General features: G+C 60.9%; 93 protein-coding genes and 2 pseudogenes (2 of these 95 cut by a window edge). 38 read left to right on the top strand and 57 right to left on the bottom strand.

Annotated elements, in window-relative coordinates; all coding sequences use genetic code 11:
* Nucleotides 1-668 carry the 5' end (the start) of an ABC transporter ATP-binding protein gene (locus F3H58_RS18180; RefSeq protein ID WP_149743172.1) on the bottom strand. 1183 nt of this gene lie to the left of the window's left edge, so 668 of the gene's 1851 nt are visible here — the first part of the coding sequence; it begins with the start codon at nt 666-668; its stop codon lies beyond the left edge, outside the window.
* Between the two features lie 48 nt (nt 669-716).
* A complete protein-coding gene (locus F3H58_RS18175) occupies nt 717-1880 on the bottom strand; it encodes a M20 aminoacylase family protein (protein ID WP_149743171.1) in 1164 nt (387 codons plus the stop codon).
* Between the two features lie 305 nt (nt 1881-2185).
* On the opposite strand from F3H58_RS18175, the gene F3H58_RS18170 reads away from it, so the two are divergent.
* The 3 genes from F3H58_RS18170 (at nt 2186) to F3H58_RS18160 (ending at nt 5961) form a co-directional block, all read left to right on the top strand.
* Nucleotides 2186-3895, top strand: a complete 1710-nt coding sequence (locus F3H58_RS18170) for a peptide ABC transporter substrate-binding protein (RefSeq protein ID WP_149743170.1) — start codon at nt 2186-2188, stop codon at nt 3893-3895.
* A 142-nt stretch (nt 3896-4037) separates the two neighbouring features.
* Entirely contained in the window at nt 4038-5048 is a 1011-nt protein-coding gene (locus tag F3H58_RS18165) for an ABC transporter permease (protein WP_020813216.1), read from the top strand.
* Nucleotides 5041-5961 carry an ABC transporter permease gene (locus tag F3H58_RS18160; RefSeq protein WP_003523158.1) on the top strand — a complete coding sequence of 307 codons (921 nt, stop codon included), beginning with the start codon at nt 5041-5043 and terminating at the stop codon, nt 5959-5961. Before F3H58_RS18165 ends, F3H58_RS18160 begins: the two co-directional genes overlap by 8 nt.
* 129 nt (nt 5962-6090) lie before the next feature.
* Here the strand turns inward: F3H58_RS18160 and F3H58_RS18155 are convergent, their stop codons facing one another.
* The 14 genes from F3H58_RS18155 to F3H58_RS18090 form a co-directional block, all read right to left on the bottom strand.
* Entirely contained in the window at nt 6091-6441 is a 351-nt protein-coding gene (locus F3H58_RS18155) for a ribbon-helix-helix domain-containing protein (protein ID WP_149743169.1), read from the bottom strand.
* Nucleotides 6442-6511: 70 nt separating this feature from the next.
* The gene (locus tag F3H58_RS18150; RefSeq protein ID WP_188128979.1) at nt 6512-7078 is read right to left on the bottom strand and encodes a DJ-1/PfpI family protein; all 567 of its coding nucleotides are present in this window, start codon (nt 7076-7078) and stop codon (nt 6512-6514) included.
* Between the two features lie 97 nt (nt 7079-7175).
* A complete protein-coding gene (locus F3H58_RS18145; RefSeq protein ID WP_149743168.1) occupies nt 7176-8573 on the bottom strand; it encodes an amidase in 1398 nt (465 codons plus the stop codon).
* 52 nt (nt 8574-8625) lie between these two features.
* A complete protein-coding gene (locus F3H58_RS18140; RefSeq protein ID WP_188128978.1) occupies nt 8626-9447 on the bottom strand; it encodes an ABC transporter permease in 822 nt (273 codons plus the stop codon).
* On the bottom strand, nt 9444-10394 hold the full coding sequence (locus F3H58_RS18135) for an ABC transporter permease (protein ID WP_149743167.1): 951 nt from the start codon (nt 10392-10394) through the stop codon (nt 9444-9446). The genes F3H58_RS18140 and F3H58_RS18135 overlap by 4 nt, the downstream gene beginning before the upstream one ends.
* Nucleotides 10395-10606: 212 nt before the next feature.
* Nucleotides 10607-12142, bottom strand: coding sequence for an ABC transporter substrate-binding protein (locus F3H58_RS18130; RefSeq protein ID WP_149743166.1), 1536 nt, complete (start codon nt 12140-12142; stop codon nt 10607-10609).
* A 182-nt stretch (nt 12143-12324) separates the two neighbouring features.
* A complete protein-coding gene (locus F3H58_RS18125; RefSeq protein ID WP_149743165.1) occupies nt 12325-13227 on the bottom strand; it encodes a LysR family transcriptional regulator in 903 nt (300 codons plus the stop codon).
* 267 nt (nt 13228-13494) lie between these two features.
* Nucleotides 13495-14244: an ABC transporter ATP-binding protein gene (locus F3H58_RS18120; protein WP_149743164.1), complete on the bottom strand. Its 750-nt coding sequence runs from the start codon at nt 14242-14244 to the stop codon at nt 13495-13497.
* Nucleotides 14241-15077, bottom strand: a complete 837-nt coding sequence (locus F3H58_RS18115; protein ID WP_149743163.1) for an ABC transporter ATP-binding protein — start codon at nt 15075-15077, stop codon at nt 14241-14243. Before F3H58_RS18115 ends, F3H58_RS18120 begins: the two co-directional genes overlap by 4 nt.
* Nucleotides 15074-16006 carry an ABC transporter permease gene (locus tag F3H58_RS18110; protein ID WP_149743162.1) on the bottom strand — a complete coding sequence of 311 codons (933 nt, stop codon included), beginning with the start codon at nt 16004-16006 and terminating at the stop codon, nt 15074-15076. The genes F3H58_RS18115 and F3H58_RS18110 overlap by 4 nt, the downstream gene beginning before the upstream one ends.
* On the bottom strand, nt 16003-17070 hold the full coding sequence (locus F3H58_RS18105) for an ABC transporter permease (RefSeq protein WP_149743161.1): 1068 nt from the start codon (nt 17068-17070) through the stop codon (nt 16003-16005). Before F3H58_RS18105 ends, F3H58_RS18110 begins: the two co-directional genes overlap by 4 nt.
* An 18-nt stretch (nt 17071-17088) precedes the next feature.
* Complete coding sequence (locus F3H58_RS18100) at nt 17089-18729, bottom strand: ABC transporter substrate-binding protein (protein WP_003523144.1); 1641 nt, start codon at nt 18727-18729, stop codon at nt 17089-17091.
* 49 nt (nt 18730-18778) lie between these two features.
* Nucleotides 18779-19834, bottom strand: coding sequence for a dipeptidase (locus tag F3H58_RS18095; protein ID WP_149743160.1), 1056 nt, complete (start codon nt 19832-19834; stop codon nt 18779-18781).
* 207 nt (nt 19835-20041) lie between these two features.
* Nucleotides 20042-20749, bottom strand: coding sequence for a phosphoribosyltransferase (locus tag F3H58_RS18090; protein ID WP_149743159.1), 708 nt, complete (start codon nt 20747-20749; stop codon nt 20042-20044).
* 210 nt (nt 20750-20959) lie between these two features.
* On the opposite strand from F3H58_RS18090, the gene F3H58_RS18085 reads away from it, so the two are divergent.
* The 3 genes from F3H58_RS18085 (at nt 20960) to F3H58_RS18075 (ending at nt 24001) form a co-directional block, all read left to right on the top strand.
* Nucleotides 20960-22132, top strand: coding sequence for a M20 aminoacylase family protein (locus F3H58_RS18085; RefSeq protein ID WP_188128977.1), 1173 nt, complete (start codon nt 20960-20962; stop codon nt 22130-22132).
* A gap of 210 nt (nt 22133-22342) precedes the next feature.
* Nucleotides 22343-22801 (top strand): hypothetical protein, encoded by a 459-nt coding sequence (locus F3H58_RS18080; RefSeq protein ID WP_149743157.1) that lies wholly within the window; start codon nt 22343-22345, stop codon nt 22799-22801.
* Nucleotides 22802-22807: 6 nt separating this feature from the next.
* Nucleotides 22808-24001, top strand: a complete 1194-nt coding sequence (locus tag F3H58_RS18075; protein WP_149743156.1) for a hypothetical protein — start codon at nt 22808-22810, stop codon at nt 23999-24001.
* A gap of 63 nt (nt 24002-24064) precedes the next feature.
* Here the strand turns inward: F3H58_RS18075 and F3H58_RS18070 are convergent, their stop codons facing one another.
* From F3H58_RS18070 to F3H58_RS18035, 8 genes are all read right to left on the bottom strand, one after another.
* A complete protein-coding gene (locus F3H58_RS18070) occupies nt 24065-25858 on the bottom strand; it encodes an adenine deaminase (protein WP_149743155.1) in 1794 nt (597 codons plus the stop codon).
* Nucleotides 25855-26775 carry a nucleoside hydrolase gene (locus F3H58_RS18065; protein WP_149743154.1) on the bottom strand — a complete coding sequence of 307 codons (921 nt, stop codon included), beginning with the start codon at nt 26773-26775 and terminating at the stop codon, nt 25855-25857. The genes F3H58_RS18070 and F3H58_RS18065 overlap by 4 nt, the downstream gene beginning before the upstream one ends.
* A 2-nt stretch (nt 26776-26777) precedes the next feature.
* Nucleotides 26778-27803 carry an ABC transporter ATP-binding protein gene (locus tag F3H58_RS18060; protein ID WP_149743153.1) on the bottom strand — a complete coding sequence of 342 codons (1026 nt, stop codon included), beginning with the start codon at nt 27801-27803 and terminating at the stop codon, nt 26778-26780.
* Entirely contained in the window at nt 27796-28575 is a 780-nt protein-coding gene (locus tag F3H58_RS18055) for an ABC transporter permease (protein ID WP_149743152.1), read from the bottom strand. The genes F3H58_RS18060 and F3H58_RS18055 overlap by 8 nt, the downstream gene beginning before the upstream one ends.
* Nucleotides 28572-29399 carry an ABC transporter permease gene (locus F3H58_RS18050; RefSeq protein WP_149743151.1) on the bottom strand — a complete coding sequence of 276 codons (828 nt, stop codon included), beginning with the start codon at nt 29397-29399 and terminating at the stop codon, nt 28572-28574. Before F3H58_RS18050 ends, F3H58_RS18055 begins: the two co-directional genes overlap by 4 nt.
* Nucleotides 29400-29566: 167 nt before the next feature.
* Nucleotides 29567-30589 carry an ABC transporter substrate-binding protein gene (locus tag F3H58_RS18045; protein ID WP_149743150.1) on the bottom strand — a complete coding sequence of 341 codons (1023 nt, stop codon included), beginning with the start codon at nt 30587-30589 and terminating at the stop codon, nt 29567-29569.
* On the bottom strand, nt 30586-31647 hold the full coding sequence (locus F3H58_RS18040) for a LacI family DNA-binding transcriptional regulator (RefSeq protein ID WP_149743149.1): 1062 nt from the start codon (nt 31645-31647) through the stop codon (nt 30586-30588). The genes F3H58_RS18045 and F3H58_RS18040 overlap by 4 nt, the downstream gene beginning before the upstream one ends.
* A gap of 135 nt (nt 31648-31782) precedes the next feature.
* A complete protein-coding gene (locus F3H58_RS18035; protein ID WP_149743148.1) occupies nt 31783-32703 on the bottom strand; it encodes a LysR family transcriptional regulator in 921 nt (306 codons plus the stop codon).
* Between the two features lie 168 nt (nt 32704-32871).
* Here F3H58_RS18035 and F3H58_RS18030 point away from each other — a divergent pair, with 168 nt between their 5' ends.
* Nucleotides 32872-33987 carry an acyl-CoA dehydrogenase gene (locus F3H58_RS18030; RefSeq protein ID WP_353619445.1) on the top strand — a complete coding sequence of 372 codons (1116 nt, stop codon included), beginning with the start codon at nt 32872-32874 and terminating at the stop codon, nt 33985-33987.
* Between the two features lie 222 nt (nt 33988-34209).
* Here F3H58_RS18030 and F3H58_RS18025 read toward each other — a convergent pair whose 3' ends face one another.
* Nucleotides 34210-36276, bottom strand: a complete 2067-nt coding sequence (locus tag F3H58_RS18025) for a TonB-dependent receptor (protein ID WP_149743146.1) — start codon at nt 36274-36276, stop codon at nt 34210-34212.
* Nucleotides 36277-36573: 297 nt separating this feature from the next.
* Here F3H58_RS18025 and F3H58_RS18020 point away from each other — a divergent pair, with 297 nt between their 5' ends.
* The gene (locus tag F3H58_RS18020; RefSeq protein WP_149743145.1) at nt 36574-37350 is read left to right on the top strand and encodes an IclR family transcriptional regulator; all 777 of its coding nucleotides are present in this window, start codon (nt 36574-36576) and stop codon (nt 37348-37350) included.
* Between the two features lie 2 nt (nt 37351-37352).
* Here F3H58_RS18020 and F3H58_RS18015 read toward each other — a convergent pair whose 3' ends face one another.
* Nucleotides 37353-38654: an NtaA/DmoA family FMN-dependent monooxygenase gene (locus tag F3H58_RS18015; protein ID WP_149743144.1), complete on the bottom strand. Its 1302-nt coding sequence runs from the start codon at nt 38652-38654 to the stop codon at nt 37353-37355.
* Nucleotides 38655-38868: 214 nt separating this feature from the next.
* Between F3H58_RS18015 and F3H58_RS18010 the strand changes: the two genes are divergently transcribed.
* The 7 genes from F3H58_RS18010 to F3H58_RS17980 all read left to right on the top strand — a co-directional run bounded on the left by F3H58_RS18010 (nt 38869) and on the right by F3H58_RS17980 (nt 47014).
* On the top strand, nt 38869-39705 hold the full coding sequence (locus F3H58_RS18010) for an ABC transporter ATP-binding protein (protein ID WP_149743143.1): 837 nt from the start codon (nt 38869-38871) through the stop codon (nt 39703-39705).
* On the top strand, nt 39702-40715 hold the full coding sequence (locus F3H58_RS18005; RefSeq protein WP_149743142.1) for a FecCD family ABC transporter permease: 1014 nt from the start codon (nt 39702-39704) through the stop codon (nt 40713-40715). The genes F3H58_RS18010 and F3H58_RS18005 overlap by 4 nt, the downstream gene beginning before the upstream one ends.
* An 11-nt stretch (nt 40716-40726) precedes the next feature.
* On the top strand, nt 40727-41791 hold the full coding sequence (locus tag F3H58_RS18000) for a FecCD family ABC transporter permease (protein WP_149743141.1): 1065 nt from the start codon (nt 40727-40729) through the stop codon (nt 41789-41791).
* A gap of 23 nt (nt 41792-41814) precedes the next feature.
* Nucleotides 41815-42768: an ABC transporter substrate-binding protein gene (locus F3H58_RS17995; RefSeq protein WP_065655268.1), complete on the top strand. Its 954-nt coding sequence runs from the start codon at nt 41815-41817 to the stop codon at nt 42766-42768.
* A gap of 235 nt (nt 42769-43003) precedes the next feature.
* On the top strand, nt 43004-43843 hold the full coding sequence (locus tag F3H58_RS17990) for a siderophore-interacting protein (RefSeq protein WP_149743140.1): 840 nt from the start codon (nt 43004-43006) through the stop codon (nt 43841-43843).
* Nucleotides 43836-44114, top strand: a complete 279-nt coding sequence (locus tag F3H58_RS17985; RefSeq protein WP_149743139.1) for a phosphopantetheine-binding protein — start codon at nt 43836-43838, stop codon at nt 44112-44114. The genes F3H58_RS17990 and F3H58_RS17985 overlap by 8 nt, the downstream gene beginning before the upstream one ends.
* A 62-nt stretch (nt 44115-44176) precedes the next feature.
* Nucleotides 44177-47014, top strand: a complete 2838-nt coding sequence (locus F3H58_RS17980) for a condensation domain-containing protein (protein ID WP_149743138.1) — start codon at nt 44177-44179, stop codon at nt 47012-47014.
* A 309-nt stretch (nt 47015-47323) separates the two neighbouring features.
* Here the strand turns inward: F3H58_RS17980 and F3H58_RS17975 are convergent, their stop codons facing one another.
* Nucleotides 47324-48670, bottom strand: coding sequence for a condensation domain-containing protein (locus F3H58_RS17975; RefSeq protein WP_149743137.1), 1347 nt, complete (start codon nt 48668-48670; stop codon nt 47324-47326).
* Between the two features lie 60 nt (nt 48671-48730).
* Complete coding sequence (locus F3H58_RS17970) at nt 48731-53179, bottom strand: non-ribosomal peptide synthetase (RefSeq protein WP_149743136.1); 4449 nt, start codon at nt 53177-53179, stop codon at nt 48731-48733.
* Between the two features lie 81 nt (nt 53180-53260).
* Between F3H58_RS17970 and F3H58_RS17965 the strand changes: the two genes are divergently transcribed.
* The 6 genes from F3H58_RS17965 to F3H58_RS17940 all read left to right on the top strand — a co-directional run bounded on the left by F3H58_RS17965 (nt 53261) and on the right by F3H58_RS17940 (nt 60629).
* A complete protein-coding gene (locus tag F3H58_RS17965) occupies nt 53261-54436 on the top strand; it encodes an isochorismate synthase (protein ID WP_149743135.1) in 1176 nt (391 codons plus the stop codon).
* Between the two features lie 18 nt (nt 54437-54454).
* Entirely contained in the window at nt 54455-56080 is a 1626-nt protein-coding gene (locus F3H58_RS17960; protein WP_149743134.1) for a (2,3-dihydroxybenzoyl)adenylate synthase, read from the top strand.
* 95 nt (nt 56081-56175) lie between these two features.
* Nucleotides 56176-57045: an isochorismatase gene (locus F3H58_RS17955; protein ID WP_149743133.1), complete on the top strand. Its 870-nt coding sequence runs from the start codon at nt 56176-56178 to the stop codon at nt 57043-57045.
* A gap of 13 nt (nt 57046-57058) precedes the next feature.
* Nucleotides 57059-57814, top strand: a complete 756-nt coding sequence (gene dhbA / locus F3H58_RS17950) for a 2,3-dihydro-2,3-dihydroxybenzoate dehydrogenase (protein WP_149743132.1) — start codon at nt 57059-57061, stop codon at nt 57812-57814.
* Between the two features lie 63 nt (nt 57815-57877).
* A complete protein-coding gene (locus F3H58_RS17945) occupies nt 57878-58588 on the top strand; it encodes a 4'-phosphopantetheinyl transferase family protein (RefSeq protein ID WP_149743131.1) in 711 nt (236 codons plus the stop codon).
* Between the two features lie 127 nt (nt 58589-58715).
* Nucleotides 58716-60629 (top strand): PhoX family protein, encoded by a 1914-nt coding sequence (locus F3H58_RS17940; protein WP_149743130.1) that lies wholly within the window; start codon nt 58716-58718, stop codon nt 60627-60629.
* Nucleotides 60630-60824: 195 nt separating this feature from the next.
* Here the strand turns inward: F3H58_RS17940 and F3H58_RS17935 are convergent, their stop codons facing one another.
* The 3 genes from F3H58_RS17935 to F3H58_RS17925 form a co-directional block, all read right to left on the bottom strand.
* Nucleotides 60825-62129 carry an HlyD family type I secretion periplasmic adaptor subunit gene (locus F3H58_RS17935; RefSeq protein WP_149743178.1) on the bottom strand — a complete coding sequence of 435 codons (1305 nt, stop codon included), beginning with the start codon at nt 62127-62129 and terminating at the stop codon, nt 60825-60827.
* Nucleotides 62130-62131: 2 nt separating this feature from the next.
* On the bottom strand, nt 62132-63883 hold the full coding sequence (locus F3H58_RS17930; protein WP_149743129.1) for a type I secretion system permease/ATPase: 1752 nt from the start codon (nt 63881-63883) through the stop codon (nt 62132-62134).
* 106 nt (nt 63884-63989) lie between these two features.
* The gene (locus F3H58_RS17925; RefSeq protein ID WP_188128976.1) at nt 63990-69917 is read right to left on the bottom strand and encodes an Ig-like domain-containing protein; all 5928 of its coding nucleotides are present in this window, start codon (nt 69915-69917) and stop codon (nt 63990-63992) included.
* Nucleotides 69918-70171: 254 nt separating this feature from the next.
* Here F3H58_RS17925 and F3H58_RS17920 point away from each other — a divergent pair, with 254 nt between their 5' ends.
* Nucleotides 70172-71032: a LysR substrate-binding domain-containing protein gene (locus F3H58_RS17920; protein WP_149743128.1), complete on the top strand. Its 861-nt coding sequence runs from the start codon at nt 70172-70174 to the stop codon at nt 71030-71032.
* On the opposite strand, the gene F3H58_RS17915 is transcribed toward F3H58_RS17920, so the two are convergent.
* Both F3H58_RS17915 and F3H58_RS17910 read right to left on the bottom strand, forming a co-directional pair.
* Nucleotides 71007-71249, bottom strand: a complete 243-nt coding sequence (locus F3H58_RS17915; protein WP_149743127.1) for a hypothetical protein — start codon at nt 71247-71249, stop codon at nt 71007-71009. The genes F3H58_RS17920 and F3H58_RS17915 overlap by 26 nt on opposite strands.
* Nucleotides 71246-71915: pseudogene (locus F3H58_RS17910) on the bottom strand (molybdopterin dinucleotide binding domain-containing protein); the annotation flags it as partial. The pseudogene F3H58_RS17910 and the gene F3H58_RS17915, both read right to left, overlap by 4 nt.
* Between F3H58_RS17910 and F3H58_RS17905 the strand changes: the two are divergent.
* Nucleotides 71856-72206, top strand: a pseudogene (locus F3H58_RS17905) (Crp/Fnr family transcriptional regulator); the annotation flags it as partial. The pseudogenes F3H58_RS17910 and F3H58_RS17905 overlap by 60 nt on opposite strands.
* Before the next feature lie 58 nt (nt 72207-72264).
* Here the strand turns inward: F3H58_RS17905 and F3H58_RS17900 are convergent.
* The 11 genes from F3H58_RS17900 to F3H58_RS17850 all read right to left on the bottom strand — a co-directional run bounded on the left by F3H58_RS17900 (nt 72265) and on the right by F3H58_RS17850 (nt 83929).
* Nucleotides 72265-72660, bottom strand: coding sequence for a c-type cytochrome (locus F3H58_RS17900; RefSeq protein WP_149743126.1), 396 nt, complete (start codon nt 72658-72660; stop codon nt 72265-72267).
* Between the two features lie 69 nt (nt 72661-72729).
* Complete coding sequence (locus tag F3H58_RS17895) at nt 72730-73290, bottom strand: gluconate 2-dehydrogenase subunit 3 family protein (RefSeq protein ID WP_149743125.1); 561 nt, start codon at nt 73288-73290, stop codon at nt 72730-72732.
* Nucleotides 73290-74975, bottom strand: coding sequence for a GMC oxidoreductase (locus F3H58_RS17890; RefSeq protein ID WP_149743124.1), 1686 nt, complete (start codon nt 74973-74975; stop codon nt 73290-73292). Before F3H58_RS17890 ends, F3H58_RS17895 begins: the two co-directional genes overlap by 1 nt.
* Before the next feature lie 149 nt (nt 74976-75124).
* Nucleotides 75125-75979 carry a sugar phosphate isomerase/epimerase family protein gene (locus F3H58_RS17885; protein WP_188128975.1) on the bottom strand — a complete coding sequence of 285 codons (855 nt, stop codon included), beginning with the start codon at nt 75977-75979 and terminating at the stop codon, nt 75125-75127.
* 129 nt (nt 75980-76108) lie between these two features.
* Nucleotides 76109-77278: a Gfo/Idh/MocA family protein gene (locus tag F3H58_RS17880; protein WP_149743122.1), complete on the bottom strand. Its 1170-nt coding sequence runs from the start codon at nt 77276-77278 to the stop codon at nt 76109-76111.
* Nucleotides 77279-77289: 11 nt separating this feature from the next.
* Nucleotides 77290-78339 (bottom strand): sugar phosphate isomerase/epimerase family protein, encoded by a 1050-nt coding sequence (locus F3H58_RS17875; RefSeq protein ID WP_149743121.1) that lies wholly within the window; start codon nt 78337-78339, stop codon nt 77290-77292.
* Between the two features lie 33 nt (nt 78340-78372).
* Nucleotides 78373-79395: a LacI family DNA-binding transcriptional regulator gene (locus F3H58_RS17870; RefSeq protein WP_149743120.1), complete on the bottom strand. Its 1023-nt coding sequence runs from the start codon at nt 79393-79395 to the stop codon at nt 78373-78375.
* 3 nt (nt 79396-79398) lie between these two features.
* Nucleotides 79399-80367: an ABC transporter permease gene (locus F3H58_RS17865; protein ID WP_065117786.1), complete on the bottom strand. Its 969-nt coding sequence runs from the start codon at nt 80365-80367 to the stop codon at nt 79399-79401.
* Nucleotide 80368: 1 nt separating this feature from the next.
* Nucleotides 80369-81313: an ABC transporter permease gene (locus F3H58_RS17860; protein WP_149743119.1), complete on the bottom strand. Its 945-nt coding sequence runs from the start codon at nt 81311-81313 to the stop codon at nt 80369-80371.
* Nucleotides 81310-82803 carry a sugar ABC transporter ATP-binding protein gene (locus F3H58_RS17855; protein WP_149743118.1) on the bottom strand — a complete coding sequence of 498 codons (1494 nt, stop codon included), beginning with the start codon at nt 82801-82803 and terminating at the stop codon, nt 81310-81312. Before F3H58_RS17855 ends, F3H58_RS17860 begins: the two co-directional genes overlap by 4 nt.
* Before the next feature lie 103 nt (nt 82804-82906).
* A complete protein-coding gene (locus tag F3H58_RS17850) occupies nt 82907-83929 on the bottom strand; it encodes a substrate-binding domain-containing protein (RefSeq protein ID WP_149743117.1) in 1023 nt (340 codons plus the stop codon).
* Between the two features lie 304 nt (nt 83930-84233).
* Here F3H58_RS17850 and F3H58_RS17845 point away from each other — a divergent pair, with 304 nt between their 5' ends.
* Nucleotides 84234-84629, top strand: coding sequence for a (R)-mandelonitrile lyase (locus F3H58_RS17845; protein ID WP_078053300.1), 396 nt, complete (start codon nt 84234-84236; stop codon nt 84627-84629).
* 104 nt (nt 84630-84733) lie between these two features.
* Here F3H58_RS17845 and F3H58_RS17840 read toward each other — a convergent pair whose 3' ends face one another.
* Nucleotides 84734-85633 (bottom strand): LysR family transcriptional regulator, encoded by a 900-nt coding sequence (locus F3H58_RS17840; protein ID WP_149743116.1) that lies wholly within the window; start codon nt 85631-85633, stop codon nt 84734-84736.
* A 136-nt stretch (nt 85634-85769) separates the two neighbouring features.
* Between F3H58_RS17840 and F3H58_RS17835 the strand changes: the two genes are divergently transcribed.
* Both F3H58_RS17835 and F3H58_RS17830 read left to right on the top strand, forming a co-directional pair.
* On the top strand, nt 85770-86543 hold the full coding sequence (locus F3H58_RS17835; RefSeq protein ID WP_149743115.1) for an SDR family oxidoreductase: 774 nt from the start codon (nt 85770-85772) through the stop codon (nt 86541-86543).
* 149 nt (nt 86544-86692) lie between these two features.
* Nucleotides 86693-87571, top strand: a complete 879-nt coding sequence (locus F3H58_RS17830) for a hypothetical protein (RefSeq protein WP_149743114.1) — start codon at nt 86693-86695, stop codon at nt 87569-87571.
* A gap of 14 nt (nt 87572-87585) precedes the next feature.
* On the opposite strand, the gene F3H58_RS17825 is transcribed toward F3H58_RS17830, so the two are convergent.
* Nucleotides 87586-88614 carry a LacI family DNA-binding transcriptional regulator gene (locus tag F3H58_RS17825; RefSeq protein ID WP_080857825.1) on the bottom strand — a complete coding sequence of 343 codons (1029 nt, stop codon included), beginning with the start codon at nt 88612-88614 and terminating at the stop codon, nt 87586-87588.
* Nucleotides 88615-88754: 140 nt separating this feature from the next.
* Between F3H58_RS17825 and F3H58_RS17820 the strand changes: the two genes are divergently transcribed.
* The 8 genes from F3H58_RS17820 (at nt 88755) to F3H58_RS17785 (ending at nt 96275) form a co-directional block, all read left to right on the top strand.
* Nucleotides 88755-89789, top strand: a complete 1035-nt coding sequence (locus F3H58_RS17820; RefSeq protein WP_149743113.1) for a Gfo/Idh/MocA family protein — start codon at nt 88755-88757, stop codon at nt 89787-89789.
* Nucleotides 89790-89801: 12 nt separating this feature from the next.
* Nucleotides 89802-90704 carry a sugar phosphate isomerase/epimerase family protein gene (locus F3H58_RS17815; protein ID WP_149743112.1) on the top strand — a complete coding sequence of 301 codons (903 nt, stop codon included), beginning with the start codon at nt 89802-89804 and terminating at the stop codon, nt 90702-90704.
* A gap of 62 nt (nt 90705-90766) precedes the next feature.
* Nucleotides 90767-91999, top strand: a complete 1233-nt coding sequence (locus F3H58_RS17810) for an ABC transporter substrate-binding protein (protein WP_149743111.1) — start codon at nt 90767-90769, stop codon at nt 91997-91999.
* A gap of 111 nt (nt 92000-92110) precedes the next feature.
* Nucleotides 92111-93013, top strand: a complete 903-nt coding sequence (locus tag F3H58_RS17805) for a carbohydrate ABC transporter permease (protein WP_149743110.1) — start codon at nt 92111-92113, stop codon at nt 93011-93013.
* Nucleotides 93010-93837 (top strand): carbohydrate ABC transporter permease, encoded by an 828-nt coding sequence (locus F3H58_RS17800; RefSeq protein ID WP_065655228.1) that lies wholly within the window; start codon nt 93010-93012, stop codon nt 93835-93837. The genes F3H58_RS17805 and F3H58_RS17800 overlap by 4 nt, the downstream gene beginning before the upstream one ends.
* Nucleotides 93834-94919 (top strand): ABC transporter ATP-binding protein, encoded by a 1086-nt coding sequence (locus F3H58_RS17795; RefSeq protein ID WP_149743109.1) that lies wholly within the window; start codon nt 93834-93836, stop codon nt 94917-94919. The genes F3H58_RS17800 and F3H58_RS17795 overlap by 4 nt, the downstream gene beginning before the upstream one ends.
* Before the next feature lie 55 nt (nt 94920-94974).
* Entirely contained in the window at nt 94975-95196 is a 222-nt protein-coding gene (locus F3H58_RS17790) for a hypothetical protein (RefSeq protein WP_149743108.1), read from the top strand.
* A 92-nt stretch (nt 95197-95288) separates the two neighbouring features.
* Nucleotides 95289-96275, top strand: coding sequence for a LacI family DNA-binding transcriptional regulator (locus tag F3H58_RS17785; protein WP_149743107.1), 987 nt, complete (start codon nt 95289-95291; stop codon nt 96273-96275).
* Between the two features lie 27 nt (nt 96276-96302).
* On the opposite strand, the gene F3H58_RS17780 is transcribed toward F3H58_RS17785, so the two are convergent.
* From F3H58_RS17780 to F3H58_RS17770, 3 genes are read right to left on the bottom strand one after another with little or no spacing between them, the layout of a single operon-like run.
* Nucleotides 96303-97988, bottom strand: coding sequence for a metallophosphoesterase family protein (locus F3H58_RS17780; protein WP_149743106.1), 1686 nt, complete (start codon nt 97986-97988; stop codon nt 96303-96305).
* Nucleotides 97982-98590: a dual specificity protein phosphatase family protein gene (locus F3H58_RS17775; protein WP_003522018.1), complete on the bottom strand. Its 609-nt coding sequence runs from the start codon at nt 98588-98590 to the stop codon at nt 97982-97984. The genes F3H58_RS17780 and F3H58_RS17775 overlap by 7 nt, the downstream gene beginning before the upstream one ends.
* Nucleotides 98591-98650: 60 nt before the next feature.
* Nucleotides 98651-99490: an inositol monophosphatase family protein gene (locus F3H58_RS17770; RefSeq protein ID WP_149743176.1), complete on the bottom strand. Its 840-nt coding sequence runs from the start codon at nt 99488-99490 to the stop codon at nt 98651-98653.
* A gap of 342 nt (nt 99491-99832) precedes the next feature.
* Here F3H58_RS17770 and F3H58_RS17765 point away from each other — a divergent pair, with 342 nt between their 5' ends.
* Complete coding sequence (locus F3H58_RS17765) at nt 99833-101818, top strand: putative bifunctional diguanylate cyclase/phosphodiesterase (RefSeq protein ID WP_149743105.1); 1986 nt, start codon at nt 99833-99835, stop codon at nt 101816-101818.
* A gap of 298 nt (nt 101819-102116) precedes the next feature.
* Here F3H58_RS17765 and F3H58_RS17760 read toward each other — a convergent pair whose 3' ends face one another.
* The 8 genes from F3H58_RS17760 to tssH all read right to left on the bottom strand — a co-directional run bounded on the left by F3H58_RS17760 (nt 102117) and on the right by tssH (nt 112385).
* Nucleotides 102117-103217 carry a hypothetical protein gene (locus F3H58_RS17760; RefSeq protein WP_149743104.1) on the bottom strand — a complete coding sequence of 367 codons (1101 nt, stop codon included), beginning with the start codon at nt 103215-103217 and terminating at the stop codon, nt 102117-102119.
* Nucleotides 103214-104782, bottom strand: coding sequence for a DUF4150 domain-containing protein (locus tag F3H58_RS27270; protein WP_188128974.1), 1569 nt, complete (start codon nt 104780-104782; stop codon nt 103214-103216). Before F3H58_RS27270 ends, F3H58_RS17760 begins: the two co-directional genes overlap by 4 nt.
* Nucleotides 104779-105894, bottom strand: coding sequence for a DUF2169 family type VI secretion system accessory protein (locus F3H58_RS17750; RefSeq protein ID WP_149743103.1), 1116 nt, complete (start codon nt 105892-105894; stop codon nt 104779-104781). Before F3H58_RS17750 ends, F3H58_RS27270 begins: the two co-directional genes overlap by 4 nt.
* A 13-nt stretch (nt 105895-105907) precedes the next feature.
* Entirely contained in the window at nt 105908-108172 is a 2265-nt protein-coding gene (gene tssI, locus F3H58_RS17745) for a type VI secretion system tip protein TssI/VgrG (protein WP_149743102.1), read from the bottom strand.
* 13 nt (nt 108173-108185) lie between these two features.
* Complete coding sequence (locus tag F3H58_RS17740) at nt 108186-108686, bottom strand: type VI secretion system amidase effector protein Tae4 (protein ID WP_149743101.1); 501 nt, start codon at nt 108684-108686, stop codon at nt 108186-108188.
* 11 nt (nt 108687-108697) lie between these two features.
* The gene (locus F3H58_RS17735; RefSeq protein WP_149743100.1) at nt 108698-109087 is read right to left on the bottom strand and encodes a Rap1a/Tai family immunity protein; all 390 of its coding nucleotides are present in this window, start codon (nt 109085-109087) and stop codon (nt 108698-108700) included.
* Nucleotides 109088-109196: 109 nt separating this feature from the next.
* On the bottom strand, nt 109197-109673 hold the full coding sequence (locus F3H58_RS17730; protein WP_003504561.1) for an Hcp family type VI secretion system effector: 477 nt from the start codon (nt 109671-109673) through the stop codon (nt 109197-109199).
* 57 nt (nt 109674-109730) lie between these two features.
* Nucleotides 109731-112385: a type VI secretion system ATPase TssH gene (gene tssH / locus F3H58_RS17725; RefSeq protein WP_149743099.1), complete on the bottom strand. Its 2655-nt coding sequence runs from the start codon at nt 112383-112385 to the stop codon at nt 109731-109733.
* Nucleotides 112386-112605: 220 nt separating this feature from the next.
* Between tssH and tssA the strand changes: the two genes are divergently transcribed.
* The 3 genes from tssA to tssC all read left to right on the top strand — a co-directional run.
* Nucleotides 112606-113661: a type VI secretion system protein TssA gene (tssA, locus tag F3H58_RS17720; RefSeq protein ID WP_149743098.1), complete on the top strand. Its 1056-nt coding sequence runs from the start codon at nt 112606-112608 to the stop codon at nt 113659-113661.
* Nucleotides 113662-113727: 66 nt separating this feature from the next.
* Entirely contained in the window at nt 113728-114237 is a 510-nt protein-coding gene (gene tssB / locus F3H58_RS17715) for a type VI secretion system contractile sheath small subunit (RefSeq protein WP_035263819.1), read from the top strand.
* A gap of 99 nt (nt 114238-114336) precedes the next feature.
* Nucleotides 114337-115343: the 5' portion of a type VI secretion system contractile sheath large subunit gene (gene tssC, locus F3H58_RS17710; protein ID WP_035263814.1), read on the top strand. Its footprint extends 475 nt past the window's final position; the window shows 1007 of its 1482 coding nt (coding positions 1-1007); it begins with the start codon at nt 114337-114339; its stop codon lies off the right edge, out of view.

Raw genomic sequence — 115343 nt, 5'->3', positions numbered from 1 at the left:
AGGACCGACATGCCCTCCTCTTCCTGCAGCGTCTTGATGAGGTCGAGAATCTGGCCCTGAATGGTGACGTCGAGCGCCGTCGTCGGCTCGTCGGCAATCAGGAGCTTGGGTTTGGAGGCGAGCGCCATGGCGATCATCACGCGCTGGCGCATGCCGCCGGAAAACTGGTGCGGGTAGTCATCGAAACGGCTCTTCGCATTGGGAATACGGACTTTCTCAAGCAGGCGAATGACCTCGGCGCGCGCGGCAGAGGAGGAAATATCCTGATGCACGGTCAGCGCTTCGGCGATCTGCTTGCCGATCGGGAAGATCGGGTTGAGGCTAGTCATCGGCTCCTGGAAGATCATCGAAATGTCCTTGCCGCGAACCTTGCGCATCTCTTCTTCCGGCAGCGCCAGCAGATCGCGCCCGCCGAGCATGACCTTGCCTTCGATGCGGCTCGTCTTTTTATCGAGGAGCCGCATGATGGAGAGCGAGGTGACGCTTTTGCCGGAGCCGCTTTCACCGACGATCGCCACCGTCTCACGCGGCGCGATCTCGAAACTCATATTGCGGACCACGGATTTCCAGCCGCCATCGACGCGGAAGGATGTGGTGAGATTTTGAACCGATAAAACCGGGCTTACCGAACCGCCGGTCTGTTCCATGGACGTTGCCGCCAAAAGCATGCCGATCTCCTGAAAAGCAAAAGGCGGCCATGAAGGCCGCCGGATGTCTTACGCAGCAAGTGCGGTTTCGGCCATCGAAACCCAGTAGCTGATGCCGTAAGGCAGCGCATCGTCGTTGAAATCATAGGCCGCATTGTGCAGCCCGGCGGTATCGCCATTGCCGATGAAGATGAAGGCGCCGGGGCGCGCTTCCAGCATGTAGGAGAAATCTTCCGCCCCCATATGCGGGTTCGGATTGGTGTTGACGGCATTCGCACCGGCCACGCCCATCGCCACGCCGGTCGCGAATTCGGTCTCATCACTATGGTTGAAGGTGACGGGATAACCGCGATGATATTTCACCTCCACGGTGGCGCCATGCGCCATGGCGGTGGCGGTCGCCACTTCCTTCAGGCGCTTTTCGGCGAAATCGCGGGTTTCAGGCAGCAGCGTGCGCACCGTTCCCGTCAGCGTCACCGCACCGGGAATGACATTGACGGCCGTGCCGCCATGGGTGGTGGCGACAGTGACGACCAGCGATTTCAGCGGATCCGTCTCCCGCGAGACGATGGATTGCAGGGCGATGATGACATGCGCCGAGGTCAGCACCGGATCGATGGAAAGATGCGGGGCGGCCGCATGGCTGCCCTTGCCGGTGATGACGATTTCGAAACTATCCGCCGCCGCCATGGTCGACCCCTTGCGGATGGCGAAATTGCCGACTGGAATGCCCGGCTCGTTATGCATGCCAAAGACCTGCGAAATGCCGAATTTCTCCATCATGCCATCGTTCAGCATGGCGAGCGCGCCAGCGCCGCCCTCTTCCGCCGGCTGGAAGATCACCGCCACGGAGCCCTTGAAATTGCGGGTCTCGGCCAGATATTGCGCCGCACCCAAAAGCATGGCGGTGTGCCCGTCATGACCGCAGGAATGGGCCTTACCCGGCGTCTTCGAAGCCCAGGGCTTGCCGCTCGTCTCGAGGATCGGCAGCGCGTCCATGTCGGAACGGAAACCGATGGTCGGGCCATCCCCGTGCCGGCCCTTGATGATGCCGACTACGCCGGTCTTGCCGATGCCGGTCTCGACGACGTCGCAGCCGAAGGATTTGAGTTTTTCGGCCACGAATTTCGATGTTTCGAAGACATCGTAGAGCAGTTCCGGGTGTTCATGCAGATGGCGCCTCCAGCCGGCAACTTCTTCCTGCATTTCAGCCACACGGTTCAATATCGGCATTCTCTTTTTCCCTTTTTTTGTTCCCCGCCGGGTTGTCGGACGCCATATTGCGTTTGGAATTTCTCGTTTTGCAAGCATGAAATTTGCTGCATGAGCGAAAAATAGGCCCAAAACTGAATGGCTCAATTTTTGTTCATCAAAGGAACATTGGGACTTGCTTTTCAAAAAAACTGACAATAGCATCATCGGGAATGGAGGAATATTCCTTAGCAAAGTCAAATACTTAGAATAACAGACCTTGCACATGACGACGGGAAAAGCGTCAAACATTCAAATAGATAAAATCCAAAAAGGGGAAAACTACAATGAAGAAGCGCAGCGTTCTCTTTGCCAGCACGGTGGCGGCCATGGCCCTGGCAGGCTCTGCCGCCCATGCCGAGCGCGGCAGTGACGGCGAACTGAAAATCCTGTTCTGGCAAGCAGTATCGACACTCAATCCTTATCTTTCCGGTGGCACGAAGGAAGTCTACAGCTCGTCCATGGTGATTGAGCCGCTGGCGCGCTACGACGAAAAGGGCGAGCTGGTGCCGATGCTGGTCACCGAAATTCCGACGATCGACAATGGCGGCGTCGCGAAGGATTTGCTCAGCATGACCTGGAAGCTGAAAAGCGACGTGAAGTGGTCGGATGGCACGCCGTTCACCGCCGAGGACGTTATTTTCACCTGGAAATATTGCACCGCACCGGATGGCGGCTGCGCACAGGCGGCGCAATATGAGGGCGTGAAGGATGTCGAGGCCGTCGACGCCCACACCGTCAAGGTCAGCTTCACCGAACCGAAACCTTACCCCTATTCCGCATTCGTCGGCGCACAGTCGCCGGTTATCCAGAAGAAGCAGTTTGAAAAATGCGTCGGCGCTGCCGCACCCGGCTGCACATCCGCCAATTTCGGTCCCATCGGCACCGGCCCCTTCGTGGTCAAGGATTTCAAGCCGAATGACGTGATCAGCTTCGTCGCCAACACCAATTACCGCGACCCCGCCAAGCCCGCCTTCGCAACCGCGACCCTGAAGGGCGGCGGTGATGCCGCTTCCGCCGCACGCGCCGTGCTTGAAACCGGCGAATTCGACTATGCCTGGAACATGCAGGTGGAGCCGGAAATCCTCGCCACCATGGTGGCCGCAGGTAAAGGCAAGCTGGAAACCGCCTTCGGCACACAGGTCGAGCGTATCAATCTCAACTGGTACAATGCCGATCCTTCGCTGGGCGACAAGCGCTCCACCAAGCAGGCCGGCCCGCACCCAGCCCTTTCCGACCCCGCCGTGCGCCGTGCATTGTCGCTCGCCATCGACCGCGATGTCATCGACGAAGCGGGTTATGGCGAAGCGGGCAAGCCGACCTGCAACATCGTGCCGGCTCCGGAAGCCGTCGCTTCCACCAAGAATGACAGCTGGTGCCTGAAGCAGGATGTGGAAGGCGCAAACAAGCTGCTGGACGATGCCGGCTGGGTGAAGGGCGCCGATGGCATTCGCGCCAAGAATGGCGTGAAGCTCTCCTTCCTCTACCAGACCTCCACCAACTCGGTTCGCCAGGCCACGCAGGAACTGGTGAAGGACATGTGGTCGCAGATTGGCGTTGCCTCCGAACTGCGCAATGTCAGCGCCTCGGTCTTCTTCGGCGGCGACCCGGCAAGCCCGGATACCTTCCAGAAATTTTATGCCGACGTCGAAATGTACACCAACAATTTCGACGGCACGGACCCGGAAAAATATCTGGCGGAATGGCTGTGCGACAAGATCCCGGCCCCGGAAAACGGCTGGCAGGGCCAGAATATTCCGCGTTATTGCAACCCGGAATTCGACAAGCTGGTGGGTGAACTCTCCAAGACCGCCGAGCTTGCCAAGCGCGCGGAAATTTCCAAGCAGCTGAACGACATGCTGACGGAGGAAGGCGCGCATATTCCGCTCATCCACCGCGGCAGCGTTTCCTCGCATTCGCTGACGCTGGAAGGCGTTCGCATGAATGCCTGGGATTCGGAACTCTGGAACGTCGCGGACTGGTCCCGCAAGAAGTAACACGCGGATGCGCCGGCTTCTCCCCCGGAGAGGCCGGCCTTCTGCATGCCCCTGGACCATGATCTGAAGACACATTTGCCGCGTTAAGGCGAAAACGCTCCCAATTTTCGTCCTGTCGCGCTCTGGGTCTGGAGAGTTTCAGATGTTTACCTTTACGCTCCGGCGGCTTGCCTTTGCCGTACCGACGCTGCTCGTCATCAGCTTCGTCATCTTCGCGCTGCTCGATCTTGCGCCGAACGACCCGACCGGCGACCTGCCGCTCACCATCCCGCCGGAAGTGCGTGAGCAAATCCGCGCCTCGCTTGGCCTCGACCAGCCCTTCTTCATCCGTTACCTGATGTGGCTGCAGCAATTCTTCATCAACGAACCGCTGAACCTCATTGAAAGGCTGACCGGCTGGCAGATCGGCGATGGCAGCCGCATGCGAGTGCTCTCCTGGGCGACACGCAGCCCGGTGGTCGATCTCGTCATTCAGCGCATGCCGCAGACGTTGTGGGTGGTGGGCCTCGCCTATCTCTTCGGCGCGCTGCTGGCGATCCCGATCGGCGTCATCTCCGCCTATAAGCAATATTCGATCTTCGACCAGATTGGCACCTTCGTTTCTATGGTGGGTTATTCGGTGCCGACCTTCTTTACTGGTGTGCTGCTGGTCGTCATCTTCAGCTCCTACCTGCAATGGTTCCCTTCCGTTTACGACACCAACCTTCAGGTGACCGACTGGGGAAGTTTCGTGGCGCAGGTGAAGCAGATGTTCCTGCCCGTGCTGGTGCTGACGCTCTACAATGTCTCGCAGATCAGCCGCTTCGTGCGCGCCTCCATGCTCGACAATCTGCATCAGGATTATGTGCGCACCGCGCGCGCCAAGGGCGTGAAGGAAAAATCCGTGCTGCTCATCCACGTTCTGCGCAACAGCCTGATCCCGGTGGTGACCGTGATTGCGCTCGGCGTGCCGACGATCTTTTCCGGCGCCATCATCACCGAGCAAATCTTCCGCGTGAACGGGCTTGGCCAATTGCTGATCACCGCCGTTCAGGGCGCGGATATTCCGCTGGTGCAGACGCTCACCTTCATTTTCGCGGTGCTGATCGTGCTCTTCAACCTGATTGCCGACGTGCTGTACGGCATTCTCGACCCGAGGATCCGCTATGACTGACGCCACCATCGCAGCGCCGACGGTTGCGGCCACCCCCACGCAATCCGCCCTTGCCGATATCTGGAAACAGTTCCGCGTTCACAAGGGCGGCGTGGCGGGCCTCTTCGTCTTCGTTTTCATCCTGCTGGCGGTCTACGTCGGCCCCTATATCCACACCGTTGCGCCCAACGCCATCAATGTGAAGGCGCGCAACCAGTGGCCGTCGCTCGCGCATCCTTTCGGCACCGATAATCTGGGCAAGGACATGCTGGCGCAGGTTCTGGCCGGCGGGCGCATCTCGCTTGCCGTCGGCATCACCGCCATGTTGCTGGCGCTGTTCCTGGGCACGCTGGTGGGCGTGCTGTCTGGCTATTTCCGCAGGCTGGACGGGCCGCTGATGCGGCTGACCGACCTGTTCCTGGCGCTGCCGCTTTTGCCGCTGCTGCTCGTCATCCTGATGCTGTTTCGCGATACGCTGCGCGCCGCCTTCGGGCCGGAAACCGGTATCTTCATCCTCATCGTCTTCGTGATCGGGATAACCAGCTGGATGCATACGGCCCGTATCGTGCGCGGCGATGTGCTGACGATAAAAAGCCAGGAATTCATCATGGCGGCGAAATCGAGCGGCATGCGCGAATACCGCATCATCCTCAGGCATATATTGCCGAATGTGCTGAGTTCGATCATGGTCTCGGCCACGCTCGGCATCGCCGCCGCCATCATCACGGAATCCGCGCTGTCCTTCCTCGGCCTCGGCTTCCCCTCCGATTTCCCGACCTGGGGACGGCTCCTGTTCGATGGCGCCAACTTCCTGCAACTGACGCCCTCGCGCGTGCTGTGGCCCGGGCTGGCGATTTCGCTGACGGTTCTGAGTGTGAATTACATTGGCGATGCCGTGCGTGACGCGCTCGACCCGAGGGCGTTGAAGAGCTGAGGGGAATCGTCTAACCATTCCCACGTCATCCTCGGGCTTGTCCCGAGGATCTAATCACGTCGAAAAAAACGATACGTCGGCAGATCCTCGGGACAAGCCCGAGGATGACGTCGAGTGTACTGTGACCGCCTAGTGGTAATTCACCTTTTCCGCATCGAGAATGCTGTCCGCATCCAGCGCCGCAATCGGAATATCGCTGCGCGCCGGAATGTCGCCGGAAAGCTGAAGTGCCAGATAACGCCCGCAGCAGACCCGCAGGAACGAGGTGAAATTGCCCAGATCGTGCCCGGCATCGATCGATTCATTATAAAGCTTGGCGATAAGCTGCACGCTGTTCATGCCGTCACGCCGCGCGATCTCGTCCAGCGTCGACCAGAAGAAGTTTTCAAGCCGCACGCTCGTGACCATGCCATCGATCCTGAGCGACCGCGTATGGCTCTCCCAAAGCGTCGGGTCTGCGTTGATGAAAAGCTTGCACATGGTTTCCTCCCTCACCACGCCTGAAAGATAGGCGGAAAACGGGGCCGGAAAAAGCCCCGTTTCGCCGGTCTCATTTGCCGAGCACGGCCATGAATTGCGAAAGCCAAGCCGGATGCGCCGGCCATGCGGGCGCTGTTACCAGCTTGCCGTCGGTAACGGCCGCATCGATGGCGATATCGGCATAGGTGCCGCCCGCCAGTTCCACTTCGGGGCGGCAGGCGGGATAGGCCGAGCAGGAGCGGCCCTTGAGCACGCCCGCGGCCGCCAGCAATTGCGCGCCATGGCAGACCGCCGCCACCGGCTTGTCAGCCTCGAAGAAATGTTTCACGGCAGCGAGCACATCCGCATTGAGCCGCAGATATTCCGGCGCACGGCCGCCCGGAATGACCAGCGCATCGTAATCCGCAACCTTGATATCGGCGAAGGTGGCGTTGAGCGCGAAATTATGGCCGCGCTTTTCCGAATAGGTCTGGTCACCCTCGAAATCATGGATCGCCGTGGCAATCGTCTGGCCCGCTTTCTTGCCAGGGCAGACGGCATGGACCGTATGGCCGACCGCAAGCAGGGTCTGGAACGGCACCATGGTCTCATAATCCTCGGCGAAATCGCCGGCGATCATCAAAATCTTCTTTGGCATGTCTGCTCCTCCCGTTTTCGAATGCCTTTCGGCACCCTAACAGGCGGGATCGAGATGCGGGTATTATGGCAATACTACAGGGTCGATAAAGCTGGGATCAGCGGGCCTGCGGCGGCTGCGGCCAGCGTCTTACACCACCGCCCCAACTCTCAAAGGCCTTTGAAAGTTTGAGCACGAACAAATCCTCGTAACGCGGCCCGACGATCTGCAAGCCGATGGGCATTCCCGATCTGGAGAAGCCACAATTGATCGAGGAGGCCGGCTGTTCCGACATGTTCCACGGCACCGTGAAGGCTATATGTTCGAAGGGAAGTTCGGGATCATTGGTGGGCGAGGCCCAGTCGGCCGGATAGGACACGATGGGATTGACGGGTGAAATCACCGCATCAACGGACTGCATCAACCGCCCGCAAGCCTTACGCATTTCCATGGTCTGGTTGAAACCGAAAACGGCGCGCGAACCGGAAATATCCGCCCCCTTTTGGGCCCATTCATGAATATAGGGAAGGATCGCGGCGCGACGGTCCGCGCTCAGCGCCGCCATGTCGCCCCAGAACTTCGCCCGCCAGAAATCGTCCAGCCCGTCCAGCATCTCGCGTGTCAGCACCGGCTCGACCGGGATGACGATGGCGCCCGCAGCCTCGAACAGTTTCGCGGCGGAGAGCACGGCGTCGCGCACCTCCTCGTCCAGCGGCAGGCCGCAGCCGGCATCCAGCATCAGGCCGATTTTCAGGCCCTTTACATTCATATCGAGGTCCATCCAGTCGATATCGTTGGGCGGCAGCGCCGTGCCGTCGCGCCAGTCGGGGCGGGAAAGCGTCGCCATGGCATAGGCGGCGTCGGCAACGGTGCGGGTCATCGGTCCGGCGCAGCGGCCGGTATAATAGGGATCGACCGGGATGCGGCCCTGGCTCGGCTTGAAACCGAACAGGCCGGTCCAGCCCGCCGGCAGCCGCACCGAGCCGCCAATATCCGTGCCGATATGCAGCGTGCCGTAACCCGCAGCGCCGGCCGAGGCCGCACCGGCGCTGGAGCCGCCGGGGTTCTGGCTCGGGTCCCAGGGGTTGCGGCTAAGCTTATGGAAGCTGGAAAGGCCCGAGGAGAGCATGCCGTAATCCGGGCAGGTCGTCTTGGCATAGAGGATCGCACCGTCTTCCCGGCAGCGGGCAGCAACCGGTGCGTCCTCCAGCGCCGGCACAAGCTCCACCGCCTTTGTGCCGAGAGGCACCGGGTGGCCTTTCGTGGCGATGAGTTCCTTCAGCGACACCGGTAGCCCATCGAGCGGGCCGAGCGTTTCGCCGGCGTGCCAGCGCTGCGTCGAGGCTGCTGCCTGCCTGCGGGCATCTTCCGGGTCATAGGCATAAAGGGCGTTCACGACGGGCTCGAAAGCCTCGATGCGCGCTTCAACCGCCTGCCAGTACTCCGAAGGCGAGAGCTTCCTTTCCCGGTAAAGCCCCAGGATTTCGAGCGTGTTGAGGTCTATGAGATCGGTCATGGCATCGTCTCGTCATAAAACAGGAAATAGCGGCGGTATCGGCTTGAAACGGTCAGCTGGTATCGCGCGGGTCCAGCAGGTCGCGCAGGCCATCGCCGAGAAGATTGAGGCCGAAGACGGCGAGCGCAATCGCAAGGCCGGGCATGATGGCGAGCCAGGGTGCTGTGCCGAGATAGGTCTGGGCATCGGCCAGCATCCGCCCCCAGGTGGCGGCGGGCGGCGGCATGCCGAGACCGAGGAAAGAAAGGCCTGCTTCCGTCAATATCGCAAGACCGAGCTGGATCGTCACCTGCACGATGATCTGGTTGGAAATATTCGGCACGATGTGGAAAAGCGTGATCTTGGCGCGGTTCTGGCCGATGCTGGTGGCCGCGGTGACATATTCCCGCGACCATATCTGCAACGCCGCGCCTAGCGTCAGCCGGGCAAAGACCGGCACCATGAAGGTGGCGATGGCGATGATGGCGGTAAAACGGCCCGTGCCGATGAAAGCGCCGAGCATCATGGCCGACAGGATGGGCGGCACGGCGAAAATGATGTCGCAGATGCGCATGACCACGGTTTCGGTGAAACCGCGCAGCGCCGCAACCGCCACGCCGATGGTCGTGCCGATAAATGCGCCGATGGCGACGGCGGCGATGGAGGTGGACAGCGAGTTCCACGCACCGGCCATCAGCATCGACAGCACGTCGCGGCCGAAATGATCCGTGCCGAGGCCGCCATAAACGAAGGGCGATTTCAGCTTCTGGACGATCTGCATCTTGGTGGGGGACACCGGCGTCCAGACCAGAGACAGCAGGGCGACTGCGACCAGAAAGGCCGTGACGGCGATGCCGACGGCAAAGGCGGGGCGGCGGCGGATCAATCGCATCATCGCGCACCTGCCCACAGTCTCGGATCGATGAAGAGATAGGCGATATCGACCACGAAATTCATGACGATCACCAGCGCCGAGAAAAACAGCACGACGGATTGCATGACGACGATATCGCGCTGGGTCAGCGCCTGATAGGCAAGCCGCCCGAGACCCGGCAGGTTGAAGACATTTTCCACCAGCACCGCGCCGGCAATGAGGAAGGTGAATTGCAGGCCGATCATGGTGACGACAGGGATCATCGCGTTCGGCACCGCATGCCGCCACAGCGCCACCCGCTCGCTCAGGCCCTTGGCGCGCGCGGTGCGCACGAAATCCTCATTCATCACTTCAAGCACGGCGGAGCGGCAGACGCGGGTGAGAACGCCGGCCTGCGACAGCGCAAGGGCTACAGCCGGAAGGATGAGCGCCGTAAGACCCGCTGAAAAGCTCGGCGTCCAGCCGGGAAAACCGCCGGCCGGCATCCAGCCGAGCGTGGTGGAAAAGACGATGATGAGCAGCAGCCCGACCCAGAAACCGGGCACGGCAATGCCCACATGCGAAAACAGCCCGGCCGCAAAATCCAGCGCCCCGTTGCGGCTCCTCGCCGCCGCCACGCCGAGCGGAATGGCGATGGCCACCGAAAGGCAGACGGCCAGCAGCGCAAGCGGCAAGGTAACGGCCAGCCGCTCCAGGATCAGCCCCGCCACCGGCACGCCATAGGTGTAGGATTGCCCGAGATCGCCATGAAACACACCGGCCAGCCAGTGGAGATAACGCAGCGGCAGTGGCTGATCGAGGCCCATCTGCTTCTGCAGCGCCGCGAGCGTATCGGGGCTCGCCGAGGTTCCGAGCATGATGGCGGCAGGATCGCCCGGCAGCAGGCCCATGACGACATAGATGATGAGGGAAACGGCAAACAGGGTGATGACGAGGCTTAAAAGACGCCGGATGAGGACGGCTAACATCTGGCATCTTCTCCTTGCTTTGTTTCGCCTGCGGTCGAAGGTCCAGTTATCTCTCTCCCGTCATTCCGGCCCTGAGCCGGAATCCAGCCGACGCGCGTCTGCGCGGCGGAGAGAGCCCTTTCAGCCCAAGGACTTGGGCTGGCTGGATGCTGGATCATCCTCGGGCTCGACCCGGGGACCGGCATGACGGAAGAAACGGCTATCGACAAACGTCACTCTTCCCAATGCACATCCGTCAGCACATTCGAGGGAATGGGCTCGTTTTCCCAAAGCCCCTTCACCTTCCTGTCCCAGACGCCGAGTTTCGGCATGACGAAAAGATAAAGGGCGGGTACATCTTCCGCGAGGATTTTCTGGGCTTCGCCATAGAGCTTTTCCTGCTCGCCGGCATCCGCCGTCTTTTCCACATTCGCCACGACCTCGTTGAAAGTCGGGTTCTTGTAATTGAAATAATAGGGGTCGCGCGCATAGATATCGATATCCATCGGCTCGGCATGGGCAACGATGGTCATGTCGTAATCCGCGCCTTTAAGAACATCCGCCACCCATTTGGCCGGAAACTCGGTGGTCTCGATGGTCATGGTCACGCCGATTTCGGCAAACATCGCCTGCAGGATCTGCGAGGTGCGCTGGGCATAGGCCATTTGCGGGGCCTTGATGGTGAAGCTGAAACCATCCGGATAACCGGCTTCGGCAAGCAGCGCCTTGGCCTTGTCGATATCGTAAGGATGTACCCCGGTCGTATCGATATAGCCGCGGTCATTCGGGGTGTAATGGCTGCCGATGGCCGTGCCGAAGCCGGACCAGGCGCCTTCAATGACAGTACCGCGATCCACCGCCATCATCAGCGCCTGACGCACGCGCTTGTCATCGAAGGGCTTGCGGGCATTGTTCATGCCGGCCACGACCTTCAACTCCGTATTGCCGACGAAGGTGCCGAGGCGCGCGTCGCCATCGAAGGAGGTCATCAGTTCCGGCGCGCCGAATTCCGGGAAGGCATCGATATCGCCGGATTTCAGTGCGGCGGCCTGCGCCTGCGGATCGGAGACGAAACGGAAGGTCGCCTTGTCGAGCTTCACCGCCACGGCCTTGTCCCAATAGGCGTCGTTCTTCTGCAGCTCGACCTTGTCGCCCTTGGCCCAGGCCACGAATTTGAACGGGCCGGTGCCGATTGGCGTGGTGCGGTTATTCTCCGCGCTTTTCGGCGCCACCATCACGGAGGCCGGCCAGCCGAGCCAGTAGAGAAGGCTGCCGGCCGGCTGCTTCAGCTTCAGCACCAGCGTTGCGGCATCCGGCGTCTCGACACTGTCGATGGCGGCGAAGAAGCGTTTCTGCGGATTGACCGAGCTTTCACCGCGCGCCCGATCCAGCGAAAATTTGGCGACAGAGGAATCGAAAGCCTCGCCATCATGGAAGCTCACGCCCTTGCGCAGCTTGAACGTATAGGACTTGCCATCAGGGGAAATTTCCCAGCTTTCGGCAAGCTGCGGCTTTACCTTGCCCTCGCGGTCGACCTTCACCAGACCTTCGAAGACATTCTGCCAGGTGACTTGGCCGATGGCGACGGGGGCGGCGATGGTGGGATCGAGACCGGCCGGCTCCACCGCCATGCCAAGCGTCAGCGCGGTTTTCGGCGCGGCTTCGGCAACCGTTGCCGAAAGCGGCAGCCAGAGCGCCGTGCCCAATGCAAGGGTCAGCGCGGTACGGCGCGAAAGCGTTGCCGCCTGCGAAAGATAAGTGCGTGGCATCATTGTCCCCTGTCTGGCGGCCGGGGCATTTTTGCCCTCGGAAGACCGCCCGTTGCAAAAAGAGTGTCATGTTGCAGGCGCACACACAATCTCGATTTTTGTGTGCTCCGTGTAGCTGAAATGGCTACACGGAAATGCGGATGGAAATCAACCTTTCGGGCGGAAAGACCAAACCGTTCCGCTTATCCCGCCGTCGCCTCGCGCATGAAGCGCTCGATGAAATCGGCGAGCTTGGAGGCGGCGAAGGACAATTGCCGGTCGGGCGCAACGCAGAGATCGATCTGGGTGTGGATGCCCTTCTTGCCGGAGAACGGAACGGCGACCATCTGGCCGCTGCGGATTTCCCGCGCCACCGAAAGCGCCGGCAAAAGCGTGGCGGCGGCATGGCCCAACACCAGTTCCTTCAGCATTTCCAAAGAGCTGGTGATGAAGACGGGATCAAGCTCGATGCCCGCATCGGCAAACAGCGTGTCGAAGGCCTGACGCGCCGCAAAACTCTTGTCCGGCAGGGCGAGCGGCAGCCCGGCCAGCTCTTTGAGCGAGACTTCCGTCTGCCCGGCAAGCGCATGACCGGCGGGGAAGATGGCGTCGTAGCTGATGCGGGTGCGAGAGCGCACTTTCACGCCGGAAAGCTTTGGGGCAAACAGGCTGACGACCAGATCCGCTTCCGCAGCACCCAGCGCCTCCATTGCTTGGCGGGCGCTGGTAATATGCACCTCGAAGCGCAGTTTTGGATATTTCAGGCTGAACTGCGCCAGCACCGGCGCCAGAAGGTTCGCCACCGTCGCACCATTGGCATAGACCGTGACCCGGCCGCGCTGTAGGCCCTTCAGATCGTCGATCAGCTGATGCACATGGTCGAGTTCCCGCAGCGTCTTGCCGGCGCGGGCGGCGAGCAGCTCGCCTGCCGCCGTCAGCTTCACGCCGCGGCTGGAACGCTCCACCAGCGGCGAGCCGAAATAATATTCGAGGTTCTCGATCTGCCGGCTCACCGCTGTCGGCGCCACATTCAGGTTTTCCGCCGCAGCGCGCATGGAATTGGTGCGGACCAGTTCGTCAAAATACATCAGGGCGCGCAGTTGCATGGGGTGGGTACCTTTTTCGGGTGGGTCGGAGCTGGCGGCCAGCATACCACCGCGGCGGGGAGAGAGAATACATCGGCCGGGACGTTGACGGCGCATAAGAAGCGAGAGGTTGCAGGTCGTTTCTTCTCCCCGCCGGGGAGAAGGTGGCGCGTAGCGCCGGATGAGGGGGCGACGGCAGAGAGATGCGGAGAGCTGGCCCCCTCATCTGCCCCTTCGGGGCATCTTCTCCCCGGGCGGGGAGAAGAAAGGGAGGCAACGCCTCGCCAATTAAGCGCGCTTGAAGCCCTCGCTCGCCACCAGCAGCTGCCTTGTATAATCCGCACTGAATTCCCGGCTTTCCAGCGCCTCGGCCTCCAGCATTTCCACCACCTTGCCGCTTTTCATCACCGCGAGGCGATCGCACATGTGGCTGATAACGCCGAGATCGTGGCTGACCATGACGAAGGTGAGATTGCGGTCCTTGCGGGCCTGCTCCAGAAGGTTGAGGATTTCCGCCTGAATGGAGGCGTCGAGCGCCGAGGTCGGCTCATCGAGAAGCAGGATTTTCGGCTCGACGATCAGCGCACGCGCAATGGCGATACGCTGGCGCTGGCCGCCGGACAGCTGGTGTGAATAACGGAAACGGAAACCGGAACCGAGGCCCACCTCGTCCAATGCCCGGGCAATGCGCTGCTCGCGATTATCGAGACCGTGGATGACCAGCGGTTCGAGCAGCAGCGCATCCACCGTCTGGCGCGGATGCAGCGAGCCATAGGGGTCCTGAAACACCATCTGCACATCGCTATAAAAGCTCTTGTCGCGGTGCTTGCCGGCATAGGAGCGCCCGGCCACCATCAGGGAGCCTTCATCGAAATGATTAAGGCCGGCAATGGCGCGCAGCAGCGTCGATTTGCCGGAGCCGGACTCGCCGACGATGCCGAAAGATTCACCCTCTGCCACATCGATGCTGACGCGGTCGAGCGCGATATAACCGTCGAAATCGACCACCATGTCGCGAACGGAAAGAACTGAACTCATGCGCGCCACTCCGGCTTGCGTTCCAGAACCGGCAGCGGATGCCGGTGGCCGCCGATTTCCGGCAGGCAGTTCAGCAGGCCCTGCGTATAGGGATGTTTCGCTTCTTTCAGATTGGCCGAGGACAGTTCCTCCACCACCTTGCCGGCATACATGACCAGAACGCGGTCGCAGAAAGACGATACCAGCCTGAGATCGTGGCTGACGAAGATCAGCCCCATGCCGCGGTCGCGCACCAGCTTGTCGAGAATGTCGAGCACTTCGAGCTGCACCGTCACGTCGAGCGCCGATGTCGGTTCGTCGGCGATCAGCAGTTCCGGGCCGCAGACCAGCATCATGGCGATCATGACACGCTGCCCCATGCCGCCGGAAACCTCATGCGGGTAAAGATCGAAGACGCGTGCCGGGTCGCGTATCTGCACCGCTTCGAGCATGGCGAGCGTGCGCTGGCGCGCCTCGCTGCCGCCGATCTTTTCATGGGTGCGCAGGGTTTCCATGATCTGGCGGCCGATGGTCATGACCGGGTTCAGCGAATATTTCGGGTCCTGCAGGATCATGGCCATGCGCTTGCCGCGCATGATCCGCCACTCTTTTGCAGACGCCTTGAGCAGATCGATATCGCCGAAGCGCAGCGCATCGGCCTCGATGCGCGCATTTTTGGGCGTCAGCCCCATGATGGCGCGGCCGGTCTGCGATTTGCCGGAACCGGATTCGCCGACGATGCCGAGACGCTCGCGCCCGAGCGTGAAGGACACGCCGCGCACCGCCTCCACCAGCCCGGTGCGGGTGGGAAAGGACACGCGGAGATTCTGAACGGTCAGAAGCGGCGCACTCATTGGCCCGCCTCCTTGGGGTCGAGCGCATCGCGCAGGCCGTCGCCCAGGAGATTGAAACCGAGGCTGACGATGAGGATCGCCACGCCGGGCATGGCCGCGACCCACCATTGATCGAGAATGAAGCGGCGGCCGGAAGCGATCATCGCGCCCCATTCCGGCAGCGGCGGCTGTGCGCCGAGACCGAGGAAGCCGAGACCGGCGGCAGTGAGGATGATGCCGGCCATATCCAGCGTCACGCGCACGATGAGCGACGACAGGCAGAGCGGCATGACGTGCTTCAGCACGATACGGAAGGGCGACGCGCCCATGAGCTTGACTGCGGCGATGAAATCGGAATTGCGGAAGGTCATGGTCTCGGCGCGCGCGATGCGCGCATAGGGTGGCCATGAGGTAAGCGCGATGGCGAGCACCGCGTTTTCGATGCCCGGCCCAAGCGCCGCGACCAGCGCCAGCGCCAGAACGAGCTTCGGAAAGGCAAGGAAAATATCGGTGATGCGCATCAAAACCCCATCCACCCAGCCGCCGGCATAACCGGAAACCGTGCCGACGATGAGGCCGACGGGGGCTGCGATGATGGCGACCAGAAGCACGACGAAAAGCGTCAGCCGCGAACCGTGAATGAGGCGCGAGAGAATATCGCGGCCCTGATCGTCGGTGCCAAGCAGATAACCTTCCGTGCCGGGCGGCAACAGCCGGGCATTGCGCAGATCGCCCTGCACCGGGTTATGCGGGGCCAGAACATCGGCAAACAGCGCCACGAACAGCAGCGCGATGATGATGGCCAGCCCAAGCAGCGCCAGACGGTTTTCCGAAAAGCGCCGCCAGATGACATAGGCACGGCCAAGCCGCGCCTGCCTGCGCGAGGCCGGCCGGTCGGAGAGCAGCCATTCTCGGCTATAGGGTTTGATCGTATCGGTCGAAAGGGTCATCGGCTGCGCGTCCTTGGATCGAGCGTCCGGTAAAGCAGATCGGAGAAGAGATTGATGCCAACGAAGATGGCGCCGATCACGATCGTGCCGCCAAGAACGGCATTCATATCCGCATTCTGCAGGGAATTGGTGATGTAGAGGCCAAGCCCCGGCCAGGCGAAGATGGTTTCGGTCAGCACCGAACCTTCGAGCAGACCGGCATAGGAGAGTGCAATCACGGTCACCAGCGGCACGGCGGCGTTGCGCAGCGCGTGGAACCAGATGATGCGTGTTTCCGAAAGCCCCTTGGCGCGGGCCGCGACGATATATTCCTGGCTTAGCTCGTTCAGCATGAAGGAGCGCGTCATGCGGCTGATATAGGCCAGCGAAAAATAACCGAGCAGACAGGCGGGCAGGATGATGTGGCGGAAGAGATCCCACAACACGTCCCATTGCCGCTGCCAGATCGCGTCGATCAGGAAGAAGCCCGTGACCGGTGTGAAGGTGAATTCATAAACGATATCCATGCGGCCGGGATAAGCCACCCATTGCAGCCGGGCGTAAAACACCAGCAGCGCCAGAAGGCCGAGCCAGAAGATCGGCACGGAATAACCGATGAGGCCGATGACGCGCACCACCTGGTCGGCAAAGCTGCCGCGCTTGACGGCGGCAAGCACGCCAAGCGGAATGCCGAAGACGGCGCCGATGATGGTGCCGAGCGTGGCAAGCTCGATGGTGGCCGGAAACACCCGCTTGATATCCTCCATCACCGGATTGGTGGTGAGGACGGAGGTGCCGAAATCGCCCGATAGCGCCTGTTTCAGATAAAGGAAGAACTGCTGCCAGAGCGGCAGGTTGAGGCCGAGCTGCTCTCGCACCCGCTCGACCACATGCGCAGGCGCACGGTCGCCGACGATCGCCAGTGCGGGATCGATCGGCACGACGCGGCCAATGAAGAATGTGACCGCCATCAGCCCCAGAAAGGTGGTGATGACGGTGACGGCGAAGCCGAGAACGGCTTTCACGCGGGCATTGACACGGCGTTTGCCGTGCCTCGCCCTGCTGTTGGTTTCAACCATGCTCAAGAGACCGATCCTTCCGGATCATTCCTTGGAAATGGTGTAGACGAAGTTGGTGTCGAAGCTCGGTCCGAGCTTCAGGCCCTTCAGCTTGGCGGAATATCCCGCCACTTCCGTCTGCTGGAAGATGATGACGAAGGGACCCTTCGCCAGAACTTCCTTCTGCAGGTTTTCATAGATGGCGGCGCGCTTGGCGCTGTCCTTCTCAAGAAGCGCCGACTGGGTTTCCTTGGTCAGATCAGGAACGTCCCAGGCATTGCGCCAGGCGAGCGTCTTGTTCTTGCCCTCGTCGGAATTGTCGTAGTTGATGGTGAAGGTTTCCGCATTCGAGTTCGGGTCGAAATAGTCCGAACCCCACTGGCCAATGTAGATATCATGGGTGCGGGCGCGATATTTGGTCAGCGTCTGCTTGCCGTCGCCGGGAATGATTTCCAGCTTGATGCCGGCCTGCGCCAGCGTCTGCTGCACGCTTTCGGCAATGCCGGTTACCGGCTGGGTGTTGCGCACATCCATGGACACGGTGAAGCCGTCCTTCAGGCCGGCCTTGGCGAGAAGCTCCTTCGCCTTGGCGACGTCGAGCTTGTAGGGGTTTTCGTCAAGTGCGCCGAGCTGGCCCTTCGGCAGGAAGGTCTGGTGAACTTCGCCGATGCCCTTGATGATCGTCGCACCGATGGCATCGTAGTCGACCAGATATTTGAAGGCTTCGATGACTTCGGGCTTCTTCAGGTTCTCGTTCTTCTGGTTGAGGCTGAAATAATAGACGGTGCCCTTCGGCGCGGAGGTGACGGCAAGGCCTTCCTTCTTGGAAACCGCTTCCATGTCGCCCGGCTCAAGGTTGCGGGCCACATCGATATCGCCGTTTTCAAGCGCCAGGCGCTGGCCGGAGCTTTCCTTCATGTGGCGATAGACCACACGCTTCAGCTTCGGCTTCTCGCCGTAATAATTGGGGTTGGCTTCCAGAATAACGGCTTCGTTGGCCTTCCAGCCGAGGATCTTGTAGGGGCCGGAACCGGCATAACCGGTCTTCAGGAACTCGTTGCCGAAATCGGTATCGTATTTGTAATCGGCGCTCGGCGTGACCGACTTGGCCTTTTCCGTCACGAATTTCTTGTCGACCACCGAAGCGACGGTTGCAGTCAGCACGTTCAGCACGAAGCTCGGCGCATAGGGCTTGTCGACCGTCAGAACGAAGGTGTTCGCATCCGCAGCCTTCGCCTTTTCGGTGACGTTGTCACCGCTGAGGCCGAACTGCGTCAGCAGGAATGCCGGCGACTTGTCGAGCTTCACGGCGCGTTCGAAGGAGAAGGCCACATCATCGGCCGTGACCGGATTGCCCGACGCGAATTTCAGGCCGGATTTCAGCTTGAACGTATAGGTGAGGCCATCCTCGGAGGTCGTCCAGCTTTCGGCCAGATCGCCGATAACCTTGGACGTGTCGTTAAGATCGATGGAAACCAGCTTGCTGTAGGTGTTGCCGGTGACTTCGGCGGCAGACAGTTCGAAAGCCTCGCCCGGATCGAGCGTGATGATGTCGTCGATGGCGAAACCTTCGACCAGCGTATCGGCCGGCGTTGCGGCAAAAGCATGGGGCGCGGCCAGCATCATCAGCGACAAAGCGGCGCTGGTGCTCAGAATACGCATGGATTTGTTGAGCGATTTGATCATAGGATCTCCCCTTTTGTTATAAGCTTGATTTGGTTCGCTTCAGCTCTTCTCAGGCCGCCTCGTGCCAGGCCTGAGACAAAACACGCAGCCAGTTTTCCCGGCATATTTTAGCAAGTTCTCCATCACCGTAGCCCGCCGATTTCAGCGCCGCAACCAGATTGTGATTGCCGCTCGCATCGGCAACGCCGACGGGTATCGTCGCGCCGTCGAAGTCCGATCCCAGCGCCACGCAATCGATGCCCATCCGCTCCACCATGTAATCGATATGGCGCACCATGTCGGAAAGCGGCGTATCGGCAATGTCCCGCGCATCCGCGCGCAGCATGGTCACGGCATAATTAAGCCCCACCAGCCCGCCGCTTTCCCTGATGGCATCCATCTGCCTGTCGGTGAGATTGCGGGCCACGGGGGTAAGCGCATGTGCGTTTGAATGGCTGGCGATCAGCGGCTGATTGGTGGTCTTCGCCACATCCCAGAAGCCTTTTTCGGTGATGTGCGCGAGATCGATGAGAATGCCGAGCCTGTTGCATTCCTTCACCAGCGCAAAACCGGCGTCGGTGAGGCCGGGCGCCGTATCGGGAGACATGGGATAAGAGAAAGGAACCCCATGGCCGAAGATATTGTGCCGGCTCCAGACCGGGCCGAGCGAGCGCAGGCCGGCGGCGTAAAACACCTCCAGCGCATCGAGATCGGCGTCGATCGCCTCGCAGCCTTCCATATGCAGCACGGCGGCGAAGATATCCTCGGCAAAGGCCTTGCGGATATCGGCCGTAGAGCGGCAAAGCCGCCACGCGCCGGCGCGGTCGAGCCTCAGCGCAATCGCCGCCTTTTCCATGGCGATATCGAGCGAAGGCTGGCGCTCCAGTGGGGAGGCGAGCGGCGTGTTGTAATGGCCGCTTTCATCCGGTTCCTGCAGGATAAGATCGCCGGAGGGAATATAGATCGCGCAGATGCCGCCGCCGAGACCGCCTGCCCTCGCACGCGGGCCGTCTATATGGCCTTCGCGCGTGCCATTCCTGAATTCGGCCACCGGATCGGCACCGGCCTTGCTGTTGCGCCACAACCGAAGCAGCACATCATTATGACCGTCGAACACTGCGTGCATGGGAAGAAATTCCAGTCATCGGAAAGAACAAAACGGGGGCGGGCAGACGCCGGGATGACACCGCGCGAAAGCAAACCGGCGCATTGTTCGCCGACCGCTATTGTCTGTCGGAGGCGATCTTAGGACGATCTCTTCGAGCTTCGCAAGACACAAATTAGGCAGCGGTGAAATTATCACCAGTTGGCTTTTGCCGGAATTTGCGCTTCGTCAGGCGCGCCAGCCGCCTTCCGCTTTGGTGAGTAGCGGCGTTGAAAAAACACCCCTCACCCGCTCCGGCCATTCCGGCCCGAAAGCGGCGATTTTTTCCCGCCAGCGATCCGATTGCAGCATGGCCGCGCCGATGACGGCGGGCCGAATGCCCGAGGCGGCGAGAAGCGAAAGACCCGCTATGATGGAGCTGCCGCTGGAGATGACATCATCCACCAGCGCCACCCGCCGGTTCTCGATGAGCGGCAGCATGCGCGGATCGATATAAAGCCGTTTTTCCTGCCTTGTGGTGATGGAGGACATCGGCACCGACAGTTCCTCCAGATACCAGAATTTGCGCGAGGTGCCGAGCGGCACGTAACGGGAATGGTCGAGATGCCGGGCGACGGCGGCGGCGAGCGTCAGCCCCAGCGTCGGCAGGCCGATGACGACATCGGGCTTGAAGGGAAGAAGCTGTGCGGCAAGGTCAGCCGCCAGCGCCTCGAGCACCTCGAAAGAGGCCTGATTGACGATAAGCGAGGCGAGCGCATGTTCGCCATCCGCCAGCGGCCTTATCGGCAGGCAGATCTGCCGGCCGTCATCCAGCTCCGCCGGAAAGAAGGTGGAATGCGGACCGGCCGTATGGAAGGTGGCGGGCGGAAGTATATTCTGCCAGAACTCATGAGGCGCGGCGGGGGATGGGACGACGGGCGATGCGGATGACGGCATCGTTCTTTTCCTTTCAGGAGCGGGGCGGCGAAAGGCGCTCACATTTTTCAGCCACGCCAACCCGGTTCTTCACATCAGGCATTTTAACAACCGCAACATGCTGCGGGTTCATTTCATTGGCTTTTTCAGCTAGAAGGAAACAAAGCAACAGGCATTCGGACGAACCCACCTATGACGCGGGTTTTTCCCATATTCAAGGACAAGCTGCCCATGAGACTGCTGGACCGCATCGGCGAGGACCTGCCATTCCTGACGGAGCTTCGCCACGACCTGCACGCGCATCCCGAACTGGGCTTCGAAGAGGAAAGAACCAGCGCCATCGTCGCCGATCTTCTTGAGCGTGCCGGGCTGAAGGTGCATCGCGGTCTCGGCGGCACCGGCGTGGTCGCCACGCTGCAGGTGGGCAACGGCACCCGCAGCATCGGCCTGCGTGCCGACATGGATGCGCTTGCCATGCCGGAAGTGCCCGACCGGCCCTATAAATCGAAATTTCCGGGCAAGATGCATGCCTGCGGCCATGACGGCCACACCGCCATGCTGCTGGGTGCGGCGCGTTACCTCGCAAAGACCCGCGATTTTTCCGGCACCGTGCATTTCATTTTCCAGCCGGCGGAAGAAGGCCGTGGCGGCGCGAAAAAAATGGTGGAGGACGGGCTTTTCACCCTGTTTCCCTGCGATGCGGTCTATGGCCTGCATAATATGCCTGGGCTCGGCATCGACGAAATGGCAGTGGTGGAAGGCGCGCAGCTCGCCTCTTCCGACAGCTGGCGCGTCACGTTCAAAGGCATCGGCACCCACGGCGCCAAGCCGCATCTCGGCCGCGATCCGGTGACGGCGGCGGGCACCTTCCTCGCCTCGCTGCAAACCATCGTCGGCCGCGTCGTCGATCCGCTGCAGCCGGCCGTGGTCAGCGCCTGTTCGGTGCAGGCGGGCGACCCGAAGGCGCTCAACGTCATTCCCGATCTCGTCGAAATCGGCGGCACGGCGCGTGCTTATGCGGCTGACGTGCGCGACCAGCTGGAGGCGGAAATCGGCCGGCTGGCGAAGGGCACGGCGGCGATGTTCGGCATCGAGGCGCGTTATGAATTCATCCGCCGCATTCCGCCCGTCATCAACGACGCGGATGCAACGAAACGGGCGCTACGGGCGGCAAAAACCGTCTTCGGCAACAAAACCCGCACCGCTTTTCCACCATCGACCGCCGGCGACGACTTCGCCTTCTTAGCCGGCGAAGCGCCCGGCTGCTACGTTTGGCTCGGCAACGGCCCGGCGGTGGATGGCGCGCTGCACCACAACACCTCCTACGACTTCAACGATGCGGCCATCGTGCCGGGCGTGGCGTTCTGGGCCACACTGGTGGAGCAGGAACTGGCGGCGGAGTGAAATTGGCCGTTCCGGCGCAGCTTTCAGATGTGAAGCGTCCGATCAATAATCGCCCCGCGGCATCGGGGCGAAACAATACTGCTTACGCGCAATAATTCTACCCCATATACATCGACATCCAATAGACTCAACCGTTTATTTAGTATACATACACGGTATAGTCGCATTTGTTATTTATTTCCGGTCTAATTTTTCAAACGGGCAAACATCATGACGAGACTTGTTGTGCCAAAAAGTGCGATCAACGGGCGTCTGGCCTCCAAGTCGCTAAAAAACCTGCCGCCTGACGATTATCGCGACCGTCTTATCAAATATATTCCGGCAGAGTCCGTGGCCCTATATGTTGCAGTCGATAAAATGGTCAATTCCCATTACGGGTTGAGCCTGCTCACGGCGGATAGCGTCGTCTCCACGCAGGCCGTGATCGTCAGCTGGGCAATTCTCGCCCTCGGCATCATCGGTACTCCGATCTATCTCTACCGTCGTAAACTCTCGGGCCAGCCATGGCTCTTGAATGCCATCATCTCCACCATCGCCTTCGTGCTCTGGGCCTATACGCTGAGCGGCTCCGTCTTTCTCGTCCACCAGTGGTACAGCGTTTTCGCGGCCGGCCTGCTCGCGCCGATCTTCACCTTTGTGGCCGGGTTTTTCGAACCCAAACCGGAGTAAGCGGCCATGCCGACCTATGAGGACCTGCGCGCCTATTTCGACTCTTCCGAAGCCATGACGCAATTGGCGCGGGCGGCCTCGGAAATCCCCATCGTGCATGGCTTCACCCTCGACGTGGATCCGTTATGGATGCTGCTTTACGATATAGAAGATGGCGTCTTGCCGGAAAGCGAACGCTACCGGTATGAGTATCTTCTTGACGGTCGCCCTTTTCGCGACTGGTGGAGATTGCCCCTCGCTTTTCCGGAATGGACGTTCCAGACGCCTTATCAAGGATATAGGCGCCGCGACCTCAAGCGCAACGTTTCGCTGTGGGACGCGATCCCGCGCCCAACGAGAAGCGGTCCTGTCGTGATGACCATCGTTTACGGTCCACTCAAGACCCCGGCAAAAGCTGCACCCGAGACTCTGGAGGACGGTAGCGACATTGCGGCGCTTCGCCAATTAACCGCTCTCATTAATGGGAGTGTCGCTTCCGCCCGGATAGAGGAACGTCCAAGGGCAAGGCTTGCCTTTGCGGCCGGCGATGAAATCACCACCAGCGCCGGCGAAACCGGCACCTATGGCGGGACGCTGACCAACGAGCGCAAAAAACAATACGGCATGACCTGCGCCCATGTCGCCAACACCGGCGAAGATATTTTAGACGTATCGGGAAAACGGATCGGCGCGGTGATACATCATACCAAGCTCCATCCCTTGCCGGCGCAGACGGTCTGCGATCCTGTGGTACTGCCGATACCCAATCCCTATCCCGGCAATGATCCGCCTGTGAATATGTTCGACTTCTCGCTGATCGAGCTGACCAAAGCACCGGCAGCATCTTCATTGGGTGGGGTGGCCGCCAGCCTGACGCCGGGGCAAAACGTGACCCTCAGGGGCAAAAGCGGCACCTATAAATGCAAGCTCGGTTCGCTGGCGATCAGCTACGCCTTCACTGAAGGCACGTCGACCTATTGTTTTCGCGACCAGATCGAACTCAAGCCGCAGCCCGTCATTCCGATTGGCGGCGCGCTCGGGCATCTCGTCACGCCCATGCCGACGCAGGGCGATTCCGGCGGCTGGGTTCTGACGGACGATGCGACACCGCTCTGGGCCGGCGTGTTTTTCGGCGAGGATGGCAGCCGGGGTTATTGCTCGCGCGCCAGCTGGGCGCATGACTGGGCCGAAAAGCAGGTGGGCGGCCCCCTCTCCGTTTAATCTCCGCGTTTATGCCTGCGCCGATTCACCGGAATGGGAAGAGAGCACCAGAATGCCCGGCGCTCACCCCACAACCGAAATCACCGGGCTTTCCGTCACCTTGCCCGTCAACACATCGGCAATGCCGATATCCGTCTGGTGCGGGCCGATATTGCAGGCGAGCGTGGCGCCGAAGCAGGCCTTGAAAACCAGATAGGGCGGCTGCCATTCCACAACCCTGCCGACGGCTTCGCGCAGGTCCTCAAAAGCCCGCGCAACCTCTTCGAGCGGCGCATTCGAAACGAGGCCGGAGAGCGGCAGTGGCAGCAGCGCGGTGACCTTGCCCTCAGAGGCAATGGCCATGCCGCCGCCGGTCTCGATCACCGCATTGGCGGCAAGCGCCATGTCCTCGGCATTGCCGCCGAAAACGGTGAGGTTGTGGCTGTCATGCGAGACGGTGGTGGCGAAGGCGCCGTTCCAGTTTCCCCAGCCGGTGAGAAAGCCGGTTCTGGTGATCGGCTCGGCCATGCCGTGGCGATGGGTGACGGAAATCATCGTCGCGCCTTCGGGCGGAACGACGAAACCGTCCTTCACCTCGGCTTCCGCCTCGCCCCATTGCGTGAAGCGCGGGCGGTCGATGGTGGCGAGGCGCACCTTCGCGCCCTCGGAGGCAACCCGAAAATCATCGGCAACGCGTAGCGGCAGCTTCATCGAGCCTTCGAGCGCTGTCGCATCGCAGGCCGGAACATCGACGAGCATATGCCCGCCTTCCGCAACCGCCCTACCCGAGGCCAGAACGTGGCGGGCGGCAAAACCGCTCAAATCCTCGAAGACGACGATATCGGCACGACGGCCGGCGGCGATGAGGCCGAGATCGGCACGGCCGAGCCTTTGGGCGGCATTGAGCGTTGCGGCGCGCAGCGCCCATTCGGGCTTTAGGCCATAACGGACAAGACGGCGCACCACATCGTCAAGCCCACCGCCCTGCAACAGGTCATCCGGGAACACGTCGTCGGTGCAGAGCGTCACCGTCTGCGGCAGATGGCCGAGCGTATTCAGCGCTTCCACGAATTCCGGCAGCAGGTGATCGTGCGAGCCGCGCAACTCAATGGTCATTCCTGCCCGCAGTTTCGCCATCAGGTCTTCGCCCGAGACCAGCTCGTGATCGGAAGAAACGCCCGCCGCCATGAAAGCGTTGAGATCGGCGCCCTTCAGGCCGCGTGCATGGCCGCAGACCAGCTTTTGCGAGGCAAGCCCGGCCTGCACGATGCCGCTCATGCGCGGATCGCGCTCGATGACGCCGCGCATATTCATGATTTCCGCGACACCGCCGACCTGCGGCCATGACAGGATATCGGCGAGAACGGCGGCGTCGAAATCCGCCCCGCCGCGCTCCAGCCCCGGTGCGGAAGGCACGCAGGAGGGCGCGAGCAGAATGGCGCGCAGGGGCAGGTTCTGGATGGATTTCGCCGCCCAGCGCACCCCTTCCACACCGTGCACATTGCCGAATTCATGCGGGTCCCAGACGATGGTGGTGACGCCACGGGCAACCACGGCCGCCGCATAGGCGGCCGGTGTGACCATCGAGCTTTCGATATGCATATGTGTGTCGATGAGGCCGGGCGAGACATAGGCGCCTGCCGCATCGATGATCCGTGCGGCGTCGCTGCGGCTTGCCCGCTCGTGCACGCTGGCGATTAGAGCGCCGACGATGCCGATATCGGCGGCGCGAAGCTCTCCCGTCACCACATCCACCAATGTTCCGCCGCTGACGAGAACATCGAAAGGTGCATCGCCGCGTGCGGCGGCGACCGCGCGGCTGCGCAGCGCATCATCGGTGAGATCGGCAGGCTCGCGTGTCGGAAAGTTCGCGCTCATCGGGCGGCCTCCCGGCGCAACGCCTCGAGAATCGCCGTCTTCGCATCTTCGGCATCCACCGTTTCGGCGAAATGCGCGTTGAAGGCGTGAGCTTTCTCAGCGCGGGTCTCGACCACGGTTCGCCCGCGCGTTAGCGTCGCCTGAAGCTCGACATCGATCCGCGCATGACGCCAGCCGATGAGACCGGAGGTAAAGGCGACTGCGGCAACGGGATCATAAAGCGCCATGGCGTCTCTGCCACGGCTGGTGGCGATGCCGATGAAACCTTCCAGCAGATCGGCAATCAGCCCGGCATTCTTGCCGCCGGCATTGCGGATCGGCAGCACATCGGCCGGCGAGGCGGTGACTTTGCGGCAGGCGTCCAGATCGACCATGCGCAACGGCAGGCCGTGGGAGAGCACGATGGCGAGCGCTTCCGGATCGGCAAAGGCGTTGAATTCGGCCGAGGCCGTGTGGTTGCCGCTGGTCACGCCGCCACCCATCCAGGTGAGATCGGAAATTCTGACGGCAAGATCAGGCCGGGCAAGGCAAAGCGCGGCGATATTGGTGAGTGGGCCGAGCGCCAGAATGCGCTTCTCACCATCACCCTCGAGCCAGTTGCACAGGGCGGCAAAGGCATCGCTTTTCGGCAAGACCGGCGCATCCGGCAAGTTTTGGCCGACGGTCGGAATGCCGTTATCGCCCAGAATGCATTGTGCGGTTTCGAGTGCACCCAGCACCGGCATGGCGCGGCCCTGATGGATCGGCATCGACCAGCCGAAGGCTGAGACGGCGCCAGCGGCATTGCGGCAGATGGCCTGAAGTGTCGCATTGCCGAAGACGAGCGAAATGCCGTCGATGGCAAGGCCCGACGATTGCACCACCATGATGGCGGCGATATCGTCAAAGCCCATATCGGTATCGATCCATACACCCATGGTCAGTTGAACACCTTGAGGCTTGCCGCCTTTTCGACCGGCAGATCAAAGGCGAGCGTATCGCCGATTGCGTGGGAGGTCAGGGCGGCGTCCGTTTCCGCCTTGATGGGGCCGAGCGGCGTATCGAGCAGATATTCGCGGCTGTTGCCGGCAAAGGAGGTGCCGCGCACGGTTCCCTGGAAAGGACCTGAACCGAGGGTGACCATGCGCGGCCGCCAGGCCAGTCCGGATGCTGAAAGGACTGGTCCGGGAAGCGGTGTTGTGCGGTTTGCGGTTTTGAGCGCGCCGCCTTCCAGCGCGAAGATGTTTTCGAAGCCGACGAAATCCGCCACAAAGGATGAAACTGGCGCGTTGTAGATTTCTTCCGGTGTACCGATCTGCTCAATCTTGCCGCCCTTCATGACGACAATGCGGTCGGCCAGCGCCAAAGCCTCGATCTGGTCATGGGTGACGAAGATCATCGTCACGCCGGTCTCCTTCTGTACGCGCTGCAATTCGGTGCGCATTTCAAGGCGCAGGCGGGCATCGAGGTTGGAGAGCGGCTCATCGAGCAGCAGCACCTTCGGCTCCATGACCATGGAGCGCGCCAGCGCCACGCGCTGCTGCTGGCCGCCGGAAAGCTCCGCCGGCTTTCGCGAGGCGAAGCTGGACAAGCCCACCGATTTCAGGCCGGAGGCGACCTTGTCTTCCAGCGCCTTGCCGTTCATGCCCTGGAGCTTCAGGCCGAAGGCGACGTTTTCATAGACCGTCAGATGCGGAAAGAGCGCATAGGACTGGAACACCAGACCCACGGCACGCTTGTTGGCGGCAACGCGGGTAATGTCTGCCCCATCGAGATCAATGCGGCCGCCGGCCACCGGCATCAGCCCGGCAATGGCGCGCATCGTCGTGGTCTTGCCGCAGCCGGAAGGCCCGAGAAGCGCGAGCAGCTCGCCCTTGCGGATATCGAGATCGAGGTCCTTGACGGCGACATTGCCGCCATAGGCGAGCGAGACTTTTTTGAGCGAAAGGTAATTTGCGTCAGACATAACGGGAGAACCCCAGAAAACGTTCGGCCAGGAAGACGATGCCGATGGAAAGGAAGGCGAGCAGCGAGGAGAGTGCAGCCACGGAAGGATCGAAGACGATTTCCATGTAACCCAGCATATCAATGGGCAGCGTGCGAACGCCGGGGCCTGACAGGAACAGCGACACCGGCACCTGGTTGAAGCTCGTTACGAAACCGAGAATGAAGGCTGAGAGAATGCCGCCGCGAATATTCGGCAACACGACGCGGAAAAACGCCCCGACCCGCGACGAGCCGAGCAGCACCGCCGCCTCCTCGATATCGGAACGCAGATTGTTGAGGCTGGCCGACACCACCCGCACCGCATAGGGCAGGATGAGTGCCGTGTGGGCGAGGAACAAAGCAAGCGTGATGCCGATGCCGAAAGGCACGACGAAATAGCGCAGCAGCGCTAAGCCGACAATGATGCCGGGCACGATGATCGGCGCGGAAACGATGGTGCGCACCGTCTCGGCAAAAGGCAGCTTATAGCGCGACATGGCGTAGGAGGCCGGAATGCCGAGGATGAGCGCCGCAAACGTGCCGCCGATGGCGAGGAACATCGACATGGCAAAGCTTTCGCGAAAACTTTCCACCGTGAAGACCTTGGCGATCCATTTCAGCGAAAAGCCCTGCGGCGGAAAGGCGAGCGTATCGCCGGCCGAAAACGAGGCCGCGACGATGATGAGGAACGGCCCGATCAGGAAACCGACGACAAGCAGAAGCGTGAGCGGAATGAAGAGCTGCCGGGTCATTTCTTGTTCCTTGCGGTGGCGATGCGCTTCAGCAGGATATTGGCGGCAAAGCTCATGACGATCAGGATGAAGGCGATGACGCTGGCAGAGACGAAATTGTTGGAAACCGTCACCTGCTGGTAAAGCAGGGTTTCCAGCATCAACACCTTCGAGCCGCCGAGAATGGCGGGCGTGATATAGGCGGTGAGCGAACCGGTGAAGACCAGCGTGCCGCCGACGACCAGTCCTTCCTTGGTGAGCGGCAGGATGACCTTCCAGAACACCTGAAACCAGTTCGCGCCGAGAACGCGGGCAGCGGCAATCGTATCCTTCGGCATATTCTCAAGCGCACTGATGAGCGAGATGATCATCAGCGGCAGAAACAATTGCAGAAGACCGATAAAGACGGCTGTTTCGGAAAACAGGATACGGATCGGCCCGTCGCTGAGGCCGACGGCCTGCAGCGCCTGATTGACGATGCCGGTTCGACCCAGAATGACGATCCAGGCATAGGTGCGAGCGACGGGCGAAATCATCAGCGGCAGCACAACCAGATTGACGACGTGCCCCTTCGCGCCCTGCGACAGGTTGACGATGGCGAAGGCCGCCGCATAACCCACCACCGCCGAGACGATGGTGACAAGCGCACCGAGCTTCAGGGTGCGCAGGAAAACCGTCTGGTTCAGCGGATCGGTGAAGAAATCGGCATAAGCCGACAACGTCCAGCCATCGGCGGTGCGGAAGCCCTCCGACAGCAGGATGAAGACCGGCACAAGAAAGACCGCCGCCGCGAAAATTGCGGCAGGCAAGGCAAGCGCCAGCGCTTCGGCCCGGTTCTGAAACATGGGTTTATTCCCTGAACGGCCTGAGGGCCGGTTGTTACGGCAGCCGGACGCGCCGGCCTACGATCAAAAAGGGTGGAAAAGCGGTCAGGGGACGACCGAACCGCTTTTCCGGGAATGGAGCCGTCCTTGCGGACGTTTAAATGCCCCATTCCAAACGGTGAATGGGCTTACTGGCCCACCTTCACGTTCCACTCCGACAGCCACTTGTCGCGGTTATCCAGCGTCACGTCGGACGGAATGAGCTGGAGGCTTTTTGCGGTTTCGTCGCCATAGGTAATGTTATTCGCCACCTCATCGGAAACCTTGACTTCCCTGTTGGTCGGGCTGTCCACCAGCCTTTCGGCCAGCGCCTTCTGAACGTCGGTCGAGAGCCAGAAATCCATGAACTGCAACGCCAGATCCTCGTTCTTCGTACCCTTCGGCACCACGAGCACGTTCATGCCGCCGGTCTGGCCTTCCTTGGGCGTCGCCCAGGCAAGCGGCAGGTCGAGCTTGGTGAAGGGCGCCCAGGAGAAGCGGCCAATCGGCGCTGCCCAGATTTCTTCCTGCTGCATCAACTGCACCAGCTGCGAGGATTTGACGTAGAAGGTGACGATCTCGTCCTTCTTTTCGCCCACGGCCTCGATGGCGCCGGCAAGATCAGGCGTATCCTTGCCGATGGCCTTGCCGAGCATATAAAGCGCCGGCGGGCCCTGATTGGTGGTGACATTCGGGAAAGCGACGTGATCGACAATACCGTCCTTCAAAAGATCGGCCCAGCTGTCAATCTTCATCTTGTCGGTGCGGTAGACGATGGAGGTGGCGTAAAAATTGACGCCGACGCTCATGCCGTCGCCATTCGGATCCTTGGCGATGTCATAGAGCTTTTCGATATTCGGAACCTTGGACGCGTCGATCTTCTGGATCAGGTCCTTGCGGGTGGCGGAAAGCGCATCGGCCATGGAAACGATGGCCAGATCAACCACCGGATTGGCCTTGTTGGCTTCCATCTTGGCAAGACGCTCAACACTGTTGCCCGTCTCGACCACCAGCTTGCATCCGCATTTGGCTTCAAACGGCGTATAGACCAGTTCCTTGAATTCATCCTGCGCAAAGGCGTAGACGGAAATCGTCAGCGTCTTGTCCTCAGCCTGCGCCGCTCCCATCGTCAGCATCAGGGCGGCGCCCGATGCAAGAATGATCTTTTTCATGGTGTGAGTTCTCCTGCTGTGGTTTTTTTGGCTTCAATCGCGTCATGCTTTGCCTTGCCGGTGGAACCGCGCATGATCAGCGCCATCGGTACTTTCGAGATGTCTGCGGTCACTTCGCCCGCGATGCCATTTTCAGTGGCCCCCTCTATCGCACGCAGCAGGGCAGCCACGGCGAGATCAGCTATGCGACCCATATCCATACGCATCGTCGTCAATGGCGGCGTCACCACGCCAGAAAAGATGAGATCGTCGAAACCGGTGACGCTTGCCTTCTCTGGCACCTCGATGCCCTCGCGCTGCAATTCGGTCAGCGCTCGCAACGCATGCAGGTCGGAAATAGCGGCAAAGGCGGTGAAACCTTCCGCCACCAGATCGGCAAGTCCGAGCCGGCAGCCGGCACCATCAGCCTCCTCGAGGCTGTCGATCCAGAGCGTCCGGGTCACGCAGGCCTTGCCGAGACCATCACGAATGCCGCCGAGACGGTCGTTCTGCACATTGGAGTCGCGGTTTTTGCCCACCAGCACCACCTTGCGATGGCCAAGTCCTGCCAGATAGTCACCCACCTGCCGTCCGCCATCCCAATGGTCCGCGGCGACAGTATTGCCTGGCGTCGAAGGGCTATCGATGACGGCAACGGGGCAATCGACATCGGAGATGCGCGTGCCGCGGCGCGGGACGATAACCATGCCGTCCACACCGCGCTCGATCAACCGGTTGATCGCATCCGTCTGCATGGCGATATCGCCGCGGGAGTCGGCGATCAGCACGCCGTAACCGGCAGTAACGGCTGCCTTTTCAATGGCCTGAGCAATCTGGGGGAAGAGAGGGTTGGCGATATCGGGCAGTACCAGCCCCAAAACGCCCGATCTGCCGGTGCGCAGCGCCCTGCCCGCCGAACTCGGCACATAACCCAGTTCGCTTGCCGTCTTGCGGATACGCTCCACCAGATCGGGTGAAACGCGGCCCTTGCCGGATAGTGCATTGGACACCGTTGCCACCGACACGCCAAGTGCCGCTGCTATCGCGCTCAGATTGGTGGCAGGCCGTGACGACGCCATGAATGATCCGGGAATGGCTGATTAAACGTTTAATCAGGATAAGCGAGGCTCGGGCTGCTGTCGAGTCCTGCGCCGGCGAAATACGGCGAAAAGCTGGGCACAAAGGTTAAATGCCCGAAAAGAGAGCGATTATTTTTACAGGGCCTGAGTGCTGGCGGCGCGATAAGCCTCTACCTGGCGCACCAGCCAGTCCCGAAACAGGACGACCGGGACATGATTGGCGCGCGAAAGCGGCGCCACCGCATAATAGGAACTGGGGCTTTTCGCCTGATGGTCGAAGGCTTTGACCAGCTGCTTGGATTTCAGCTCGTTGTCGATCAGGAACAGGGGCATCAGCGCAACGCCAAGCCCGGCGATACAGGCCTGCGCCACGCTGGAGAACTGCTCGAAGCGCATGCCCTGCGGCAAGGCGAGCGACAGTCCCAGGCTTTCGAACCAGTGACCCCATGCGCCCGGCCGCGAGGCCATGTGCAGCAACGGCAGGGCGGCGATGTCTTCCCCCTTTTCCACGGGATGGGCGTTGAGAAATTGCGGGCTGCACACCGGCGCGACCATTTCATGCATGAGAAAGGTGCTCTCCGCCCCCGGCCAATCGGCCTGGCCGATATGGATCGCCATATCGAGCTGCTCGCGCTCAAAATCGAACTGGCCGATGCGGGTGGCGAAATTGATGGTGATTTCGGGGTGGTTCGCCACGAAATCCGGGATACGCGGCAAAAGCCAGCGGGTGCCGAAGGTGGGCAGCATGGCGAGGTTCAAGGTATTGCCATGCGTTTTGGTCATGATCTGCAGGGAGGCGGAGCGTATCTCGCCAAGGGCGGACGCGATGGATTTTGCATAGGCACGGCCTTCCGCCGTCAGCGCCACGCCGCGTGCGCCGCGCTCGAAAAGCCGAACGCCAAGCTGTTCTTCCAGTGACATAACCTGCCGGCTGATTGCCCCCTGCGTCAGGGCAAGCTCATCGGCGGCGGCGGAAAAGCTGCCGAGCCGGGCCACGGAATCGAAGGCGGCGAGCGCACTGGTGGAGGGCAGGAGTTTGCGGCTGAGAGACGTCATGAGCCATTACTATATGTAATGCAAAAATGAGTAAACATGGCTTGTGCCGACTGGCTCGAATACCAATAATCCGGCCAGCAAATCCGGAGGCATCACGTGAGCGAACACGCAGCATTCAATTGGCAGGACCCTTTTCTGCTCGAAGACCAACTGAACGACGACGAGCGGATGATCCGCGACGCCGCCGCCGCCTTCGGCAAATCCGAACTCTTGCCGCGTGTCTCCGAAGCCTATCTTTCCGAGAACACCGAACCGGAACTGTTCCGCCTGATGGGCCGCACCGGCCTTCTCGGCGTCACCCTGCCGGAAGAATATGGCGCGGCCAATGCCAGCTATGTGGCTTACGGCCTCGTCGCCCGCGAGGTGGAGCGGATCGACAGCGGTTACCGCTCGATGATGAGCGTGCAGTCCTCGCTCGTCATCCATCCGATCTTCGCCTATGGCTCTGACGAGCAGAAGAAGAAATACCTGCCCGGCCTCGTTTCCGGCGAGCTGATCGGCTGTTTTGGCCTCACCGAGCCGGATGCCGGTTCCGACCCCGGCGGCATGAAGACCCGCGCCGAAAAGATCGAGGGCGGTTATCGCCTGCGCGGTTCGAAAATGTGGATTTCCAATGCGCCAATCGCCGATGTCTTCGTCGTCTGGGCGAAATCGGAAGCCCATGACAACCAGATCAGGGGCTTCGTGCTGGAAAAGGGCATGAAGGGTCTTTCCGCGCCCAAGATCGGTGGCAAGCTTTCGCTGCGCGCCTCCATTACAGGCGAAATCGTCATGGATGGCGTGGAAGTGGGCGAAGACGCGCTGCTGCCCAATGTTTCCGGCCTGAAAGGCCCGTTCGGCTGCCTCAACCGCGCCCGTTACGGCATTTCCTGGGGTGTCATGGGGGCTGCGGAAGATTGCTGGTTCCGCGCTCGGCAATATGGTCTCGACCGCAAGCAGTTCGGCAAGCCGCTGGCCGGCATGCAGCTTTACCAGAAAAAGCTTGCCGACATGCAGACCGAAATCGCGCTCGGCCTTCAGGCATCGCTCCGCGTCGGCCAACTGATGGACGAGCATAAGATGGCGCCGGAAATGATCTCCATCATCAAGCGCAACAATTGCGGCAAGGCGCTGGATATCGCCCGCCAGGCCCGCGACATGCATGGCGGCAACGGCATCCAGATCGAATATCACGTCATGCGCCACGCCCAGAACCTTGAGACGGTCAACACCTATGAGGGCACGCACGACGTCCATGCGCTGATCCTCGGCCGGGCGCAGACGGGCATTCAGGCGTTTTTCTGAGGCTTTATCCACGTCGAGGATCTCGGCTTTAAAGAGGCCCAAAGCCTCTCCTTCGTCATGCTCGGGCCTGTCCCGAGCATCTGCAACCGATTGTTCTTACGAGACGTGGTTGGATCCTCGGGACAAGCCCGAGGATGACGGCGAGTGCGAGTGAGGGTCAACAGTTCGAGACCTCCGAAAATCATTTCGGAGGTCTCTTCGCTTTTCAACTCAGATGACAGCTCAGAACGTGCCGCGAATACCGACGCCAAACATGCGCGGTTCGGTCATGCTGGCCTCGATGCCGCCGATGCCGCGGTTTTCCTTCATCAGCGTCGGTGCGCGCTCATCGAAGACGTTCTTGACGTAGGCGTAGAATTCAAGCTCCTCCTGGAACTTGTAGCTCGCCCGCACATCTGCAATCGTATAGGGATCGATGGCATAAACGGCCTTGTTATCCGTGTCGGAATAATAGCCGTCGAGATGGCGCACCTGCCCCGAAACGGTGAATTTATCCGTCACGTCCCAGCTTGCTCCGACGGTGAAGCTGTAACCCGGCGACTTGGCGAATTCCTTGCCGACATAGGCGGCATTGCTGGAAATCTCGTCGATTTTCGTCTTCAGCAGACCGGCGCTGGCCTTCAGTGTCAGATTGTCGAGGACCTGATAATCCACGCCGATTTCCAGACCGTAAGCATGAGCTTCTTCGGCATTGACGGTGTAGGACTCGCTGATGCCCGTGGAGACAACGACCGGCACGTTAAACTGGGCGTCCTTCATGTCCATGTAGAACAGGTTACCGTTCACTGTCAGCGTATCGTCCAGCAGGCTGGCGCGGGTGAACAGCTCGTAGTTCCAGATGGTTTCCTTGTCGAAGGTGCGCCATTTGCTGGTCGTCAGATCGAATGCGACGCCGCCGGGATTGTAACCGCGGCTGATCAGGCCGCCCACCGTCCAGTCGTCATTGATGGCATAGGCCAGCGACGCCTTGGGCAGGATTTCCGAGAAGGTTTCGTCATAATTGACCGAGCTTCTGCTGGTGGCGGAGAGCGTCCGGTAGCCGGCGCGCTGAATCTGGTCCTGCTGGTAGCGCAGGCCGCCGGTCAGGGTCCATTGATCGGTCAGGCGATAGCTCAACTCGCTGAAGAGGCCGAGATTATCCTTGGTATCGTTGAAGCGCGAGGTTCCGCGCAGATAAAGCACCTCGTCGGCTTTCGTATGCGCGTAATAAATACCCGCGACACCGCTCAGCACGTCTTCCTGATCACCGAAGGTCACGCGTGTTTCGTGAGACGTGTTCTTCAGGTCGATATCGGCATCACCCGTATTCGCAATACCGACCCGGCGCTTGGCGATGGACGAGGAGAACTGCGTCTGGTTGAACAGTTTCACGCCGTTTTCGAAATCGTAGTTGATGTCGAGAATGCCGGTATTGGTGTACTGGCTGAAATTCGGCATCGTCGTGGTGACGTGGTTGAGATCCTCGAAGGGGCGCGACGCCGCTTCCTGGCTCGGCCGGTTAGAGGCGTTGTAGGAATAGGTGAGCTTGGTCGAGAGGCCGGGAATTTCCGACGGTTCCCACAGAAGCTTGAAGCGACCGTTGAATTCCTTGAAGTTCTGGTCCGTTCCCTCATGGGCGAAGGCGGAATTGATGTAGTCGATGAAGGTATCGCGGCCGGAATAATCGATCGCCATGCGTGCCGCCAGCTCATCCTCGATCAGCGGACCAGAAAAGGCGAAGGAACCGCGCTTCTGGTGATAATTGCCGATTTCCGCCTGATAGCTGGCTTCGGGCGTAAAGGTCGGGTCCTTGGTGTTGACGAGGATCGCGCCGGCAATGGCGTTGGCGCCCTGCGAGGTGGTCTGCGGGCCGCGGAACACCTCGATGCTTTCGACATCCCAGATGGAGCTCGCGCCATAGATGAACTCGTTATAACCGAGATAATGGCCGTCGACATTGATCGTTGCGCGCGGCACCGTGCCGGTGAAGAAGGCGATGGAGCCGGTGTTTGGTCCCTGCGTATCCTGTCCGCGAATGATCGGGGCGCTGACATTGTCGGTGTAAACGACGTTCGGAATATCCTTGATCGCTTCCGATACGGTCGGGTCGCCGGTCTTTTCCTTCTTGATTTTATCCCCGGATATAACCGAAACGGACGACGCCGTGTTCTTCATGTCGCGCGCCACTTTTTCACCGGTCACGACGATCGGCTTCAGGACGGTGGTGCCCGCCGTCGCCGCCTGCTGATCCTGACCGAGAACCGGCGTCACAAACATTGTCGCCAGCGTCAGAGCGCTGACCCCGCTCATCAAACGACCGTTAGAGCTAAACCCCATCACACACCCCTAATAAACATGAGTATTAAAGTCATATTCAAGTAACGGAAGCGTTATCCGTTTCGCAATAGAGAATGCGTTCTGTATTGCGGACAAAAAGGCTTCCGTAACGGGATGTGCCATATTTACAACAAAGTTTACCGACCGCCGCTTCCGCACCCCCAGCGTTTCGAAAGGGAACAGCATAGTTCCGTCCGCAGAAAACCATTCCGATTTCAGGCGCGATGCGTTAGGCATGCTCAACAAACGGGGGGAACGCGCTTGAACGCCATGGATGACGATTCGGACAATCTGCCGGAAAACGTGGGCGAAAAGCGCTCGGCCCTCATTCAATCGGTATCGATCGCGGCACGTTTCCTCAATCTTCTCGCCAGATCGGACAGGGCGCTGGCACTTGGCGAACTGGCCAAACGCGCCGGCACCGGCCGCTCCACGGCGCATCGCTACATGCAAAGCCTCGTGCGGGAGGGGCTGGTGATACAGGACCCCGCAAGCGGCAGTTATGATCTCGGACCCGCAGCGCTCGGAATAGGCATCAGCGCGCTCAGGCGAATCAATCCGGTCGAAACCGCGGGCCGCCAGATGAATGCGCTTGCCTCTGAGATCGGCGCCAGCTGCGGCGTGGCGATCTGGACCGAACGCGGCCCGACCGTGGTGCGGTGGGCGAGAAGCGCCAGCTTTTCCATCAGCACCGTGGCGCTCGGCGATGTTCTGCCGCTGGACAACAGCGCTTGCGGGCTGGTTTTTCAGGCCTACCTGCCGCCGGACAGGATCGCCGCCGTGCGCAGGCTGCAACCGGCCGCCTTTCGTGGCTCCCGTCCCGATGCCGGCATTCTGGAAACCATCCGCGAAGCGGGTGGCGCGGAACTCAATGAACATCTGTTCTCCGCCCTGACGGGCAAGGCCGCACCGGTTTTCGACGCCCAGGGCGAACTCTGTTGTGTCGTCACCACCGTATCCTTCGTGGCCACCGCCGAGACCGAACAGCATTTTTCCCGGCTGATCGAAGCCGCCAGACAGGCGACGGCCGAATCAGGCGGCGCATAAGCCTATTCGGCCAGATGCTCCGCAAAGGTGCGGCCGGAATAAGCAGTGCGGAAAAGCCCGGCATCGGCGAGCTTCGGCAACAGCCGCTCCAGCACCAGCCGCATGGACGCCACCGAACCGCCGGGCACCGCGACGAAACCGTCGATCGCACCGGCAGCCGCCCATTCACGGATGGCCTCAAGGGCATCTTCAACAGTACCTATGATCTGCCAATGGCCCGACCCCATCACTTCCGGACGCCGCAATAATTCCGCAACACTCAGCGTCTCCCGCTCGATCAGCCGGCGCAGCAGGCCGGCATGGGTACGGCTTCTCGGTGTCTCCGGCGGCGGCGGCAGGTCGGAGGCGGTAACGATCCGCGTGAGCGGCCAGTCCGTGAGATCAAGACCCGTCATATCGCGGATGGAGGCAAAAGCGCGGGCGCGGTTGGCGCGGGCATGGGTCTCCGCGAAGAGTTCCAGCGCTTCCCTGCCGGTCTCCGCGAGATAGAGGCTGAGGCCCGGCATCAGCTTCACGCCGTCGGGGTTGCGGCCGTGGCCCTCGGCACGCCGCCGCAAATCCGCCCTGAGTTCGATGGCCGCCTGTATGTCCGGCGTCGAGGCAAAGACAGCGTCGGCCACTGACGAAGCGAAATCGCGCCCCTCGGGAGAAGCGCCCGCCTGCACCAGCGGAATGCGGCTGGCATGGGACGGCAGGTTGAGCGGGCCTTTGACGCTGAAGTGTCTGCCCTCATGCGCCACCGGCCGCACCAGCGAGGAATCGGCGAACCGCCCGCTTTCCCGGTCGAGTTTGAGAGCTTCGTTCGGAAAACTCGCCCATAGCGCTTTCACCACCTGCGTGAATTCGGCGGCGCGCTCGTAACGCTCCTGCGGCGAAGGCATCTCTGTCAGGCCGAAATTTTCGTGCCCCTCAAGCGCAGTGACAACATTCCACCCCGCCCTGCCATTACTCAGCCAGTTCAGCGACTGGATCTGGCGGGCCACCACATAGGGCGGCAGAAATGTGGTCGAAACGGTGGATAACAGCCCGACATGGCTGGTTTCCCGCGCAATGGCCGCAAGAAGCATGGTCGGGTCCATGCTGGCAAATCCGCCGCCGGTCTCAAGTCCTTCGGTGCGCAGAAAAAGCGTATCCGGCCGAAACACGAAATCCACATGCGCGGCTTCCGCACGCCGCGCCAGATCGACGAAATAATCGCTGGAAAACACCCCGTTTATATCGCTGTCCGCGCGCCGCCATGCCTCGCCGCTGAGCCAGGTTGGGGCCAGCGACATGCCGACATGAAGCTTGGCTGCGACTGACATGATGCACCTCGACTGAAATAACCGGCAAGAAATCCGCACGTTGAATCGGCAAATTTCGATTTGTGGAGAGTTTTACTATAGTTTAGTGTCGCTTCAAGACCACACCGTCGCGCCCGCCGGAAAGAAATGCTTTTTCCACGGGTTCGATATTTAAATTCAAATACTTATAACGCCTGTGCGGCGTCTCGACGCATGGGCGCATGAATAACAGGAGTTGTATCCGGTGCTCGACGCCACGGACCTTCACGCCAGCTATGGACATGTTCCCGTCCTGCGGGGGCTTTCCGCCCGTTTCAGATCAGGCCGCGTCACCGCGCTGGTCGGCCCCAATGGCTGCGGCAAGTCGACGCTGTTGAAGACCATCATGGGTTTCGTGCCTCTGTCATCGGGGGCAATAAGGCTTGGCGAGCGTTCGATCGGCGAGATCGGACGCCGCGAACTGGCGCGGCGCATCGCCTATCTGCCGCAGGAGTGCCATTGCCCTGACTATATGACGCTCGGTGAGCTGATCGAGCTTGCCGGTTACGCCCGTTACGGCCTTGCCGGCGGCCCAACCGAACGCGACCGCGCGCTTTTTGCCGAGGCGCTACAGACCGTCGGGCTGGAAGACAAGGCGAAAGCGCAGGTCAACACGCTTTCCGGCGGCCAGCGCCAGCGCGCCTTCATCGCCATGGTGCTGGCGCAGGATACGGATGTCATCCTGATGGACGAGCCGGTCAACCATCTCGATATGAAATATCAATATGCCGTTCTCGGCCTCGTGCGCGAACTGACGGACAGGCATGGCAAGACGGTCATCGTCGTATTGCACGATCTCAACCTCGCCTCCACTTTCGCCGATGATGTCATCATGCTGAAAGCCGGGCGGGTTCTGGCGTCCGGGCCGGTGGAAAAAACGGTCACGCCCGAAAATGTCGCCGAGGTCTTCGATCTCGAAGCCGATATCTTCTCCCGGCAGGGGCGGCTCATCTGCGTGCCCCGGCTGGAGCGGCAGGGGCGGCTCATCTGCGTGCCCCGGCTGGAGCGGCAGGAACAGGCCATCCCGGCATGACCCCGAAAATAACGCTGATTTTCGCCGCCGCGCTGCTGCTGGCTGCCATCCTCGCCATCAATCTGCTGGTCATGTCTGGCGACATGCCGCCGGCCGAAATCATCGCGACGCTCTGGCGCGGCGAGGCCGACAGCTATGAGCAGTCCGTGCTTCTCTATCAGCAAATCCCACGCTCGCTGATTGCCATCTATGTGGGGGCGACGACGGCCGTCAGCGGTTGTGTGCTGCAGGGGCTTGTCCGCAATCCCCTCGCCTCGCCCTCCACGCTTGGGCTGAATGCCGGCGCGACGCTTTTTGTGATCGTCGGCGCGCTGGTGTTCGATTTCTCTCCGGAAATACAGGGCCTTGCCGCGCTCGCGGGCGCCGGCTTCGGTTTTGCCGCCTGCTTCGTCGTCGCGCGTCTCGCCGGGCGGCCAAACGATCCACGCGGCCTGTCGCTCATCCTTTCCGGCGCACTTGTTTCCATGCTGCTGATCGGCGTGACCAACGCCCTGCTTCTCTCCAACCCCACACGCCGCGCCGAATTCCTCAGCTGGGTGGGCGGCAATATCAACCACGTCTATGCCGAGCGCCTCACCGATTTCTGGTGGATCGGCGCAATTGCGCTCGTCATATTGTGGGCGGTCGCCCGGCCGCTGACGCTGGTTCTGCTGGGCGCGGAAAAGGCCGCCTCCGCCGGTGTGAATGTCACGCGTATTTCCCGGATCGCGCTCTTCGCCACCATGCTGGCCTCGGGTTCGGCGGTGGCGATCTGCGGCCCCATCGGTTTTGTCGGCCTCATCGTGCCGCATATGATCCGGCCGCTGGTCGGCGTGAATTTCACGCTCGCCCTGCCGGCTTCCGCGCTTGTCGGCGCAGGCCTCTGCGTGCTGGCGGATCTTGGCGCGCAAACCCTGTTTGCGCCCTATGTGGTCAATACCGGGCTGTTCATGGATCTCCTCGGCGGCCTCGTCTTCATCGTCATCGTCAAGCGCTTCTATCTGTCGCCTTCGGCAAGGGGGCTGTCATGAAGGGGGCTTTCATGAAACGGCATTTCGCTACCGACGGCAAAGCCGTCCTCCGGCTGCCGACCGGCCTGCAGATCGGCATCGGCAATCTGAAGGCCGGCCTTGCGCTGCTTGTGCTGGCGCTAGCGCTCGCCGCCCTGTCCGTCAGCCTCGGCAATACCGAAACGGGCCTCACCGATCTCCTGCGCGGCTTGGTGGGCGGGCATCTCGGCGACGATCAGGCCTATGCGCTGTGGACGGTGCGGCTGCCGCGCATCCTCATCGGTTTCATGGCCGGCTGGAGCGTCGCGCTGGCAGGCGCGATGCTGCAATCCGTTGCCCGCAATCCGCTCGCCGATCCCGGCCTGTTCGGTCTGAGCCAGGGGTCGATGACCACCATCATGCTGCTTCTGGTGCTGGTGCCGACGGCCCCCAAGACGCTGGTGGCGCTTGCGGCCGTCGGCGGTGGTCTGGCCGTCGCCTTTCTTCTCATCGCCCTCGTCGGGCGGGAACGCTCGAGCGGTCTTGCCATATTGCTGATGGGCATCGCAATTGAATCGGCGCTTTCCTCCGTCTCCTCCGTGCTTCTGCTCTACACGCCGGCCGAAACCTCGCTGTCGCTGGCTGACTGGATGGCGGGTTCGCTGTTTCAGGCAAGCTGGTCCACCATCCTCGTTTTCGCCCCCCTCTTCGCCGCAAGCCTCGTGGGCATTTTTCTCATCGGCCGGGCGCTCGCGGTCTTCGATCTCGGCAATGAAATGGCCATGGCGCTCGGCGAAACCGTCAGGCATTCGCGCCCGCTCGTCATTGTTTTTGCGGTCATCCTCAGCGCCTCCTCGGTTACCGCCGTCGGCCCACTGACCTTTCTCGGCGTTATCGCCCCGCATCTCGCCACCTTCGTTTCGCCCGCCGTCGGCCGCGCCAGGCTTTTCCTGTCGGGGCTTACCGGCGGCATTCTGGTCGTCACGGCCGATACGCTGTCGCGCGGGCTGGTGGCCGATACGCCGATGCCGATTGGCCTTGCGCTGACGCTGATCGGCGTGCCGCTTTTCATCCTCACGCTGCGCCTTCAGGCGCTGCGTAGAACCAATAGCCACTGAAGACATCGAATAAAGGGAATGCCATGCGAATTGCCATGCTCATCGCCGCACTTCTGGCCGCCGGAACCAGCCTCGCCGCCGAGCGCAGCGTGACCGATGCCGCCGGCCGCAGCGTCTCCGTTCCTGAAAAGCCGCAGCGCATCGTCGTCATGCACGAGCCGCTGCTCGGCGTGCCGCTGATGGATCTCGACGCCAATGTGGTCGGCGCCTATGGCCGCAACAGCGACGGCAAATTCGCCACCGCTGTCGACTTCGTCGACACCGTGCTCGGTGAAGGCCGCACGAAACCGAAGGGTTTCGGCGCGGTCGGCCAGATCGACCTCGAAAAACTGCGGGCGCTGCAACCGGACCTCATCGTCGCGACGGAAATGGATGGCGGCAAGGCCGAACAGCTCTCCACTGTCGCCCCCGTCTATCTGCAAAAGGTCAGCACCGGCCATGCCTATGGTTTCAGCGTCGAAGAAAACCTTGCCGCCCTGGTCGGGCGAAGCGATGTCTTTGCCGAACGCCGGAAGACCTATGACACGAAGCTCGCCGCCGTCAAAAAGACGCTGGGCGACGATATCAAGGGCAAGACCTATCTCGCGATCCTGCTGACCGACCAGATCAATGCGGTGGGCGACATGTCCGGCGCGGTGCAGGCATTGGAGGATCTGGGTTATACCCGCCTGAAGATCGACAACGCCGCCTCTTCGGGCGGCATGGGCTCGACCCTGATGATGCCGCTGAGCGCCGATGCCTTCGGCAAGCTCAATCCCGATCTGCTGGTGGTGATGAACAGCTATACCAGCCCCGCCCGCGGCGAGGCCGGAACGCGCGCCGCCCTTGAAAAGATCATTCCCGGCTGGGAGCGTTTCGTAAAACCGGCGCGCGAGAAAAGGATCGTTTTCCTCGATTCCACCAGGGTCACGACGCCTTCAATCCCGAGCGCCCTGCACACACTGGATGAGGTGGAAAGCTGGGCAGGCCGCCGTTGAACGGCGTTATCCAAAGCCAATCCCGGCACGATTTATGTGCCGGGTATAAACTTGAGTTTTTGGAGAAAGTTATATTGCCGGGGCCGAAACCGCCTGTTATGGTTCGCGCATCTTGACGCAACGACGCCGGAATATCGCGCCGGACGAGACTCCCCAATGCGCGATCGTCCGGCACGCCGACCCGGGACAGCGAAACCGCCGAACCCATCGGCGATATCCCAGGAAAGACAACAGCATGAGCATGCCAGAAACCATGGATTCCCCCATTCCGGACCGCACTCCCAAACGCCATCGCCACCCCGTCGCGCTGCGCGCGCTCAATGTCGCGCGTGTCGAAAAGCTCAGCCGGTCCATGGTCCGCATCGTCCTGACCGGGCCAGAACTGGAGGGCTTTGCGAGCCTCGGTTTCGACGACCACGTCAAGATGTTCTTTGCCCAGCCCGGCGAAACCGAGCCGAGCCTGCCGGTGATCGGTCCGAACGGCATTGAATTCCCGGAAGGTGCGCGGCGCCCGCTGGCGCGCGACTACACACCGCGCAGCTTCGACGCCGAAAAGGGCGAACTCGCCATCGATTTCGCCACCCATCACGACGGCCCCGCCAGCAACTGGGCGAAAGCCGCCAAAGCGGGTGACAAAGCGTGGATCGCCGGTCCGCGCGGCTCTTTCACCGTTCCCTTCACCTACGACTGGCATCTGCTGATTGCCGACGATACCGGCCTTCCCGCGCTGGCGCGGCGGCTGGAGGAAATGCCTGAGGGCACCCGCGTCGTGGCGCTGATCGAGGTCGAGACGGATGCCGACCGGCTGGAGCTCACGACGAAGGCGGATGCGTCTATCGTCTGGGTGACGCAGAAAACGGAGAACGGAACCGACCACGACGCGCTGGTGGGCGCCCTGCGCAAGCTCGACCTGCCGAAGGGCGATTTCTTCAGCTGGGTCGCCTGCGAATCGAAGGCTGCAAAGGAGGTTCGCGCCCTTCTGGTCGAAGAATTCGGCGCCAACCCCAAATGGACTCGCGCTTCCGGTTACTGGCGGCGCGGCGCCAGCGGCGTTCACGATCATTTCGATGAATGAACCGGCAATCGCGGCGGACACCATGCCGGAGGCGGAAACGATGATGACGGAACTCAAGGCCCTTATCGCCGGGGTTCTCGACGATGAAGTGCGCGACATCGAACCGGGGGACAACCTGTTCGGTCGCGGGCTTCATTCGCTTGCCCTCATGCGGCTGATGCCACCGCTTTCCCAGCTTGCCGGGACGCGGCTTGATTATGAGGATCTGGCCCGTCAGCCCACGCTTGCCACCTGGCAGGCGCTCATCGAACGGTCGCGCGCGGGACATTGATCCCGCGACGCAGCACTTTTCGCGCCGGAGCGCGATTCCCGAATATTTTCAAGGAGAGGACCATGGCAGCAGACAATACGCGTATGCTCGCACGTCGCATCGAAGAAACTTTCGACAGGGGGGATGCAGCCCCGCCGAGCCAATACGAAGAACGGGTCTGGTTCGAGCAGTTTCAGGATCCCGATCAGGTCTTCCGCGCCCTTCTCGCCTATCGCATCGGTGAAGAGTGCGATCTGCTGCGTCTGACTTCGGCGCTGAAGACGCTTTGCGAGGTCTGGCCCGAACTTCGTGCACGCTTTGCCTTTGGCGAGGACGGCACGCTTGCCAAGAGCATCGAGGCCCCGTCCGCATCCATCGTGCAATTGCTGCATGTTCCATCGGCGGGCGAGGCCCTGACCTTGCTGCACGACCTGCAGGCAAGGCCCTTCGATGCCGAGACCGACCCGCCGTTTCAGGCCGTCGTGCTTTTGAGCGAAGGAGAAATCCTGCTGGCATTTCTGGTCCACGGCCTGCTCGGCGAAGTCCTCTCGCCGCAAATCCTGCTGGAAGGCATTACGGCGGCCTATGCCGGTGAGACCCCGAAACCGCTTTCGCCGCGCGCGGTCGAAACTAACAGTGTCGACCCGCTTCCGCTCGGCTGGCTGCAACGTCCGGCCTCCGGCTCGACCGTCGTGGCGCTGCGGCAAAACGGGATCGACAGGCCGGCGAGCCACAGCCACGGCGTCGATCTTCCCGCCACCCTGCTCGGCCTCAACAGCTCCACGGCGACGAATGCGCTTCTGGCCCGCGCCGGATCGCGTTTTGCCCTTTTCCTGGCGAAAAACGGCGGTCCCGAGACCGTAACCCTGCGCTTGGAGCCCGGCGTCAGCGCTTCGATGCCGATGTCAGCCGAGGCTGCGGCACGGGTAGCGATCTCCCGCGATCAAACGCACGAACAGGCTGAAAAAGCCGTGCTGTCCGGTCTGGAGCGGCGAAACGACAATGAAGGCGGAACCGCCACCTTCACGCTGCAGGCGCTTGCGACACCCGTTCAGGCCATATCGGAGCATGGGCTCCAGTTTGAGCACCTGCACCTGCCCTCCCTGCAATCCGGTCTCGGCCTGACGCTTGCCGTCGGTCCGACAGCCGCCGGCGATATCCGCCTCGAACTGACGGGCGGCAGGGAGACATCGCCGCATGCGACGGCCTTCCTGCTGGAGCGCTTCGTCAGCCATATCGAAGGTGGGGCGGATTTTTCCGGCATCGTCCCTCAAAACACCGTGGCGACACCGCAGCAGGCAGCCCTTTCGCCCGCTGCTTCCGGTGAGAGCGACGACGACACCGTCGCAACGATCCTTGCGGAATTCCGTGAAGCGCTCGTTTCGCCCGAGATGGGGCCGGATGACGATTTCTTCGATTTCGGCGGCCATTCGCTGATCGCGACGCGCATCATCGGACGTCTTCTCAGTAATCACGGCATCGAGCTGCGCTTCAACGACCTGTTCAGCTACCCGACCGCCGCCTCGCTCGCAAAACAGGCGACCCGGCTCGAAACCGCAGCACCCGCGCAGGCCGAAGCGACGGCGAGCGGCTCGCTCACCGCACCGCTTTCGCTGGCGCAGATGTCGCTCTGGAAGGCCTATGCCGCCTTCGGTTTCGGCGAAATCTTCAACATTCCCTTCGCGCTCGATTTCCTTGATCCCGTGGATGAGAATGCCTTCGAATGCGCCTTCCTCGATATCATCGAGCGCCATCCCGGCCTGCGGACCCATTTCTACGTCGAAGACGATACGGTTCTGCAGAAGATCGTGCCGATGCACGACCTGCCCGGTTACAAATGGTTCTGGACCAGCGAAGAAAGCGAAGGTGTGGACCGGCACGCGGAGGCCGGCTGGCGGTTCGATCTTGCGCATGAACTGCCGATGCGGCTGCGCTTCCTTAAGGATGCGCAGACCGGCCGTCAGGTGCTTTCCTTCCTCTTCCATCACATCGTGCTCGACGAATGGTCGGTGAACCTGATGATGGACGAGCTGACCGAGGCCTACCGGGCAAGGGCGGCGGGCAAGGCCCCGGTCTTTGCCACCAAGCCAGCGCCCTTCCATGAATTTGCGAGAAAACAGGTCGCGTCAGGCGTCAATGCCGGCCACCTTGCCTACTGGACCGATATGCTGCGGGATGCGCCGAAAGGCCTTACCCTCAACGGACAGGACGGCACGCCGCACGCGGCATCGCAGGACGAAGCACCGGCAGGCGGCTGGATCGAGTTCAAGCTGGAAAAACATGTCAGCGACGGGCTTTACGCCATTGCCAAGCAGAACAGCGCCTCGCTGTTCAACGTGGTCTATGCCGCCATTGCCGCATCGCTGCGCCTTCTCGGCGGCCTGAGCGATCTCGTGGTCGGCACCTCGGCTTCGGGCCGCACCGATAGCGGTTATTTCGATACGATCGGCTATTTCACCACGGTCGTCGCCCATCGCGTGCGTTTCGGCGAGACAATGACCGTCGGCGACCTGATTTCTACGGTGAAGAACACCATCAACGGCTCGCTGGAACATAGCGAAATCCCGATCGATCTCGTCGAGGAAGCGCTGGGCATGACACCCGGCCGCGACCATCTGTTCGAGGTCTTCATCCAGATCCACGCCAAGAACAAGCTGAACGGCACCCTTGCCGGGCCGGACGGCAAGCCGGTGGAGTTCCGCCAGATCGACCCCGACAAGCATGAATCCATGCTGGGGCTGCAATTCGAGGTGATGGAAGAGACGATCGGCGGCGAGCGCTCCATTCGCGTGCTGATGAGCTACCGTTCGGACCGTTACGGCCCGCAGGACGTCGAGCGGCTGCGCAACACCACCAGCGGCGTCTTCAGCCGCTTCGCCGAAGCCGGCGCTTCGAGCCGCGTGCTGACGACACTCGCCTGAGCTGGACTTGGGCAAGGAAAACCCGGCTTCGCCTTAGCGGAGCCGGGTTATTTTTGCCTGTGAACGCTGATGAGAGTGTATTGGCGCGGCCGCTGCATCCGCACGCCGTCACCCCGGGCTTGGTCCGGGGTCCAGTGCGATCAAGTCCTTGATCGCGAGAGAGTCCGTTCACGGCGCAGACGCGCCGTGGCTGGATGCCGGATCTAGTCCGGCATGACGGAAAAGGGATTGTCCGTCTTTATCGGCAACGTATGCCCACAGCCTCGCACTCTGAAGCCGGCCAGGCATTCGCCCACTGTCGTCACCCCCTCAAACCGCCAGACGGAATGCCGTGGACGCCTCCGCCGCCGCAAGCGTCAGCGCCTCCTCGCGCAGCATGGCATCGAGGAACAATGGCAACTCCTCGCGGTAACGGGCGAAATCCTCCGCTTGCGTCAGTGCTGAATCCGCATCGATATGCAGGTTCAGCTCGCTGCCGTCATCTTCGCCACGGAAGGTCAGGTTGAACCCGTCGCCGGGACCATTGGCAAGGATGTGCCTGACAACGGTAAGCCCGGCAAAGACCGGCGCGCTGAAGGGCAGGACATTGATGAGCGGCGAGAAGAAGAAGCGCCGGCCCATCGGGATTTCCCGGTCGGCGGCGATCTGCTCGATGCGGTAGCGGCCATGCAGGCGCTGCTTTCGCAGATTGGCGGCGTTGCGCGTCAGAAATGCGCCGAGGCTCTCTCCCGGCTCGATGGTGAGATGGAAGGGCAAAATATTGACGAGCATGGCCGGCATATGCGCGCCGACGCTGCCCCAGCGGCTCATGAAGGGCAGCCACAAGGTCAGCACGTCGCGATCCGGCCGCCGCAGGACACGGTGAAGATAAAGGCCGGATAGCAGCACCAGAAGGTCCGGCCAGCCTATCTCCATTGCGCCCGCCACCTGCTGCAACCGCGTGCTGAAACCCTGCGGCAAGGCCGCGTCCGTATGCAGGCCGCCGCCGCCATAGTCCTCGCAATCCTTGTCCAGCACCGGCAGATCGGCGGGCGCGGCAAGATAGGCCGCCCAGAAATCGCGGTCCTTTTCAAAACGCCGGCTTTGCTTGTAGGCATCCTCTTCGGCAAGGAAATCGCCGAATGGGTGGAAATCCGGACCCGCTTCGCCCTTGCCGCAATAGTGCCCGTAAAGCTGGCCGCAGCGCTGCTCAACCAACGTCAGGCCATAACCATCCACGACGATATGATGGGCGCGGATGTACCAAAGGTAACGATCGTCGGCGATACGGTAGAGCAGTTGCGCCGAAAGCCTGTCGGTTCTGAGATCGAGCCTTGCTTCCACATCCGCGTTCATGCGCCGCAGCGCCTCTTCCAGAGGAGCGGGACGGGTGCGCAGATCGACAAGCTCCACAACCGGGGCATGGCTTGGATCGCAGCGTTGCTGCGGCGTCTCGCCATCGTCGCCGATGCGGAAACGGATCGACAGGACTTCGGATTCGCGCACGGTGCGTTTGATCGCCTCGATGAGCGCGCTTTCATTCACCGCACCGGAAAGATCGATGTAATGGGCGACGGTGGAAACCGGCTCGTCGGGATGGAAGGAAAACTCCTCCCAGAAATCGAGTTGCGGCTGCGTCAGTGGAAGCCAGCCGCCGGCAGGATCGATATGCGCCATCTGTTTTTCCTTGCACAATTTCCGTTATCGGACGCGACGTGCCGCCCGAAATGATTGGGTTCACGCCGCCCGGGCTGCCAGGAGCGAAGTCACCTGTCTGGCGTTGCGGCACCGCAAAAGCTGCTGCGGTGTGAGCTCCACGCCGAAGGCAGTGCGGATTTCAGCCGAGACGGTTTTCAGATGCGAAGGCAGAAGACCGAGCGCCAGCAGGTCGCTGTTCGCATCCACATTCGCCGTTTTTTTACCCAGCACGCCGAGATAGATATCCAGCACCCGGCGGTCGCCCTGATCGACGGCGGGAGCCGCAGGGGCGGAGATTTTTGCCGGTTCCGCAGCACCGGTCAGCAATTCGCGGGCACGACGGCGATCCGGCTTGCCATTGGCCGAGAGCGGCAGATCATCGACCTTGAGCAACCGGCCGGGCACATGCGATTCCGGCAGATGCTGGCGGGCAAAATTGCGCAGATCGGCGGTGGGGAGTTCAAGGCCCGGTGCAACGACGTAAAGCACACCGATGGCCGCCTCGCCCTTTTGTTCGACGCCGTAATCCACCACCAGAACGCGCTGGATGGAAGGATGGCGGATAAGCTCGTTTTCCACATCCGGCAGCGAAATGCGCACGCCGCGCACCTTGACGTAACCATTGACGCGGCTGGCAAACATGATCTTGCCATCCGGCCGGTAACGGCCCCGGTCTCCGGTGCGGAAGGCGCGCACGGGGTTTCCTTCCGGATCGGCAACCGTCACGAAATCCGTCTGGGTAATCGCGCCATCTTCGAGATAGCCGATGGCCACATTCACGCCGGCCGTATGGATGCGGCCGACGACACCGGCCGGGCAATGGCCGCCCTGATCGTTGAGGACGAAATATCGATTGGCGGGCAGCGGGTGGCCATAGGGCACGGCCGCCACATCTTCCGAAACGATCTCGTGCCAGATGCTCCAGATCGTCGTTTCCGTCGGTCCACCGAGCGATATCAGCCGCAGGCCGGGCTTCAATCTGCGAAGCTCTTCGATGATCATCGGCTTGATGTAATCGCCGCCCTGCGCCACGAGCCGCAGCGAAGCAAGCTGGTCGCCACGGCGGCAGGAGAGAAGCATTTCGAGAATGGCCGGCACCGAGCACCAGAGCGTGACGCCATGCTCGGCCACCAGCTCATTCCAGCGCACCGCATCCTTTTCCTCCCCCGGTTCCGGCAGCACCAGGGTTGCGCCGGCTACGAGCGCGCCGAAAACATCGAAGACGGACATGTCGTGATGCAACGGCGTGACGGAGATGAACACATCGCCATCCGTCACCGCCCATTCCGCAAGCGTGCTGCCGATGACATTGGCCGTGGCGCGGTTGGAAAGCACGACGCATTTCGGTTTGCCCGTCGTGCCGGAGGTATAGAGATAGTAGGCAGGCTCTTCACTTTGGGAAAGCGCCGCCACCTCCGTCATGGTAACGGGTGCGCCAGCCGGTGCGGGTGCTGACAGAAGCGCCGCCGGATCGACAGCGTCGAAACCCTGCGGAACGCTGCGGGCGACGATGATCGCCGGGCGGCAATTGGTCAGCAGATAGCGCAGGCGATCTTCCGGCGAGCCGGCATCGACCGGCACCCAGACCGCACCCATCAGCGCTGCGGCGAGCGTGATGGCCGTATGTTCCGGGCTGCGTTGCAGGCACACGGCCACGACATCGCCCCGGCCGACGCCGCGCGCCCTGAGGCCCGCCATCGCCCCTGCCACCATCTGACCGAGTTCGCCATAAGCGATACGCCGCTTGCCGCTGACGAGCGCCGTGCGCGACGGGTCGCCCTCGAAAAGATGGCCGGCGATCCGTTCCAGAAATGGCGGGCAGACGAAGTTTCCTTCGTCGCCGTTCAGCCGGTAGTGGGACAGATCGACAATATCGCGGGCGTTGAAGGAGAAAGTACCGCTATTGGCGATCCCGGCAATCGCACGCTCGATGGCGGCGAGAATATCCGCCACCATGGCCGCATCGATAGCCTGCTCGGCATAATCGATATCGAGAACGAGATCGCCCTGCGGGTTCTGCGAAAAGCGGAAATCCAGCGCCACCTGCGGCGTCTGGGTCAGTCCGCCGGTCCATTGCATCGCCGATTTGGATGAAAGCGTCGGCCAGGTCAAACCGTTGGTGATCACCACCGGCAAGGCGAGCCCGCCCGGATTGGCATTGAGAAGCACACGATTGAGATCGATACCCGAAAAGGCGAGATGGTTCAGCCCTTCCAGCACATCCGTCTGGAGACCTGCCGCCCGCTCCGCAAAGCTATTCTTGGCCGCATCCCATTGGATAGCGATGAAGCTGGAGCGGTTGGCGAAGGCGCCTTCCACCTGCGGCGCGACGGGAATGCCGACGACGAGCGCGCCTTCGTTGAGCCAGAGCGAGAGCACATCGAGAATAACGGCCGTCAGCGCCGAATTCTTGAACAGCCGCTCTTTCGCACCGATGCGTGAAAAGGCGGTGAAACGCTGTTTTTCGACAGTCAGGCCCCGGCGGCTGTAACGCGAGGTTGGAATGGTTTCGAGCGGTGCTTTCCACGGCAGTTGCGAGGGCACCTCGGCATCTTTCAACTTTTCAGCCCAATAGGCGGCATCCCCGGCACGGGCCGCTGAGATATCCTCCTTCGGCGTTTCGACCGTTGCGGCGGCTTCCGGCGGCACGACACCATCGAAGAGTTCCGCCGCGAGGCTGGCAATGGCCCGCCCATCAAGAATAAGCGCGTCGAAACGCAGGAAGACCACGATCTTATGCCCCGTCGGCCCTGCATCCGGCATAAGAAACACCGTGACCTGCCATGGCGAGGCTGCGAGATCGAAATGTGCATGGGAAAAATCCCGCCGCACCGTGTCGATCCTTGCCTCGGCTTGCGGAAGAGACAGGGCCGAAAGATCGACGAGATCGAGATTGATCTTCGGCTCATCGGCAACCATCTGCACCAGCCGTCGCTCGTCGATGCGGGTGCGCAGGCTTTCATGTCTCGCTACCATCGCGGCAAGCCGCGACCGCAGCAGTTCCGGGGCGATATCGCCGCGATATTCGCGGAACTCCTGCATGGCCACGCCGCTCAGCGGCAGATGGGTGCCGCGCCCGAGCAGATAGGCCTGTTGCAGGGGTGAGAGGGGACGTTCCATGAGTTTTCCTTTTGCCTCGGTTGCCGTTTCCGACCGCTGCGCGACCAATCGCTCCACGCTTTCGCAAACAAGATCGGGGCTTTCCGCGATCCGGCGGAGAAGAGCGACGTAGGTTTCGAACAGGGCGCGCAGCCAGCGTTCCGGCAGCGCATCGAGCCGCACATCCCAGTTGATCAGCAGACCGCCATCCAGCGCCGCCACCTGCGCATCCAGCGCCACCCCCGGCCCCTGCGAGACGGTGTGGACCATCGGACCGAACACCCGCCCGACCCGTTCCGAAAACAGCTCCCCACCCGGAAGATCGACGCCTGCGGTGAAAACCACCGGCGAGGTCTGCAAACCACCGCGCTGGCGGGAGAGATCGCGCATGACGCTGACGCCCGGATAGGACTGGTGTGCGAGAAGCGCGTTCATCTCATCGAACAGCCGACCAAGCAGCGCCTCGAGCGTTTCTTCAGGCCTGATATCGACGCCGAGCACGAGCACGTTGGAAAACTCGCCGACGATCTCATCGACCCCTTGCACAAGCGGCGCGCGCCAGAAACCCGGCACGGAAAGCCGGAATTTTTCCGCCCCCGCCGCCTGAGACAGCGCCAGTGCGAAAACACCGAGCAGAAGGGTCGATGTCGTCACGGAAAAACGCCGCGCTGTCCGCTCCAGGCTGCTGCGTTCCGCCGCTGAAAGCAGCGTGGCGAGCCGGTCCGTGTGAACGGCGCGCAAGGGGTCATCGGACAGAAACGGCAGCGGCGGAGCGTCCGGAACATCGGCAAGCCGTTGCCGCCACCACAGGCGGTCCCTTTCGCGCAGGCCCCGCAAGTCCGGATCGGACATGAGACGTTCCGCCCAGCCGAAAAACGACGGGGTCACTGCTTCGAAAGTCCGGGCTTCGTCTGCGCCTGACGCCGTCTCGTAAAAGCGGGCAAGGTCTTCCATCACGATCCGCACGCTGGCCGGATCGACGGCCAGCATGTCTGTGTCCACATGCAGACGGCAACGCCCGTCCGGCAACAGGCTGAGCGAGATCGCCGCCGGTGCGGCAACGCGAAGATCGGCCCGGCGATGGCTCCAGTCCTCGCGCTTCGCCTCAAGACGGCGTGCAAGCGCCTCCGAATCGAGCGCGGCCATGTCCTCCACATCGAGACGGAGCGGCCGGGCGGCAGGATCGACGAACTGATGGCCTTCAGCATCGATCCTGAGGCTCAGCATGGGGTGACGCCGGCAGAGCCTTTCCACGGCAACGGCCAGTTTTTCCGCATCCACGGCCTGCCCGTCGAATTCGAGGTAGAGATGCGGCGTAACTTTTCCGAGTATTTCATCCGCCTCGCGGCCGACCCAATAGGCCACCTGCATGGGGGTTAAATTTAGCATGTGAATTTGAACCGGTTGACAAAACATGATTAGCATACTCAAGTATAAGCCATCGTCAACCACTCGCACAGGAGGCATCCCATGAAAACGGGAGCACTCAGGACGAATGACGTCGAATCCGACGAAATTACTGAATTTAATAGAGAATTTCTGTTTACTTCCGGCAGCGGGCAATTGCGCGCCAAGGGCATTCGCGAAAAGATAGCGATTCCCGCCCGCGGCGGCGAAGACATTGCCAGCCCGCTGCAGCAGGCACTGGCCGGCGCGTTCGAGCGTGCGCAGCGGGAGGGCGAGCAGAACCCCATCGCCATCGGCGCGATCCCCTTCGATGTCAGCGAACCATCATGCCTGTATATTCCATACAACTATGAATGGAATTCCAAGGATGCGGAGCCGATCGTCGCCGATTCGGCCATGCCCGCCCTGGTCGGCCAGAACAGCCTGCCGGACGAGAGCGGTTTCAAGCATGCCGTCGAACACGCCATCGTCAATTTCCGCCATTCCGAAGTCCGCAAGGCGGTGCTTTCCGTCATGCGTGAACTGACTTTCGCCTCCGAGGTCAATGTCGAAAGATTGCTGGCGAGTCTGGCCAAACAGAACCGCGAAGGTTACCAGTTCCGCATTCCGCTGCCCGATGGCGGCGACCTGATCGGCGTCAGCCCGGAACTGCTGATTCGGAAGCAGGGCGAGAAAATCACCTCGAACCCGCTGGCGGGATCGGCAAAACGCATGGTCGATCCCGCGGCGGACAAGGCCAATGCGGATCGGCTCTCGGCTTCGGAAAAGGACCATTACGAGCATAGCCTCGTCATCGAGGATATCCGCTCGCTGCTTTCGCCGGTCTGCGCGGAACTCGATGTTCCCGAAAAACCCTCCCTCATCAACACGGCGGCACTCTGGCATCTTTCGACCCGCATCGAAGGCCGCCTCGCCGATCCGGAAACCAATGCGCTGCAGCTTGCCTGCCTGCTGCACCCGACGCCAGCCGTCTGCGGCTTCCCAACCGAGCGCGCCCATCGCCTCATCCGCTTCGTCGAGCCTTTCGAGCGCGGCCTCTTCACCGGCATGGTCGGCTGGACGGATTCGCAAGGGAATGGCGAATGGGTGGTGACGATCCGTTGCGGCACCGTGCAGCGGGAAACCGTGCGGCTCTTCGCCGGCGCGGGCATCGTGGAGGCCTCGGAGCCCGAATCCGAATGGGCCGAGGTGCAGACAAAGCTCAAGACCATGCTGAACGCCTGCGGTCTTGCGGCCTAATTTTTCCAGGGACAAACCATGACAATCGAATTCCAACGCTGGCCCGAGGATTTCGTTCGCCGATACCGCGAACGCGGCTACTGGATCGACCGGCCGCTGAGCGGCATTCTCGCCGAACAGGTGGAGCGCCGGCCGGACGCTACGGCACTGATCTGCGGCGACCGTCGTTTCAGCTATGCCGATCTCGACCGGCAATCCTCCAATCTGGCCGGACATCTCTCCGCCGCAGGCATCGGCAGGGGTGATGCGGCGCTGGTTCAGTTGCCGAACATAGCCGAGTTCTATCTCGTCTTTTTCGCGCTCATCAAAATCGGCGCTGCCCCCGTCAATGCGCTTTTCAGCCATCGCCGGCTGGAAATGACCGCCTATGCGGAGCAGATCGCGCCGAAGCTGGTGATTGCCTCGCGCAGCCACGAGCTTTTCGCCGATGACACATTTGTGGAGGCGCTGAAGGCGGTCTCTCCAAAGCTTGCCTTAACCCTGCTGCTCGGCGAAACCGATCCGCAGCGAAGCCTGGAGCAGAAGCTGGCCGCGCCGGCCGAAAATCCACCGGCTTACGCCCCTTCGGCGGCCGATGAGGTGGCGCTGTTCCAGCTTTCCGGCGGCAGCACCGGAACGCCGAAACTGATCCCCCGGACGCATAACGACTACGACTACAGCGCCCGGGCCAGCGCCGAGATCTGCGAACTTTCGCCGCAGACCCGTTTCCTCTGCGCCATTCCGGTGGCGCATAACTACCCGATGAGCTCGCCCGGCGCGCTCGGTGTGTTCCACGCCGGCGGTGCCGTGGTCATGGCCGCCAATCCGGAGCCGCTTACCTGCTTCGATCTGATCGAAAAACACGGCGTCGATATCGTGCCGCTGGTGCCGCCGGCGGTGGCGCTGTGGCTGCAGGCGGCCCCTGCCCATCGCGAACGGCTGAAGTCGCTCAAGCTCCTGCAGGTCGGCGGCGCAAGCTTCGCCGAAGCGCTCGCCCGCCAGGTGCCGGAGGTGCTGGGCTGCGATCTGCAGCAGGTGTTCGGCATGGCGGAAGGTCTGGTGAACTACACCCGCTTCGGTGACCCCGACCATATCGTTTTCACCACGCAAGGCCGGCCGATCAGCCCGGACGACGAAATCCGCATCGTCGACGAGGATGGCAACGACGTGCCCGAGGGCGAAGCCGGCATGCTGGCGACCCGTGGTCCCTACACGTTCCGGGGCTATTACCGCGCCCCCGAACACAGCGCCCGGGTCTTCGACAAGGATGGCTTCTATTATTCCGGCGACGTCGTGCAGCGCACGCCCGAAGGTTATCTGCGGGTCGTTGGCCGGGTGAAGGACCAGATCAATCGCGGCGGCGAAAAGGTCGCTTCGGAAGAGGTGGAAAACCTGATCCTGCGGCATCCGGATGTGACGCACGCGGCGCTGGTGGCGATGCAGGACGAACTTCTCGGCGAAAAAAGCTGCGTCTTCGTCGTATCCCGCAATCCCGCGCTCAAGGCGCCGGCCATCCGCCAGCATCTCGCCGGTCTCGGCGTCGCGGATTACAAGCTGCCGGACCGCGTCCGCTTCATCGAGGCCATGCCGCTCACCGCCGTCGGCAAGATCGACAAGAAGCGCCTGCGCGACCTGCTGACGGCCCCCGTCGCCATCAGCGCCTGACGCGCAACGCCAACCGAAAGGGACGCTCAAAAGGGCGTCCCCAATTCCAAAGATTACGCGCCGCCCGAGCCGGCGCAGAAAAAACCGAGGTCATCATGACGATCCCCACAATTTCCGACTATCCGATGCCGGTCGCCGCGAGCTTTCCGGCCAACAAGACAAAATGGCAGCCCGATGCGAAACGCGCCGTACTGCTCATTCACGACATGCAGCGTTATTTCCTGCGGTTCTACGAGGCGGACGGCAAGTTGATGACCGCCCTCATCGACAATCTCGCCAAGGTGAAGGCATGGGCCGTAGAGAACGGCGTGCCGGTCATCTATACCGCCCAGCCGCATAACCAGCCGCCCGGCGACCGCGCGCTGCTGAACGACATGTGGGGACCGGGTCTCACCGTCGTCGATCCCGAATTGCAGAAGGTGGTGGACAAGCTCGCGCCGACGCCCGACGACGTGGTGCTGACCAAATGGCGCTACAGCGCCTTCCAGCGTTCCGACCTTGCCGAGCGCATGAAAGGCTGGGGCCGCGATCAGATCATCGTCGGTGGCGTTTACGCCCATATCGGCTGCATGATGACGGCGGTGGAAGCCTTCATGAAGGACATCCAGCCTTTCATGATCGGTGACGGTGTCGCCGATTTTTCCGAGGCCGAACACCGCATGGCGCTGCAATATGTGGCGACGCGCTGCGGCGTGGTGATCGACACCGCAAGCCTTGTCGGTGCAGGCGAGGCCACCGGCACCCGCGAATGGCTGAAAGCCCGTGTCCTGCAAATGGTAGAGGATGAAAGCGACATCGACCCCAATGAAAACCTGATCTTCTACGGGCTGGATTCGCTGCAGGTGATGAAGCTTGCCGGCGAATTGAAGGAGCGCGGCGTCACCGTCGGCTTCGATGAGCTTGCCCGTGTGCCGACACTTTCGGCCTGGTGGGCGCTGATCGAAGAAAAGCGGCTCGCAGCCTGAGCGGACGGACAAGATGACGCAACAGAGATTTACCGGGCGGCGCGTGCTGGTGACGGGCACGGCCCAGGGCATCGGCCGCCGCATCGCCGAACGTTTCATCGAGGAAGGGGCCGAGGTCATCGGCCTCGACCTTCTGGCCGACACAGTGGGGGCTCCCTTCCGCCAGATCGCACTCGACATCACCAACGCAGCGGCGGTGGAGACGGCCTGCAAGGCGATCGAGAGCGAATGGGGCGGGCTCGATATTCTGGTCAATGCCGCCGGCATATTGCGGCTGGGCGACAGCGAGAGCCTGACGCCGGCGGACTGGAAAGCCTGCATGGATGTCAACGCCGCCGGGCCGTTCTATATGCTGCGGCAATGGAGCGGCACCTTCAAACGGCAGCGGCGCGGCGCCATCGTCAATGTCGGCTCCAATGCCGCCGTCGTGCCGCGCATCGGCATGATGGCCTATTGCGCTTCCAAGGCGGCGCTGGTCAGCCTCAGCCATTGCGCCGCCCTGGAGCTTGCGCCCTATGGCGTGCGCTGCAATGTCGTTTCACCCGGCTCCACCGATACGCCGATGCTTGCCGGCATGTTGAGCGATCCTTCCGGCAAGGAACGGCTGGTAGCCGGCCTGCCCGAACAGTTCAAGCTCGGCATCCCGCTCGGCAAGATCGCGAGGCCGGACGATATCGCCGATACGGTGCTGTTCCTTGCCTCCGATCAGGCAGGCCACGTGACGATGCAGCAGATCGTCGTCGATGGCGGCGCAACGCTTGCGGCCTGAACGGGAGCGGGAGGGCGAAAAGCGTGAGCGCATGATCTAGGCCGCTGAATGAGGGTGACGGACATGGCCGTTGCAACGGCGTTTCATCGCGAAGTCGTCTCCGGCGATCCACCGGAGGCCATCTGGCCTTGGCCGGACGACAGCTGCGATTGCCATTGCCTCACCCTTCGTTACAGCGCCGATGAAGGCGGCGGCGGCGAGGTCCCTCCCTTGCCGCCGCAGCTTTTACGCGCGGTGCCAAAACGCAAGGCGGAGTTCATCGCCGGGCGAAGATGCGCGGCGGAAGCCATCCGCCGCCTCACCGGCCGCACCACCTTTCCCGGCATGGGTGAGGACCGCGCGCCCCTCTGGCCCGAAGGCGTGATCGGCGCGATTTCCCACAGCCATGAGCGGGCGATTGCCCTTGCCGGCTCTTCGGGGCGGTTCCGCGGTATCGGTATCGATATTGAAAGGCTCCTGACTGAAGAGGAAGCCTGCGATATCGCCACGCAGGCCCTGACGGCGCATGAACGCCACAACCTCGGCAACGCCATCGACCCCTTCATGACCGGCCTGATTTTTTCGGCCAAGGAAAGCCTGTTCAAGGCGCTTTATCCGACAGTGAAACGGTTTTTCTTTTTCGAGGCGGCGGAATTATCCGGCTTCGACGATAACGGCTCGGCCTTGCTGCGGCTGACCGCCGACATAGGCGAATGGCGCAGGGGAACGGAGATTCCCTTCCGCTTCTGCCGCTTCGACGGCTTTCTTGTCACCCGCATCCTGATCGGGCGCTGACGAAAAACGCCGCCCCGCGGCAGGGAAAATGACCGCCGCTACTGCCGTTTCCGTCATCCGCATGAAATATTGGGACGGTAGGCACCTTGCTGGAATGATTCCAAACAAGCAACGGTGGAGACAGACTATGACCGACATCGATACGAGCAAATTGTCCTGGGACGAGTGGGACGAACTGCAGAACCCGCCGCCGGCCGAAACCGATTTCGACCGCGTTGTCGAAACCGCGATTTCCCGCCGCGGCTTTCTCGGCGGCGTGCTTGCCTTCGGTTCGGCCGCGGCCGCCATGGGTACGCTCGGCAACCTGATGAGCAGCACCTCGGCCGAAGCGCAGGAAGCCGCCGTTGGCCGTTTTCCCTTCAAGCCGGTTGCCGCCGCCACCGACAACACCATCCATGTCCCGGAAGGTTATAACTGGAAGCCGCTGGCGAAATGGGGCCAGCCGCTGTTCTCCAACGTTCCCGATCTCGACCCCGCCAAGGGCGTCAGCGTTGAAAACTCCGACAAGGTCTTCGGCGAAAACACCGACGGCATGGAACTCTTCGTGGTCGGCAGCCACCAGCTGATCGCCGTCAACCATGAATATGTGAACCCCGAAATCAACCTTCCGCACGCTGAGAAAGGCAACCCGAAGACGGCCGATGATGTGAAGATCCTGCAGAACATGCAGGGCGTCACCGTCATGGAAGTCGCGGAAGACAAGGATGGCTGGAAGATCGTTCTCGACAGCCCCTTCAACCGCCGTATCCACCACAATACGCCGATGAAGCTTTCCGGCCCAGCCGCAGGCTCCGATCTCGTCAAGACCGCCGCCGACCCTGATGGTGTCGACTGTCTCGGGACCTTCAACAATTGCGGCGCCGGCCGCACGCCCTGGGGCACCTACCTCACCTGCGAAGAAAACTTCAACGGCTATTTCGGCACCACCGATGCCGCCTTCAAGCTGCCTGACGATTACAAGCGTTACGGCATCGTCGCCGAGACGCGCTACGCCTATGAGAAATTCGACGAGCGTTTCGACGTCGCCAAGAACCCCAACGAACCGCGCCGCGCCGGTTACGTGGTCGAGATCGATCCTTCGGACGCCTCCTCCACCCCGATCAAGCGCACCGCGCTTGGCCGCATCAAGCACGAAAACGCCGCCGTGGTCATCGCCCGCGATGGCCGTGTCGTCGTTTATATGGGTGACGACGAGCGTGGCGAGTTCCTCTATAAATTCGTTTCCAACGGCATCTACGTGCCGGGCGGCGACACCTCGAAGCTGCTCGACGAAGGTACGCTTTACGTCGCGAAATTCTCCGATGACGGCGCCGGCGAATGGCTCGCCCTGACGCCTGAAACCACCGGCATGAAGATCGACGAAATCTGCGTCTTCACCCGTCAGGCCGCTTCCAAGGTGGGCGCAACGACCATGGACCGCCCGGAATGGGTCGCCATCAACCCGGTCGCCATTGAAGCCTATTGCGCGCTGACCAACAACAGCCGCCGTGGTGAAATGAAGGACGGCAAGCTGCGTGCCAATGCCGGCGGTGACGCCATGGCGATCAATGCCGCCAACCCGCGCGAAAAGAACGAATACGGCCAGATCGTCCGCTGGTATCCGGAAAATGACGACCATGCGGACGGCAAGTTCAAGTGGGACCTGTTCTGCATGGCCGGCAACCCTTCCGTTCACAAGGACGCCTATGCGGGTTCTTCGAATATCAACGAAGGCAACATGTTCAATTCGCCTGACGGCATGATGTTCGATAGCACCGGCCTGCTCTGGATTCAGACCGATGGCGAGGACACCAATGAAGGCAACTTCGCCGGCCAGGGCAACAACCAGATGCTGGCGGGTGACCCGGCCACCGGCCGTATCGAGCGCTTCCTGACAGCGCCGAAGGGTTCCGAAGTCACCGGCCAGACATGGTCCGGCGACAAGCGCACCCACTTCGTCGGCATCCAGCACCCCGACGCTCCCTTCCCGGATGGCGAAGGCAAGCTGCCGCGCTCGACCGTCATCGCCATCAAGCGCGATGACAATGTGAAGATCGGCTGATCTCTCGCAAAAGCTCCCGGGCCGCGGAAAATCGCGGTCCGGTTCGATAAAAGAAAACGCCGTGCGTTAGGATGCTCGGCGTTTTCTTTTGCTTCAATCGGAATGCCGCTTCGAAGGCCGTGCCGGCCGGCCGCAAAACCCCTTTCGGCCCGCCCTGTAACACAGGGCGGGCCTTGGCAACCGCAAGCCGGAAGCTCAAACCTCGCGGAAGGAGCGGCTGGCCTGATCCAGCAGCGGTTTGAGGAAATAGGAAAGCACGCTTCTTTCCCCTGTCGTGATGAAGGCCTCCACCGGCATGCCGGGCATCAAACTGAATTCGCCCAGCCGCTTTATCTGCTCCGGCGAGGTGGCGACACGCACGACGTAATAGCTGGCGCCTGTTTTTTGATCCACCGTCACGTCAGCCGAAATGCGCTCCACCGTTCCGGTGATCTCCGGCGTCGTTTTCTGATTGAAGGCGGAAAAGCGCAGGTTTGTCGCCTGGCCGTAATAGATCTGGTCAATATCCTGCGGCGCGACCTTGGCTTCCACCACCAGCTTGTCCACCTCCGGCACGATCATCATGATCTGTTCGCCCGGTGCTATGACGCCGCCGACGGTGTGCACGGCCAGCTGATGCACCACACCATCCTGCGGTGCGAGAATATCGACACGTTTCAACTGGTCTTCGGCCGCCACCCGTCGTTCGACATATTCGCCGATGCGGGCGTCCATCTCACGCAGATCGGAACCGACCTCCTCCGACCATTGCTCGTCGATCTGAAGGATTTGCAGCGCGGTTTCGCTGATCTTCGCCTCGACGCCGGCAATGCCCGCCATCAGCCGACCGATATCGCCGTCAATATCCGTGGCCTGACGCTCCAGCGTGCTGAGGCGGCTTTTTTCCATCAGGCCTCTTTCATGGAGGGAGCGAAAGCGGATCAACTCCTCGTCGACCATGCCCTGTTCGCGAAAATTCGCCGCGCGTTCGGCGTCCATGCCGGCGATCTCATCGCGAAGCTGCTGCACGCGCTGTTCGAGCTGACGCTTTTTGCTTTCGCGAACAGCACTGCGGGTTTCGAAAAGACGCTGTTCTGCGTCCAGCATCGCGACGATCTCGCCATCGCCGCTCCGGTCGAGCAAGGCCTGCGGGAACACCACCTTGCCGGCCCGGTCGCGCTCGCTCTCCAGCCGCGCCTTGCGGGCGGTGAATTGATCGAGGCTTTTGACGATGATGGCCAGATTGGCCCGCGTCATCGTCGCATCGATGCGCATGACGACATCCCCGGCCTTCACCCGGTCGCCATCGCGCACCATCAATTCGCTGACGACGCCGCCGACCGGATGCTGGACCTTTTTCAGGCTGGTTTCCACCACCAGCGAACCCTGCGCGATGACCGCGCCGACGATCTCGGTGCCCACCGCCCAGCCGCCAAGCAGGCCCGTCAGCGTGAGAAAGCCGAGCCCGCCAACGAGAAGGTGGCTACGGATCGAGCGTTTGAGTGTCTGCCATTCGTCCATCTTCATGCCTTTCCTGTTTCCACGGCCTGCACGACCTTGAGGGCGCCTGCCGCGCCGCCGACCGGCCGCAGCACCTTGGCGAGAACCTCCTCCTTCGGACCGAAAGCCTGCTGGCGGCCATCGGCCAGCATCAACACCTTGTCCACGGCCAGAAGCGCGCTCGGGCGGTGGGCGATGATGACCGCCACGCCGCCGCGCTCGCGAATGCCGAGGATCGCCGCCGCCAGCGCATCCTCACCTTCGGAATCCAGGTTCGAATTCGGCTCGTCGAGCACGACGAGGAATGGGTCGCCATAAAGCGCCCGCGCAAGGGCGATCCTCTGCTTTTGCCCCGCCGATAATTGCCGCCCCGTCTCGCCCACTTCGGTGGAATAACCATCCGGCAGGCTGACGACGAGATCGTGAATGCGCGCCGCGCGCGCCGCCGCGATGATCTTGTCCGAACTCGCCTGCCGGTCGAAGGAAGCGATGTTTTCGGCAATGGTGCCGTCCAGCAATTCGATCGACTGCGGCATATAACCGATGTGGCGCGCCAGCGCCTCGGCAGACCATTGCTCCAGCGTCGCGCCGTCCAGCCGGATGGAGCCTTTGAGCGGCCGCCACAGGCCGACAAGCAGGCGCGCCAGCGAACTCTTGCCGGAACCGCTCGCCCCGATAACGCCAAGGCCGCTGCCGGCCGAAAGCGTGAAGGCGATATCCTGCAGAACTGGCTCCGCCGTCTCCGGCGGAATGGCGCTGACGCGCTCGACCGACAGCAGCGCCTGCGGCGCGGGCAGGTCCATGCGCATCGCGGTCTCCGGCAGCAGCGCCAAAGTTTTTTCAAGCCGGCGGCGGCTTTGCCGGGCGGCGATAAAACCTTTCCAGTTGGCGATGGCGAGATCGACCGGCGCAAGCGCCCGCGCCGACAGGATGGAGCCGGCGATGATGATGCCGGGCGTCGCCTGCTCGTTGATGACCAGCCAGGCTCCGACGGCCAGAATGCCGGATTGCAGAACCATGCGCAGCACCTTGCTCGCCACGCCGAAGCCGGAAGCGATATCGCTTGCGGAGCGCTGCTCGCGCACATAAGCGCGATTATCCGTCTGCCAGCGGTCCCGCAGCGGCGCGCCCATGCCCATGACGGCGATGATATCGGCGTTGCGGCGGGTGGCTTCGATCAGCCTGTTCCGCCGGGAAGCATGTTGAGCGGCCTCTTCCACGGGACGTTTGGAGACCAGCTCGGTCATCAGCGTGAACACGGTGAGGACGGCGGCCCCGGCAAGCGCCGTGACGCCGAGCCAGAAATGGAATGCGAAGCAGATGGCGATGTAAAAAGGCAGCCAGGGCAGATCGAACAGTGCCGTCGGTCCGCTTCCCGACAGGAAGGAGCGGATCGTGTCGAGATCGCGAAGCGGCTGCGCCTGACGGCCGCTGACCGGCAGGCGCAGTTGCAGGCCGATCACCGCATCGTAAACCCGGGAGGATAAAAGCTGATCGAGCCGATCGGAGATGCGCACCAGCAAACGCCCGCGCACCGCATCGAACAGACCCTGAAACGCGTAAAGCACCACGACGATGCCGAACAGGGCCACCAGCGTCGGCAGGCTGCGGCTCGGCAGCACGCGGTCATAGACCTCCATCATGAACAGCGAGCCCGTGAGATAAAGAATATTGACCAGAGCGCTCATCAGGCCGATGCCGATGAAGGCGCTGGCGCAGCCGGCGAAGACGCCCTTGATCTGGCGGAGATTGTTGTTGGCGGAGTTATAACGCATTTTACTGTCCGTTGAGGTCGTGGCGGCGGCAACCGGCGATCACACGCCGTTGACAACCACCCGCGAACGAAAAAAAGGCGCATCCCGGAGGATGCGCCTTCATGGTTCAGGCGAAGCGGAAATCGTCGATGACGAACTGCTCGGTCTTCACGCCGTCGAAGGTGACGGTCGAGCCGTCCTTGAAGGCGATCTGTGCGCCGTTTTCACCGTCGGTGAAGGCGCCGGAAGCGATCAATGTCTGGTAATCGGCGAAGACATCCTTCGAGAGCTGGACGACATCCTTGCCGTCAGCGCCGGCCTGGAAGTCCGTCACCACATCCCGGCCGGCGCCGGTCGCGAAGACGAAGGTATCCGCGCCGCTGCCGCCGGTCAGCACGTCATTGCCCGAGCCGCCGGCCAGCACGTCGTCGCCGGATCCGCCGCTCAGCTCGTCATTGCCCGCGCCGCCGTAAAGCAGGTCATTGCCAGCACCGCCCATCAGCACGTCGTTGCCGGACCCGCCGTCAACATCGTCATTGCCTTCCCCGGCAATAACCCGGTCATTGCCGGCGCCGGCATCCACCATGTCGTTGCCGCCGCCGGCCGACAGCCGGTCATCGCCATCGCCGCCGTCGATCATATCCTTGCGGCCGGTGGCGATCAGCACGTCGTCGCCATCGCCGCCTTCGACAATGTTATATTCGGTGTAGCCATCCACCGTGACGGTGGCGGCGCCGGTCGATTCGCCGCCATTGGCGTCGCGCACCGTATAGGTGAGCGTGACCGTTGCCTGCTGGTCGTCTTCCAGCTTTGCAAAGGCGGAAGAAGGATCGACCACGAGCTTTCCGTCCACCACCGAGAACGCGGCAGCCGCCTGCTCTGTCGTCAGGGCGAGACCGGTCACGGCCGTCACCGCAAAGCCGACCAGCGACAGACGATCACCCTCGATATCGGTGTCATTGGCCACGAGATCGAAGACGCCGCGATCCTTTTCTCCCACGCGAACCGCATCGGCGACCGTGACCGGCGCGTCGTTGACCGGCTTGATGGTAACGGTGACGATGCTCTCCGTCACACCGCCCTTGCCGTCGGAAACGACGACGGTGAAGCTGCCTGTTCCGTTGACATTCTCATTGGGCGTATAGGTCCATGCGCCGGTTTCCGCATCGATCCGGGCGGCGCCGTTGACGGCATCGCCCTTTAGGGCGAAGGCGAGCTTGTCACCGTCTATATCGGTGGCGACGAGCTTGCCGCTGACGGCCTTGTCCTCATCCGTGACGACAGCGACCGACGCAACCACGGGCGCATCATTGACCGGCTTGACCATGAAGGCGGCCGTCGCTTCGCTGGAGCCGCCGCGGCCATCGGCGATGCTGTAGCGAAAACCCGCCTCGCCGTTAAAATCGGCCGCAAGCGTGAAGCGGATGCCGGTTTCCTCGAGCACCGCCGTACCGCCGACCGGCGCCGAGACGCCGGTGACCGTCAGGCCGTCGAGATCGGCGTCGCGGTCGTTGCCGAGCAGGGTGGCAAAGGAGATGACGAAGGACGGCGCGTCCTCGTTCACCGCCACAAGCCCGTCATCCGCCGCAACCGGGCCGCGATTGACGAGACCCTTGACGATATCGCCCCGGTTCAGGACCACACCATCGGCAAAGGACAGCCTCTCGATGCCGCCATCGGCAAGCTGGTTGCTCAGCGTCAGCGTCTTGCCATCGGCCAGTTCGATGACGACGGACTGGCCATATTTGCGCAGAACCGCTTCATTGCGATCGACGTCATAGAGCGAGAGCCGGTCAACCGCACCGGAGGCCGACGCCGTCTCCACGATGACGTCGGACCCGTCGCCGCGTCCATAACGGTAGCGGTCCGATCCATCGCCGCCGATCAGCAGGTCATCGCCACGACCACCTTCAATGAAATCGTCGCCGCGACCACCAGCAATAATGTCGTCGCCGTCATCGCCCCACAACTCGTCATTGCCGGCGCCGCCGGAAAGGGCGTCATTGCCCGCACCGCCCGCCAGCGCATCATCGCCCGCGCCGCCGTCCAGCCGGTCATCGCCGCCAAAACCCTGCAGCTCGTCATCGCCGTCAAGGCCAAGAATGGTCTCTCCAGCATCTCCGCCAGCAAGCAGGTCGTGGCCGCTGGTGCCGATGATCCGGTTTGTATCAAGACCGGATTTGAGGTCGACAACCGTGAGATTGTCGAAGGTCAGACCCGCATTGCCCCAGGAATAGAGGCCGAACGTGCCGGCGTCGAGTTCCCGGTCGGCGATCGGATAGGCAAACAGCGCGTCGTCGTTGAGGAAGGCCGTGATCTTGTCGGCAACGACCTCGACGCGGAGCTTCATCGCCTGACCCGGCTCATATTTGCCCGGAACCTGCGCGAGAATTTCCTCGACGCCGTTCTTCATGCGCACGAGGTTGAAGATGCTGCCGGCGCCGTTGCTGGGGGTACGATCGAGAGTGCCGTCGGCGTCAAGTTCAAGCTTGTAGTAGTTTTTGCTGTCCTTGTAGCGGAACAGGAAGCCGAGGCCGTCCTTGTCAGGCGTCTGGAAGGTCGTCTCGATGGCATAATCCGTCCATGCCAGCGAGGCCGGGTCCTTGAACAGGGCATAGGTACCGAGACGCAGCACGTTGACGCCGTCGCCCATCGGGCTCCATCCGCGCTTGTAATAATCGGAGTTGGTTGCACCGCTCCACGTCAGCTCACGGCTCATAAGCCCCGTCGTCTGGAGGAGTTTGCCGTCGGAAATCAGCCATTCCGAGGACTTGCCGTCCGCTCCGATACCGCCGAATTCGCCTTCGTCAACGATCTTGAACCGCGCCATCGCCTCGGCGGAGGAGAAATCCTCGGCAACGAGAATTTTCGTCTTGTCCACGACCGCGATGTCGATGCGATCAGTCGAAACGGAACCGTTGGCAGCCGTAACCTTGAGAAGCAGCTTGTTGATCCCCGCGTTGAGATCGACATCGACCTTCTTGCCGGTGGCGACGATATTGCCGTCAAGGTCTGTCCAGACGAAACCGGTCAGTTGCTCTGCCCCGAACGAACCAGATGCATCAAGCGTGACGGACGCCTTGCCGTCGCCGTCGATGTCGTAGACCCGCTGATCGATGCCTGCCTTGGCAGTCGTGCCGACCCTGGTAACGACGATATCATCGAAGACCGATGCGCGCTGGCCGCTGGAATAAACACCGACAGTGCCGCCGGAAAGCGGAGACGTCGCATCCACCACAGGGCCACCGAAGACGTTCCTGTCACCCATGAAGACATTGATGGTGCCGCCGACGACAGCGACGGTCAGCGGAATTTCCATGTTGTAGGGCGTGCCTTCGTTGACGGAGGCAAGCAGGGTCATGTTGCCATTTTCAACCTTTACCAGCTGACGCCGGTTCGTTTCTCCATCCAGGGTAAAGCGGTAGTAGTTATTCGCATCCTTGTAATAGAATAAGACGCCAATCGCATCGTTATCCAGCTGGGTCAGCGACGCCTCGAAGACGTAGTCGCTCCAGCCGGCCGATTGCGCGCCGATGTAAACGAGCTTGTTGCCCGTCGCATCGCTCTGGTCGAAAAGTGCCGCCTCCGGTGCATCAAGGCCGTCGTTTGTGGCCGAGCGCGAAAACACCGTGCCCTTGAGCAGGAAACGCCCGGTATAACCGTCTGTGCCGCCAAAATCGGTGGCCCAGCCATCGGCTTTGCCGTCGTTGAAGTTTTCAACGAGAAGCGTGCGGTCGCCGCGCACCAGGACATCGACCGTATCGCGGGTCTCAGCACCATTCACATCCGTCGCCGTCAGCGTCAGCTTGTGCTTGCCGAGAGCGAGATCGGCCGTGGCTTCCTTGCCCTTGGCAACGACATCGCCGTTCTTGTCCGTCCAGACGAAGCTCTGGACGTCACCCGGCCGCAGCGACTTTGCCGCGGAAAGCTGGACACTTGCGCTCGATGCGCCGGTTGCAGCGTTGGCGACGATGTCGTCACCGGCATCGGCCATGGCGCGCGCCTGGCCCGAACCGACATAGACGTTCTCGAACACTTCCTGATGGCCGCGATAGTAACCGGTCAGGCCATCGCGATCGAGTTCCGGCTTGGTGCGGTAACCATCGAGGTAGTCGTCAAATGCGGTGAAGTAGGTTTCCGTTGTGATGCGGTTGTTGTCCGGGTCGATGGTGATCAGGCGTATTGCGCCGTTGCCGCCATTGCTACCGCGCGATTCAACACCATTGCCGGTGATTTCGCGCGATACGCCGTTCTGGTAATTGACCAAAAACTGGAAGACCGGTTCGCCATACTGGTTGTAGGTAATATCGGTTTCAGCGCCGTCACCGAAGATGTGGCCGGAGAAGGTCATGACGATGTTCGGATAACGCGACAGCAAGGCGCGGGCGACATATTCGCCGTCGTTTGCGCCGCGCTGGTCCGTGCGCATGCCGTAGTCGTAACCAGCGCCTTCGTCATAGAGCGGCAGGGCCAGATTGTCTTGGCGCGTCGCATAGCTGGTCAGCGAATGGGTCGCGAGCATGACGCGGTGGTCGGGGAACTTCTCGATTACGTCGCCCGCCCAGCGGATCACGTCGTCGCGCGGGCCGAATTCCAGCGAGATGGACAACCATTTGGTGCCGTCCGGCGCGGTGAAGGTGCTGTAGGTGTTGCGCGCAGCGGCCTGCTCCTGATCGTAAGCGCCACCGAAGACGCCGGCATTGGTGATGGCCTGCTTGGCAGCCGAGAAACGGCTATCCAACTCGTTGGAGGAATGGTCGGAGGCCGAACCGCCACTCGACTGATCATGATTGCCCGGAAGCAGCCCATAGGGGATCTTGCCGTCAAGCTTGCGCAACGCCGCTTCGGCAATGTCCCATTCGTAGCTCTGATTGTTCTGGGTGATGTCGCCGACATGGCTCATGAAGATGATATTGTGGCTCTGGCGGTTATCCACCAGCCATTGCGTCATGTCGCCGAACAGGTGCTTGATACCGTCATTGGAGGTATAGTCCTGCGTGTCGGGGAAGACGGCGATGGTGTAGGCGTTCGGACCGGCCACGCGCACGCGGAAATCGTCGGTCATGCTCTTGCCGGCGCTGTCGGTCGCTGTCACGCGGATATCGGAATGGCCGAGCGCGGCAAAATCGAGCGTCAGCTTGCTGTCTTCCGCCAGAACTGCCGTAACGACGCCGGTCTCGCTATTTTGCACCGTGTAGGTCAGATTTTGGCCGGAAAAATGCTGCGAAAGATCGATCGTCACATTCGCAGCATCGGGCGTGACCATCATATCCTTGATCAGCGCCGTTTTGGTGACGGCCGATTGATCGACGGGGGCCGTTTCGCCGATACCGAGGATCCCGGCCTTGGCGGGCGTCGTAAATTCCAACGCCTTACCCTTTTCACTGATCGTGCCGGTGCCCACCGCCGGTGCGGCCGAACCTTCGGAGAAGCGGGCTTCGAGGGCGCCGATCTGTTCGGCCGCCTGTTTCATCTGATCGGGAAGGATACCAGAAGCCTTCGGGCCTCCGAGATAGGCCATTTCGTCATTGGTCAGCGTTTTCTGAATGAACAAAAAATTACTGAGGTAACCGGGAGACGTCTCGCCGTTCTCATCCGAAAAGATTAGAAAGCCCTTGGACAGATCGATTGCGAAACGGCCTGCATTGGAAGAGGCTATCTGCTGGGTTCCGGCCAGTTCGCCATTGACGTATTTCTTCATCGAAACCGTGCCGTCCGTATTTTTATCGATCGTGAGACCGATACGGTTCCAGGCATCCAGTTTCGCCGCGCCGCGATAGTTGCTGCTGATGCCCAGGCCATAGCTGCTGCCGCTCGCCTTGCCGAAAATATCACCGTCACTGCTGTTGGTGACATCCGTCTGAAGGAAGGGCATCCAGCCGGTGGAGCCGCTCGCCGGAAAATAGACGTCATAAACGAGGCTGTAGGACGTCGCCATGCCGCTGCCGTTTGGCGAAACGAGAATGCCCTGCTGTTGCGACAGGCGCGGAATGGTCAGCAGCCAGTCGGAAGAGGTTTCTATGGGATTGGCGATGGAGTTTTGAGAAGTCGTCATCTCTTGGGCCTTTTTTACGTGAAACCGGGTGGCCCTGAGGCCATGGGGCACGATTAGAGACGCGGACTAACGCGCGGATGACGATTTCTTAACAAACTGTAAATCCGCCATAGCGTTTTCCCATGCCCGCCATCGGTTTCCGCCGTTAAGATTAATGGAGGCCTGTCGCGGGCGTCATGCCTTTGTCAGCGTTATGACGGATGATCATGGCGCACCGGCAAGTGTTGTGTCGGCCGGCCGCAGAACAGGAACCCATGTCGATCACCCAACTGAAGGCCTTCCACATCGTGGCGCAATCGGGCGGTTTTTCGCAGGCCGCACGGGACATGGCGATCAGCCAGTCCACATTGTCGGCCCATGTGAGGGAGCTGGAAGCCATCAGCGGCGTCAACCTTCTGGAACGAAAACCGCGCGGGGTGAGCCTCAGCCCGCAGGGCGAGCGCCTGTTCGAAATTACTGCGCGCCTGTTTCAGGCGGAGAACGAGGCCAAGGCCTTCCTGCGCGGCGATACGGGTTTTGCCGGCGGACATTTGCGGGTCGCCGCGGACGGTCCCGTCCTGCCGCTACCGATTCTTTCGCGACTGAAGGCCGAGCGGCCGCAGCTCACCTTCTCCCTTTCGGTCGATAATTCAGCGCGGGTGGTGGAGCAGATCATCGACTACCGCGCCGACGTCGCCATCACCGCCCGCGCACCGGACGATCCGCGTCTTTATGGCGTCAAATTTCTTAGCATGCGGCTTGGCCTGTGCGTGCCCACCACCCACCCGCTAGCGGAACGTGAGGGTGTCTTCATGGCCGAACTGGAAGGCTTATCCTTCGTCATGCGTGAGCGGGGATCCCGCACCCGCGAAATCTTCGAAAAGAACCTTGCCGGTCACGGCATTTCCATCCAGCCGGTAATCGAGATTTCCTCCCGCGAGGGTGTGCGCGAGGCCATCGCCAACGGGGTCGGATGCGGCGTGGTGGCCGATCTGGAATTCGGCCATGATGCGCGCCTTTCCTTCGTGTCGCTGCACGACGCCAGTGAACTTATCGACGAATATGCGATCTGCCGTGCCGAAAGGCGGCATTTGCCGCTGGTGCGCCGGTTCATAGAAGAAGCCGGCCGGGCCTGATTACGGCCCGACAAAGCCCCCCTGGCGGCGGCTGCTCCGGATAGGCGCGCATGCGCCTGAAATCGTCGATCACCCATTTCGGCAGGGGTTTGGCAGGTTCGGTCTGCATGGCATCGCCGCGCGGACCGGACAATTCCGGCACCATCTGCGCAACGGCCCCCGTCGCCAGCGCCACGACCAGAAGCGTGGCGGCGATCCATCCGTGTTTCCTGATCATGCAACCGGCTCTATCTTGACTGCGCATTTCTTGAAATCCCTCTGCTTGGAGATGGGATCGGTTGCGTCGAGCGTCACCTTGTTGATGAGCTGGCTGGCATCGAACCATGGAACGAAGATGACGCCGGGCGGCATGCGGTTGCGGCCGCGCGTTTCCACGCGGGAGCGTATTTCGCCACGGCGCGAAACGATGCGGATTTCCACGCGCTGGTTGAGCCCGCGCTTGCGCGCATCGTCGGTTCTTGGTGTTGGGACCGGCTTGGACGTTATTATTGACCTGCACCCAGTAGAAATTCAGCTTGCCGTCATGCAGCATGCGGTCCTGCTGCACGGCGTGGTAACCCGGCTTTTCCGGGATGATGCCGTGCGGGATGCGCCAGATTTCCTCGGCATGTTTACGGTGTTCCGGGTTGGTCACCGTCATGTCGGCCGGCAGGCGATGGGCGAAGGTGCCCACCTCGCGCGCCGTGCCGCAGGCCGAGGGCTGGCCGGTGAGCGAGAACGGGCTGTTGCCCGGCTCGGAAATCTTACCCGTCAGCAGATGGATGTTGTAGACCATCTGGTTGGCCCAGACGCCGCGCACATGCTGGTTGAACCCCATGGTCCACAGCGACATGACCTTGCGGTTCGGGTCGGCATAAAGCTCGGCCAGCGTCTGGAGGAAGCCCATACACGTATCCGCGAAATGTCGACGCAGGAAGTGGAGCGCCGGGTGGACCACACCGTGCTGCGCCTCTCTCAACAGGCGGGGCGCAAGGAGCTGGACGGTATCCGCATCGACTTTCCAATCTCGCGACAGGATATAGCCGAAATGACCGGCACGACACTGCACACCGTTTCCCGCATCCTCAGCAGTTGGGAGAGCAAGGGGCTGGTGAAGGGCGGGCGGCAGAAGCTTCTGGTCTGCAATCTGCCGGGCCTCGCCCAGCTGGCGGAGGGTGAAGCGAGCCAGGTCTAGCGCGCAGGCGCCTGACCTTCGCCAGGAGTTTTACTTCCACCGGGCAGCCGTGCTGCTCTCACTCAGCCGGCTTCGAAGCGGCGCTTTCGATATAGGCGATGAGATTGTCCAGATCTTCCGGCTTGCTGATGCCGGCCAGCGCCATCTTGTTGCTGGGTATTTTCTTTTTCGGCGCGCTCAGGAAATCCCGCAATTCTTCCGGTGTCCAGACAAGGCCGTCCTCGCCCGCTTTTTTCATCGCTGCCGAATAAGTATAGTCAGGCACGCCGCCTGCCACACGGCCGATGATGCCGTTAAGCTGCGGGCCGACCCTGTTTTTCGCGCCCTCGCCTATGGCGTGGCAGGCGGAACAGCGCTTGAAGACCGCCTCCCCCTTGGCAACATCGCCCTCCGAAAGAGCGGGAACGGTGCTTGCGGTCAGCATAGCCGCCGCGATGATTACTGTCTTGCGCATCGTGTCATCCTTGTCTTGCCGCTTGAGTGTGGCCCGTCTGCAAATGCGGACGGGCCAACAGTTCTCTCTTCAGGTCGTGCCCCAGGCGGGCGTGCCCTTCTTGTAGGGAACGCGGTCTTCGAAACCGCCGGGAATTTCGTCGTAGACGAGAACTTCCGTCGCCCCGATCTTCGAGGTGAAGAAGCCGAGCAGCGTCAGTTGCTTGACGAGCGTGAAGGCGTGCGGCTTTGCCGGCGTCTGTTCCGCCTTGGCCTGCTTGTCCAGGGCGGCAAGCAGCACCTGCCGCTGTTCTGCCGTCAGCTCCAGAAAGCCCTTCTTGTGTTCGGACTGACTGCGTTTCTCGATGTCGGAAATCGCCGAAAGGAAAAGTGTCCGCTGTTCGTCGGTATAACAATCGGCCGCATAGATGGCCATGAATGCTCCCACTTCAGCATCCTTTGCGCCCGGCGTGGAGGTGCGGGGAATGATGGTTTCCGCCACCTCGTCCAGAAAGCGGATTTCCTCCGGGGTGAAGACGTGGGTAGCGCCGGCGGGCTTGGCGGCGTTTTCGGCAGCCGTGAGGACATCCGCGCCGATCAGCGGAAGGCCGGTGGCAATGGCTATCAGTTTCAGCAGTTCGCGTCTGTTCATCACAGGTTCCCCTTCTTGCGTTCGGAAACGGCAAAATCGGCCGCACGCGCCGTCAGCGCCATGTAGGTGAGCGATGGGTTAACGCAGGAGGCCGAGGTCATGCAGGCGCCGTCCGTCACGAAGACGTTCTGTGCATCCCAGACCTGGTTGTTGCCGTTGAGGACGGAGGTTTTCGGGTCGCGGCCCATGCGGGCCGTTCCCATTTCGTGAATGCCCATGCCGGGGGCGTAACTGCCCCGCGAGGGCTTGACGTTCTTGATGCCGACCGCCTCGAACATCTCGACGGCGTCATTGACCATGTCTTCGCGCATGTCGAGTTCGTTCTGCTTCATCTCGACATTCATGGAGAGGACCGGAAGGCCCCATTTGTCCTTCTTGTCATGATCGAGCTTCACGCGGTTGTCGTGATAGGGAAGCATTTCACCGAAGGCGGTCATGCCGATGGTCCAGCCGCCCGGATCGGTCAGGGCTTCCTTGTAATCGGCGCCGATATTGAGTTCAGCGATCTCCCGCTCCCAGCGCGAACGGCTGGCAGAACCCTGATACCCGAAACCGCGCAGATATTTACGCTTGTCGTCACCGGTATTGCGGAAACGCGGAATGTAGAAGCCCGCCGGGCGGCGGCCCTTGAAATAGAAGTCTTCGAAGCCTTCCACCTGGCCTGTCGCGCCCATGCGGAAATGGTGATCCATCACGTTGTGGCCGAGCTCGCCGGAGCTGCTGCCGAGACCGCCTTCCCAGATATCGGTGGCGGAGTTCATCAGCACCCAGGTCGAGTTCAGCGTCGAGGCGTTCAGGAAGATGATGTCGGCGGTGTATTCGTAGGTCAGGTTGGTTTCGGCATCGATGATCTCGACGCCACGCGCCTTTTTCTTGTCCTTGTCGTAGAGGATTTCCTTGACGATGGACAAAGGCCTGAGCGTCAGATTGCCGGTGGCGACCGCCGCAGGCAGGGTCGAGGCCTGCGTGCTGAAATAGCCGCCGAAGGGACAGCCCAGCCGACACTTGTTGCGGAACTGACAGCGCGTGCGCTCCTGATCAGGAAGTTCCTGGGTAATGTTGGCGCAGCGTGAATTGATGAGGTGGCGCGTGCCCTTGAACGCCTTCTTCAGCCGGCTGGCCACATCCTGCTCGACGAAATTGAGCGGAATGGGCGGCAGGAATTCGCCATCGGGGAGAATATCCAGCCCCTCGCGGCTGCCGGAAATGCCGGCAAAACGTTCGACATAGTCATACCAGGGAGAGACGTCTTCATAGCGGATCGGCCAATCAACGGCGATGCCTTCTTTCGCATTGGCCTCGAAATCGGTCTGCGACCAGCGATAGGTCTGGCGTCCCCAGAGCAACGAGCGGCCGCCGACATGGTAACCACGGAACCAGTCGAAGCGCTTTTCTTCGACATAGGGCGTTTCCTGCTCATCGGCCCACATGCCGAGCGTCGCCTCTTCCAGCAGGTAATCGCGGCTGAGAACGGGGTATTTCGCCTTCATCTCCTGCGTGGCGCGGTTGCGATGGGGGTAATCCCAGGCTTCCTTGTCGGCATTCTGATAGTCGGTTATGTGCTCGATATTGCGGCCGCGCTCCAGCATCAGGACCTTCAGGCCCTTTTGCGTGAGTTCCTTTGCGGCCCAGCCTCCACTGATGCCCGAGCCGACAACAATCGCATCATAATGATTGTTTGCCATGATAACTCCTCCGATGTGAGCTTGGAAAAAACGACAGGACAAAGCGCTTCCCGTCGCGGCGCGGCGGAAAATGGTCAAGCGTCTGTCGAACCTCATGCTCCCCGCCGAAACCGGCCGCCGGGGAGCGGTTCTGGTTTTACTGGCAGTGTTTACTGAATGGTCGGAAGGCGTTCATTGAGGAACGCGTTGCCCTTGGTCACGACGGCTTCGGCATCGAGCGGAAGATCGTGCTCAAGGATGAACCATTTTGCGCCGGCATGTTTGGCCGCCGGCAGGATCGTTTTCCAGTCGAGAACGCCGGTGCCGAGTGTGGCGAAGCCGCGCTCGTTTTCCGCCGTGCCGGCCGGTGCATTGTCCTTGGCGTGGATGGCGAAAACCTTGCCCTTCAAGGTGCCGAGGAATTCGGCCGGATCATTGCCGCTGCGCGCCACCCAGGCGACATCGACTTCGGCCTGCAGTTTCGGGCCTGCCGCGTCGAGCAGCAGTTCGAGCGCCGTCTTGCCGTCGAATTTGACCATCTCGAAGTCGTGGTTGTGATAGGCCATGGAGAGGCCTGCTGCGGAAAGCTTGTCCGCGTAACCGCCAAGCTCCTTGCCGAAGGCGGTCCAGCCGGCGGCGTCCTTCGGGCGGTCTTCCGGCTTCAGGAACGGCACGGTAACGACCGCGTTGCCGACAGCCTTCTGCTCGGTGATGACCGCATCGAGATTGCCGCGCAGCTTGTCGATCGGCACATGCGAGGAAATGACCTTGATCTTGTGCTTTTCCAGCAATGTGTTCAGTTCGGCGGCGCTGACCTTCTGCATGTCCACCGTTTCAACGGCGGAAACGCCAGCGCGGTTGAGAATGGCAAGCTGCTCCTCCAGCGTTCCGGAATTGCGCAGCGTGTACATCTGCGCGGCAATCGGCAGCACCTTGCTGTCATCGGCAAAAACCGGATTTGCGAAACCGGTCGCCAGTCCAACCACGAATGCCATGCCAGCGAATTTTGACTTGAACGTTTTCAAACGCGTAACTCCCTTTCCGTTTGATCAATGTGACGACACGCGTGCCCTCGCCTTTCCCGACCGTCTGGCCGGGTCATGCCGGGCACCGCCTCCTGTGCCCTGCGTCGTCCGTCCCCGATATTGGGTGAACTAGATGTCGATCCCGACCCAGGACGAGGTCCGACTGGACCGGACGGCCGCATCGATGAATGCGAGACCCGCAAGGCCGTCCTCTATGCCGGGATAAATCACATCCCCGGCGGCCGTTTTTCCCTCCCTCTTTGCGATGATTGCATCTGCGGCTTCGCGGTAGATCGTCGCAAAACCCTCGAGATATCCTTCCGGATGCCCTGACGGCACACGGCTGACACGGTTGGCGGCATCGCCTGCACCCGCGCCATTGCGGGTGATCAGACGCTTCGGCTCGCCATAAGGTGTGAACCACAGCTCATCCGGCACGCGGTGGTGCCATTCCAGCCCGCCCTTGTCGCCATAGACCCGGAGCGACAGCGCGTTTTCGTTGCCAACCGCGATCTGGCTCGCCCAGAGCATGCCTTTTGCGCCGCTTGCATAACGAAGCAGAATATTGGCGCTGTCATCCAGCTGCCGGCCCGGAACGAACGACGTCAGATCGGCATAAAGGCTTGTTGGGATTTCACCCGTCACAAAGGCAGCAGCGTTGAAGGCATGGGTGCCGATGTCGCCGATTGCGCCACCAGCGCCGGAACGGCTGGGGTCGGTGCGCCATTCCGCTCCCTTTGCGCCTGTCTTTTCAACGGCTTCGGTCAGCCAGTCCTGCGCATATTCGGCCTGAACGTGGCGCAGCTTGCCGATGTCGCCACTCGCCACCATTTCCCGCATCTGCCGCAGCATCGCGTAGCCGGTGTAATTATGCGTCAGGATGAACAGGCTATCGGATGCCCTGACGATCCCGGCAAGCTCCTTCGCCTCTTCCAGCGTCGCGGTGACCGGCTTGTCGCAGATGACGTGGATACCGGCGTCGAGAAATGCCTTGGACGGAGCAAAATGCAGATGGTTCGGCGTGACAATGGCGACCGCCTCGATACCGTCCTCGCGTCCAGCCTCGGCCGCCGCCATGTCCTCGAACGAGGCATAGGAACGCTCCGGCGCAATGCCGAGCAGGGTTGCCGAAGCGGCAGCACGCGCAGCATCGGAAGAAAGCGCGCCGGCCACCAGCTCATAACGGTCATCCAGCCGGGCTGCGATGCGGTGCACCGCCCCGATGAAAGCGCCCTGACCACCACCGACCATTCCGAGACGGATACGGCGGCTATCGAATTTCTTTGTAGCGGAGGACATGGCTATCCCTTTCAAAGTCCAAGAAGGCGACGATTGGCGGCATCATCGATGCCGCTTTTGGCGAAATCGTCGAAGGCCCGCTCGGTCACGCGGATGATGTGGTTTTCAATGAAGCGTGCACCTTCGCGCGCTCCATCTTCCGGATGCTTCAGCGCACATTCCCACTCCAGCACCGCCCAGCCATCGAAGTCATATTGGGTGAGCTTGGAAAACACCGCGCCGAAATCGACATGCCCGTCGCCGAGCGAGCGGAAACGTCCCGGCCGGTCGACCCAGCCTTGATAACCGCCATAAACGCCGGAACGGCCGGTCGGATTGAACTCGGCATCCTTAACGTGGAAGGCGCGGATACGCTCGTGGTAGATGTCGATGAAATCGAGATAATCCATCGCCTGAAGGACGAAGTGGGAGGGATCGTAGAGGATGTTGGCGCGCGGGTGACTGCCGGTAGCCTCGAGGAAACGCTCGAAGGTGACGCCGTCATGCAGATCTTCGCCCGGATGCAGCTCGTAGCAGAGATCGACGCCGCTCTCTTCGAAGGCATCGAGAATGGGGGTCCAGCGCTTGCCCAGCTCCGCAAAGGCCAGTTCAACGAGGCCCGCCGGGCGCTGCGGCCATGGGTAAACGAAGGGCCAGGCGAGTGCGCCGGAGAAGGTGGCGTGGCTTTTGAGGCCGAGATGCCGCGAGGCTTTCGCCGCGCACTTCAGCTGATTGACGGCCCATTCCTGCCGCGCCTGCGGTTTGCCGCGCAGTTCAGCGGGCGCAAAACCGTCGAACATTTCGTCATAGGCCGGGTGAACGGCGACGAGCTGGCCCTGAATATGGGTCGAAAGCTCGGTGATCTCGATACCCATCTCGGCAAGCCGGCCCTTGATATCGTCGCAATAGGTCTTGGAGGCGGCGGCCTTTTCTAGATCGAAGAGTTTGGGATCGGTCGGCACCTGAATGCCCTTGTAACCGAGGGAAGCCGCCCATTGGCCGAGATTGTCGAGCGTGTCGAAAGGGGCCTCGTCTCCGGCAAATTGCGCGAGGAAAATCGCCGGGCCTTTGATCGTCTTCATGTCCTTACACTCCTTGCATTCACAGTCTGGCCGCTACCGATGCGGCGGGCGGCAGGGCGCGACCGAGCCGCGCACCACCAGTTCCGTATCCAGCACGATGGTCTCGGCCGTGCGTTTGCCGTTCAGGCGATCCACCATCAGCGCCATGGCCCTGCGGCCCATTTCCTGCCGGGGCTGGCGCACCGTCGTCAGCGGCGGCTCGAAGGCGTTGGCGAAAATGATGTCGTCGAAGCCGATGACGGAGACATCGGCCGGAACCGAAACGCCACGCGCACGCAATTCGCTGATCGCACCAATCGCCATCTGGTCGCTCGAGGCGAAGATCGCGGTGAAGGCAACGTCATTTTCAAGAAGAGACGCAATCGCCTGACGGCCCGCCTCGATGCTGTAGTCGCCCGTCACGACAAGTTCGTCGGCATAAGCGATATCGGCCTCGGCAAGTGCATCGCGGTAACCGTCGAAACGCTCCTGCGCCAGACTTTCCGGCACGGGACCGGCCAGATGCACGATCCTTTTGTGTCCGGCTTCAATGAGGTGGCGCATGGCGTTGATGGAGGCGGCGCGGTTATCGACCTTGACGGTCGGCAGCGCGAGGCCCGGCACCGTTTCCGACGCGATGACAATCGGCGGCAACGCATCGCCCTGATCGAGAAACTCGGCGGGAAACTGGCCGGTCATCAGGATCAGGCCGTCGGCATGTTTCTGGCGCACCATGTCGATATGGGTCGCCACGCGGTTCTCGTCGTTGCGGGCATCGCCCATCAGCACCTTGAAGCCCGCTTCGCCCGCCGCTTCCTCAACGCCCTTGTAGATTTCGAGATAAAACGGGTTGCCGATATCGCGAACGAGAAGGATGACGGTGTTGTTGGATTGGCGGCGGAAGCTCGCCGCCTGCGCATTGGGAACGAAGTTCGCCTGTCGGACGGCGTCGAAAACCTTCTTGCGGGTTTCCGGGCGAACCTTGTCGGGTTGCTGCAGCGCCCGCGATACGGTCGCGATGGAAACGCCCGCGAGAGCTGCCACTTCCCTGATATTAGAACCTTGGTCTTTGCTCATCTGTCACACACGCAACTGCTTTTGGCGGCCATAAAGCAGCATCAGCGCTAGCAACGTGACACCGAATATGATCTGCCGTGCCCATACATCGAGGTTGAGCGTTATCAGTACGCTTTGCAGAATGGTGAGCGCAACAGCCCCGGCCATGGTTCCGACATATCCGCCCGCACCGCCGGCAAGCGAGGTGCCACCGATGACGACCGCGATGATCGACGGAAGCACATATTGGTCACCGACGGAGATGAAGGACGTGCCGGTGTAACCGATGACGCACACCCCGGTCAGCCCGGCAAACAGGCCGGAAAGGCCATAAAGCAGCGTGCGGATCAAAGAGACGGGCAATCCGGTGAGCGTCGCCGCCCGCTCGTTCGAGCCGATGGCATAAATGGCGAAACCGAAGGCCGTGCGGCGCAGGACGAACAGCATGATCGCGGCGATGCCCAGCCAGACGAAAAGCACGCCGGGAATGCCGAAGATGAGCGGCCGGTTGATGAAGCCCGCCAGCAGGGGTGCAGCCGCACCTGATGGAACGCCCTGCGAATAAACGACCAGCCCGCCCTGAATGACCGCCGTCATGCCAAGCGTCATGACCAGTGGCGGGATGCGCACGAAGGTGATGCCGAGGCCGTTGATGAGGCCGATCAGGAAGGGGATGCCGCCTGCAACGAGAATGGCAAGCGGAATGCCCGCATTCTGGCCGTTCATCATATTGCCGGCAAGGACGGCGCCGAGCGAGATCATCGCGCCGACGGAAAGGTCGATGCCTTCACGGCCGCCGAGGATGACGAGATTCTGGCCCGCCGCGACGATGCCGAGAATGGCGGCAATCGTCAGCAGTCGTACGATCTGCGAGCCCTGTGCGAAGCCGGGCGACAACAATTCGCCGACCAGCAGCAGGAAGACCGATGCGCCAATGGCGATGGTCAAGGGATCTGTGAGGAGGGTTTTGATTTGCAAGCCGGGATTGGTCATATCAACGCCTCGTCACCAGAACACCGCCGGCCAGCGCCGTCAGCACGATCAAACCCTGCACCAGTGTCTGGTACTCGAAGGGCAGGCCCGCAAAGAAAATCACATTACCGATCATGCCGAGCACCAGCGCGCCGGCAATCGACCCTGTCGAGCTGCCGAAACCGCCCGAAAGTGCGGTGCCGCCCAGAACCACGGCCGAGATGGAAGACAACGCCAGACTTGCGCCGAGCAAAGGGTCGCCCGAGGCCGTCTCCCCTGTTAGGCAAAGCGCTGCCAGCGCCGAGAACAGGCCGGAGATCATGTATGCGCCGATGCGGATACCCGAAAGGCGCAGACCCGTCTGGAAGGCACCGGTGCGATTGCCGCCGACGGCCAACAGGTGCGTATGAAACGGAATACGAGTCACGATGAGGGTGAAGGCAATGCCCCCAATCAGCACCCACAGCACGAAGGGCAGGCCGATGAAGCTGCCGGAATAGGTCTGCCAATAGGCTTCCGGCACCGGAAGGCCCGCCTGCGGCAGCACCCAGATCGCCAGCCCGGCAAAGATGATACCGGTTGCGAAGGTGGTGACGATGGGCTGGAAGCGCAGGCCGGATATGAAGAGGCCATTGACCAGTCCGCAGAGCAGCCCGACAGCCACACCCGCCGCCATGCCGGCGAAGACAGCGCCTGTCGTGCCGCCCAGTGCGGCGATGACGCTGACGGTGACGACATTGGCAAGCGCCACGATGCTGCCAACCGACAGATCGATATCGCCCGCCAGAATGACATAGGTCTGGCCAATGGCGACCAGGATCAGCGGCAGGAACGTCGTCAGGTTCGATTGCAGCACGGAGGGCTGAACGAAGGAGGGTTGCAGAAACGTGTTCACGGCGATGAGAAGCGCCAATACGACGAGGGTGATGACCCATGGCTGCCTGCGCAGAAAACCGGAGGCGCTCATGCGGCATCTCCATAAGCGGCGCGGGTCATGTTTACGGATGTCATGTCGGCTCCGGTCAGTTCCGCAGAAATGCGTCCACCGTTGAACACAAGAATGCGGTCGGCATATTCGAGGATTTCCGCATCCTCCGAGGAATAAAGAAGGATGGTCGCGCCGGCATCGGCCTGTTGCCGCATCAGGGCAAAGAGATCGGCCTTCGCGCCAAGATCGATGCCCTTGGTCGGATCGTCGAGCAAAAGCAGTTTCGGCGCGGTGGCGAGCCAGCGGGAGATAAAGATTTTCTGCTGGTTGCCGCCCGAAAGCGTGCCTATCGGCATATCCAGGCCGGCAAACTTCGTTTTCATGTCATCCGCGACCTTCTGCACGCGCGGTTTCAGCGTCGCAGGACGGACCAGCCGCATCTTTTCGCGCACCATCAGCGCCGCGACGAGATTTTCGAAGATCGACCGGCCCTGGAGGGAAGCGTCACGGCCACGGTCGCCAGAGACATAAGCAAAGCCGCTATGAACCGCCTGCGAAGGCTTGCCGATGGTGATTTCACGACCCTCAAACCGGATTTGGCCTGAGGCAAATGGGTTGGCACCGAAAAGACCCTTCAGCAAGGCCGACTGGCCCTGACCCTGCAGGCCGGCCAGACCAACGATTTCGCCCGGATAGGCTTCGAGAGAGACACCGCGAACGCCCTCACCGGCAACATCCGTCAGCTTCAGGCTCGGCGAAGCAGCCGAACGCCCGTTCTGACGGGCAGGAGCAGCCCGAACATCGCCGACCATGTCGTGGACGATGGCTTCACGGGTGGTTGCCGCCGTATCGAGTTCGGAAATCGTCGCGCCGTTGCGCATGACGGTGATACGGTCGCAGACGGCGAAAACCTCGTCGAGACGGTGGGAAATCATGATGGTGGAGACACCGTCCGCCTTCTTGGCCCGGAGTATCTCGAAAAAGCGCTGCGACTGGCGGCCATCGAGCGCCGCCGTCGCCTCGTCCATGATCATCAGGCTGGCATTCTGGGCGAAGACCTTGAGGATTTCGACGAGCTGGCGCTGATCGGGCGGCAGATTGCCGACGATTGCATCCGGCTCCAGCCCTTCGCCAGCCACGCCGTCAAACAGCGCGATCAGCCTCGCCGCTTCGGCCTTCAGCGCCTTGCCGTCAACAAAGATGCCGCGTTTCGGCTCACGGCCGAGGAAAATATTGTCGGCGACCGAAAGCTGCGGAACGAGGCTGAGTTCCTGATAAAACAGCGCAATACCGGCATTTTCGGCGTCCCTCGGGCTTTTAAAGCGCACGTCTTCGCCATTGAACCTGATCGCGCCGCTGGTCGGCGCGACCGCGCCCGCAACGATCTTGCAGAGCGTGCTCTTGCCGCAGCCATTGGCGCCCAGAAGCGCGTGAATTTCACCGCGGCCAACCGTCAGCCTGCCGTCGGAAAGCGCGCGTACCGCGCCAAAATTCTTCGTTATGCCGGCCGCTTCCAAAGCGTTCGCCATCGCATGTCCCCGAATAATGCTTGTCACGGGCGGATGGCCAAGGCCCGGTCCGCACTCGAAATTGTGGTTCGGGCCGGCGTTCGCCGCCGACCCGAAACGGCTCTTACTTGAAGAACTCGCCAGCCTGCTCCGGCGTCACGGTCGCCGTGACGGACCAGTAGCCCGGCTTGCCATCGGCAGCCTTGATGTTGTCGGCAAGGTTGTCGTTGCTGACGAAGGGGATCGGAATATAGATGGCGTTACCATAGGCGCCGCCGAAAATACCGTCCTTGAATTCCTTGCCCTGCAGCTTCAGCACCGCAACATTAAGCGCGCTGGCCATGACGCCGGGAGGATTGACCGAAGCGCCGGAATTGAACTTTTCCTTTTCCCAGCGGGTCATGAAGTCCTTGCGGATTTCACCTGTCGCGGCAATGTCCTTGGTCTTGCCTGCGGCTTCGATGGCGCGCCATGCGCCGTCCGCCATGCCGTCCTGCACCCAGACGCCGCTGATATCGGGATAGGTGGCAAGCAGGTTCTGCATGGCCTGCTGGCCCTGCGCCTGATCCCAGCTCGCATTGGCTTCGTTCAGCACCTTGATGTCAGGATATTTCTTGAACACTTCACGGTAACCGGCGACGCGGGCTTCGTTTGCCGGGTTGCCGGCGATGCCATTGATGGCGACCACGCTTCCTTTGCCCTTCAGCGAATCCGCAAGCCACTGTGCGGATTGCGCCGCCCATGCCTTCTGGTCGATACCGACATAGATCGCATCCTTCGAGGACACTTCGGCGTCGGTGGCGATAACGAGAATATTGCGCGCCTTGGCCTGCGCGAAGATCGGATCGAAGGCCGTCGGGCTGCCGGGATTGATGAGGATCGCATCGACGCCCTGGTTCATGAAGTTGCGGATATGGCCGATTTGCCCCTGCACATCAACATTGCCGCTCTGAACGACAACCTCAACCTTGACGCCCTTTTCGCCCCAGGCTTTGGCGGCAGCCTGAGCCTCTTCGATCATCTGCGTGCGCCATTCGCTGCCGACGAAAGAATTGGAAAGACCGATCTTGAAGCTCTGCTCCTGGGCATGCGCCGACGTGCCCGCCGCCAGCACCATCGCGGCAGCAGCCATCAAATGTCTAAACATGAAATTTGCTCCTCCAAGCACGGTTTTTAACTAATGAAACCGTTTACATCGGTAAATGTAACCGTTTTCATAAATGAGTCAATCCCGAGAATGATTTTTATCCAAGGGCGCGGAACGGCGGCGGATGAACAGTTCCGACCGGCGGAAAAGGCTTGAAAAATTGAGACATGCGGCGAGCCCGGCGCAGCACGAAGCTTCGGAAAATGTCCTTGCCCGGCAGATCATGCCGGTTTTCATTTCACTGTAGACAATGGGAGGATTCCCGCTTCAAATCGCCTCGAGTCAGCCATTAGGAGAACGACCAATGGAAATATTGCGCGCAGGAACACGGGCATCGGCGAAAGGCCCGGAGGCATGGTTCACGGGTCAGGTCCGCATCGATCCCCTCTTCAACCCCTTTGATGCCGAGCGGGTTCAGGGCGCTCAGGTCACCTTCGAACCCGGCGCCCGCACCGCCTGGCACACCCATCCCCTCGGCCAGACCCTGATTGTTGTCTCCGGCCTCGGACGGGCGCAGCGCGAAGGCGGCCCGGTGGAGGAAATCCGTCCCGGCGATACCGTCTGGTTCGCACCGGGAGAAAGGCACTGGCACGGGGCAGCACCCGATGTCGCCATGACCCATATTGCACTCCAGGAGGTCAAGGATGGCAAGGTGGTGGACTGGATGGAACAGGTGACAGATGACCAATATGGCGGCTGACGCGGATGTGCCGGCGTGGCGGATGAATAGCCCGTAGCAGTGCGGCAGCGTCGACCGGCGACGAAACATCCGCAACCAATGGCGGAGGCCTGCAAACCGCGACGCTACAGAAGCCGTCGTCGCAGCAGAGCCTCCAGCCACTCCGCAAAGACCTGCAGCCGCCGCGACAGATGCTGTCGATGGGAATAAAGCAACGTCATCGGCATCGACTCAGCCCGATGGGCCGGCATGACCTCGATGAGTTCGCCGCTTTCCAGATGCGGCCTGACGTCGTAAGCCGGTATCTGGATCAAGCCGAGACCGGCGAGACAGCAGGCGATATAGGCCTCGGCATTGTTGACGGTGACGCGACCGCGCATGGAAAGCGAATGCAGCGTCTCACCTTCGACCCATTCCCAGTTTTCCACCCGCCCACTGGAGGGCGACGCGTAATTGACCGCCCAATGGCGGGAAAGATCGTGGGGCGTTTTCGGCGTTCCATGATGCGCGAGATAGGAGGGGCTTGCGACATTGATCAACGGCAACTTGCCGATCGGGCGGGCGATCAGGCCGGAATCGCTAAGCGGCCCGACGCGCAGCACGCAATCGATATTGTCTTCCACCAGATCGACGGCGCGGTCGGTAACGCCGAGACCTATGTCGATCTGCGGATAAAGGTCGAGAAATTCCGGCAGCGCCGGTGCGATGACCAGCCGCCCGATCCGGCCCGGCACGTCGATCCGCAACCGGCCCGAAGGCTGCGCCGCCGTCTGCCGGAAGAGATTTTCCGCGTCTTCGACATCGGCGATCAGCCGCTGGCAGCGCTCGTAAAAGGCCGAACCATCCTCGGTTGGCGAGACCTTGCGCGTTGTGCGGTTCAGCAGCCGCGCACCGACACGCCCTTCCAGTTCCTGCACCGCCGCCGAAACCGAAGAACGCGGTATGCCGAGAGTATCAGAGGCCCGCGTGAAACTCGCGCAGTCAACGACGCGTGTGAAGATACGGAACAGGTCGATACGGTCCAACCGAAACACCCTATTGTGCGGCTTTTCTGACAAGTCATGTCAGAATAAGCGCCTTTATCGCGCAAAGCTAGACGATATCCTTCTGCAACGAAAGCGGCCACCAGCGTGGCCGAGCACGGCAAAAGGAGGCCGACCCATGACAGACCATTCCCTCAAGGGCAAAACCGTCATAATCGCCGGCGGCGCGAAAAATCTCGGTGGATTGATTGCCCGCGATTTTGCCGGTCAGGGCGCCGGCGCCATCGCCATCCATTACAACAGCGCCGCAACCAGGGCCGACGCCGAGGCAACGGTGGCAGCCGTGAAGGCGGCCGGCGCTGAGGCTGTCGCCCTTCAGGCCGATCTCACCACGGCAGGTGCGGTCGAAAAGCTGTTTGCCAATACCGTCGCCGCCATCGGCCGCCCGGATATTGCCATCAATACCGTCGGCAAGGTTCTGAAAAAGCCGATCCTCGACACGTCAGAAGCCGAATATGACGAAATGACTGCCGTCAACGCCAAGTCGGCCTTCTTTTTCCTCCAGCAGGCCGGTCGCCACGTCAGCGATAACGGCAAGATTTGCACCCTCGTGACATCGCTCCTTGGCGCCTTCACGCCGTTTTACGCCAGCTATGCCGGCACCAAGGCCCCGGTGGAACACTTCACCCGTGCAGCCGCCAAGGAATTTGGCGAACGCGGTATATCCGTGACGGCAATCGGTCCCGGACCGATGGACACGCCATTCTTCTACGGTCAGGAAACGCCGGAGGCGCAGGCCTATCACAAGAGCGCCGCCGCTCTTTCCGGCTTCTCCAAAACCGGCCTCACCGATATCGAGGACATCGTTCCCTATATCCGCTTCCTCGTCACGGATGGCTGGTGGATGACCGGCCAGACCATTCTGGTCAATGGCGGTTACACCACGAAATAGTCGCTGCCGGATGGCACCCGGCTCAGGCCAGCGGCTCATTTCAGGTAGCAGAACCGCGATGCAAAAAAGTATCGAACGCCATATGGCCTGAATTATATATGCCGGTGTAAAACCCCTCATCCTGTTGATGGAAACCTTGGGGGTATCGGATGAATTCCGGGCGTCGTGGCGTTCTCGCATTTCTGGGCGGCCTTGTACTGGCAAGGCCGTCTCTCGGCGCAGCATCGGGCAAGCCTGCGGCCTTTGCCGAATCCCGTTCCGAATACAAACCTCGGCATATCCTCTGTTTTCTTGGTGCGGAAAATGGGCTGGCGGCGCTGCAGAAGAGCGCCCGAGCCGCCATCGATGATTTTGCGCCCGATTTCAGTCTCGACGAGGATTATTCCCAGGATGAGGCGGACGACCGAATGGAACGTTCGTTCAATGTCTGCTGGGATCGCGTCGACCCCGATGCCTACCAGCCGGAGGATGAGGCAGCCGTCGCCACGCACGGCTCGGTTCTTTATGTGCTCAGCCCATCCATGGATGCCGAAATAGCCGTGAAGACATCCGCAAACGCCCTCAGATTCGTACAGCACATGCTCGATCACGGCGCTGTCGCCGTGAAGGGTGAAAGTGCGGGCGTCGCCCATGGCGCGAGGCGCTGGAAGCAGCTTTACGAGCAGTCGCGTGGCGAGGCGGCGGCCGGTGACGGGATGGCGCTTGCCGGAACCTGCCGTCTGGCTTTCGCACGCCGCCCCATAGGAGACGATGCCGAAGGCATGACGAGCGTCGGGTTTCACCTGATCGGCTTGCCCGATGTGCAGGTGCGCTTCACCAAAAAAGACGGGGATCAACCGTCCACCAACGCCGAACAGATGAAGATAGCCGCGTTGATAGACAATATCGCCGAGCAAATGGCGCGTGAAGGCGTTGAAGCCACTCTGAAGGGCCGTGGCGCCTCCCTCTCAGACGACACACGCTATGAGGAAGACGAATATAAATTCAATCCTTTCGGCGTCGTGAGCGTTGACGGCCTCAAGCTTTAACGCCCCCTGCTGCCTTATGGGGCGGGGTCGCTCTCGCCGGCCACCAGAAGCATGGGCCACACGCAATGGCGGGCCTGATTGGGGTAAAAGGGCGCGTAGGCCGGCATGGTCGATAACAACGTCTGGGCCACCGTCACGCCGAGATCATGCAGGGACATGCGGAAACTGGTCAGCCGCGGTTCCAGAAACTGGCCGCGCGGGCCATCGCGGAAGCCGATGACGGCGAGATCGCGCCCCGGTTTCAGCCCCACTTCCGCAAGCCGGCGATAAAGACCGACGGCCATCAATTCGTAGATCAGCACGATCGCCGTTGGCCGGGGCCGCATCTGCAGCCACTCGCTGGCGGCATGATAACCGCCCTGCTCGCTCGATTTCGCGCGGATGACCAGCGAGGAATCGTAAGCGATGCCATTGTCTTCCAGCGCGCGCCTGTATCCTTCGAGAAAAACATAACCGAGATTGATATCGCTGTCTGGCACCGCCACCGCAATCGAACGATGACCGGCAGCGGCAAGGCGGTCGACCGCATTTTTCGCGACGCCCTCGAAATCGAGGTCGATCCAAGCGTGAGTGTCGCTGGAAGCCGTGCGTCCGAGCGCTACGAAAGGCAGCCGGGTCTGCTTCAGGAAATCAACACGTTTGTCTATCCGCCGCGTCGCGGAAATGATCATCGCATCCACCATGCGGCGCGCCACCATGCGCTTCAGATATTCATCCGGATCCTCTTCCCCCGGACAGGGCAGAACGATGAGATCGAGATTATGTCCGGAAAACACGCTTTGCAGACCGTCCGTCACACCGAGGAAAAAGTTGTCGGAGTTCTCCACGGTCTGCGCGTCGCTGCCGGTCATCAGGCCGATGACATTGGTGGTTCCCTGCCTGAGGCTACGGCCGGACTGGTTGGCGACATAACCCAGCTTTTCCGCCGCTTCCAGAACACGCCGCCGCGTTTCTTCGTTCACATCCGGCTTGCCGTTCAGGGCACGGGAAACAGTGCCTATCGATATCTCCAGATAATCGGCAAGCTGACGAATTCCTTTCATGCACTCCCCTCCCAGGCCCGGCGCGCAATCGACGCGCCCCTTAACGGTCTTGACATATCTAACATCATCAGCATAGTCTCGTAAACGTTTACGATACTCTGCGCAAAAGAGGAGTTTGCGAAAGAGTCCGGGGAGATGAGATGACATTCAATGCCGTTTTATGCGGGTGCGGAGCCATGGCCAAAGGCTGGTTGCGCGCCATTCAATCCACGCCGGAAATCGCCGGTGCGATCAGGATCGCCGGTCTGGTCGACCTGAACGAGAACACGGCCCGCGCGCTTGCCGAAGAATTCGCCCTCACCGATGCGGTCATCGGCACGGATCTGCGCGAGGTTCTCGCTAAAACGAAAGCCGACATCCTTTTTGATATCGTCATCCCACAGGCACGCTTCGCCGTGGTTGAGGCCGGTCTTGAGGCCGGGTGCCATGTGCTCAGCGAAAAGCCGCTTGCCGCCTCCATGGAGGAAGCTGCCACGCTGGTCGAACTGGCGGAAAAAGCCGGCAAAATTCATGCCGTGGTACAAAACCGGCGGTTTGTGGCGGGTATCCGGCGGCTGCGCCGTGCGCTGGAAGATGGCGTTATCGGCGATTTGACGGCCATCCATTGCGATTTCTTCCTTGGGCCGCATTTCGGTGGCTTCCGCGAGGAGATGAAAAACGTCCTGCTTCTCGACATGGCGATCCACACCTTCGACGCGGCCCGTTTTGTCGCCAATGAAAAACCCCTCTCCGTCTTCTGCGTGGAGAAGAACCCGGCCGGCTCATGGTATGCCCATGGCGCAAGCGCCAACGCCATTTTCGAGTTCTCGAATGATGTCGTCTTCACCTATCGCGGCTCCTGGTGCGCCGAAGGCGAGCGGACCAGCTGGGAAGCGCGCTGGCGACTGATCGGCTCCAAGGGCATGATCCTCTGGGACGGGGAAGACAATTTCTCCGCCTCCGTGGCCGGCGACGAACAGGGGCTTCTGCGTGGCTCTAGGACCGTAAACGTTTCCGAAGCCATTTCCGAGAAGGACACGCGTGGTCATGCCAGCGTCATTCTCTCGTTCCTTCAATCCATCCGCACGGGTGAGATGCCGGAAACGGCCTCCTTCGACAACATCAACAGCCTTGCCATGGTGATCGGCGCGATTGAAAGCGCCCGCCTCGGCCAGCGTGTTTCCATTGCAGCATAAGGACTGAAAGACGTGAGCAATCCGGCAACATCCATCCGCATCGGCACCATGGTCAGCGCCACCAAGGGACAGGGGGCCGAACGCATCGGCCAGATCGCCGATCTCGGCTTTGAAAGCTTCGAGCCGTTCTTCTGGCAGACGACCAACGGTCAGGACCTTGCCGAACTCGGCAAGCGCTGCCGCGAGGCGATCGGCGAGCGCGACATCACCATCAGCACGCTCGGCATGTTCGGCAATCCGCTGGAGGAGACCGACATCGACCTTGAGACATTGCAGGGCTGGAAAGACTGCATCGACAATGCCCACCATTTCGGCGCGACCTGCGTTGCGGGGTTTACCGGCCGATTGCGCGGCAGGCCGCTGCCGGAAAGCCTTCCCCGATACAGGCAAATCTGGAGCGAGCTTGCAAAACGCGCCGCCGATAAGGGCGTGAAGATCGCCTTTGAAAACTGCGCCATGGACGGCAACTGGCAGACTGGCGACTGGAACATCGCGCATAATCCCGACGCCTGGGAGCTGATCTTCAACGAAACGCCGGACGAGCATATCGGCATCGAATGGGAACCCTGCCATCAGATGGTCTATCTGATCGACCCGCTGCCGCAGATCCGCAAATGGGCGGACAAGATTTTCCACGTGCACGGCAAGGACGCGACCATCCGCTGGGATGTCATTCGCGAGCACGGCATTTTCGGCAAGGAAAAATTCGTCTTCATGCGCACGCCGGGCTTCGGCGACAGCAACTGGACGGACATTATTTCCGAACTGCGCCTCGCCGGCTGGTCCGGCTCCATCGATATCGAGGGCTGGCATGACCCCGTCTATCGCGATGCGCTGGAAATGACGGGCCAGGTGCATGGCCTGAACTATCTGAAAAAATGCCGCGGCGGCGATTTCGTCGTCGACCCGACATAACGAAAGCCTTTTGGGAGAAGGTTTTCAAAAATTGCAGAGACGATAACCAAGAGGAGGAGATTATGGGTATCGCGAAATGCATGATGGCCGGCGCGTTTATGCTGGCGGGCGTATCCGCCGGCGCTATTGCGGCGCAGGCGGAAGATGTGACGTTGACCCTCTGGTCGCTGGATCGCGATATCCAGCCGGCGCCGAACCTCATCAAGGAGTTCAACGCGCTCAATAACGGCATCAAGATCGAATACCGGCAATTGCAGTTCGATGATGTGGTGAGCGAATCCATGCGCGCCTATTCCACTGGCAATGCGCCGGACATCATCGCCATCGACAACCCCAACCATGCCATGTTCGCCGCACGCGGGGCCTTTCTCGATGTGACCGACATGATCGCCAAGTCGGACGTCATCAAGACGGAGAATTATTTTCCGGGACCGCTGAAATCGGTGATGTGGGACGGCAAATATTTCGGCGTGCCGAAGGCGACGAACACGATTGCGCTTTATTACAACAAGGACCTGTTCAAGGCAGCAGGCCTCGATGCAGCAAAACCGCCGCAGACCTGGGACGAGCTGGTGGAAGCGGCCCGTAAGCTGACCGACCCCTCGAAGAATATTTACGGCATCAGCTTCAGCGCCAAGGCAAATGAAGAAGGCACCTTCCAGTTCCTGCCCTGGGCGCAAATGGCGGGCGCGACCTACAAGAACATCAATACCGAGGGTGCGGTCAAAGCGCTCGAGACGTGGAAGCTGATGCTGGATGAAAAGCTGGCATCGCCGGATACGCTGACGCGCAGCCAATGGGACTCCACCGCCACCTTCAATGCCGGCAACGCCGCCATGGTCATTTCCGGCCCATGGGAAATCGACCGTATGCTGAAGGACGCCAAGTTTGACTGGGGTGTCGCTTTGCTGCCGGTGCCCACGCCGGACGCCCCCCGGTCTTCGGCCATGGGCGACTATAACTGGGCGATCTTCTCCAAGACGAAACATCCGGAAGAAGCCTTCAAGGCAATCGAGTTCTTCGCCTCAAAGGACAAGGACATGTTCAAGAACTTCGGCCAGTTGCCGGCGCGCTCGGATATTCCCGTTCCGCCGACCGGCAATGCGCTGAAGGATGAGGCGCTGAAGACCTTCGTGGAACAGCTGAAATATGCGCAGCCGCGCGGCCCCTCGCCCGAATGGCCGAAGATTTCCAAGGCGATTCAGGATGCCATTCAGGGTGCGCTTTCGGGTCAGATGACGCCGAAAGCCGCGCTCGACCAGGCCGCTGAAAAGATAAAGCTGGTCGAAGGCTGATCCGGGCGGGCGGCCGGGTTTCTCCGGCCTCCACCCAAGGGGTTCCTCCCGGTGGGGCTGCCTGTCGCGACAAGCGGCGGCGGCCCCGACTGGAGCTTGCGAGGATGTTTCATGAAAAAACTGTTTTCCAGCCTCAGTGACGGTCGCGGTTTCGATATCGTCCTTGTCGCCTTTCCTTTGGGCTTCCTGTTCTTCATGGCGGGGCTGCCGCTCATCTACAACATCGTCATGAGCTTTCAGGAAGTCGACATGTTCAGCCTGGGCACCTTCGTGCGCCCCTTCGTCGGCTTCAAGAATTACATCGACCTGTTCCGGCAGCCGGAAACATTGCCGATCCTTTTCAACACCGTCACCTTTGTCGTGGCCTCGATTGCCGGGCAATTCGCCATCGGCTTCGGCCTGGCGCTGTTCTTCTGGGTCAATTTTCCCGGCGCCACCTGGCTGCGCGGCCTTTTTCTCGTCTCATGGGTCATGCCCGGCCTCGTGGTGGGCGCGATTTGGAACTGGATCCTGTCCGGCGATTTCGGCGTGTTGAATTTCTTCCTACGGGAAAGCGGCCTGATATCGGGCAATATCTTCTGGCGGTCGGATGCGAATTTTTCGCTCTGGGCGGTCGTCATCGCCAATATCTGGCTCGGCACCTCCTTCAACATGATCCTGCTTTCCGTCGGCCTCGCCTCCATTCCCGGCGACCTCTACGAGGCCGCGGAACTGGACGGGGCGAACGCCTGGCAGCGCTTCTACACCATCACCCTGCCGATGATGCGCTCCACCATCGGCGCGATCGTTTCGCTCGGGCTGATCTTCACGCTGCAGCAATTCGATCTTTTCGCCGCCATTACCGATGGCGGACCGAACAACAGCTCCAACGTGGCGCAATATTGGGCCTGGGATCTGTCCTTCCGGCAATATGATTTCGGCAAGGGCGCCACGATCTCCGTCATCATGATCGTTTTCGTCATGCTGGCCTCCATCGTTTATGTGCGCTCCACACGGCATGAGGTGCGCGGATGAGCATCACGACCCGCAACCGCCTGATGCTGGCCATCGCCATCGTGCTCGCCATCATCTACCTCTTCCCGCTTTACTGGATGTATCTGACCTCGCTCAAAAGCGGCTCGGAAATGTTCGCCAATCCGCCCGCCTTCTGGCCCACGGACCCGCAATGGCAGACCTATGCCTATGTCTGGAACAGCCGCAACATGGGCCGATACCTGTGGAACTCGGTGCTGATCGCCTCCAGCGCGGTGCTGCTGATCACCATTCTCGGCGTCGGCTGTGCCTATGTGCTGGCGCGCTATCGCAATGTCTGGGTGGATATCGGCCTGTTCCTCATCCTCATGCTGCAGGTTCTCCCGGCATCGCTGATGATCACGCCGATCTTCGTCGGTTTCTCGCAATTCGGGCTTCTGGATTATCCGCGCCTGTCGGTCATCCTCGCCATTGCGGCGAAAAGCATGCCCTTCTTCGTGGTGCTTGTGCGCGCCACTTTCATGGCCGTGCCGCAGGAGCTGGAAGAGGCGGCGCTGGTGGATGGCAATTCTCGGGTCGGCGCTTTCTTCAACATCGTGCTGCCGCTTGCCAGAAACGGCATTCTCGTCAGCGCCATCCTCATCTTCATGCAGGCCTTCGGCGAGTTCGTCTATTCGAAATCAATGATCCAGGCGGCCGAATTGCAGCCGGCGAGCGTCGGCCTCAATTCCTTCATGGGCCCCAATACCAGCGAATGGAACAACATCATGGCCTATGCGACCATGTATGTGACGCCCATTCTCGCCCTCTTCATTCTCTTGCAGCGCCGCATCGTTTCCGGCCTGACCTCAGGAGCGCTCAAATGACCCTTCAGATCGAACTTTCCGGCGTCAACAAATATTACGGCGCCTTTCATGCGCTGAAGAACATCAACCTTTCCATCAAGAAGGGCACTTTCGTCGCACTTGTCGGCCCGTCGGGCTGCGGCAAATCCACACTTCTGCGCTCGCTCGCCGGGCTGGAAACCATATCGGCCGGCGACATGCGCATTGCCGGCACCCTCATGAACGGCGTGCCGCCGCGCAAGCGCGATGTGGCGATGGTGTTCCAGTCCTATGCGCTCTACCCGCATATGACCGTGGAGGAAAATCTCACCTATTCGCTGCGTATGCGCGGCGTCGCCAAGGCCGAGGCCCGCAAGGCGGCGGAAGAAGTCGCCGCCACAACAGGTCTTTCAAAGCTGATGAAGCGTTATCCCCGTGAACTCTCCGGCGGCCAGCGCCAGCGCGTGGCCATGAGCCGGGCGATTATCCGCAATCCGCAGGCCTTCCTGTTCGATGAGCCGCTTTCCAATCTCGATGCGGCGCTACGCGTCCACATGCGCAAGGAAATCCGCGCACTGCACGATCGCCTGCATGCCACGTCGGTCTATGTCACCCATGACCAGATCGAAGCGATGACCATGGCCGATCATGTCGTCGTCATGCGCGATGGCGTGATCGAGCAGCAGGGCACACCGCTGGAACTATACGACCGCCCGGTCAATCGTTTCGTTGCGGGCTTCATCGGCTCGCCGGCCATGAATTTCATTCCGGCGACCGTCAGCCCGGATGGCGCGGCGCTTCAGCTCAGGTTCGGCGAAGGCGAGCCGCAGCAATCGATCGGGAATCCGGCCTCCCTACCGCCCGGCAAGGATGTGATCGTCGGCATCAGGCCGGAACATATCCGGCCGGCCGCAGCAGCCGGGGTGGCATTGACGCTGCCGGTTTCCGCGGTGGAGACGACCGGCTCGGCCACTTTCCTCACCACGGGAACCTCCACCGAACTGGTCATCGCGGTGCAGGGACGCAGCGCGGTCAAAGCCGGTGAAACGATCGGCCTCGACATCGACCCGTCCGATATGCATTTGTTCGATGCGGAAACAGGCATCGGCTTCCTGACCCGCTGAGCGGCGGTTTTTGCCGGCTGTGTCCTCCGCCGGCAAACACGAAGCGTGGAGTCGAATGACCATAAACGGGAAAACAGCATTCCTTATCGGCGCAGCCATCCTCGCCGGTCTTGTCATCGTCCAGCTCAAGGATGTCCACATCGCCATCGGGGAACGCGCCATGGGAGGTTATGACGGTTCGAGCAACCCGGAAGCAGCCTCCCGCGCCGAGCGGGAGGCAAAGGAGGCCGCCGCGCGTGCCGAGGCCGCGGCAAGCGCGCTGGAACCGCAAAACTGACCGCGACCACAGCACCCGAAATATTTCGATTGGAATAGTCGCTGCAATCTGACCTGTGCTATCAGACAGGTGGATTCGCAACGGGGGATTGAATGGCGAAAGGGTTCGTAACGGCCGAAGAAGTAGCAAAAAAGGCGGGTGTCTCACGCTCCGCCGTTTCCCGCACCTTCACTCCCGGCGGCAGCGTATCCAAGGCCGTCCGACGCAGGGTGTTGAAAGCTGCGCAGGAACTTGGCTATCGCGTCAACCGTCTGGCGCAGGGCCTCAATAACGACCGCTCCAACCTCATTGGTGTTGTCGGAGCAAATCTCAGTTCTCCCTTCATTTCGAAACAGCTCGATTTCCTCAGCATCGGTCTCTTGCGCCGTGGCCTGCAATGCCTGCTGCTGAATGCGGCAGATGCGCGCAAGGACATCGCACCGCTCATCGAGCGTCTCTTCGAATTCCGCGCGCAGGCCATCATCGTTCTTTCCGGTGAACCTCCGGCCTCTATTATCGACGAATGCATCGCCAACGGCGTGCGTCTCATCCTCATCAACCAGCATCTCGACCGCACCGATACGAATATGGTGCTGAGCGACGATTCTTACGGCGCCAACCTGGCCGCCATGCGGCTTCTGGCTGCCAGGTGCGGAAAGGTTGCGGTTGTCTCCAGCGGCAGCCAGACGCCCGCGCAGTTGCGCCGCGTCAACGCTTTCACCGAGCGCATGACCATGGAGGGTATCCAGGTAATTCCATGGTGCGGCGGCCCCACCAGCTATGACAGTGGCTATCAGGCCGGGCGAGAATTGCTCGCGGACAGGAGCATCGACGGCGCCTTCTGTGTGACCGATCTGCTGGCACTTGGTTTCATGGACGCCGCCCGGCTGGAAATGGGCCGCCGGGTGCCGGAAGATATCTCGATTGTCGGTTTCGACGATATTCCGCAGGCCGGCTGGAAAAGCTACCAGCTGACGACCGTTGCCCAGTCTTTCGACGCGCTGACCGAAAAGGTTTTGACCGCGCTCGATAGCGATGAGCCGGAAACCCGGCTTCAGGTCGTGCCCGTTTCCATGGTCGAGCGCATCACCGCGCGCTAGATGTCCTTCCGGGCAAAAATCTTCAGTTCAAACCGCAACCCGTTCATGCTGCGGTGAGAGCCCAAGCTCCAGATCGCGCGGACTGCCTTCGGCACGCTCGAGAAACAGGCCGAGGGCTCCGAAGAAGATTTCGAGAAAGCTTTCGACCGAACCATCGTGACGATCCCGCTCGCGGCCGAAGCGCTCCGCCAGCGTTCGATAAAGTGAAAGCCGCTGCGGCGAGATATGCGGCAGCGCCAGACCTACACCCTGGCGCAGGCAATACCAGTCGGCAATCAGTTCGAACATCGGCAGGTCCAAGGACAGGATAGCAGCGTCAGACAAGGAAAGGCCTTCCTCTCCCAGCAGGTCGAGAACCTCCCGAACGCTTTTATCGGCGATTGCCGTGACGACCGCGGCCGGCCATTCCCTGGGGAAATAACGATGCCTGATCAGCGCCCGCTTGTGGCCCAGCAGAAATTCACCGTAATTGCCGGCAGCAAAAGCCCGGTCGTTCGCCTCGCCCGCCAATGCTGCCTCCTGTGCATAGCCATCGCAAATGCGGCCATTGACCGGCAGCGCGGCCATCTCCACCGTCTCGACAAGGATTGCCTGCCGCGACGGGTGGACGACCTTGAAGGCGGGCGGAAAGGCGACGAGCGACGGTACGGCGATATTGGTGAGCGAATTTTCGCCCTCCCCGCGCCGGGTCACGCCTTCCACGTGCAGGTGCCCGCTGAAATGAACGGCAAGCCCGGCCTGTAACAGCGCATGCTCCACCGCCTTGCGTGGCGTACGGCGCACGACATTGGTTTCACCGAACAGGGCGCCCTCCGCACCACTTGCGCCATCGAAAGGATCGAGCGCAGGATAGTGGGAAAAGCCGAGCAATGTCTTGCCGTGCAGTTCCGCCCTGCGGCGCACATCAGCTATCCAGTCGATGAGGAAGGGCTTGCAGCGCAAAAGCGCATTCCAGCCACCGGAGGTGCTGTCGATGAAAGCCGCCTCCTCGCCCGCTTCGAACTCGCCATCGAGCGGCTCGAAAATATTGGCGTCGATCATCAGCAGCCACAGGCCCGGCTCCGGCTCGACCAGATAGGAGGCATCCATCAGGCGGTAGACATTGCGCCCATCGGGTGAGCGCACCACGTACAGCCGGTCCTCCGGCGCATCGGAAACACCGAAAGGGGTTTCCCAATGCAGATAATCCGGCTGGCGGAAATAACCGAAAGCCGCCATCGGGCCAAGGCCCGCAGGATAACCTTCGCAATACATCCCGTCGCTCACGACAACGCGCTCACCGGCCCGCCGGGCATCGCTTGAAACGGAAAGGCATTTGCCGTTCTCCGTCAGAAACTCCTTGGTATGGTGCCGGCCGCATGGGCCGAAAATATCGTGGTTTCCGGGCAATGCGTAGAAGGCCGTGCCGTGGGCGTCGCTGTGGCGTTGCAGAATGTTCTTCAGCGTTTCAGTCGTCACCCGCTGGCCATCATCGGTATAGTCGCCAAGCAGAACCACATGGCGAATGCCGCGCTGCCGCACTTCTTCCAGCGCCGCATGCAATGCATCGGCGCTTTCATTGAAAACCCGGGTGGATTCACGCGTATCCGACCAGCTGCGCATGGTGATGCGCTGGCCATCGATTTCGATGCCGGGAAATCCGAAATCGGCTGCCGTGTCATGGAAATGCGCGTCTGCGATGACGGCAACGGAGGGAAGCGTGCGTGTCAGCATGGTTGAGCGGTCTTTCTGCCCTCGACCATGTCGATCCAGTCGGAAGCACGGCGAGCGGCGGCGTAAAGCATCGGTTTCGGCGTCTCGAACCATTCGTCTGGCCGCAATTCCCGCTTCGTGCGGATCACGGCCAGCGCATCGTCGAGGGTCGGATAGAGATCCGGCTGCTGCTTGTGCAGGAAAAGTGCCACCAGTGAGACGGAACGGCTGCGGCCGCTGCGGCAATTGACGAGCACATTGCCGCCATCGGCAAAGGGATAGGTTTCCCGCTTCGGCATGGTCTGTCGAAGCGCGCCGTCGAGAATGTAATAGGCGCCCAGCATCATGGTGTCGGGGCTGCCCTCGCCATCGATAAGGCCGAGCTTGTAATAACGGATGTCGCCATAACCCACGGCGCGCCTGTCGCCCTCTTCCGCCACCGCCTGCACGAGATTGATATCCAGATTGACGGCGCAATTGACGACAGTGGTGATGCCATGCCGGCGCAGGAGCCCGAGATCGCTCGCACCATCGCTGCCGCCAATGTAAAGCGCGGCATTGTGCGGGCCGAGCCCTTCCGCAATCAGGCTGATTGCAGGCCGGGCATAAACGGGTCCATCCATTTCATTCCTCCACATGCATGAAGCACGAGGCCCCCTCTGCAAAAGGGCCTCCGCCAGGAATCACGCCGATGCCGCCCGCGGACGATCCGACAGCTGCCGCGCGGCCAGCGCTATATTCGATGCCTGGCTGACGCCTTTGGCAACACCGGCGGCTGCGGCCAGCACGGGCCCGCCCTCCCTGAGACTGCCGATCTCCAGAAAAGGGCACACATCGCCGCCAGCTTCGCTGACGAGTAGCAGCCCTGCAAGACAATCCCATGAATTCATATGCAATTCGAGATAGCCATCGGAACGGCCATCAGCCACATAGGCAAGCGCCAGCGCGCCGGAGCCGGCGCGGCGGACATTGGCGCCCATGTCGAGCAGGTTCCTGACGACATCGAGATAGGTCGCATTCGCGATACGGGTGGACCACCCCATCTCGATCGAAGCGGCATCGAAGCGCTCCGTTTCCGCAGTCCTGATCGGTTGCCCGTTGCGCGTCGCTCCCTCGCCGCGGCGGGCGAAATAAAGCTCGCCAAGGGCGGGATTATAGATCGCCCCGATTTCGGTCTGGCCGTTTTCGACATAGGCGATGGAGATGCAGAAATGCGGAATGCCACGGGCAAAATTGGCGGTGCCATCGATTGGATCCACGACCCAGACGCGCTCACCGATCTCGCCGCCGCCCTCTTCCCCGAAAAAACTGTCTTCCGGGAAAGCGGCCGTGATCGCGCCGCGAATATGCGCTTCCGAGGCAGCATCCGTCACCGTTAGAAAATCCTGCGGCCCCTTCATCGAAAAGCTGCGCGTCGCCTCGCCCTGAAAACCTTTCAGCACCAGTTCGCCGGCGGAAAGAATAACGCTGCGGCACAATTCGGCACGCGCCGCCAATGTATCGGGATAGTGGATCGAATCCATGCGCAAGAACCATTTCTCAAAGTTTGAACACGCGTTCACATTGCACGCGCGTTCAAAATTTTCAAGGGGCGTTGAAAGGGAGCTGACGGACATTGGAAGCGGGCGGGCCGATCATGCCAATTCGATGGAGTTGCCGCAACTCATGGCATGAAGCAAAGGGCTTCCTCCCCCATCAGGAATATCCCCGCAGGGAACATTTAATACTGAAAACATTGGAATGTTGCGAAACACAGCGCCTGCATCTTGTGGTTGATGTAGTTGTCTGTCGGTTAACCCTGTGTATTTCCGATGATGTAACGGGAATTATGTTACGAATGCCGCTCTGTATTTGAAGAGCCATGAATGAAAATACTGACCGCCACACAAAAACTGCAGGACTTCATGTCCGTCCGGTCCGACAATCCTGATCTGCTGAAAGCACAGTACCGCGCTTTCACCCGACAGATGCCGATGATGTATTTCATCCTGCTTTCAAGCACATGGGCGCTTGCCGTGACACATATGCAATTGGCGCCGCCTTGGCTCACCGTTGGAGTTCCCGCCCTCTTCACACTCGGCTGCACGCTCAGGGTCGCCTTCTGGTGGAGGACGCGCGGCATGGATCCCGAACCGCGGGTGGCGCATGCAGCCCTTCGGCGCACAAATCGCCTCGCTGCCGGCATCGCCATGGCATTCACCCTCTGGTCTTTCCTGCTGGTGCCGTATGGGGATGCCTATATGCAATCCCACGTCGCCTTCTATATGGCGATTACCGTCATTTCCTGCATTTTCTGTCTGATGTATGTGCGCTCGGCCGCCTTCACTGTGACGCTCATCGTCAATGGCGCCTTCATCGCCTTCTTTCTGGCGTCGCAGCAACCGACCTTTGTTGCCATCGCCATCAACGTTTTGCTGGTCTGCACCGGCATGATGTCCATTCTGCTGACCAACTACCGCAATTTCGAGCGCATGGTCATTTCACAACAGCGCACGGAAGCGCTCAGCAACGAAAACCTGCTGCTTGCCAATATCGACAGCCTGACGGAACTGCCCAATCGCCGCGCCTTTTTCGCTCACCTTGAGGCCGAGCTCGAAAAAGCCAGGGCCAACGGAACCCGGCTGGCGCTGGGTGTGATCGATCTGGACGGGTTCAAGCCTGTCAACGATCTTTACGGACACTCCGTGGGAGACAGGCTGCTGGTCAATGTCAGCAAACGCCTCACCGACAATCTGAAAGCCAGCAGGGCCTTTCGGCTGGGCGGTGACGAATTCGCCATCGTCGCCCCGATCATACCGGATGACGCACAACTCGTCGCAAATGCCAATGCGATCTCCGAGCAGTTGAGGGCGCCTTACCATATGCCGGAAGGAACCGTGCATGTTTCCGCTTCCATGGGAATTGCCGTGTTTCCAAACCTCGCCTCAACGCTCGAACAGCTTTTCGACAGGGCGGATTATGCCCTCTATCACGCCAAGAAAACCCGGCGTGGCGATGCCGTTCTGTTCGATGCGGAGCACGAAAAGCAGATCAATATAGAAGCCCGCGTCGAGCACCTGCTCAAACAGCGGGATATGGAAAACGAGCTTTCGGTCGTGTTCCAGCCGATCGTCGATATACGCGACGGAAGGACGGCAGGGTTTGAAGCGCTGGCGCGCTGGCACAGCCCGGTTCTCGGACATGTGCCGCCTTGCCAGTTCTTCCCCATCGCGGAACGGGCCGGCATCGTCGGTTCGCTGACGCGGCCGCTTCTCAAGATGGCGCTCGCCTCCGCCGCCAAGTGGGAACCCTCCCTGCGCCTGTCGTTCAACCTTTCGGCCCAGGACCTCAATTCCCACGAGGGCGTGCTTTCCCTGCTCGGCATCATCGAAAACAGCAGCTTCGATGCACGACGGCTGGACCTTGAAATTACCGAGACGGCTTTTGCCCATGATTTCGAACAGGTGAGGCAATCGGTCGAAATGCTGCGCCGCCTCGGCTGCGGCATATCGCTGGACGATTTCGGCACCGGCTATTCCAGCCTGACGCGACTGCATGCATTGCCGCTGACCAAGATCAAGATCGACCGCAGCTTCGTCACGGATCTGCACGAAAAACCGGCCAGCTACAAAATCGTGAAATCCCTCCTCACCCTCAGCCGCGACATGGAACTGGAATGCGTGGTGGAAGGGGTGGAAACACCAGCCGAGCTAACCGCACTCGAAGGCCTCGGCGCCACGCTGGTGCAGGGCTACATCTATGCACCGCCGCTTCGGGAAGAGGATGTCGGTGCGTTTCTTTCGGGACAGGCGAGTCCCAAACATCGCACCAAATCCATAGCTCTCAAAAATCCAAACAAGGCTTGGTGGTAAGCTCCGATGCGCTCCCAAGTAAAACTTCCCCAGCACCGGAATAGACATCACCGATGAGCCAACCTGGGTCGGGGATACATCAAGCGCCAAAGAGATGATACGTGCCTCATCAAGGACATGCAGCCATATTGCAGCGTCCCGGTGGCGGCCCATGTGTCTCGGCATTGTGGTTCGCCGCTGTAGTTGTCGGGGGGAGGCTCATGCCATTTCCCTCCCGGTCCACGTTGCTGCGATTTTAGAAGGCCTCAGGCAGACCCCGCCGCATCAATAACATTCGAAGCCTTCGAAAGCTCGCAACTCAGAGATCTGGGTGTTCTATCCGTTCCCAAGCCGCACCATCGAAGCGGAAAACATCTTTCGATGCGACGACCCAAAGCACGTTTTCGATCACTTGCGCAAAAAACGGACCATTGTCGATAGATTCGTTATCATCACGATTGCTCAAGCGCGGAAGAGGAGGATCAAATCTGCCAAAACGTCCTGTCTTGGGATCATACTCATAAAGACCGCCGGGACGAACGCTCGCCGCCATGACAAGTTTTTCCCGATACGGAGTGATCATGTGAAAGAGATTATGCTGCTGCCGTAATGCGACAGGCGAAAATCCCCGTGTGTGACTTCCGTGTATGAGAACACCTTCTCTCCCACATATCCAGACACTGTCAGGATTCTCGATGTAAATTCCGGTCAAAGCGGCTACCGGAATTGGAATTTTCAGTTCGTGCAACTCATGACCATCCCAGAAACAAAGGACCGGTTTGGTACCGGGCCCCTCCTCCCCGCAAAGATAGATGGCTTCTTCCGACAACCCGTTTATGTCAAAGAACAGTATATCGCGGGAGGCTGGATTGAGGGCCGACCGAGTGACCCATTCCTGCCATTCCGGAGAAAGAAATTCCGGCTCTTTTTCAGGCTTTGCTTCCTCCTGCGCATTTGGGTTCAGCAACAATTTATCGGTCAGGAGACGCCAATCATTGTTCCCCTTGCGAACATAGATTTGCCCCCCCTCTCCGCAGGCATATAGGTGTTGCCCGATCTCGCGGATGCGAGTGAGACGCCCGTAGCCTTTCGAATCGTCACTCCAACTACCGGCTCCGTGAATTTTCTCTTGAAAATTCTCCTTCCAGTAGGTGTGATAAACGTCACCCTCCGACGACAGCAAAACGAAATAACCATCTGGCGTAGCGTGCTCAGCGCTATGATACACAGTCATGCTTTGAATATGGAAACCGAAGTCGGAATACGTCCAGTCCTGCGGCGGCACGTCGTCACGATCATACCGATAAAATCGGCCATCAGGATCGAAAGGTTCAGCATTGTCTCTCGTTGCGACAACGGCGAGCGTTTTGCCCGACCTCGCATATGCTCTCGTGAAATCGATAGGCAGCTTGGTTTTCATGGTTTTCTGGTCGCTCCTTCAACAGCTCCAGACTTCAAAGCCGATATGGTTTCTTCAGGAAGGGGAGGATATTGTTTAGCTCGTAAAAGCTGGAACGGATTTTTTCCAGCATATTGGGTCGTCAGGGCTGCCATAATCTCTTTTGCACAATCGGGCCTCACGCTTATCATAGCCTGGGCCGACGCCTGAACTACTTTATGTAAGGGTGCCGTAAAAGGTGGCGTTGAATTTCTACCGGCATTTTCGATCGCCTTGTCCGCCAGATGACCACCCCAGTGCTCGGTTTGCTCTACCCGGGCATTGCCAATAACACATATAGCCATACCATCATTAAGGCTGGGCATATTCGGAATGCGCTTATCGGCCTCCTCTCTCGCGCCATAACGAAGCGTCCAGTCCGGAACTATATGGTGAGCCTGCATGCCGTACTGACCGCAGACGCTCTTCATCTTGCCGTAACGGTCGACCTGACACTTCTTGCGGTATTCGTCCCGATCGGAGACACGTACGGTTTCGCTTTGGGGTAATGCCTGTGGCCGACTTTCTGGTTCCTCACGCACTCGCTGCCGATGTCGACGGAGCTCCTCCATCGCCCAATCCCGCATCTCCCAGCTGTCATGTCCGGCGTCGACACCCTCGTCGAACATTTCTTTGATCCGCCGCTCCTGATCGTCCCGTGGGACGACGTCAGACAGATTTGCACCATTATCGGGGATAAGGACGCTTGATAATATCCCGATGACATTTAGGCGGCGGGCCCAAATGCCCACCCTCGCGAGACGGCCAACTTTTGCAAGATCGCTCACAACCCTGTGAGGCGGGGTACGATACCACTGAGGCGCTCGGGCGGGTCCCGGGGTTATCACCCTTCCCGGACCACGAGGAACAGTCTGGGGGACAGTCGGCCTTGTCGCCGGCATTCCTCCGCGAAGTGCTTGCGCAGAGTTTTGAGCTGCCCCAGTCGTCGCTGCGGCAGCCGATCCCGCATAAGCGTATTTCTCGCCCTCTTTAAACGGCTCGGGCGACGCATCGCTCATAACCCGGCCTTCGTCCGACCCGTCCTGCCATCTAAGCGATCCCCGCACCGGATCATCGTCCTTGGGAGGATCATAGGTCTGCGTGCTGCGGACGAAGATCGCCTCACCCTGGGTATTCCTGCTGTTCATATAAAAACGATCGAGGTGGCGAATGACATGCGAGCCTTCGGCACGCACCTGATCAGCGTGCCCGATGGGTTCGCAGATGCTTTCCACCGTGCCGGATTTTACCCCCTTACGGTTACCGGGCGCGTCGCCGTGCACATGTGTCGTACACGAACGCATCACCATTGCCTTTTTGCCGGTGAACCGAACAGACGGCGTGTAGTTTTTATCATGGCCGCAAAAATCCACGACCGGATAGGGAATAGGCACCACCGACGAGCCAACCGGTGTCAGGCATACATCAGGCGCCAAAGAGACGATACGCGCCTCATCGATGTCACGCAGTCCCTCACGCGGTGTCGCCGTGGTCCATGTGCCGGGATATTGGGGCTCTCCGATATAATTGTCGCTGGGGATACTCATGCTGTCTCCCTCTCGGTTAAAGCCGCTTCGGTTTCGGGCGACTTCAGACGAACGCGCGTCAGGGTGAGTTTTGTTTCACCGGCATCGGGAAGAGGAAACCTGATGCGCCAGGTCAGAAGCACCCGTCCGTCATTGCGCCAGTCGAATTGCACGCCATCGAGCTTCAGCACATGCCATTCATCGCGATCTTCGCGAGAGCAATGGACACCGAGGGTAAGGCCAGGCAACGAGCCTTTCGCGACCGGATGCTTAGAACTCAGATTAACGAGCTCGTAGTTCTCGTCACCCTTGAGGTGAGGCGTCGCGATGAGATCAGGATGGGCCGCCTGCCAGAAGCGTGGATCAAAATCACGCGGCAAGAGGGGGTGCCTCTCCTCCCGCCAACCGTCGTCATAAGTTCCGGAATATTGCTGACGGAACTGCCACCAAGGCGAAACGAGCCCAAATCCCTGCGGTTCCGGCGTGCTCCGCCAATCGGAATGCTCACCAACGGCAGCGATCTGCGGAGCTGGAACAGGCCCGGCGTCGGCAGGCGTCTCAAGATTGACGATGCCGCACCCAAGCGGGTTTCGGCGCTCCACGTCAATCGGTGTTTCCGTCTCCGCGTCACCTGTGCCAGGGATCGCGCCGCCATAAGCGTTGCGCCAGCATATGGCCACGCTTCTAGCCGGTTCAGGATCGCTCAGTTTCCAATCCGCTACCACACGTTTGGCTTCCCTGGCAGCAAAACCTGCCCATTTCTCCTTAACGACAGGTTGCCAGAAGCGTCTGCCGAAAACCTCGATTTCCTTGGAAACATCACCAACGCGGATGGAGGCACGCCAGGATTTTTCCGGCTCGCCACTCGCAGACCACGCATTGCCGAGAAAGGTTATATCCGTGCCGGGCTTGTCCGGGGTAAGGTCGCTTTGGCGCAGGAGGACGGTCTGGTGCGGATCGCCCTCATAGGCATCCTCCCACTGGAAACTTTCCTGCTCGGCTGCGACATCCAGCGAACCGCCCTGAGCATGCGTGAATGTTGCACGCACGGAGACGATACAATCGAGCCCTCCTTCGGCATCGAACTGACGGAAAGCCATGGCGGGAAACGGCAGGCGGTTCTGAAGTTCCAAGACCCGGCCTCCGTCAGTTCAGATCGATCGGCTTGCCGCGAAGCTGAAAATGATCCGTCGCCACGAAGTTGAAGGTCTTGCCAAGAATGATGACCTCGCCATTCGCCTTCATGATGAATTTGGAATCGCCGCATTCGATGACGAACTCTTCACCGACTGCAATCTTCTTGAACTTTCCGACGCTCTCCAGCGACGTCTGGCCTACATTCGTAACCTTGCTGACCCCGATCTGTTCAGCCCGCGCCACACCGACGCTATCGGATTTGAACGTGCTGACGATCGTGTTCATGATGCCCGGCAGCGGAAACAATTCCGAAGCATCGGAACCGACGCCCGAGCCGGAGCCGGCTAGCGCCGTACCCGCATCCGCGCGCGGGCTCGGGCCGGAAACGACCCCCTCACGCGATGAAAGACCGCTGGCACCGAGGAAGCCGAGTGCGGACGAGGCAAGCGTGGTGGCGAAGGCCGCGACACCGGGGCCACCGCCGCCGGCGATCTGGGCGGCCTGCGAAAGCAGCCCCGCCGTCTGCCCGGAGAGCGCCTGCACGCCCGCCATGGCCATCATCGCCATCGGCCCCGTACCGCCGACGACGGTGTTTACCGAGCCGCCGATCTCGTGTTTCTGGTTGCCGGAAACTTCCACCGCCCGGTTGCCACCAACCGAGGCGACCTCGTGCCGGTCGATGCGCTTGGTCCGGTCATTCAATACCCGCGTCGTCTGGTCCTTCTGGGCGTGGAAGAACTGGTTCTCCTTGCCGGCCTCATCCTCGAAGGTGATTTCGTTGAAACCGTCGCCCTTGTGGCTGTTGGAGCGCAGCACCATACGTGTCTTGTTGGCGGGCAGGTCGTAAGGCACGGAATTGGCCGGATTGTTGACCACGCCGATGACCAGCGGCTTATCCGGGTCGCCATCGACAAAGGCGACCATGACTTCCATGCCGATGCGTGGAATGACCTGCGCACCCCATGTGCCGCCGCCCCATGCCTGGCTGACCCGCACCCAGCACGTATCCGTGCCATCCTTCTTCGCCTTGCGGTCCCACGGGAACCACAGCTTGATGCGGCCATATTGGTCAGGATGGATTTCCTCGCCTTCAGGTCCGGCGACAATCGCCACCTGCGTGCCTTCGATGCGCGGACGCTTCGTCGTCCGGTGCGGCGTCAGCGGCACGCGGGCCGGGATCGCCTCGAAGTGATTGCGATATTCCGGCTCGTTGCTGTTTGTCTCATAGGAGAGGTCGACGATGCTGTGGCTTGCCCTGATGATCACATGTTCTTCGTAAGCATGCTCTGGATGGGCAACCTCATAAGGCGTGAAGCGGCGGCCGGCCTCCAGAACGCGCGAGGTCGATGAACCGAACACCCGGTCATGATCGGCCTCGATCGCCTGGGTGCGCAGTTTTTGCGCGCGCTCGGCCTCTTCCACCGTCCTGATGCGGGCCGGATATTCGTAAAGCTCGCGCTTCGTCGCATCCGGCATCTGCACCAGAGACGGCGTCATCGTGCCCGGCACCATGCCCGGCGTCTCGAAATTCCAGTCCGCACCCGCCCGCTGGCCGGAGACATAGGAAAAACGCCGCGCCCAGTCGTTGATGTGGTTGCGGTCCGATGACCCCTGCGCCAGACGCACCGTCCCCTCCCCCTGGGCGGCCGGCGACGGCCCAAGCCAGCCGCTGGCGCTATCGGCCACATGCAGCTTGTGGGAACCATCCTCATGGCTGAACCAGTAGAACAGGCCGTCCTCTTCGAAACGGCGGGTGAGATAATCGAGATCGGTCTCGTTCCATTGAACGCTGTAATGCTGTGCAGGCGGCGGAGAAATGATGCCCGATGTATCGGGGGCGGGAATACCGTGTTCCGAAAACAGCGTCTCGACGATCTCCACCGCCGTCTTGTCCATCCAGATACGGCAATCCGACCGGCGCGACAGAAGCCACATTTGCGGGCGGATGGTCAGCGCATAAGAGCGCATGCCGCGTGTGATCGGCGGGCCCTCATGCAGCTCCGTCACCAGGCCGTTGAAGGGGCGGCGAACACCGCCGCCCTCGCCCTCGCCCTGGCTGATTTCGATGGAGATATCGACCAGCCGTCCGATCAGCTCTTCGGGCTTGACCGCTTCCTTCTTGGCACGCACCGTCAGACGAATGTCGAAGAGCTGCGATACGCCCTCCTCGACGGACAGGCGCTCTGGCAGAAGCTGGTCTTCGCCGAGTGGCGAAGACACCTTCAGAACGCGGCTCGCCTGAACGAAATCAGAAAAAGACGGCTGGTCGTTCATGGGATACTCCTAATCAGGACCCGCGGCTGGACTGCAGGGGCCAGAACCAGATCGTTTCCGAATTGTAGTAGCAGGCCGAAGCGCATTGGGTGGCTTCGGAGCCGCCCCGCACAAGATCGATATGACCGCCGCCGGTGTAGCCGGGGATATTGTTGAACGCCACGACACCGTTGCGCGCGCCGATGCCGTTGCGCGCCGTCGCGGGGGTGAAAGGCTCGGGTTCGCCAAGATAGCTCGTCCGCTTCATCAGGTTGGCAAGGCGGCGCATGTTCACCTCTATGCCCTTTCCGGCATAGGGGCCCTTCTGGATGCGGTGCGAGGCGGGCACGATGTTGATGCCCGACTTCACGAAAGCGATGCTGACGCGAATGGCGCAGGTATTGTGATAGTTCGGATTGCCGATGAAATCGTCCCAGCCAATTTCCGTGAACAGATCACGTTGGCTGAGATAGTTCGGATGCGACGGGTCGCTGCTCGGATAATTCTTATAGAGAGTGTCAAAGTTAACACGCATGGTTCGTCCCACTAGTTACTTTTCTGCTCACAGGGAAAGGAGACCTTGAGCGCCTCCCGCACGAGAGTGGCTGCCTGTTCATCCAGTTTTTCCGCAGGAAGATCGCCGAGATAGGTGTAGATCCGGTCGGTGAGTTCATGGGGCGCCACGGCACCCGCACCGCACCAGTCCGATCCGCTTGTCAGATCGGCCACACCGGCGATGTAGGCGCTCGATTTTGCGACGGAAACCAGCCGCCGCATTTCCGGATCAGACACTTCCGGGGCAAGTTTGCCCTCGATGGCCTGCTTGAGTTCAGCACCGGAGAATATCCAAGTCCGTTCCTCGGCAGCCGCCTGCGAAAGACCGGACAGAGCCAGAACAACCGGCACGGAAACAAAAAACGCATATAGGGAGCGCATTAAAAACCCGCCTCGTCCAACGTGGATGAGAAACATCACGACGTGAGCTGCAAAACTGCAATGAAAACGTTCCGGTGCCGGCAAATACCGGCACCGGGTCGCGTCGCTATCAAGCGGCCTTCGTCGTCGCCAGATCGTAAGAGGCGATCATCGGAGACTGCGGCGAGTTGTTGTCGTCGAACGGCGTGTACTTCACTTCCATCTTGGTGAAGTTGAGCTTGATGGTTTCCACCGGACGGTCACCGCTGGAATCCACCGAGTAGCTGGCGATGAGCGTGTTCGTCAGCAGGTACTCGATATAGGTGTTGCCCGGATTACCCGTGGTCACCAGATGGATGGTTGCGAGCTTGCCAGTGCGGCCAGCGCAGGCTTCCTGGAAAAGCTTGGTGGAAGAAGAATCGCTAACCTTGGTCAGAATGACTTCCGAAATGGTCGGTTCGGATGCTTCGCGGTTTGCAGCAGAACCGGCAGAAGTGTTCATGTTGCGCGCTACGTTCCAGTGAATGGCTTCGATGTCCATCCACTTGCGGTGTTCCTCATGCGTGGCGTCGCCCTGGATACCGTCAATCTGCAGATAAATTGGCATGCTGTAAGCTCCTGTAGCTGAAATGACCTCTTGCTTCGAGGCCGCGTTACCCTTCGTTTAATGCCGCATGCGTCGGGTAGCCCCTTCCGACGCGGCAACTTCATCCACCCCACCCTCTTCGGGCGCGGCGAATTCATCTGTTTCCCCAGCCGCTTCGGCACGAATGCCGAACCTGTTTTCACCAAAATCGACAACGATCTTGCCCACGCGTTCTCCCGCGATGACTTTTTCGAGGAAAAAGCTGGAAAGAGGCGGCAGGAGATCCTTGCCGATCATGATTTCGATGGCGCGTGCGCCAATTTCACTTGCACCGGCGCGCGCCACCAGCGCGTCGCGCGCGGCATCGGAAAGGGTCAGGTCGGCGCCGTATGTTGCGAGAACGCGTTCCCTGATCTTGCCGATCTGCATATCCACGATCCTTGCAAGTTCTTCCGCACCGAGCGGCATGAAGGGCAGGATGATCGTGCGCCCGAGGAATGCGGGCTTGAACTGTCTGGTCAGCTCCGGCATCAGCAGCGCTTCCAGCGCCTCGCCTTCCGGCATCGTATCCGGATCGGCGGAAAGCGCGGCCAGCAGTTCCGAACCGGTATTGGCCGTCATGAAGATCGTGGTGTTCTTGAAATCGACATCGCGGCCTTCGCCATCGCGAAGCACGCCCTTGTCGAACACCTGATAGAAAATATCCTGGACGCCGGGATGGGCCTTGTCGATCTCATCGAGAAGGAGAACGCCGAACGGCCGGCGGCGCACCGCTTCCGTCAGCACGCCGCCTTCGCCGAAACCGACATAACCGGGCGGCGAACCGAGAAGCAGCGAAACCTTGTGCTCCTCCTTGAACTCCGACATGTTGATCGTCGTCAGATGGCTGTTGCCGCCATAGAGCAGATCGGCCAGCGACAGCGCCGTTTCGGTTTTGCCCGTTCCGGACATGCCGACAAGGAAAAACACCGCCGGCGGGCGGCGCGGATCGGACAATCCGGCACGGGCGGTGCGCATGGCATCGGCAATCCGGGTAATTGCGGCATCCTGCCCCACCACCCGCTGCCGCATGCGTGCATCCAGCGTGCGGGCACTTTCGATCTGGTCCGCCAGAAGCTTCCCGAGCGGAATTCCGGTCCAGCGCGATACGACGGATGCAATCGCTTCACGGTCGACCACCGTCGGCACAAGTCTTTCGACGTTTGCCGGCTTGGTCTCAGCCGCAGGCCGCAAGCGCGACACATTCGATGCGCCGGTTTCAACGGGCTGCTCTTCGCTGAGTTCAGCCATTTCCGCATCGTAACGGCCGCGCAGATCGTCGATCCCGCTCTCCAGCTTCTCGACTTCGTCGCGTATCGACTGGATACGGCCCTGCATCTCGTCATCCTGCGGTTCACGCAGAAGCCAGTTCAACTCATCGGTCAGAAGACGCCGCTCGCTTTCCATGGCACGCAGCCGTTCCGGCAGGGTCTGCCGCGCCAGCGAAACGGCGGCCGCTGCCGTATCGAGAAGGCTGACGGCCTTGTCCGGCAATTGCCGCGCCGGCATGTAACGTGCGGATAATTGCACCGCCGCCACAATCGCCTCGTCACGAACCACAACGTTATGATGGCTGACGAAGCTATCGGCGACACCACGCAACATGCGGATCGCGGTCGTCTCATCCGGCTCGCGCACATGCACGGGCTGGAAACGACGCGTCAGCGCCGCATCCTTTTCGAAATATTTCTTGTATTCGCTCCAGGTCGTGGCCGCGACGGTGCGCACTTCTCCCCGCGCGAGAGCGGGCTTGAGAATATTGGCCGCATCGCCCTGTCCGGCTGCACCGCCGGCGCCGACAAGCCCATGCGCCTCGTCGATGAACAGGATGACCGGCTCGGCCGAGCGTTTTACCGCATCGATCACGCCATGAAGACGGCGCTCGAACTCACCCTTCACGCCGGCACCGGCCTGCAGCAGCGAAATATCGAGGTTCAGAAGGCGGACGTTGCGCAATTTTTCCGGCACATTTCCGGAAGCGATTTCCAGCGCCAGCGCTTCGGCGACCGCCGTTTTGCCAACCCCGGCCTCACCCACCAGAATGGGATTGTTCTGACGACGGCGCGTAAGAATATCAACGAGTTGGCGCAATTCGTCATCGCGCCCGATCACCGGATCGACCTTGCCGTTCCGGGCGTCGGCTGTCATGTCCTGGGTGTAAAGGCGCAGAAAATCGTTCTGGCCGGCGGCCGGCGCGGCACCCGCCGCCGCGGCAGGAACCTCTCTTCCGCTGCTGTCTTCAACCGAACTGCGAAGGCGTTCGAGAGCCGCGCGATCCATCGCCTTCAGCGACGGAAATGCCGAGCGGACGAAAGAGCGAAGCGAGGTTTCCTCGTCCATCGCCAGAAGCAGATCGCAAAGCGTCACGCGGTCGCGCCCGGCCTCCAGCGACGCGAGAACCCATGCCTCACGGCCCGCCGTCAGAATGTTCTGTGAGAGCGACAAAGCCTCGCCATCACCGATAACGGCCTCTTCCAGGCTGCGGCCGATTTCCGCCTGCAATACCGGAAGTGGAATTTTTAATTCCTCGAATGTTTTCGCATAGATACCGGCATCTACAACCGCCAGCAGCCAATGCGGGATATCCACGTACCTGTGCCCCATACGCACCGCAACGGAAGCCGCTGCTTCAAGCGTGACGCGCAGGTCAGGCTCAAGCGCTTCAACGAGGCGATTGAGATCGATATGCGACATGCAATGAGCCTCCTGCCCGGGTTCATTCCACAACGTGACGTGGAATAACTATGATGATGAAACCGGGTTGTCCACCCCGAAGTTTATTTTTTATCGGGTTAGATTAGGCAGTAGACGCCACAATTTAGACACATTTTGAATAAGTCTGTCTGAGGAATAGCCTTACGTAAGGGAAGTAACTACAAAAAATCCATTACTATTTTCTGGGGATAGACTGCTCTTGAACGCGCCGCATGTTAAAAGAGATATAGAGTTTTTCGGAGATTGCGGAGAAAACATCCGCATCGATTCAAGAACGCGTGAAATATACTACAGAATTAAGGATGAAAGAAACCAGGCACGCACAGAAGAGCGCGCCGCGTCCCCACAGGATAACTTAAAGATCTCCAGTAGCTGGGACAGTGTCAGCAATCTTGGATTGCAGATTATATATTCCGAAAGCAAGGACGTAGAAATATTGGCGTGGCTTGCCGAAGCAAGCCTGCGGCTGCGCGGCTTTCCTGGACTGCGAGAAATCTATGAGCTTTGTGGCGATCTTTTTTACAACCACTGGGACTCATTGCACTCCATCAGCGATGATAATGATGAGGAAAAATTTGCACCTTTTGCGGGATTGAACGGCATCGGCACCGAAGGAACGCTTGTGCAGCCGCTCCGGCTTGCGCCGCTGATCCCCGGAGGAAAATTTGGAGAGCACAGCCTCTGGGATTTCCAGCTGGCGCAGCGGCCAAACGAGAGCAAACGGCGCGAAGAACTGTATCGGCTGGCATCCGAAGCAGGCGTTGCCGCCATGTCTTCCCATCTGGCCGAGGTAAACGCCTGTCTCTCCAGCTTCGACGCCATCATGGCGGTTCTTACCGAACGCTGCGGCCAGTCTGCGCCACCCAGCTCCAATATCCGCAACACGCTCATCGAAGCTGCTGCGGCCATCCGCACGCTGGGCGGGCGCGAGCAGGAGCCGGCGCCGGTCGAGCAGGCGGCAGCCGCGGTTCCCGAAACCAACGACAACGGACAACCGGCGGCACGAACAGCCGCGACGTCACCGGAAGGCATATCCTCACGCGATGAAGCATTTGAAACTCTTCTTTCGGTTGCGCGTTACTTTCGCCGAACCGAACCGCATTCGCCGATCTCGCTATCCATCGAAACGCTGGTTCGCAGGGGACGCATGGATTTTTCCGAACTGCTGGCGGAGCTTCTGCCCGAAGCGCAGGCCCGCAATGCAGTTCTGACGGCCGCCGGGATCAAGCCCGGTGGAGACAACAACGGAAAATAACGAGCAAGGGACGGAGACACCGTCCCGTAACAGTCAGCCATGCCAAGGGGCATCAAGGAGGTTGAAATGGCAAGTGTACACGAAAAGCTGGAACGGGTTCGCAAGCCCCGCGTCCACATCAAATACGAAGTCGAAACCGAAGGCGCGATGGTGGTCAAGGAATTGCCCTTCGTCGTCGGCGTTCTCGGCGATTTCTCAGGCAATCCGACCCAGCCGCTGAAGCCGTTCGGCGAACGTAAATTCGTTCAGATCGACCGCGACAATTTCGATGAGGTGATGCGCCGCATGACGCCTGGCCTCAACATTGCCGTTGCCAACACGCTGCAGAAAGACGGCACGGACATGCAGGTCAACCTGAAGTTCGAAAGCATGGACGACTTCGAACCCGGCGCCGTCGTGCAGCAGGTTCCCGCCCTCAAGGCGCTTCTGGACGCCCGCAACGAACTGCGCGACCTGCTTTCCAAGGCCGACCGTTCGGAAGATCTGGAGCGGATGCTGGAAGATATTCTGCAGAACAAGACCGATCTCGCAACGCTGGTTTCCGAACTCAAGGAAAAGAACGGCGCGAGCAAATAATCGCCTGTGCGGAGGAAAACCTCCCCGAACGGCCCCGATTGCGGGGCTTCAACTGTTCAAGCGGCATTTTTTCAAAGCCGCATGTGGAAGGACTGAAACATGAGCGCTGAAAGCCTGCTGAAAAACGAAGCACAGGCAACGACCGCCGAAGATCAGGGACTGCTGTCCAAGGTGGTTGCCGCAACTCGCCAGACCGAACCAGACCGCGCGCAAAATCTTCTGCGCACGCTGACAGACCAGGCGCTGAAGGGAACGGTCAAATACGACCGCAACCTCACCGTCACCCTCAACCATGCCATTGCCGAACTGGACCGGACGATTTCCGAACAGCTCGCCGCCATCATGCAGGCGCCGGAATTCGCCAAGCTCGAAGGCACTTGGCGCGGGCTCAACTATCTCGTCAAGAATTCCGAAACGAGCGTCAACCTGAAGATCCGTGTCATGAACGCCGGCAAGCGGGAACTGGCGCGCGATCTGGAAAAGGCCGTAGAATTCGACCAGTCGCGCCTGTTCAAGGCGATCTACGAAGACGAATTCGGCACACCCGGCGGCGAACCGCTCGGCGCGATCATCGGTGACTACGAATTCGACAATTCCTTCGACGACGTGCAGTTGCTGCAGGGTGTCTCGTCGATTGCGGCGGCCGCTTTTGCGCCGTTCATCTCGGCGGCCAGCCCGCACATGTTCGGCTTCGAGGATTATCGCGATCTTGCACGCCCGCGCGATCTGGAGAAGATTTTCGATACGGTGGAATATGCCAAGTGGCGCAGCTTCCGCGAAAGCGACGATTCCCGTTTCGTCACGCTCGCTCTTCCGCGTGTTCTGGCGCGCATGCCCTATGGCCCGAAAACCAACCCGATCGATGATTTCGCATACGACGAAACCAGGGGTGCGGTGAATGGCGACCTGCAGCATGACGAATATTGCTGGATGAACGCCGCCTATGTCATGGGCACGAAGCTGACCGACGCTTTTGCAAAAAGCGGCTGGTGCACCGCTATCCGTGGCGCGGAAAATGGCGGCCGGGTGGAAAATCTGCCCATGCACGTCTTCTCCAGCGATGACGGCGATCTCGATCTGAAATGCCCGACCGAAGTGGGCATCAC

Source organism: Rhizobium sp. NFACC06-2, assembly GCF_900101425.1.
Lineage (GTDB): Bacteria > Pseudomonadota > Alphaproteobacteria > Rhizobiales > Rhizobiaceae > Agrobacterium > Agrobacterium leguminum.
Note: the sequence above shows the minus strand (reverse complement) of the source record. Positions and strands in the feature narration are given on the sequence as shown.

Excerpts from the sequence above, each read along its gene's own strand:
- F3H58_RS18100 (WP_003523144.1), bottom strand. The coding sequence starts at position 18,729 with ATGATCAAATCGCTCAACAAATCCATGCGTATTCTGAGCACCAGCGCC.
- F3H58_RS17920 (WP_149743128.1), top strand. The coding sequence starts at position 70,172 with ATGTCGATCACCCAACTGAAGGCCTTCCACATCGTGGCGCAATCGGGC.
- F3H58_RS18115 (WP_149743163.1), bottom strand. The coding sequence starts at position 15,077 with ATGAGTGCGCCGCTTCTGACCGTTCAGAATCTCCGCGTGTCCTTTCCC.
- F3H58_RS17915 (WP_149743127.1), bottom strand. The coding sequence starts at position 71,249 with ATGATCAGGAAACACGGATGGATCGCCGCCACGCTTCTGGTCGTGGCG.
- tssH (WP_149743099.1), bottom strand. The coding sequence starts at position 112,385 with ATGTCGCATATCGATCTCAATCGCCTCGTTGAAGCGCTTGAGCCTGAC.
- F3H58_RS17940 (WP_149743130.1), top strand. The coding sequence starts at position 58,716 with ATGACCGACATCGATACGAGCAAATTGTCCTGGGACGAGTGGGACGAA.
- F3H58_RS17980 (WP_149743138.1), top strand. The coding sequence starts at position 44,177 with ATGGCAGCAGACAATACGCGTATGCTCGCACGTCGCATCGAAGAAACT.
- F3H58_RS17860 (WP_149743119.1), bottom strand. The coding sequence starts at position 81,313 with ATGAGCGCCTCCGGTTTTCTGCGCAGGCAGCCATGGGTCATCACCCTC.
- F3H58_RS18085 (WP_188128977.1), top strand. The coding sequence starts at position 20,960 with ATGAGACTGCTGGACCGCATCGGCGAGGACCTGCCATTCCTGACGGAG.
- F3H58_RS17865 (WP_065117786.1), bottom strand. The coding sequence starts at position 80,367 with ATGACCAATCCCGGCTTGCAAATCAAAACCCTCCTCACAGATCCCTTG.
- F3H58_RS17925 (WP_188128976.1), bottom strand. The coding sequence starts at position 69,917 with ATGACGACTTCTCAAAACTCCATCGCCAATCCCATAGAAACCTCTTCC.
- F3H58_RS18155 (WP_149743169.1), bottom strand. The coding sequence starts at position 6,441 with ATGTGCAAGCTTTTCATCAACGCAGACCCGACGCTTTGGGAGAGCCAT.
- F3H58_RS18175 (WP_149743171.1), bottom strand. The coding sequence starts at position 1,880 with ATGCCGATATTGAACCGTGTGGCTGAAATGCAGGAAGAAGTTGCCGGC.
- F3H58_RS18020 (WP_149743145.1), top strand. The coding sequence starts at position 36,574 with ATGGATGACGATTCGGACAATCTGCCGGAAAACGTGGGCGAAAAGCGC.
- F3H58_RS17845 (WP_078053300.1), top strand. The coding sequence starts at position 84,234 with ATGGAAATATTGCGCGCAGGAACACGGGCATCGGCGAAAGGCCCGGAG.
- F3H58_RS18000 (WP_149743141.1), top strand. The coding sequence starts at position 40,727 with ATGAAACGGCATTTCGCTACCGACGGCAAAGCCGTCCTCCGGCTGCCG.
- F3H58_RS18145 (WP_149743168.1), bottom strand. The coding sequence starts at position 8,573 with ATGACCGATCTCATAGACCTCAACACGCTCGAAATCCTGGGGCTTTAC.
- F3H58_RS18070 (WP_149743155.1), bottom strand. The coding sequence starts at position 25,858 with ATGAGCGCGAACTTTCCGACACGCGAGCCTGCCGATCTCACCGATGAT.
- F3H58_RS18065 (WP_149743154.1), bottom strand. The coding sequence starts at position 26,775 with ATGGGTGTATGGATCGATACCGATATGGGCTTTGACGATATCGCCGCC.
- F3H58_RS17785 (WP_149743107.1), top strand. The coding sequence starts at position 95,289 with ATGGCGAAAGGGTTCGTAACGGCCGAAGAAGTAGCAAAAAAGGCGGGT.
- F3H58_RS18125 (WP_149743165.1), bottom strand. The coding sequence starts at position 13,227 with ATGCAACTGCGCGCCCTGATGTATTTTGACGAACTGGTCCGCACCAAT.
- F3H58_RS17890 (WP_149743124.1), bottom strand. The coding sequence starts at position 74,975 with ATGGCAAACAATCATTATGATGCGATTGTTGTCGGCTCGGGCATCAGT.
- F3H58_RS17835 (WP_149743115.1), top strand. The coding sequence starts at position 85,770 with ATGACAGACCATTCCCTCAAGGGCAAAACCGTCATAATCGCCGGCGGC.
- tssB (WP_035263819.1), top strand. The coding sequence starts at position 113,728 with ATGGCAAGTGTACACGAAAAGCTGGAACGGGTTCGCAAGCCCCGCGTC.
- F3H58_RS17830 (WP_149743114.1), top strand. The coding sequence starts at position 86,693 with ATGAATTCCGGGCGTCGTGGCGTTCTCGCATTTCTGGGCGGCCTTGTA.
- F3H58_RS17790 (WP_149743108.1), top strand. The coding sequence starts at position 94,975 with ATGACCATAAACGGGAAAACAGCATTCCTTATCGGCGCAGCCATCCTC.
- F3H58_RS17985 (WP_149743139.1), top strand. The coding sequence starts at position 43,836 with ATGAATGAACCGGCAATCGCGGCGGACACCATGCCGGAGGCGGAAACG.
- F3H58_RS17795 (WP_149743109.1), top strand. The coding sequence starts at position 93,834 with ATGACCCTTCAGATCGAACTTTCCGGCGTCAACAAATATTACGGCGCC.
- F3H58_RS17730 (WP_003504561.1), bottom strand. The coding sequence starts at position 109,673 with ATGCCAATTTATCTGCAGATTGACGGTATCCAGGGCGACGCCACGCAT.
- F3H58_RS17975 (WP_149743137.1), bottom strand. The coding sequence starts at position 48,670 with ATGGCGCATATCGATCCTGCCGGCGGCTGGCTTCCACTGACGCAGCCG.
- F3H58_RS17825 (WP_080857825.1), bottom strand. The coding sequence starts at position 88,614 with ATGAAAGGAATTCGTCAGCTTGCCGATTATCTGGAGATATCGATAGGC.
- F3H58_RS17780 (WP_149743106.1), bottom strand. The coding sequence starts at position 97,988 with ATGCTGACACGCACGCTTCCCTCCGTTGCCGTCATCGCAGACGCGCAT.
- F3H58_RS17955 (WP_149743133.1), top strand. The coding sequence starts at position 56,176 with ATGACGATCCCCACAATTTCCGACTATCCGATGCCGGTCGCCGCGAGC.
- F3H58_RS18090 (WP_149743159.1), bottom strand. The coding sequence starts at position 20,749 with ATGCCGTCATCCGCATCGCCCGTCGTCCCATCCCCCGCCGCGCCTCAT.
- F3H58_RS18135 (WP_149743167.1), bottom strand. The coding sequence starts at position 10,394 with ATGTTAGCCGTCCTCATCCGGCGTCTTTTAAGCCTCGTCATCACCCTG.
- F3H58_RS17735 (WP_149743100.1), bottom strand. The coding sequence starts at position 109,087 with ATGCGCTCCCTATATGCGTTTTTTGTTTCCGTGCCGGTTGTTCTGGCT.
- F3H58_RS17970 (WP_149743136.1), bottom strand. The coding sequence starts at position 53,179 with ATGCTAAATTTAACCCCCATGCAGGTGGCCTATTGGGTCGGCCGCGAG.
- F3H58_RS18040 (WP_149743149.1), bottom strand. The coding sequence starts at position 31,647 with ATGGCGTCGTCACGGCCTGCCACCAATCTGAGCGCGATAGCAGCGGCA.
- F3H58_RS17775 (WP_003522018.1), bottom strand. The coding sequence starts at position 98,590 with ATGGATGGACCCGTTTATGCCCGGCCTGCAATCAGCCTGATTGCGGAA.
- F3H58_RS17995 (WP_065655268.1), top strand. The coding sequence starts at position 41,815 with ATGCGAATTGCCATGCTCATCGCCGCACTTCTGGCCGCCGGAACCAGC.
- tssI (WP_149743102.1), bottom strand. The coding sequence starts at position 108,172 with ATGAACGACCAGCCGTCTTTTTCTGATTTCGTTCAGGCGAGCCGCGTT.
- F3H58_RS18150 (WP_188128979.1), bottom strand. The coding sequence starts at position 7,078 with ATGCCAAAGAAGATTTTGATGATCGCCGGCGATTTCGCCGAGGATTAT.
- F3H58_RS27270 (WP_188128974.1), bottom strand. The coding sequence starts at position 104,782 with ATGAGTATCCCCAGCGACAATTATATCGGAGAGCCCCAATATCCCGGC.
- F3H58_RS18035 (WP_149743148.1), bottom strand. The coding sequence starts at position 32,703 with ATGACGTCTCTCAGCCGCAAACTCCTGCCCTCCACCAGTGCGCTCGCC.
- F3H58_RS17935 (WP_149743178.1), bottom strand. The coding sequence starts at position 62,129 with ATGGACGAATGGCAGACACTCAAACGCTCGATCCGTAGCCACCTTCTC.
- F3H58_RS17895 (WP_149743125.1), bottom strand. The coding sequence starts at position 73,290 with ATGAACAGACGCGAACTGCTGAAACTGATAGCCATTGCCACCGGCCTT.
- F3H58_RS17800 (WP_065655228.1), top strand. The coding sequence starts at position 93,010 with ATGAGCATCACGACCCGCAACCGCCTGATGCTGGCCATCGCCATCGTG.
- F3H58_RS18170 (WP_149743170.1), top strand. The coding sequence starts at position 2,186 with ATGAAGAAGCGCAGCGTTCTCTTTGCCAGCACGGTGGCGGCCATGGCC.
- F3H58_RS17875 (WP_149743121.1), bottom strand. The coding sequence starts at position 78,339 with ATGAAGACGATCAAAGGCCCGGCGATTTTCCTCGCGCAATTTGCCGGA.
- F3H58_RS17850 (WP_149743117.1), bottom strand. The coding sequence starts at position 83,929 with ATGTTTAGACATTTGATGGCTGCTGCCGCGATGGTGCTGGCGGCGGGC.
- F3H58_RS17805 (WP_149743110.1), top strand. The coding sequence starts at position 92,111 with ATGAAAAAACTGTTTTCCAGCCTCAGTGACGGTCGCGGTTTCGATATC.
- F3H58_RS17770 (WP_149743176.1), bottom strand. The coding sequence starts at position 99,490 with ATGGATTCGATCCACTATCCCGATACATTGGCGGCGCGTGCCGAATTG.
- F3H58_RS18165 (WP_020813216.1), top strand. The coding sequence starts at position 4,038 with ATGTTTACCTTTACGCTCCGGCGGCTTGCCTTTGCCGTACCGACGCTG.
- F3H58_RS18160 (WP_003523158.1), top strand. The coding sequence starts at position 5,041 with ATGACTGACGCCACCATCGCAGCGCCGACGGTTGCGGCCACCCCCACG.
- F3H58_RS18015 (WP_149743144.1), bottom strand. The coding sequence starts at position 38,654 with ATGTCAGTCGCAGCCAAGCTTCATGTCGGCATGTCGCTGGCCCCAACC.
- F3H58_RS17880 (WP_149743122.1), bottom strand. The coding sequence starts at position 77,278 with ATGTCCTCCGCTACAAAGAAATTCGATAGCCGCCGTATCCGTCTCGGA.
- F3H58_RS18030 (WP_353619445.1), top strand. The coding sequence starts at position 32,872 with ATGATCCGCGACGCCGCCGCCGCCTTCGGCAAATCCGAACTCTTGCCG.
- F3H58_RS18130 (WP_149743166.1), bottom strand. The coding sequence starts at position 12,142 with ATGCCACGCACTTATCTTTCGCAGGCGGCAACGCTTTCGCGCCGTACC.
- F3H58_RS18080 (WP_149743157.1), top strand. The coding sequence starts at position 22,343 with ATGACGAGACTTGTTGTGCCAAAAAGTGCGATCAACGGGCGTCTGGCC.
- F3H58_RS17765 (WP_149743105.1), top strand. The coding sequence starts at position 99,833 with ATGAAAATACTGACCGCCACACAAAAACTGCAGGACTTCATGTCCGTC.
- F3H58_RS17965 (WP_149743135.1), top strand. The coding sequence starts at position 53,261 with ATGAAAACGGGAGCACTCAGGACGAATGACGTCGAATCCGACGAAATT.
- F3H58_RS18050 (WP_149743151.1), bottom strand. The coding sequence starts at position 29,399 with ATGTTTCAGAACCGGGCCGAAGCGCTGGCGCTTGCCTTGCCTGCCGCA.
- F3H58_RS18075 (WP_149743156.1), top strand. The coding sequence starts at position 22,808 with ATGCCGACCTATGAGGACCTGCGCGCCTATTTCGACTCTTCCGAAGCC.
- F3H58_RS18055 (WP_149743152.1), bottom strand. The coding sequence starts at position 28,575 with ATGACCCGGCAGCTCTTCATTCCGCTCACGCTTCTGCTTGTCGTCGGT.
- F3H58_RS17990 (WP_149743140.1), top strand. The coding sequence starts at position 43,004 with ATGAGCATGCCAGAAACCATGGATTCCCCCATTCCGGACCGCACTCCC.
- F3H58_RS18025 (WP_149743146.1), bottom strand. The coding sequence starts at position 36,276 with ATGAGCGGGGTCAGCGCTCTGACGCTGGCGACAATGTTTGTGACGCCG.
- F3H58_RS18060 (WP_149743153.1), bottom strand. The coding sequence starts at position 27,803 with ATGTCTGACGCAAATTACCTTTCGCTCAAAAAAGTCTCGCTCGCCTAT.
- F3H58_RS17740 (WP_149743101.1), bottom strand. The coding sequence starts at position 108,686 with ATGCGTGTTAACTTTGACACTCTCTATAAGAATTATCCGAGCAGCGAC.
- F3H58_RS18110 (WP_149743162.1), bottom strand. The coding sequence starts at position 16,006 with ATGACCCTTTCGACCGATACGATCAAACCCTATAGCCGAGAATGGCTG.
- F3H58_RS17820 (WP_149743113.1), top strand. The coding sequence starts at position 88,755 with ATGACATTCAATGCCGTTTTATGCGGGTGCGGAGCCATGGCCAAAGGC.
- F3H58_RS18120 (WP_149743164.1), bottom strand. The coding sequence starts at position 14,244 with ATGAGTTCAGTTCTTTCCGTTCGCGACATGGTGGTCGATTTCGACGGT.
- F3H58_RS18005 (WP_149743142.1), top strand. The coding sequence starts at position 39,702 with ATGACCCCGAAAATAACGCTGATTTTCGCCGCCGCGCTGCTGCTGGCT.
- F3H58_RS17960 (WP_149743134.1), top strand. The coding sequence starts at position 54,455 with ATGACAATCGAATTCCAACGCTGGCCCGAGGATTTCGTTCGCCGATAC.
- F3H58_RS17855 (WP_149743118.1), bottom strand. The coding sequence starts at position 82,803 with ATGGCGAACGCTTTGGAAGCGGCCGGCATAACGAAGAATTTTGGCGCG.
- F3H58_RS17930 (WP_149743129.1), bottom strand. The coding sequence starts at position 63,883 with ATGCGTTATAACTCCGCCAACAACAATCTCCGCCAGATCAAGGGCGTC.
- F3H58_RS17760 (WP_149743104.1), bottom strand. The coding sequence starts at position 103,217 with ATGAAAACCAAGCTGCCTATCGATTTCACGAGAGCATATGCGAGGTCG.
- F3H58_RS18095 (WP_149743160.1), bottom strand. The coding sequence starts at position 19,834 with ATGCACGCAGTGTTCGACGGTCATAATGATGTGCTGCTTCGGTTGTGG.
- F3H58_RS18140 (WP_188128978.1), bottom strand. The coding sequence starts at position 9,447 with ATGATGCGATTGATCCGCCGCCGCCCCGCCTTTGCCGTCGGCATCGCC.
- dhbA (WP_149743132.1), top strand. The coding sequence starts at position 57,059 with ATGACGCAACAGAGATTTACCGGGCGGCGCGTGCTGGTGACGGGCACG.
- F3H58_RS17900 (WP_149743126.1), bottom strand. The coding sequence starts at position 72,660 with ATGCGCAAGACAGTAATCATCGCGGCGGCTATGCTGACCGCAAGCACC.
- F3H58_RS17870 (WP_149743120.1), bottom strand. The coding sequence starts at position 79,395 with ATGAGCAAAGACCAAGGTTCTAATATCAGGGAAGTGGCAGCTCTCGCG.
- F3H58_RS17945 (WP_149743131.1), top strand. The coding sequence starts at position 57,878 with ATGGCCGTTGCAACGGCGTTTCATCGCGAAGTCGTCTCCGGCGATCCA.
- F3H58_RS17810 (WP_149743111.1), top strand. The coding sequence starts at position 90,767 with ATGGGTATCGCGAAATGCATGATGGCCGGCGCGTTTATGCTGGCGGGC.
- F3H58_RS18045 (WP_149743150.1), bottom strand. The coding sequence starts at position 30,589 with ATGAAAAAGATCATTCTTGCATCGGGCGCCGCCCTGATGCTGACGATG.